The 115,343-nt window shown below is 66.2% G+C and carries 95 protein-coding genes; 58 read left to right on the top strand and 37 right to left on the bottom strand.

Translation table 11 applies throughout. The features are described from left to right. Positions 1-65: 65 nt before the first annotated feature. The 12 genes from P2PM1_RS07960 to P2PM1_RS07905 all read left to right on the top strand — a co-directional run bounded on the left by P2PM1_RS07960 (position 66) and on the right by P2PM1_RS07905 (position 12,552). Positions 66-362, top strand: coding sequence for a succinate dehydrogenase assembly factor 2 (locus tag P2PM1_RS07960; RefSeq protein ID WP_186398744.1), 297 nt, complete (start codon positions 66-68; stop codon positions 360-362). A 16-nt stretch (positions 363-378) separates the two neighbouring features. After that, positions 379-3,912 carry a transcription-repair coupling factor gene (gene mfd / locus P2PM1_RS07955; RefSeq protein ID WP_186398743.1) on the top strand — a complete coding sequence of 1,178 codons (3,534 nt, stop codon included), beginning with the start codon at positions 379-381 and terminating at the stop codon, positions 3,910-3,912. A gap of 86 nt (positions 3,913-3,998) precedes the next feature. Then, a complete protein-coding gene (locus P2PM1_RS07950; RefSeq protein ID WP_244293078.1) occupies positions 3,999-4,337 on the top strand; it encodes a septum formation initiator family protein in 339 nt (112 codons plus the stop codon). Positions 4,338-4,532: 195 nt separating this feature from the next. Then, positions 4,533-5,585, top strand: coding sequence for a pyruvate dehydrogenase (acetyl-transferring) E1 component subunit alpha (pdhA, locus tag P2PM1_RS07945; protein ID WP_186388002.1), 1,053 nt, complete (start codon positions 4,533-4,535; stop codon positions 5,583-5,585). A 15-nt stretch (positions 5,586-5,600) separates the two neighbouring features. Beyond that, positions 5,601-6,986 carry a pyruvate dehydrogenase complex E1 component subunit beta gene (locus tag P2PM1_RS07940; RefSeq protein WP_186388003.1) on the top strand — a complete coding sequence of 462 codons (1,386 nt, stop codon included), beginning with the start codon at positions 5,601-5,603 and terminating at the stop codon, positions 6,984-6,986. 15 nt (positions 6,987-7,001) lie between these two features. Further along, a complete protein-coding gene (locus P2PM1_RS07935; protein ID WP_186398742.1) occupies positions 7,002-8,375 on the top strand; it encodes a pyruvate dehydrogenase complex dihydrolipoamide acetyltransferase in 1,374 nt (457 codons plus the stop codon). A gap of 106 nt (positions 8,376-8,481) precedes the next feature. Continuing rightward, positions 8,482-9,930, top strand: coding sequence for a dihydrolipoyl dehydrogenase (lpdA, locus tag P2PM1_RS07930; RefSeq protein ID WP_186398741.1), 1,449 nt, complete (start codon positions 8,482-8,484; stop codon positions 9,928-9,930). Positions 9,931-10,024: 94 nt separating this feature from the next. Further along, a complete protein-coding gene (locus P2PM1_RS07925; RefSeq protein ID WP_186388006.1) occupies positions 10,025-10,273 on the top strand; it encodes a GlsB/YeaQ/YmgE family stress response membrane protein in 249 nt (82 codons plus the stop codon). 58 nt (positions 10,274-10,331) lie between these two features. After that, positions 10,332-10,571 carry a GlsB/YeaQ/YmgE family stress response membrane protein gene (locus P2PM1_RS07920; protein ID WP_186388007.1) on the top strand — a complete coding sequence of 80 codons (240 nt, stop codon included), beginning with the start codon at positions 10,332-10,334 and terminating at the stop codon, positions 10,569-10,571. Further along, on the top strand, positions 10,564-11,034 hold the full coding sequence (locus tag P2PM1_RS07915; protein WP_186398740.1) for a thioesterase family protein: 471 nt from the start codon (positions 10,564-10,566) through the stop codon (positions 11,032-11,034). The genes P2PM1_RS07920 and P2PM1_RS07915 overlap by 8 nt, the downstream gene beginning before the upstream one ends. 54 nt (positions 11,035-11,088) lie before the next feature. Continuing rightward, positions 11,089-12,072: a lipoyl synthase gene (gene lipA, locus P2PM1_RS07910; protein WP_186398739.1), complete on the top strand. Its 984-nt coding sequence runs from the start codon at positions 11,089-11,091 to the stop codon at positions 12,070-12,072. Positions 12,073-12,096: 24 nt separating this feature from the next. Then, the gene (locus tag P2PM1_RS07905) at positions 12,097-12,552 is read left to right on the top strand and encodes a type II toxin-antitoxin system RatA family toxin (protein ID WP_186388010.1); all 456 of its coding nucleotides are present in this window, start codon (positions 12,097-12,099) and stop codon (positions 12,550-12,552) included. 142 nt (positions 12,553-12,694) lie between these two features. Here P2PM1_RS07905 and P2PM1_RS07900 read toward each other — a convergent pair whose 3' ends face one another. From P2PM1_RS07900 to P2PM1_RS07890, 3 genes are all read right to left on the bottom strand, one after another. Beyond that, positions 12,695-13,147, bottom strand: a complete 453-nt coding sequence (locus P2PM1_RS07900) for a hypothetical protein (RefSeq protein WP_186388011.1) — start codon at positions 13,145-13,147, stop codon at positions 12,695-12,697. 82 nt (positions 13,148-13,229) lie between these two features. After that, positions 13,230-13,754: a CinA family protein gene (locus P2PM1_RS07895; RefSeq protein WP_186388012.1), complete on the bottom strand. Its 525-nt coding sequence runs from the start codon at positions 13,752-13,754 to the stop codon at positions 13,230-13,232. Further along, positions 13,751-15,013 carry a bifunctional 2-C-methyl-D-erythritol 4-phosphate cytidylyltransferase/2-C-methyl-D-erythritol 2,4-cyclodiphosphate synthase gene (locus P2PM1_RS07890; protein ID WP_244301446.1) on the bottom strand — a complete coding sequence of 421 codons (1,263 nt, stop codon included), beginning with the start codon at positions 15,011-15,013 and terminating at the stop codon, positions 13,751-13,753. The genes P2PM1_RS07895 and P2PM1_RS07890 overlap by 4 nt, the downstream gene beginning before the upstream one ends. A gap of 156 nt (positions 15,014-15,169) precedes the next feature. On the opposite strand from P2PM1_RS07890, the gene dusB reads away from it, so the two are divergent. The 9 genes from dusB (at position 15,170) to hflX (ending at position 26,832) form a co-directional block, all read left to right on the top strand. After that, positions 15,170-16,204, top strand: a complete 1,035-nt coding sequence (gene dusB, locus P2PM1_RS07885) for a tRNA dihydrouridine synthase DusB (protein WP_186398738.1) — start codon at positions 15,170-15,172, stop codon at positions 16,202-16,204. Next, a complete protein-coding gene (locus P2PM1_RS07880; protein WP_186398737.1) occupies positions 16,201-17,316 on the top strand; it encodes a nitrogen regulation protein NR(II) in 1,116 nt (371 codons plus the stop codon). Before dusB ends, P2PM1_RS07880 begins: the two co-directional genes overlap by 4 nt. Before the next feature lie 17 nt (positions 17,317-17,333). Further along, positions 17,334-18,770 (top strand): nitrogen regulation protein NR(I), encoded by a 1,437-nt coding sequence (ntrC, locus tag P2PM1_RS07875; protein ID WP_186388015.1) that lies wholly within the window; start codon positions 17,334-17,336, stop codon positions 18,768-18,770. A gap of 202 nt (positions 18,771-18,972) precedes the next feature. Then, the gene (locus tag P2PM1_RS07870) at positions 18,973-21,192 is read left to right on the top strand and encodes a PAS domain-containing sensor histidine kinase (protein ID WP_244293080.1); all 2,220 of its coding nucleotides are present in this window, start codon (positions 18,973-18,975) and stop codon (positions 21,190-21,192) included. After that, the gene (locus P2PM1_RS07865) at positions 21,182-22,549 is read left to right on the top strand and encodes a sigma-54 dependent transcriptional regulator (protein ID WP_186398736.1); all 1,368 of its coding nucleotides are present in this window, start codon (positions 21,182-21,184) and stop codon (positions 22,547-22,549) included. The genes P2PM1_RS07870 and P2PM1_RS07865 overlap by 11 nt, the downstream gene beginning before the upstream one ends. 130 nt (positions 22,550-22,679) lie before the next feature. Continuing rightward, positions 22,680-24,056, top strand: coding sequence for a Trk system potassium transporter TrkA (trkA, locus tag P2PM1_RS07860; protein ID WP_186388017.1), 1,377 nt, complete (start codon positions 22,680-22,682; stop codon positions 24,054-24,056). Positions 24,057-24,099: 43 nt separating this feature from the next. Further along, the gene (locus tag P2PM1_RS07855; protein ID WP_186398735.1) at positions 24,100-24,963 is read left to right on the top strand and encodes a D-amino-acid transaminase; all 864 of its coding nucleotides are present in this window, start codon (positions 24,100-24,102) and stop codon (positions 24,961-24,963) included. Positions 24,964-25,170: 207 nt separating this feature from the next. Next, positions 25,171-25,428: an RNA chaperone Hfq gene (hfq, locus tag P2PM1_RS07850; RefSeq protein WP_186388019.1), complete on the top strand. Its 258-nt coding sequence runs from the start codon at positions 25,171-25,173 to the stop codon at positions 25,426-25,428. Beyond that, the gene (gene hflX, locus P2PM1_RS07845; RefSeq protein ID WP_186398734.1) at positions 25,429-26,832 is read left to right on the top strand and encodes a GTPase HflX; all 1,404 of its coding nucleotides are present in this window, start codon (positions 25,429-25,431) and stop codon (positions 26,830-26,832) included. An 18-nt stretch (positions 26,833-26,850) separates the two neighbouring features. Here hflX and mazG read toward each other — a convergent pair whose 3' ends face one another. After that, on the bottom strand, positions 26,851-27,684 hold the full coding sequence (gene mazG / locus P2PM1_RS07840) for a nucleoside triphosphate pyrophosphohydrolase (RefSeq protein WP_186395185.1): 834 nt from the start codon (positions 27,682-27,684) through the stop codon (positions 26,851-26,853). A gap of 118 nt (positions 27,685-27,802) precedes the next feature. Between mazG and arfB the strand changes: the two genes are divergently transcribed. Beyond that, entirely contained in the window at positions 27,803-28,222 is a 420-nt protein-coding gene (gene arfB / locus P2PM1_RS07835; RefSeq protein ID WP_186395199.1) for an alternative ribosome rescue aminoacyl-tRNA hydrolase ArfB, read from the top strand. On the opposite strand, the gene P2PM1_RS07830 is transcribed toward arfB, so the two are convergent. Then, a complete protein-coding gene (locus P2PM1_RS07830) occupies positions 28,223-29,182 on the bottom strand; it encodes a helix-turn-helix domain-containing protein (RefSeq protein ID WP_371636509.1) in 960 nt (319 codons plus the stop codon). Here P2PM1_RS07830 and P2PM1_RS07825 point away from each other — a divergent pair. From P2PM1_RS07825 to xylA, 3 genes are all read left to right on the top strand, one after another. Further along, on the top strand, positions 29,181-29,585 hold the full coding sequence (locus tag P2PM1_RS07825; RefSeq protein WP_186398733.1) for a hypothetical protein: 405 nt from the start codon (positions 29,181-29,183) through the stop codon (positions 29,583-29,585). The genes P2PM1_RS07830 and P2PM1_RS07825 overlap by 2 nt on opposite strands. 147 nt (positions 29,586-29,732) lie before the next feature. Next, on the top strand, positions 29,733-31,196 hold the full coding sequence (gene xylB / locus P2PM1_RS07820; protein ID WP_186398732.1) for a xylulokinase: 1,464 nt from the start codon (positions 29,733-29,735) through the stop codon (positions 31,194-31,196). After that, positions 31,193-32,500 carry a xylose isomerase gene (gene xylA, locus P2PM1_RS07815; RefSeq protein ID WP_186388024.1) on the top strand — a complete coding sequence of 436 codons (1,308 nt, stop codon included), beginning with the start codon at positions 31,193-31,195 and terminating at the stop codon, positions 32,498-32,500. Before xylB ends, xylA begins: the two co-directional genes overlap by 4 nt. Before the next feature lie 106 nt (positions 32,501-32,606). On the opposite strand, the gene P2PM1_RS07810 is transcribed toward xylA, so the two are convergent. Next, a complete protein-coding gene (locus tag P2PM1_RS07810) occupies positions 32,607-32,810 on the bottom strand; it encodes a hypothetical protein (RefSeq protein ID WP_186395189.1) in 204 nt (67 codons plus the stop codon). Positions 32,811-32,983: 173 nt separating this feature from the next. Between P2PM1_RS07810 and P2PM1_RS07805 the strand changes: the two genes are divergently transcribed. Next, positions 32,984-33,880 (top strand): LysR substrate-binding domain-containing protein, encoded by an 897-nt coding sequence (locus P2PM1_RS07805; protein ID WP_186388026.1) that lies wholly within the window; start codon positions 32,984-32,986, stop codon positions 33,878-33,880. A gap of 12 nt (positions 33,881-33,892) precedes the next feature. Here the strand turns inward: P2PM1_RS07805 and P2PM1_RS07800 are convergent, their stop codons facing one another. Together P2PM1_RS07800 and P2PM1_RS07795 are read right to left on the bottom strand one after the other, a co-directional pair. Further along, positions 33,893-36,328, bottom strand: coding sequence for an FAD-dependent oxidoreductase (locus P2PM1_RS07800; RefSeq protein ID WP_186398731.1), 2,436 nt, complete (start codon positions 36,326-36,328; stop codon positions 33,893-33,895). A gap of 62 nt (positions 36,329-36,390) precedes the next feature. Beyond that, positions 36,391-37,971, bottom strand: a complete 1,581-nt coding sequence (locus P2PM1_RS07795) for a trimethylamine methyltransferase family protein (RefSeq protein WP_186398798.1) — start codon at positions 37,969-37,971, stop codon at positions 36,391-36,393. A 541-nt stretch (positions 37,972-38,512) separates the two neighbouring features. Here P2PM1_RS07795 and P2PM1_RS07790 point away from each other — a divergent pair. The 5 genes from P2PM1_RS07790 (at position 38,513) to P2PM1_RS07770 (ending at position 45,329) form a co-directional block, all read left to right on the top strand. Continuing rightward, positions 38,513-40,204: an ABC transporter substrate-binding protein gene (locus P2PM1_RS07790; protein WP_186398730.1), complete on the top strand. Its 1,692-nt coding sequence runs from the start codon at positions 38,513-38,515 to the stop codon at positions 40,202-40,204. Between the two features lie 123 nt (positions 40,205-40,327). After that, on the top strand, positions 40,328-41,278 hold the full coding sequence (locus P2PM1_RS07785; RefSeq protein WP_186388029.1) for an ABC transporter permease: 951 nt from the start codon (positions 40,328-40,330) through the stop codon (positions 41,276-41,278). An 18-nt stretch (positions 41,279-41,296) separates the two neighbouring features. Further along, entirely contained in the window at positions 41,297-42,316 is a 1,020-nt protein-coding gene (locus tag P2PM1_RS07780) for an ABC transporter permease (protein ID WP_208985218.1), read from the top strand. A gap of 13 nt (positions 42,317-42,329) precedes the next feature. Further along, positions 42,330-44,426 carry a dipeptide ABC transporter ATP-binding protein gene (locus P2PM1_RS07775; protein WP_186398729.1) on the top strand — a complete coding sequence of 699 codons (2,097 nt, stop codon included), beginning with the start codon at positions 42,330-42,332 and terminating at the stop codon, positions 44,424-44,426. A gap of 291 nt (positions 44,427-44,717) precedes the next feature. Continuing rightward, positions 44,718-45,329 carry a pyridoxamine 5'-phosphate oxidase family protein gene (locus P2PM1_RS07770; RefSeq protein ID WP_186398728.1) on the top strand — a complete coding sequence of 204 codons (612 nt, stop codon included), beginning with the start codon at positions 44,718-44,720 and terminating at the stop codon, positions 45,327-45,329. Between the two features lie 24 nt (positions 45,330-45,353). Here the strand turns inward: P2PM1_RS07770 and P2PM1_RS07765 are convergent, their stop codons facing one another. After that, positions 45,354-46,349: an SLAC1 anion channel family protein gene (locus P2PM1_RS07765; RefSeq protein WP_186398727.1), complete on the bottom strand. Its 996-nt coding sequence runs from the start codon at positions 46,347-46,349 to the stop codon at positions 45,354-45,356. A 191-nt stretch (positions 46,350-46,540) separates the two neighbouring features. On the opposite strand from P2PM1_RS07765, the gene glmU reads away from it, so the two are divergent. Further along, complete coding sequence (gene glmU, locus P2PM1_RS07760; protein ID WP_186398726.1) at positions 46,541-47,899, top strand: bifunctional UDP-N-acetylglucosamine diphosphorylase/glucosamine-1-phosphate N-acetyltransferase GlmU; 1,359 nt, start codon at positions 46,541-46,543, stop codon at positions 47,897-47,899. A 593-nt stretch (positions 47,900-48,492) separates the two neighbouring features. On the opposite strand, the gene P2PM1_RS07755 is transcribed toward glmU, so the two are convergent. From P2PM1_RS07755 to P2PM1_RS07745, 3 genes are all read right to left on the bottom strand, one after another. After that, positions 48,493-48,642, bottom strand: coding sequence for a DUF1127 domain-containing protein (locus P2PM1_RS07755; RefSeq protein WP_186389025.1), 150 nt, complete (start codon positions 48,640-48,642; stop codon positions 48,493-48,495). A 202-nt stretch (positions 48,643-48,844) separates the two neighbouring features. Further along, a complete protein-coding gene (locus P2PM1_RS07750; protein ID WP_186389024.1) occupies positions 48,845-48,997 on the bottom strand; it encodes a DUF1127 domain-containing protein in 153 nt (50 codons plus the stop codon). 315 nt (positions 48,998-49,312) lie between these two features. Then, entirely contained in the window at positions 49,313-49,462 is a 150-nt protein-coding gene (locus P2PM1_RS07745) for a DUF1127 domain-containing protein (RefSeq protein WP_186389023.1), read from the bottom strand. Positions 49,463-49,757: 295 nt separating this feature from the next. Between P2PM1_RS07745 and queA the strand changes: the two genes are divergently transcribed. The 3 genes from queA to P2PM1_RS07730 all read left to right on the top strand — a co-directional run bounded on the left by queA (position 49,758) and on the right by P2PM1_RS07730 (position 52,484). Next, on the top strand, positions 49,758-50,855 hold the full coding sequence (queA, locus tag P2PM1_RS07740; RefSeq protein WP_186398725.1) for a tRNA preQ1(34) S-adenosylmethionine ribosyltransferase-isomerase QueA: 1,098 nt from the start codon (positions 49,758-49,760) through the stop codon (positions 50,853-50,855). Continuing rightward, entirely contained in the window at positions 50,852-51,997 is a 1,146-nt protein-coding gene (gene tgt / locus P2PM1_RS07735; RefSeq protein ID WP_186398724.1) for a tRNA guanosine(34) transglycosylase Tgt, read from the top strand. Before queA ends, tgt begins: the two co-directional genes overlap by 4 nt. Before the next feature lie 142 nt (positions 51,998-52,139). Further along, positions 52,140-52,484: a PilZ domain-containing protein gene (locus tag P2PM1_RS07730; protein WP_186398723.1), complete on the top strand. Its 345-nt coding sequence runs from the start codon at positions 52,140-52,142 to the stop codon at positions 52,482-52,484. Between the two features lie 162 nt (positions 52,485-52,646). Here the strand turns inward: P2PM1_RS07730 and P2PM1_RS07725 are convergent, their stop codons facing one another. From P2PM1_RS07725 to P2PM1_RS07710, 4 genes are all read right to left on the bottom strand, one after another. Continuing rightward, entirely contained in the window at positions 52,647-53,843 is a 1,197-nt protein-coding gene (locus P2PM1_RS07725) for a lytic murein transglycosylase (protein ID WP_186398722.1), read from the bottom strand. Positions 53,844-53,929: 86 nt separating this feature from the next. Beyond that, a complete protein-coding gene (locus P2PM1_RS07720; RefSeq protein WP_186398721.1) occupies positions 53,930-56,089 on the bottom strand; it encodes a bifunctional diguanylate cyclase/phosphodiesterase in 2,160 nt (719 codons plus the stop codon). After that, the gene (locus tag P2PM1_RS07715) at positions 56,073-56,621 is read right to left on the bottom strand and encodes a hypothetical protein (protein ID WP_186398720.1); all 549 of its coding nucleotides are present in this window, start codon (positions 56,619-56,621) and stop codon (positions 56,073-56,075) included. The genes P2PM1_RS07720 and P2PM1_RS07715 overlap by 17 nt, the downstream gene beginning before the upstream one ends. Before the next feature lie 385 nt (positions 56,622-57,006). Beyond that, the gene (locus P2PM1_RS07710; protein ID WP_186398719.1) at positions 57,007-57,816 is read right to left on the bottom strand and encodes a hypothetical protein; all 810 of its coding nucleotides are present in this window, start codon (positions 57,814-57,816) and stop codon (positions 57,007-57,009) included. Positions 57,817-58,260: 444 nt separating this feature from the next. On the opposite strand from P2PM1_RS07710, the gene P2PM1_RS07705 reads away from it, so the two are divergent. Together P2PM1_RS07705 and P2PM1_RS07700 are read left to right on the top strand one after the other, a co-directional pair. Beyond that, positions 58,261-59,673 carry an amidohydrolase family protein gene (locus P2PM1_RS07705; RefSeq protein WP_186398718.1) on the top strand — a complete coding sequence of 471 codons (1,413 nt, stop codon included), beginning with the start codon at positions 58,261-58,263 and terminating at the stop codon, positions 59,671-59,673. A 154-nt stretch (positions 59,674-59,827) separates the two neighbouring features. Further along, positions 59,828-62,560: an HAD-IC family P-type ATPase gene (locus P2PM1_RS07700; protein ID WP_186398717.1), complete on the top strand. Its 2,733-nt coding sequence runs from the start codon at positions 59,828-59,830 to the stop codon at positions 62,558-62,560. 110 nt (positions 62,561-62,670) lie between these two features. On the opposite strand, the gene P2PM1_RS07695 is transcribed toward P2PM1_RS07700, so the two are convergent. Both P2PM1_RS07695 and betC read right to left on the bottom strand, forming a co-directional pair. Further along, positions 62,671-64,308 (bottom strand): BCCT family transporter, encoded by a 1,638-nt coding sequence (locus tag P2PM1_RS07695; protein WP_186397658.1) that lies wholly within the window; start codon positions 64,306-64,308, stop codon positions 62,671-62,673. Positions 64,309-64,343: 35 nt separating this feature from the next. Beyond that, positions 64,344-65,885, bottom strand: a complete 1,542-nt coding sequence (gene betC, locus P2PM1_RS07690; RefSeq protein ID WP_186398797.1) for a choline-sulfatase — start codon at positions 65,883-65,885, stop codon at positions 64,344-64,346. 85 nt (positions 65,886-65,970) lie between these two features. Here betC and P2PM1_RS07685 point away from each other — a divergent pair, with 85 nt between their 5' ends. From P2PM1_RS07685 to P2PM1_RS07665, 5 genes are read left to right on the top strand one after another with little or no spacing between them, the layout of a single operon-like run. After that, a complete protein-coding gene (locus P2PM1_RS07685; RefSeq protein WP_186398716.1) occupies positions 65,971-66,894 on the top strand; it encodes a LysR substrate-binding domain-containing protein in 924 nt (307 codons plus the stop codon). A 40-nt stretch (positions 66,895-66,934) separates the two neighbouring features. Further along, a complete protein-coding gene (locus P2PM1_RS07680; RefSeq protein ID WP_186398715.1) occupies positions 66,935-67,522 on the top strand; it encodes a winged helix-turn-helix transcriptional regulator in 588 nt (195 codons plus the stop codon). Between the two features lie 57 nt (positions 67,523-67,579). Continuing rightward, a complete protein-coding gene (locus tag P2PM1_RS07675) occupies positions 67,580-67,951 on the top strand; it encodes a helix-turn-helix transcriptional regulator (RefSeq protein ID WP_186398796.1) in 372 nt (123 codons plus the stop codon). Next, a complete protein-coding gene (locus P2PM1_RS07670) occupies positions 67,948-68,358 on the top strand; it encodes an SRPBCC domain-containing protein (protein WP_186389012.1) in 411 nt (136 codons plus the stop codon). Before P2PM1_RS07675 ends, P2PM1_RS07670 begins: the two co-directional genes overlap by 4 nt. Positions 68,359-68,410: 52 nt before the next feature. Next, positions 68,411-68,644 carry a hypothetical protein gene (locus P2PM1_RS07665; RefSeq protein ID WP_186398714.1) on the top strand — a complete coding sequence of 78 codons (234 nt, stop codon included), beginning with the start codon at positions 68,411-68,413 and terminating at the stop codon, positions 68,642-68,644. Here the strand turns inward: P2PM1_RS07665 and P2PM1_RS07660 are convergent. From P2PM1_RS07660 to P2PM1_RS07620, 9 genes are all read right to left on the bottom strand, one after another. Next, the gene (locus tag P2PM1_RS07660) at positions 68,641-69,717 is read right to left on the bottom strand and encodes a saccharopine dehydrogenase family protein (protein WP_186398713.1); all 1,077 of its coding nucleotides are present in this window, start codon (positions 69,715-69,717) and stop codon (positions 68,641-68,643) included. The genes P2PM1_RS07665 and P2PM1_RS07660 overlap by 4 nt on opposite strands. A 3-nt stretch (positions 69,718-69,720) precedes the next feature. After that, on the bottom strand, positions 69,721-70,500 hold the full coding sequence (locus tag P2PM1_RS07655; protein ID WP_186398712.1) for an amino acid ABC transporter ATP-binding protein: 780 nt from the start codon (positions 70,498-70,500) through the stop codon (positions 69,721-69,723). Between the two features lie 10 nt (positions 70,501-70,510). Beyond that, a complete protein-coding gene (locus P2PM1_RS07650; RefSeq protein ID WP_186389008.1) occupies positions 70,511-71,176 on the bottom strand; it encodes an amino acid ABC transporter permease in 666 nt (221 codons plus the stop codon). A gap of 178 nt (positions 71,177-71,354) precedes the next feature. Then, complete coding sequence (gene dapA, locus P2PM1_RS07645) at positions 71,355-72,272, bottom strand: 4-hydroxy-tetrahydrodipicolinate synthase (RefSeq protein WP_186397650.1); 918 nt, start codon at positions 72,270-72,272, stop codon at positions 71,355-71,357. A 21-nt stretch (positions 72,273-72,293) separates the two neighbouring features. Continuing rightward, complete coding sequence (locus tag P2PM1_RS07640) at positions 72,294-73,037, bottom strand: 4-hydroxy-tetrahydrodipicolinate reductase (protein ID WP_186398711.1); 744 nt, start codon at positions 73,035-73,037, stop codon at positions 72,294-72,296. A gap of 11 nt (positions 73,038-73,048) precedes the next feature. After that, positions 73,049-74,446 carry an aldehyde dehydrogenase family protein gene (locus P2PM1_RS07635; RefSeq protein ID WP_186398710.1) on the bottom strand — a complete coding sequence of 466 codons (1,398 nt, stop codon included), beginning with the start codon at positions 74,444-74,446 and terminating at the stop codon, positions 73,049-73,051. Then, positions 74,443-75,870: an FAD/NAD(P)-binding oxidoreductase gene (locus tag P2PM1_RS07630; protein ID WP_208985217.1), complete on the bottom strand. Its 1,428-nt coding sequence runs from the start codon at positions 75,868-75,870 to the stop codon at positions 74,443-74,445. The genes P2PM1_RS07635 and P2PM1_RS07630 overlap by 4 nt, the downstream gene beginning before the upstream one ends. Beyond that, on the bottom strand, positions 75,860-76,147 hold the full coding sequence (locus P2PM1_RS07625) for a 2Fe-2S iron-sulfur cluster-binding protein (RefSeq protein ID WP_186389004.1): 288 nt from the start codon (positions 76,145-76,147) through the stop codon (positions 75,860-75,862). The genes P2PM1_RS07630 and P2PM1_RS07625 overlap by 11 nt, the downstream gene beginning before the upstream one ends. Then, positions 76,144-77,385, bottom strand: a complete 1,242-nt coding sequence (locus P2PM1_RS07620) for an FAD-binding oxidoreductase (protein WP_244301444.1) — start codon at positions 77,383-77,385, stop codon at positions 76,144-76,146. Before P2PM1_RS07620 ends, P2PM1_RS07625 begins: the two co-directional genes overlap by 4 nt. 146 nt (positions 77,386-77,531) lie before the next feature. On the opposite strand from P2PM1_RS07620, the gene P2PM1_RS07615 reads away from it, so the two are divergent. The 4 genes from P2PM1_RS07615 (at position 77,532) to adh (ending at position 82,213) form a co-directional block, all read left to right on the top strand. Beyond that, positions 77,532-78,458 carry a LysR family transcriptional regulator gene (locus P2PM1_RS07615; protein WP_186398708.1) on the top strand — a complete coding sequence of 309 codons (927 nt, stop codon included), beginning with the start codon at positions 77,532-77,534 and terminating at the stop codon, positions 78,456-78,458. A 200-nt stretch (positions 78,459-78,658) separates the two neighbouring features. After that, positions 78,659-79,498, top strand: a complete 840-nt coding sequence (locus P2PM1_RS07610; protein WP_186398707.1) for a transporter substrate-binding domain-containing protein — start codon at positions 78,659-78,661, stop codon at positions 79,496-79,498. A gap of 109 nt (positions 79,499-79,607) precedes the next feature. Further along, on the top strand, positions 79,608-80,573 hold the full coding sequence (locus P2PM1_RS07605) for a GAF domain-containing protein (RefSeq protein WP_186398706.1): 966 nt from the start codon (positions 79,608-79,610) through the stop codon (positions 80,571-80,573). Positions 80,574-80,692: 119 nt separating this feature from the next. Beyond that, positions 80,693-82,213, top strand: a complete 1,521-nt coding sequence (gene adh, locus P2PM1_RS07600; RefSeq protein WP_186398705.1) for an aldehyde dehydrogenase — start codon at positions 80,693-80,695, stop codon at positions 82,211-82,213. 94 nt (positions 82,214-82,307) lie between these two features. Here adh and P2PM1_RS07595 read toward each other — a convergent pair whose 3' ends face one another. Genes P2PM1_RS07595 through P2PM1_RS07560 form a run of 8 tightly spaced genes read right to left on the bottom strand, consistent with a single transcriptional unit; the run spans position 82,308 to position 91,184 of the window. Continuing rightward, complete coding sequence (locus P2PM1_RS07595) at positions 82,308-83,795, bottom strand: amidohydrolase family protein (protein ID WP_186398704.1); 1,488 nt, start codon at positions 83,793-83,795, stop codon at positions 82,308-82,310. Further along, entirely contained in the window at positions 83,795-84,685 is an 891-nt protein-coding gene (locus tag P2PM1_RS07590; protein ID WP_186388997.1) for an ABC transporter permease, read from the bottom strand. Before P2PM1_RS07590 ends, P2PM1_RS07595 begins: the two co-directional genes overlap by 1 nt. Then, on the bottom strand, positions 84,673-85,716 hold the full coding sequence (locus P2PM1_RS07585; protein WP_186398703.1) for an ABC transporter permease: 1,044 nt from the start codon (positions 85,714-85,716) through the stop codon (positions 84,673-84,675). Before P2PM1_RS07585 ends, P2PM1_RS07590 begins: the two co-directional genes overlap by 13 nt. Next, positions 85,713-87,317 carry an ABC transporter ATP-binding protein gene (locus tag P2PM1_RS07580; RefSeq protein WP_186398702.1) on the bottom strand — a complete coding sequence of 535 codons (1,605 nt, stop codon included), beginning with the start codon at positions 87,315-87,317 and terminating at the stop codon, positions 85,713-85,715. Before P2PM1_RS07580 ends, P2PM1_RS07585 begins: the two co-directional genes overlap by 4 nt. Before the next feature lie 6 nt (positions 87,318-87,323). Further along, positions 87,324-88,355: a BMP family ABC transporter substrate-binding protein gene (locus P2PM1_RS07575; protein ID WP_186388994.1), complete on the bottom strand. Its 1,032-nt coding sequence runs from the start codon at positions 88,353-88,355 to the stop codon at positions 87,324-87,326. A gap of 4 nt (positions 88,356-88,359) precedes the next feature. Beyond that, positions 88,360-88,710: an NIPSNAP family protein gene (locus P2PM1_RS07570; RefSeq protein WP_186397639.1), complete on the bottom strand. Its 351-nt coding sequence runs from the start codon at positions 88,708-88,710 to the stop codon at positions 88,360-88,362. Beyond that, positions 88,707-90,335, bottom strand: a complete 1,629-nt coding sequence (locus P2PM1_RS07565; protein WP_186398701.1) for a GMC family oxidoreductase — start codon at positions 90,333-90,335, stop codon at positions 88,707-88,709. Before P2PM1_RS07565 ends, P2PM1_RS07570 begins: the two co-directional genes overlap by 4 nt. Before the next feature lie 3 nt (positions 90,336-90,338). Continuing rightward, positions 90,339-91,184 carry a uracil-DNA glycosylase gene (locus tag P2PM1_RS07560; protein ID WP_244301443.1) on the bottom strand — a complete coding sequence of 282 codons (846 nt, stop codon included), beginning with the start codon at positions 91,182-91,184 and terminating at the stop codon, positions 90,339-90,341. Positions 91,185-91,336: 152 nt separating this feature from the next. Between P2PM1_RS07560 and P2PM1_RS07555 the strand changes: the two genes are divergently transcribed. Then, positions 91,337-91,987, top strand: coding sequence for a TetR/AcrR family transcriptional regulator (locus tag P2PM1_RS07555; RefSeq protein WP_186398793.1), 651 nt, complete (start codon positions 91,337-91,339; stop codon positions 91,985-91,987). Between the two features lie 43 nt (positions 91,988-92,030). Here P2PM1_RS07555 and P2PM1_RS07550 read toward each other — a convergent pair whose 3' ends face one another. Further along, positions 92,031-93,470: an MFS transporter gene (locus tag P2PM1_RS07550; protein ID WP_186398700.1), complete on the bottom strand. Its 1,440-nt coding sequence runs from the start codon at positions 93,468-93,470 to the stop codon at positions 92,031-92,033. Between the two features lie 45 nt (positions 93,471-93,515). Here P2PM1_RS07550 and soxR point away from each other — a divergent pair, with 45 nt between their 5' ends. Then, positions 93,516-93,977 carry a redox-sensitive transcriptional activator SoxR gene (soxR, locus tag P2PM1_RS07545; RefSeq protein ID WP_371636536.1) on the top strand — a complete coding sequence of 154 codons (462 nt, stop codon included), beginning with the start codon at positions 93,516-93,518 and terminating at the stop codon, positions 93,975-93,977. A 399-nt stretch (positions 93,978-94,376) separates the two neighbouring features. Here the strand turns inward: soxR and P2PM1_RS07540 are convergent, their stop codons facing one another. Continuing rightward, positions 94,377-95,414: an aldo/keto reductase gene (locus tag P2PM1_RS07540; RefSeq protein ID WP_186398792.1), complete on the bottom strand. Its 1,038-nt coding sequence runs from the start codon at positions 95,412-95,414 to the stop codon at positions 94,377-94,379. A gap of 300 nt (positions 95,415-95,714) precedes the next feature. On the opposite strand from P2PM1_RS07540, the gene P2PM1_RS07535 reads away from it, so the two are divergent. From P2PM1_RS07535 to P2PM1_RS07490, 10 genes are all read left to right on the top strand, one after another. Further along, a complete protein-coding gene (locus P2PM1_RS07535; RefSeq protein WP_186398698.1) occupies positions 95,715-96,620 on the top strand; it encodes a LysR family transcriptional regulator in 906 nt (301 codons plus the stop codon). A 151-nt stretch (positions 96,621-96,771) separates the two neighbouring features. Next, a complete protein-coding gene (locus P2PM1_RS07530) occupies positions 96,772-97,707 on the top strand; it encodes an AraC family transcriptional regulator (RefSeq protein ID WP_186398697.1) in 936 nt (311 codons plus the stop codon). Between the two features lie 123 nt (positions 97,708-97,830). Continuing rightward, positions 97,831-98,580 (top strand): SDR family oxidoreductase, encoded by a 750-nt coding sequence (locus P2PM1_RS07525; protein WP_186398696.1) that lies wholly within the window; start codon positions 97,831-97,833, stop codon positions 98,578-98,580. 452 nt (positions 98,581-99,032) lie between these two features. Continuing rightward, positions 99,033-99,233, top strand: coding sequence for an AlpA family transcriptional regulator (locus P2PM1_RS07520; RefSeq protein WP_244301442.1), 201 nt, complete (start codon positions 99,033-99,035; stop codon positions 99,231-99,233). Between the two features lie 172 nt (positions 99,234-99,405). Further along, entirely contained in the window at positions 99,406-100,287 is an 882-nt protein-coding gene (locus P2PM1_RS07515) for a WYL domain-containing protein (RefSeq protein ID WP_208985216.1), read from the top strand. 1 nt (position 100,288) lies between these two features. Further along, the gene (locus P2PM1_RS07510; RefSeq protein ID WP_186398694.1) at positions 100,289-103,873 is read left to right on the top strand and encodes a helicase-related protein; all 3,585 of its coding nucleotides are present in this window, start codon (positions 100,289-100,291) and stop codon (positions 103,871-103,873) included. Beyond that, positions 103,870-108,099 carry a sacsin N-terminal ATP-binding-like domain-containing protein gene (locus P2PM1_RS07505; protein ID WP_186398693.1) on the top strand — a complete coding sequence of 1,410 codons (4,230 nt, stop codon included), beginning with the start codon at positions 103,870-103,872 and terminating at the stop codon, positions 108,097-108,099. Before P2PM1_RS07510 ends, P2PM1_RS07505 begins: the two co-directional genes overlap by 4 nt. Beyond that, a complete protein-coding gene (locus P2PM1_RS07500) occupies positions 108,083-110,902 on the top strand; it encodes a DUF1156 domain-containing protein (RefSeq protein WP_186398692.1) in 2,820 nt (939 codons plus the stop codon). The genes P2PM1_RS07505 and P2PM1_RS07500 overlap by 17 nt, the downstream gene beginning before the upstream one ends. Positions 110,903-110,917: 15 nt before the next feature. After that, positions 110,918-114,265, top strand: a complete 3,348-nt coding sequence (locus P2PM1_RS07495; RefSeq protein ID WP_186398691.1) for a Swt1 family HEPN domain-containing protein — start codon at positions 110,918-110,920, stop codon at positions 114,263-114,265. A 93-nt stretch (positions 114,266-114,358) separates the two neighbouring features. After that, positions 114,359-115,069 (top strand): hypothetical protein, encoded by a 711-nt coding sequence (locus P2PM1_RS07490; protein ID WP_186398690.1) that lies wholly within the window; start codon positions 114,359-114,361, stop codon positions 115,067-115,069. The last annotated feature ends 274 nt before the right edge of the window (positions 115,070-115,343 follow it).

The raw sequence follows: 115,343 nt of genomic DNA, 5'->3' as shown, positions 1-115,343 counted from the left end.
GGCCGTGCCCGCGCGGCCGGGCAGATGCCGCCCGGATGGGAATAGGCACAGGCAAAGGAAATCGCATGTCAGACCGCAGGGCCACGACGGGCAGCGCACGCGATGACGACAGCGCGCGGCGCAAGCGCATTCTCTACCGCTGCCAGCATCGCGGCATGAAGGAAATGGACATTCTCCTTGGCGGCTATGTGGGGGAACACATCGCGACGATGAGCGAGGCGGACCTTGCCACGCTGGAAGTGCTGATGGACGTTTCCGACCAGGAGTTGTTCGCCTGGATGATCGGACATAAGCCGGTGCCGGCGGAACACGACACCGCGCTGTATCGCGCCGTCGCCGCCTATCGCAGCAAGAGCAGCTAAACTCTCCGCCAGCCGCATGGGCGTGGCTGGCCGGGCCGGGAATCGAATCGTGGTCGACAAACTCTCCCTCAAGGCAGGCAATGCCGTCGTCACCGGCGTGCCGGACGGCGCCGAAGCCTATGTGCTGGCCAGACTGCTTCAGGAGGCCGGTGCGGGCGTTTCTTGCGTCTTCGTAGCACGAGATGCCAGCCATGCCCGCAGCGTGCAGGACGCGCTGGCCTATTTCGCGCCCGACTGCGACGTGCTCGACCTGCCGGCCTGGGATTGCCTTCCCTACGACCGCGTCTCACCAACATCCGCGCTGGTCGCCCGGCGCCTGACCACGCTCAGCCGGCTCGCCGGCGCCGGAGGGGCGTTCGAGCGCCCGACGGTCCTGCTGACCACGGCCAACGCCGCCCTGCAACGGCTGCCGGTGCCGGACTTTGCCCGCAGCCAGAGCTGGAGCGCGCGTCCGGGAAACCGGGTCGATCTCGGCGGACTGATCTCCTGGCTTGAGACCAACGGCTTCGTGCGCTCCTCCACCGTGCAGGATACCGGCGAATATGCCGTGCGCGGCGGCATCATCGATGTCTTCGCCCCCGGCATGGCCGCGCCCGTGCGGCTCGACTTCTTCGGCGACACGCTGGAATCGCTGCGCACCTTCGACACCGAAACCCAGCGCACGACACGGCAGATCAAGCATCTCGATCTCGTCGCGATGAGCGAGGTGGTGCTGACGGAGGAGGCCGTCTCCCGCTTCCGCAAGGGCTATGTCGCCCGTTTCGGCGCGGCCGACCGCGATGACATTCTCTATCAGTCGATCAGCGAGGGCCGGCGCTACGCCGGCATGGAGCACTGGCTGCCGTTGTTCCACGAGCGGCTCGCGACCCTCTTCGACTATTGTCCCGGCGTGCCCTTCGTCCTGTCGGCCTCGATCGACGACGTGCTGCGCGAACGGCAGGAGCAGATCGCCGAGCATCACCAAGCCCGTATGGAAGCACTGGGGAAGGCGTCCGGGTCCGGCGCCGTTCCCTACAAGCCGCTGGCCCCGGACGCGCTCTATCTGACGGGCGAGGAATGGACGACGTCCCTTGCCGACGGAGCGAGCCTGCGCCTGTCGCCCTTCGATGTGCCGCCGGGTACCGGACAGCAGGTGGTGGCGCTGGGCGGCCGTCAGGGACGCAGTTTCGCGGCGGAGCGCTCCGCCGGCGACGTCAATGTCTTCGATGCGCTGGCGACGCATGCGGCGGCCCGGCGCAAGGCCGGCGACCGCATCGTCATCGCCTGCTGGAGCGAGGGCTCGCGCGAACGCCTGTCGCATGTGCTTGCCGACCATGGCCTCGACCGGGCCGCGCCGGTGGCGGCGGACCGCGACGCGCTGGCCCTGCCGAAGGGCATGGCGGCGCTTGCCGTGCTCGGCATCGAACAGGGCTTCGAGATCGACGGCCTCACGGTCATCTGCGAACAGGACATTCTTGGCGACCGCTTGGTGCGCCAGCGCCGGCGCAAGGCGTCCGGCGCCAACGTCCTCACCGAGGCGGCAAGCCTCGCGCAGAACGACCTCGTGGTGCATGTCGATCACGGCATCGGCCGCTTCATCGGGTTGCGGACCATCGAGGCGGCGGGCGCTCCGCATGACTGCCTGGAGCTGCAATATGCCGGCGGCGACAAGCTGTTCCTGCCGGTCGAGAACATCGAGCTGCTGACCCGTTACGGCTCGGAAGACATGGAGGCGCAGCTCGACAAGCTGGGCGGCGGTGCCTGGCAGGCCCGCAAGGCCCGGATGAAGCGGCGGATCCTGGAGATCGCCGACGGGTTGATCAAGACCGCGGCCGCCCGGGCCCTGCGCACCGCGCCGCCGATCATGCCGCCGGAAGGCGTCTATGACGAGTTCGCGACGCGCTTTCCCTATGACGAGACCGAGGACCAGCTCAACGCCATCGACGCGGTTTTCGAGGATCTCGCGTCGGGCCGGCCGATGGACCGGCTGGTCTGCGGCGATGTCGGCTTCGGCAAGACCGAGGTGGCCTTGCGGGCGGCCTTCATCGCCGCGATGACCGGCCGCCAGGTCGCCCTGGTGGTGCCGACGACGCTGCTCGCCCGCCAGCACTTCAAGACGTTCTCCGAGCGGTTCCAGGGGCTGCCGATCAATGTCGCCCATGCCTCGCGGCTGGTGCCGGCGAAGGACCTTTCCGCCACCAAGAAGGGGCTGGCGGACGGGTCTGTCGATATCGTCGTCGGCACCCACGCCTTGCTCGGTAAGGGCGTCACGTTCCGCGATCTCGGCCTGCTGATCATCGACGAGGAGCAGCATTTCGGCGTCAAGCACAAGGAGAAGCTCAAGGAGCTGAAGTCCGAGGTGCATGTGCTGACGCTGTCGGCGACGCCGATCCCGCGCACGCTGCAACTTGCGTTGACCGGCGTGCGCGAATTGTCGCTGATCGCGACGCCGCCCGTCGACCGGCTGGCGGTCAGGACCTTCATTTCGCCCTTCGATCCGGTCGTGGTGCGCGAGGCACTGCTGCGCGAGCGCTATCGCGGCGGCCAGAGCTTCTATGTCTGTCCGCGCGTGTCGGACCTTGCCGAGCAGAAGTCCTTCCTCGAGGAGAGTGTGCCGGAGGTGAAGATCGCGGTGGCGCATGGCCAGATGGCGCCGAGCGAACTCGAGGACGTGATGAATGCCTTCTACGAGGGCAAATACGACGTGCTGCTGTCGACGACCATCGTCGAGTCCGGCCTCGACATCCCGACCGCCAACACGCTGATCGTTCACCGCGCCGACATGTTCGGCCTCGCCCAGCTCTATCAGTTGCGCGGCCGGGTCGGCCGCTCGAAGACGCGGGCCTATGCGCTGTTCACGGTGCCGGCCAACAAGACGCTGACGACGACCGCCGACCGGCGGCTCAAGGTGCTGCAGTCGCTCGACAGCTTGGGCGCCGGCTTCCAGCTCGCCAGCCACGATCTCGACATTCGCGGCGCCGGCAACCTGCTCGGCGAGGAGCAGTCGGGCCACATCAAGGAAGTCGGCTTCGAGCTCTACCAGCAGATGCTGGAGGAGGCGGTGGCGCAGTTGCGCACCGGCGATGAGGCCGAGACGGAGGACACCTGGTCGCCGCAGATCCAGGTTGGGACGCCGGTGCTCATTCCGGAGGACTATGTCGCCGACCTGCCGCTGCGCCTGTCGCTCTACCGCCGGCTGGCGGATCTCTCCACGCCGGAGGAGATCGACGCGTTCGGCGCCGAGCTGATCGACCGGTTCGGCTCCTTGCCGGAGGAGGTGGAGCACCTGTTGAAGATCGTCTTCATCAAGGGGCTGTGCCGCCGCGCCAATGTGGAGAAGATCGATGCCGGCCCGAAGGGCGTCGTCATTGCCTTCCGCAACAGCTCCTTCGCCAATCCGGCCGGCCTGGTCTCCTACATTGCCGAGCAGGGCGTTCTGGCGAAGATCCGGCCCGACCAGAAGGTTGTCCTGACGCGCGACTGGGACAGCGCCGAGCAGCGGCTCAAGGGCTGTGCCGCGGTCCTGCTCAAGCTGGTGCGGCTGGCGGAAGCGGAGAGCGCCGCCGCCTGATCCTGTGGTCAGGCGGCAACCATCCATTAAGGCTGTTGGCCGATAGTGATCCCATCGAACTGTTGGTATCGAGTCGGGTCGCTTCCGTGTCGTTCAATTCCACTCGCCATCGCCGCCGCACGCTCCGCCAGCGCTTCACCGTGCCGGCGATCGCTGTCGGGCTTGTCGCCTACTTTGCCTTTCATGCTCTGAACGGCGAACTCGGCCTCGTCGGCAAGGCCAAGATCGAGCACCGCTATGCCGAACTCGAAAAGGAACTCGCCGTGGTGCGCGCGGAGCGGGAGGAGCTGCTGCGGCGGGTGATGCTGCTGCGGCCTGAAAGCCTCGATCCGGACATGGTCGACGAGCGCGCGCGTGCCAGCCTCAACCTGGTGCATCCGCAGGAGCTGGCGATCCTGCGACCGAGCCGCGCCTCGGCAGAGTAACCTGTTTCAGGTTAATATCGGAAATTTATCCGAAATTCAGTTAAATAATCTAAATCCTTTTGTTTTCAGATATTTAAATCAATTCAATAGTCTCCATCTTCCGGCTTTCATTGACTTTTCCCCTCGGGTACCTTCCGCTAGATTGTTGAAGGGGAAACGCCGTCCCACAAGGGACGCAAAACCGAGACGAGGGATATGGCTGGAACGTCTGGCAAGGCTGCCGGTGTACGCTCGAAGAGCGCTGCCCGGTCGAAGGGAGGGGCGGCCAAATCGTCGCCCGCGATCGTTGACTTCACGAAAGAGCAGGAGCTGCACGCCTATCGGCAGATGCTGCTCATTCGCCGTTTCGAGGAAAAGGCCGGCCAGCTCTATGGCATGGGTCTGATCGGCGGCTTCTGTCACCTCTATATCGGCCAGGAAGCGGTCGTCGTCGGCATGCGCATGGCGTCGAAGGACGGCGACCAGATGATCACCGGCTATCGCGACCACGGCCATATGCTCGCCATGGACATGGACCCGAAGGGCGTCATGGCCGAGCTGACCGGGCGCCGGGGCGGCTATTCCAAAGGGAAGGGCGGCTCCATGCACATGTTCTCCAAGGAAAAGCAGTTCTATGGCGGCCACGGCATCGTCGGTGCCCAGGTCTCGCTCGGCACGGGTCTCGGCTTTGCCAACCGCTACCGGGAGAACGGCGCGGTCGCGATGACCTTCTTCGGCGACGGTGCCTCCAACCAGGGCCAGGTCTACGAGAGTTTCAACATGGCGCAGCTCTGGAAGCTGCCCGTGGTCTATGTCATCGAGAACAACAAGTACGGCATGGGCACCAGCGTCGAGCGCGCCTCCGCGACGACGGATCTCTCGCAGCGTGGCGCTTCGTTCGGCATTCCCGGCGAGCAGGTCGACGGCATGGACGTGCGCGCCGTCATGGCGGCCAGCGAGAAGGCGCTGGAGCACTGTCGCTCCGGCAAGGGGCCGTACATTCTGGAAATGATCACCTATCGCTATCGCGGCCACTCCATGTCCGACCCGGCCAAGTACCGGTCGAAGGAGGAGGTCCAGAAGATGCGCACCGAGCACGATCCGATCGAGCAGGTCCGCAAGCGTCTGCTGGACAACGGATGGGCGAGCGAGGACGACCTCAAGGCCATCGACAAGGAGGTGCGCGAGATCGTGGCGGAGTCCGCCGAATTCGCGCAGACGGATCCGGAGCCGGACGTTTCCGAGCTCTACACCGACATTCTTCTTTGAGCGCGGGAGCGTACGATGCCGATTGAGATTCTGATGCCGGCCCTCTCCCCGACGATGGAAGAGGGCACCCTGGCCAAGTGGGTGAAGAAGGAAGGCGATAGCGTCGCCGCCGGCGATGTGATCGCCGAGATCGAGACCGACAAGGCGACCATGGAGGTCGAGGCGGTCGACGAGGGCGTGCTCGGCAAGATCCTCGTTGCCGAGGGCACCGAGAACGTCAAGGTCAACACGCCGATCGCCGTGCTGCTCGGCGAGGGCGAGGACGCGTCGGCCCTCGACGCCGCGCCGAAGGCAGCGGCTGCGCCTGCGCCGCAGGCGTCCGAGGCGCCAGCCGAAAAGCCGGCGCCGGTTGCCGCAGCGCCTGTCGCGCCGGCTCCTGACGACGTCAGCGATCCGGACGTACCGGAGGGCACGCCGATGGTGAAGACCACCGTCCGCGAAGCGCTGCGCGATGCGATGGCGGAAGAGATGCGCCGCGACGGCGACGTCTTCCTGATGGGCGAGGAAGTCGCCGAATATCAGGGCGCCTACAAGATCTCGCAAGGCCTGCTCGAGGAGTTCGGGGCCAGGCGCGTCATCGACACGCCGATCACCGAGCACGGCTTCACCGGCCTTGGCGTCGGCGCGGCGATGGCCGGCCTCAAGCCGATCGTCGAGTTCATGACCTTCAACTTCGCCATGCAGGCGATCGACCAGATCATCAACTCCGCCGCCAAGACGCTCTACATGTCCGGCGGCCAGATGGGCGCGCCCATCGTGTTCCGCGGCGCCAATGGTGCGGCGGCCCGCGTCGCCGCGCAGCACAGCCAGGACTATGCGGCCTGGTATGCGCATGTTCCGGGCCTCAAGGTGGTGCAGCCGTGGTCGGCGGCCGATGCCAAGGGCCTGCTCAAGGCCGCGATCCGCGACCCGAACCCGGTCGTCTTCCTCGAGAACGAGATCCTCTACGGCCAGACCTTTGAGATCCCGGATGTCGAGGACTTCGTCCTGCCGATCGGCAAGGCCAAGGTCGAGCGCAAGGGCAGCGATGTCACCATCGTCTCCTGGGGTATCGGCATGACCTATGTGATGAAGGCGGTCGAGGAACTGGCGGCTGCCGGCATCTCCGCCGAGGTGGTCAATCTGCGCTCGATCCGTCCGCTCGACATCGACACGGTCATTGCCTCGGTCAAGAAGACCGGGCGCCTGGTCACGGTCGAGGAAGCCTACCCGATGTGCTCGGTCTCCTCGGAGATCGGCTATCAGGTTCAGGAGAAGGCGTTCGACTGGCTCGACGCGCCGATCCTGCGGGTCACCGGCAAGGATGTGCCGATGCCCTACGCGGCCAATCTCGAGAAGCTGGCGCTGCCGACGGTGAAGGAAGTCATCGACGCGGTCAAAGCCGTCACCTACACGGCCTGAGGCGGGGAAGAGACGATGCCAATCAAGATTTTGATGCCGGCCCTCTCGCCGACGATGGAAGAGGGCAATCTTGCCAGGTGGCTGGTCAAGGAGGGTGACACCGTCTCCTCCGGCGATGTCATCGCGGAAATCGAGACCGACAAGGCGACCATGGAAGTCGAAGCGGTCGACGAGGGCAAGGTCGGCAAGATCCTTGTCGCGGAAGGCACCGAGGGCGTGAAGGTCAACGAGGTCATCGCGCTGCTGCTGGAAGAGGGGGAGGATGCCTCCTCGCTCGACGGCGCCGCGAAGGCCGACGCGGCTTCGGCCAAGGCGGAAGCGCCGGCGAAATCCGAGGCTCCGGCCAAGTCGGAGCCGTCCGCTCCGGCGGCTGCCGAGCCGGCGGCTCCCGCCAAGGCGCCGCCGGCGCCGGCCGGCGACAAGGGCGAGCGCATCTTTGCCTCGCCGCTGGCCCGCCGGCTTGCCGCGCAGGATGGTCTCGACCTTGCCGCGATCTCCGGCTCCGGCCCGCATGGCCGCATCGTCAAGCGCGATGTGGACGAGGCGTTGAAATCCGGCGCCGGCCGCAAGGCCGCCGAAGCTCCGAAGGCGGCCGCGGCACCGGCCGCAGCTCCCGCACCGGCGCCGAAGGCCGCCGCGCCGTCCGGCATGGCGGACGCGCAGGTGCTCAAGCTCTTCGAGGAGGGCAGCTACGAGGTCGTGCCACATGACAACATGCGCAAGACCATCGCCAAGCGGCTGACGGAGTCCAAGCAGACAGTGCCGCATTTCTACCTGACGGTGGATTGCGAACTCGACGCGCTGCTGGCCCTTCGCGCCCAGCTCAACGATGCGGCGCCGAAGGACAAGGACGGCAAGCCGGCCTATAAGCTCTCGGTCAACGACATGGTCATCAAGGCCCATGCGCTGGCGCTGAAGGCGGTGCCGGCAGCCAATGCGAGCTGGACCGACGGCGGCATGCTGGTCCACAAGCACGCCGATGTCGGCGTTGCGGTGGCCATCGAGGGCGGCCTGATCACGCCGATCATCCGGCGGGCCGAGGAGAAGACCCTGTCGGCGATCTCCAACGAGATGAAGGACCTGGCCGGCCGCGCCCGCAGCCGCAAGCTGCAGCCGCAGGAATACCAGGGCGGTACCACCTCTGTCTCCAATCTCGGCATGTTCGGGATCAAGGACTTTGCTGCCGTGATCAACCCGCCGCACGCGACCATTCTCGCGGTCGGCGCGGGCGAACAGCGCGCGGTGGTCAAGAACGGCGCGCTGGCGATCGCCACCGTCATGTCGGTGACCCTGTCGACCGACCACCGTGCGGTCGACGGCGCCCTCGGCGCGGAACTGATGGCTGCGTTCCGGCAGTTCATCGAAAACCCGATGAGCATGCTGGTGTGATCCGACGGCCGGCGCCGCATTGCGGCGCCGGCCGTCTCGCCATCAATTCCGTTTCCGCCGGGTGCAGCCTTGCGGCGCGCCCGCCGTCCGATCTGGAGGACATTTCATGAGCGGCACGTCCTACGACGTCATCATCATCGGTTCGGGTCCGGGAGGCTATGTCACGGCCATCCGTGCGGCGCAGCTCGGGTTCAAGACCGCGATCGTCGAGCGCGAGCATCTTGGCGGCATCTGCCTCAACTGGGGCTGCATTCCGACCAAGGCGCTGCTCCGGTCCGCGGAGATCCTCGATCACGCCAACCACGCCAAGAGCTACGGTCTCAAGCTCGATGGCAAGATGACCGCCGACGTCAAGGACGTGGTCGCTCGCTCGCGCGGCGTCTCGGCCCGGCTCAACGGCGGCGTCGCCTTCCTGATGAAGAAGAACAAGATCGACGTGATCTGGGGCGAGGCGAAGCTGACCAAGCCCGGCGAGATCAGCGTCGGCAAGTCGACGAAGCCGGTGGTGGAGCCGCAGAACCCGGTGCCGAAGGGCGTCAAGGGCGAGGGCACCTACACGGCCAAGCACATCATCGTCGCGACCGGTGCGCGTCCCCGCGCGCTGCCGGGGATCGAGCCGGACGGCAAGCTGATCTGGACCTATTTCGAAGCGATGAAGCCGGACGTCATGCCCAAGTCGCTGGTCGTGATGGGCTCGGGCGCCATCGGCATCGAGTTCGCCTCCTTCTACCGTTCGATGGGCGCCGAGGTGACCGTCGTCGAGGTGATGCCGCAGGTCATGCCGGTGGAAGACGCCGAGATCTCCGCCTTCGCCCGCAAGCAGCTTGAAAAGCGCGGCCTCAAGATTCTCACCGAGGCCAAGGTGGCGAAGGTCGAGAAGGGGGCGAATTCCGTCACCGCGCATGTTGAGACCAAGGACGGCAAGGTGGAGAAGATCACCGCCGACCGGCTGATCTCCGCCGTCGGCGTCCAGGGCAATATCGAGGGCCTCGGCCTTGAGGCGCTCGGCGTCAAGACCGACCGCGGCTGCATCGTCATCGACGGCTACGGCCGGACCAACGTGCCGGGCGTCTATGCCATCGGCGACGTCGCCGGCCCGCCGATGCTGGCGCACAAAGCCGAGCACGAGGGCGTCATCTGCATCGAGAAGATCGCCGGCGTGCCGGGCGTCCATCCGATGGAGAAGGGCCGCATTCCGGGCTGCACCTATTGCAACCCGCAGGTCGCCTCCGTCGGTCTGACCGAGGCCAAGGCCAAGGAGCAGGGCCGCGACATCCGCGTCGGCCGTTACAGCTTCGCGGCCAACGGCAAGGCGATCGCGCTCGGCGAGGACCAGGGATTGATCAAGACGATCTTCGACAAGAAGACCGGCGAGCTGATCGGGGCGCATATGGTCGGCGCGGAAGTGACCGAACTGATCCAGGGCTTCGTGGTCGCCATGAACCTGGAGACCACCGAGGAAGAGCTGATGCACACGATCTTCCCGCATCCGACCCTGTCGGAAATGATGAAGGAGAGCGTGCTCGACGCCTATGGCCGGGTGCTGAACGCCTGAGGCAGGTCGACGAGCGGGGCTTTGAGTTGTCCCGCGAAACGTCTACCCTTGAACGGGGCTCTCGGGCACCTTTACGCAAACGGGGACTTTCGGCATGGACGTCAAGAACATCCTCATCTGGTGCGCCATCGGTCTCATCGCCGGCTGGCTCGCCAGCCTGGTGATCGGCGGCGGCGGGCTTGTCCGCTATCTCATCACGGGCCTGGTCGGCGCCTTTGTCGGCGGCTTCCTGTTCAATCTTGCCGGCATCAACATCAATGTCGGCAACGCCTTCGTGAACCAGGTCATCGTCGCGGCGATCGGCGCGATTGTCGTGGTGCTGATCGCGCGGGTGATCGCCTGATCCTTCACAGCGGTTCCGGCGGCCGGGGCGACCCGGCCGCTCAGCCGGCGGAGACATCATGGGTATCTTCCTCTGGATCGTTATCGGTCTGATCGCGGGCGCGGTCGCGCACCGGGTGCTCAACAGCCGCGGCGGCTTCTTCGGCAGTCTCGTCGTCGGCCTGATCGGGGCACTGGTCGGCGGCAAGCTCGCGGAAATCCTGAAGCTCAACGTGACTGGCGGGTTCATCGACCAGCTCCTGCTTGCGACGGTCGGCGCGATCCTGCTGCTCTTCATCTGGCGGAAGATCCGTGGCTGACGACCTCGGCGGGCAAGGACAGCGGCGGGGGAGCGACCTTCCTGCTCTCGCGGCGTTCCCGCTGCGGGCGACCGACAAGCTGCGATACGGCGATACGGACCGGCAGGGGCATGTCAACAACGCCGTCTATTCGACGTTTCTCGAGACCGGCCGGGTCGAGCTTCTGAGCAGCGTCGCCGGCGGCCTTGCCGAGCCGGGAGCTGCCTTCGTGATCGCCCGGCTCGAGCTCGATTTTCTTGCCGAGGGCCTGTGGCCCGGCGTGGTCGAGATCGGAACGGCGATCGAGACGGTCGGGCGCAGTTCCTTCACACTGGAGCAGGTGGTCTGTCAGGACGGGCGGGTGCTTGCGCGGGCGCGCAGCGTCGTCGTGCAGATGAACGAGCAGACCCGGCGATCCCAGCCGCTTGGCGAGGATGCCGTGGCGCGGCTGAAGAGCTATATCAGACCTGCTGCGACGGAATAGCAGACCGGCGCGGAACCGCTTGACCTTTCACACCAACAGCGACACTTAGGGGCCATGGTTACACTCCTCGACACGGTCACCAAGGGCAATGCGCAGGCCGAGCGGCCCCGCCACCCGGAAAAGGCCCACCGGCCGGACAATCCGATCCAGCGCAAGCCCGCCTGGATCCGGGTGAAGGCGCCGACGTCCCCGGTCTACCGGGAGACGCAGCAGGTGGTGCGCTCCAACAATCTGGTGACCGTCTGCGAGGAAGCAGGCTGCCCGAACATCGGCGAATGCTGGTCGAAGAAGCATGCCAGCTTCATGATCCTCGGCGACACCTGCACCCGCGCCTGTGCCTTCTGCAATGTGCGCACGGGCATGCCGGGGCCGGTCGACCCGAAGGAGCCGACCGGCGTTGCCGAGGCCGTGGCGACCATGGGCCTTGAGCATGTCGTCATCACGTCGGTCGACCGCGACGACCTTGCCGATGGCGGCGCCGGTCACTTCGCCGAGGTGATCCAGGCGATCCGGGAGCGGGCACCCGCGACCACCATCGAGGTGCTGACGCCGGATTTCCTGCGCAAGCCCGGCGCCCTGGAGACGGTGGTTCGCGCGCGGCCCGACGTCTTCAACCACAATCTGGAGACCGTGCCGTCGAAGTATCTGACCGTGCGCCCCGGCGCCCGCTATTTCCACTCCATCCGCCTGCTGCAGCAGGTCAAGGAGATCGACCCCGGCATGTTCACCAAGTCGGGCATCATGGTCGGCCTCGGCGAGGAGCGGAACGAGGTCCTGCAGCTCATGGATGACCTGCGCACCGCCGATGTCGACTTCCTGACCATCGGCCAGTACCTGCAGCCGAGTTCCAAGCATCATGCGGTTGCCCGTTTCGTGACGCCGGACGAGTTCAAGGCCTTCGAGAAGATCGCCTATGCCAAGGGCTTCCTGAAGGTCTCCGCCAGCCCGCTGACCCGTTCGTCGCATCATGCGGGCGAGGATTTCGCCGACCTGAAGCGCGCCCGCGCCGCCAGGCTGGGCCAGATCGCTTCCGCCTGATCGCCAGGTTCAGGACAGCCCGAGATGCCGTCATTCCAGACCGTCCACAAGGTGGGACACAGCAGCAGCGACATGTTCGCGCTGGTCGCCGACGTGGAGAAATATCCCGAGTTCGTGCCGCTTTGCGAGAAGCTGAAGGTGAGGGGGCGCAAGGACCTCGGTGACGGCCGCGAGGTGCTGGTTGCCGACATGACGGTCGCCTACAAGCTGTTTCGCGAGACCTTCACCAGCCGTGTGACGCTCAATCCGGGCGAGCAGCGCATCCTGGTCGAATATCTCGATGGCCCGTTCCGGCATCTGGAGAACGAGTGGACCTTCAAGCCGCTCAGTGAGGGCCAGTGCGAGGTGGGGTTCTTCATCACCTACGAGTTCAAGAGCCGCACGCTGAGCGCGCTGATGTCGGCGATGTTCGACCGGGCCTTCCGAAAGTTTTCCGATGCCTTCGAAGCGCGAGCCGACGTCGTCTATGGCGCCGGCTAGAGCATATTCCGTTCAGATCGAACCGATCTGAACGACGAGAATATGCTCCAGGTATTGAATCTGGAGCGATTTCTTATCGATCAGGTGAGTCCACCTGATCGATAAGAAATCGCTCTAGCGAGGCGCGCTTCCCGGCCCCGCGTCAGCGCGCGTGATAGGAAGAGGTCGGCGTTCCGGAATTGCCGTAGCCCGAGAACATCTGGCGAATGAAGATGAAGCGCATGCGGCGGTTCACGGCTTCCTCGCTGGCACGCATTACCTCGACATTCGAACCGGTCACGCCGATGTCGGCAAGCTTGACCTGCTGGTCCGGGTTCTCGCAGATCCGATACCAGCCCTTGCCCTGGTTGAATTCCAGACCAACGTCGCGACCTTCCTCGGCCTCGTAATTCATCCAGGCAACCGTGGCGGCGCGGGCAAAATACGGACGCCCGCACAGCGAGATCGGATAGAGATTCTCGGCGGTGCGGGTGAAGACCTTGTGGCTGGCGCGGAAGGAGCCGTCGTGGTGCCGCGAGATCATGTGATAGTCGCCGGCTAGCGCCCCGCATGGCAGGGCAACGAGGATCGCGACGGCGAGGCAGGTCTTACGCATGTACCATGTCCCTGTTTGCACGGGACTTTGGGCGTTTTCCCTAGAAAAAACAATTAACCGGGGAAAGACTCTGGTCGACTGGTCATCGGCCGGTTGCCCGTTTCGATAAAACTCTATCGATTGTCTCGGCCAGGACCGCCAGCGCCCGCTCGACGGTGGCGAGCCGGATCTGGCTGCGGCCGGCCTCGCCGAGGCGCAGTTCCTCATGGTGGGTCGGCAGTCCCCTGGCGGCCAGCGCCATGTGCACGAGACCGACGGGCTTGTCCGCCGAGCCGCCGCCCGGACCGGCAATGCCGGTGACCGCGACGGCCACGTCGGCACGCGAGGCGGCGAGGGCGCCTTCCGCCATGGCAACGGCGACGTCGCGGCTGACCGCGCCGACGCGGGTGATCAGTTCTGCCGGCACACCCAGCATGTCGGTTTTCGCCTCGTTGGAATAGGTGACGAAGCCCCGGTCGACCGCCGCCGACGAACCGGCGATCTCGGTTAGGGCGCCGGCGATCAGACCGCCGGTGCAGGATTCCGCCGTGGCCAGCAGCAGGCCGGCGTCGCTCGCCTTGCGGATCACCTGAGCCGCGGCAGCTTCGAGGCTGGCGAGATCGGTCATGGGCAGCCTCCTTCCGCATTAAGGTCATCGCCGACGGCCGGCAGAAGGACCGTCGCGGTCGCCAGGGCGGCAATGCCTTCCTCGCGGCCGGTAAAGCCGAGCCGCTCCGAGGTGGTGGCCTTCACCGATATCCGGTGCAGCGGCGTGCCGCAAATGCCGGCGATGCGCGCGCGCATCGCCTCGCGATGCGGCCCGATCTTCGGCCGTTCGCAGACGATGGTCACGTCGAGATGCGAGATCCGGCCGCCGCGCTGCCGCAGCCGTGCCACCGCAAAGGCCAGAAACCGGTCGGACGCCGCGCCGCGCCACTGCGGATCGCTCGGCGGAAAGTGATGGCCGATATCGCCGTCGCAGATGGTTGCCAGCACCGCGTCGGTGAGGGCGTGCAGGACCACGTCGGCGTCGGAATGGCCCTTGAGCGCGCGGTCGTGCGGGAGGGTGATGCCGCCGAGGATGACGCCGCTGCCTGCCTCGAACGCATGCACGTCATAGGCGGTGGCGACCCGTGTTTCCATCTCCATGCGCTGCTCCCTGACGGCGTGTTCCGAGGTGAAGCGGCGGAAATCCTCCGCCGTGGTGATCTTGATGTTGCCGGTCTCGCCCGGCGTCAGGACGACGGCGAGGCCCGCCCATTCGGCGACGGCCGCGTCATCGGTAAAGGACGCAAGACCCTCGGCCGCTGCGCGTTCGTGGGCCGCCAGGATGTCGCTATAGCGGAAGGCCTGCGGCGTCTGCGCGGCAAAAAGTCCGTTGCGGTCGACGGTTTCCATAATGGCGCCAGTCGCAGGATCTGCCCGCTTGAGCGTGTCGGAAACCGGGATGGCGGCGACGGCCGCCCGGTTGCCGGTCGCGATCGCGTCGATGGAAGCACTGATAACCCCGCGCGAGACGAAGGGGCGGGCGCCGTCATGGACGAGAACAATATCCGGCGCCAGATCTGCCAGGGCGCGCAGACCGTTCAGCACCGTCGCCTGCCGCGTGTCGCCCCCCCGTGCCGGCGCGGTCAGCCTGGGGTCGTCGAGGCCCTTGAGGCAGTCGGCATAAAGGGCGTCGTCACCCTCGCCGATCACGACGGTGATCTCGGACAGGCGGTCGCAGGCAAGGGCGGCCTCGATGGTGCGGCGCAGCACGGACGTGCCGCCGATCCGCCGGTATTGCTTCGGGATGCCTCCGCCCGCCCGGATCCCGCGGCCGGCGGCGACGATCAGCATCGCTGCCCGGCCGGCGGAACAAGGCGAGGAAGGAGCGGTCGGGGTCATCGTCATGTCCGGGGCATGTCAGGTGGTCAATGCAGATGCGGCGGTTTTGACCGTTTCGCCGCGTGTCCACAAGGCTTATGTCGGGCGGGCGAATTTCGCACTTGCGGTGAAACTGACAATGTCTATTCTGTAGGCAAAACAGAAAGTGCACATCATATGAGCATGAGCGAAGGCGGCACTGGCCGCCGCGGCATCAGGATCGGGACGGTGGACAGCGCGAACCGCGTTTTTCTGGCTCCCATGTCCGGCGTGACCGATGTGGCTTTCCGGCGCCTGGCGCATCGCTTCGGCGCAGGCCTCGTCGTCTCCGAGATGGTGGCGTGCGAGCAGCTTGCCGAAGGGCATCCCGAAACCCGCCTGCGCAGCGAGGGAATCGCCGGCGCGCCGCATGTGGTGCAACTGGCCGGCCGGGAAGCCCGCTGGATGGCGGAGGGTGCGCGTATCGCAGAGGCCGCGGGCGCCGATGTCATCGATATCAACATGGGGTGCCCGGCCAAGAAGGTCACCTCCGGCTATTCCGGCTCGGCGTTGATGCGCGATCTCGATCATGCGTTGACGCTGGTCGAGGCGACCGTCGGTGCCGTCAGCGTGCCGGTGACGCTGAAGATGCGCCTCGGCTGGGACCACGAGTCGATGAACGCGCCGGAGCTTGCCGCCCGCGCCGAGGCCGCGGGCGTCGCTATGATCACCGTGCACGGCCGCACCCGCTGCCAGTTTTACAAGGGCGAGGCGGATTGGGATGCGATCCGCGCGGTGCGCGAGCGCGTCACCGTGCCCTTGGTCGCCAATGGCGACTGCGCCTCGGCGCAAGACGCGCGCGACATGATGCGTCGTTCCGGCGCCGACGCGGTCATGGTCGGACGCGCAGCCTATGGCCGGCCATGGCTGCCGGGGGCAATCGCGGCCGAGCTCGACGGACTGCCGCAGGCGGCGGTGCCGAGCGGTGCCGAACTCGGCGAGCTGATCTGCGAGCATATCGAGATGATGCGCGAGCTTTACGGCCCGCTGAAGGGGCTGCGGCTCGCCCGCAAGCATATCGCCTGGTATCTGGATGCCGGAGCGCCGCAAGTGCCGGGTGCCCTGCGCCAGAAGATCCTGACGTCGGAGGATGCCGGCTTCGTGACCGCCAGCCTGAGAACCTGCTTCCTGGCTGCGCCGCAGACCGGCTCGAGCCTGGAGGCTGCCGCATGAGAGGCGCACGCGACGCTGCAGCCGGTCCCGTCCCCGGCACCAACGGTCAGATCCTCGATGCCCTGCCGCATCCGCTGATCCTGGTCGATCCGCAAGGGCGCATCATCGAGGCGAACATGGCGGCGGAGAGCTTCTTCCGCGCCAGCGCGCAGGTGCTGCGCCGCCATCCGGTCTCCCACTTCGTGCCGTTCGGCAGCCCGCTGCTGATGCTGATCTCGCAGGTGAGGGAGCGCGGCGCGCCGGTCAACGAATACAAGGTCGACATCGGGTCCCCCCGGATCGGGGCCGAAAAGATCGTTGATATCATCGCCGCTCCCGTCGCCGACCGCCCCGGCGCCGTCGTCCTGATGCTGCAGGAGCGCGGCATGGCGGAGAAGATCGACCGCCAGCTTACCTCGCGCGGGGCCGCGCGCACCGTCTCCGGCCTTGCCACGATGCTGGCCCACGAGATCAAGAACCCGCTGTCCGGCATTCGCGGCGCGGCGCAACTGCTGGAAGCCTCCGCCGCCGAGGACGACCGGCCGCTGACCCGTCTGATCATGGACGAGACCGACCGGATCGTGAAGCTGGTCGACCGCATGGAGGTCTTCTCCGACGAGCGGCCGGTCGAGCGCGAGCCGGTCAACATCCATGTGGTTCTCGACCATGTACAGCGCCTCGCCAATTCGGGCTTTGCCCGCAACATTCCGATCAACGTCGAATACGACCCGTCGCTGCCGCTGGTTCTGGCCAATCGCGACCAGCTTGTGCAGGTGTTCCTCAATCTGGTGAAGAATGCCAGCGAGGCGCTCGCGGGCGAGCCGTCCGGGGAGATCACCCTGACCACCGCCTACCGGCCCGGCATCCGCCTGTCCGTGCCCGGCTCGCGGGAGCGGGTGAGCCTGCCGCTCGAATTCTGCGTGCGCGACAATGGTCCCGGGGTGCCTGAGGACCTGCTGCCGCATCTCTTCGACCCGTTCGTGACGACCAAGGCCAACGGCTCCGGCCTGGGGCTGGCCCTGGTCGCCAAGATCATCGGCGACCATGGCGGTGTCATCGAGTGTGACAGCCAGCCCGGCCGTACCGTTTTCCGCATCCTGATGCCCGCCTATGCGACGCAGGACGAGACCTGATATCTGGGACACTGATCATGCCGACCGGGACAATCCTTGTTGCCGACGACGATGCCGCAATCCGTACGGTGCTGAACCAGGCGCTGTCGAGGGCCGGCTACACCGTGCGGCTGACCTCCAATGCGACGACCCTGTGGCGCTGGGTCAGTTCCGGCGACGGCGATCTCGTCGTCACCGACGTGATGATGCCGGACGAGAACGCCTTCGACGTTCTGCCGCGCATCAAGAAGCTGCGCCCCGACCTGCCGGTCATCGTGATGAGCGCGCAGAACACGTTCATGACGGCGATCCGGGCCTCCGAAAAGGGCGCCTACGAATATCTGCCGAAGCCCTTCGACCTGAAGGAACTGACCAGCATCGTCGGCCGCGCCCTATCGGAGCCGCGCCGGGTCAAGATCGAGCAACCGGAAGAGACGGGCGAGAACATCCCGCTGGTCGGCCGCTCGCCGGCGATGCAGGAGATCTACCGGGTGCTTGCCAGGCTTATGCAGACCGACCTGTCGGTGATGATCAACGGCGAGTCCGGAACGGGCAAGGAACTGGTCGCTCGCGCGCTGCACGACTACGGCAAGCGCCGCAACGGCCCTTTCGTCGCGATCAACATGGCGGCGATCCCGCGGGACCTGATCGAGGCGGAACTGTTCGGCCATGAGAAGGGCGCGTTCACCGGGGCGCAGCAGCGCTCGGCCGGTCGCTTCGAGCAGGCGGACGGCGGCACGCTGTTCCTCGACGAGATCGGCGACATGCCGATGGAGGCGCAGACGCGGCTGCTGCGCGTGCTGCAGCAGGGTGAATACACCACCGTCGGCGGGCGCGTGCCGATCCGCACCGACGTGCGCATCGTCGCGGCCACCAACAAGGATCTGCGCCAGCTCATCAACCAGGGGCTTTTCCGCGAGGACCTGTACTATCGACTGAACGTCGTGCCGATCCGGCTGCCGCCGCTGCGCGAGCGCATCGAGGACATTCCCGACCTGGTGCGGCATTTCTTCATGCTGGCGGAAAAGGAAGGGCTGCCGGCCAAGCAGATCGAGGCGGCGGCGATCGACCGGCTGCGCCGCTATCGCTGGCCGGGCAACGTGCGCGAACTCGAAAATCTCGTTCGCCGCCTGTCGGCGCTCTATCCGCAGGATGTGATCTCCGCCGCGCTGATCGACCAGGAACTGAGCCAGCCGGTGCCCAGCGTCGAGGAGGAGGAGAACAGCCAGGTCGATCTTTCGGGGTCGGTCGAGCGCTACCTCAACACCTATTTCCAGGCCTTCGGCGACGCGCTGCCGCCTCCCGGCCTCTATCACCGGATCCTGCGCGAGGTGGAGTATCCGCTGATCGGCGCTGCCCTGGCCGCGACCCGTGGCAACCAGATCAAGGCGGCGGAACTGCTCGGCGTCAATCGCAATACCCTGCGCAAGAAGATCCGGGACCTCGACGTGCAGGTGATCCGCTCCAACCGCTGAGGCGATCAGGGCGATCAGGGCGATCGCTGGGCGGGTCCGGCGGGTCATCTCTGTCGTAATTTAGCAACATTGTGTGATAAGGGTGCCGCATTCCCAGCAACGGTCCCGACTGGGCCGATTCTAGCGACGGTTGCCACGAGTGCTTGCCGAGAGATCCAGCGGAGCAGGTTCCCCCTCCGACCAGAGCCGGAGCGGATTGCGCGTGCGCCGGATCGGCCTCGTGCTGGTCATCGTTTCGCTGATCTCCATCACGCTGACCTTCTTCGTGCTGATGGGCGTGACGCCGATTGCGCCGGACGGTCCCGTCGCCCAGGCGGCAATGGTGATCAACGGCGTGCTGGTTGCGGTCCTGCTGCTGTTGATCGGCCTGGAATTCGCGGCCCTGCTGCAGGCACGCAGGCGAGGGCGGGCGGCCGCGCGCCTGCATGGGCGCATCGTCACCCTGTTCAGCGTCGTTGCGGCGGTTCCGGCGGTTCTGGTTGCGATTCTCGCGACGATCACGCTGGATCGCGGGCTCGACCGCTGGTTCGAGGACCGCACGCGGCTGATCATCGACAACGCCCTGACGGTGGCGCAGGCCTATCTGCAGGAGCATGCCCGGGTGCTGCGCGGCGATCTCATCGCCATGGCCAGCGATATCGACCGGGCCAAGGCGGTCTACGACTTCGAGCCGACGCGGTTCGACAGCTTCTTCCAGACGCAGACGACGCTGCGCGCGCTCGGCGGCGCCTTCCTGATGAAGCCGGACGGCACCGTGATCACCCGCGTCGTGATCAGTCCGGATGTCGAGGTGCTGCTGCCGCCGGTGGAGGCGTTCGAGCAGGCCAAGGGCGGCGAGCCGGTTCTGATCGCGCCGGGTGTTTCCAATCTCGTCGGCGGCGTCATGAGGCTCTCCGCCTATGAGGACATGTATCTCTATGTCACCCGCCCGATGGACAAGCGCGTGGTCGACTACATGCGGCTCGCCGAGGACGGCGCCAGCCAGTACACGCGCATGGAACAGAGCCGCTTCGGCGTCCAGGTTGCCTTCGCGCTGGTCTATACCGGCGTCACCCTGGTGCTGCTGCTGTCCTCGATCTGGATCGGCTTCGGCTTCGCCAACATGCTGGTGGCACCGATCCGCCGGCTCATCGGCGCCGCCGATCAGGTCTCGAAGGGCAATCTCTACGTCCAGGTGGAAACCGACAAGTCGGCGGGCGACCTTGCCAATCTCGGCGCCACCTTCAACAACATGACGGCGCAGCTTCGCGGCCAGCGCGACGCGCTGCTCGCCGCGAACGACCAGATCGACCGCCGCCGCCGGTTCACCGAGGCGGTGTTGTCCGGCGTTACCGCCGGCGTCATCGGCATCGACGACACCGGCCGGATCACGCTGGTCAACCGCTCGGCGCTGTCCTTGCTGGATGTCAGCGAGAGCGCGCTGCTCGACGAACCGCTCGGCCGTGCCGTGCCGGAACTCGCCTCCATCGTCGAGGATGTGCTGGGCCGTGCCGACGACCGGATGACCGAGACCCAGGTGTCGCTGCACCGGCACGGGCGCGAACGCACCGTCAATGTGCGCGCGACCAGCGAGCAGTCGACGCGCCGAGAACACGGCTTCGTGGTGACGCTGGACGACATCACCGATCTGGTGACGGCCCAGCGCACCTCCGCCTGGGCCGACGTCGCCCGCCGCATCGCTCACGAGATCAAGAACCCGCTGACGCCGATCCAGCTCTCGGCGGAACGCATCCGCCGGCGCTACGGCAAGACGATCACCGACGACGACCGAACGGTCTTCGACCAGTGCATCGACACGATCATCCGCCAGGTCGGGGACATCGGCCGCATGGTCGACGAGTTCTCGTCCTTTGCGCGCATGCCGAAGCCGACCATGAGCACGAGCGATTTGCGCACGACCGTGCGCGAGGCCGCGTTCCTGCAGAGCGTGGCGAATCCCGACATTTCGATCCGGACCAACCTGCCGGAAGTGGCGGTGAAGGCGCGGTTCGACCAGCGGCTCGTCGGCCAGGCGCTGACCAACGTCATCAAGAATGCGACGGAATCGGTGACGGCCTTGCCGGCCGGAACCGCCGGCAAGGGCCGCATCGACGTGACGATCACCCAGAGCGACGATCGCATCACCGTCGAGGTGGTGGACAATGGCATCGGCCTGCCGGTGGAGAACCGGCAGCGGCTGCTGGAGCCTTACATGACGACCCGCGAGAAGGGGACCGGTCTCGGCCTCGCGATCGTCAAGAAGATCATGGAAGAGCATGGCGGCGGCATCGAGCTTCTCGATGCGCCGGAGCGAGAGGATTCCATCGGAGGCGGGCGAGGGGCCATGGTCCGCCTGACGATGGCCCGAAACACGGCGGATCTTCCGTCAGACACAGGCGAGGCGTCCGTGACCCCGGAGACGGTTGCTACAGATGGCGTATGATATCCTGATCGTCGACGATGAGGCCGATATTCGCGACCTCATCGCCGGCATCCTCGATGACGAGGGCTACAAGACACGCACGGCCGGCGACAGCGACAGTGCGCTTGCTGCGATCAAGGAGCGGCGGCCCTCCATGGTCGTGCTGGACATCTGGCTCCAGGGCAGCCGCCTTGACGGGCTGGAACTGCTGGACGCGATCAAGGCCCAGGACCCGGACCTGCCGGTGGTGATCATCTCCGGCCATGGCAACATCGAGACGGCGGTGTCGGCGATCAAACGCGGCGCCTACGACTATATCGAGAAGCCGTTCAAGGCCGACCGGCTGGTGCTGATCACCGAGCGGGCGCTGGAGGCTTCCTCGCTGAAGCGCGAGATCAAGCAGTTGCGCCAGCGCAGCGGCGACGCGCCGGAACTGCTCGGCGCCAGCAGCGCCATGAACAACCTGCGTCACACGATCGAGCGCGTCGCGCCGACCAACAGCCGTGTGCTGATCATCGGCCCGTCGGGTGCGGGCAAGGAACTGGCCGCGCGAACCATCCACGCCATGTCGCAGCGCGCGCGCAATCCCTTCGTGGTGATCAACGCGGCGACGATCACCCCCGAGCGGATGGAGGAGGAACTGTTCGGCATCGAAGATACCGACGGTCGCATCCGCAAGGTCGGCGCGATGGAGGAGGCCCATGGCGGTACGCTCTACATCGACGAAGTCGCCGACATGCCTTACGAGACCCAGGGCAAGATCCTGCGGGTTCTGGTCGACCAGACCTTCACCCGCGTCGGCGGCGTCGGCAAGGTGAGCGTCGACATCCGCATCCTGTCTTCGAGCGCCCGCAATCTTGACAGCGAGATCTCCGAGGCGCGGTTCCGCGAGGACCTGTTTCACCGGCTCGGCGTGGTGCCGCTTCAGGTGCCGCCGCTGGCGGATAGGCGCGACGACATTCCCGACCTGGTTCGCTTCTTCATGGAGCAGATCTCGGTGGCGTCCGGCCTGCCGATCCGCAAGATCGGCGAGGATGCGATGGCGGTGCTGCAGGCGCATGACTGGCCCGGCAACGTGCGGCAGTTGCGCAACAATGTCGAGCGGCTGATGATCCTCACCCGCGGCGATCCGGAGGCGGTGATCACCGCCGACCTGCTGCCCGGCGAGATCGGCGCGGATGTGCCGAGCCTGCCGACCAATGGCGGCGGCGAACACCTGATGGCCCTGCCGCTGCGGGATGCGCGCGAGATGTTCGAGCGGGACTATCTTCAGGCCCAGATCAAGCGGTTCGGCGGCAACGTGTCGCGGACGGCCGAATTCGTGGGCATGGAAAGGTCCGCCCTGCATCGGAAACTGAAGTCGCTCGGCTTGTCCTAGCGGAGCGGATTTGACATGTGAGTCTCGCTGGCAGGCCAGACGCGCGCTCAAACGCCAGAAGCGAACTGCCGGGTTCGACGACGTGACGGGTCGCCGGCTGGCCAGACTTCCTTGAAGGGACCTGGATCCGATGAGAGTGGTGATTTGCGGGGCCGGCCAGGTTGGTTACGGCATTGCCGAAAAGCTCGCGGCTGAGCAGAACGACGTCTCGGTCATCGATTCCTCGCCGCGCCTGATCAACGCGATCCGCGACACGCTCGACGTGCGCGGCTTCGTCGGCCATGGCGCGCATCCGGACGTGCTGGCGCAGGCTGGCGCCGACCAGGCCGACATGCTAATTGCCGTCACGCTTTATGACGAAGTCAACATGGTCGCCTGCCAGGTCGCCCATTCCCTGTTCAAGGTGCCGACCAAGGTGGCGCGGGTGCGCGCGCAGAGCTATCTGAAGCCGCATTGGAGCGACCTGTTCTCCCGCGACAACATGCCCATCGATGTGATCATCTCGCCGGAAATCGAGGTCGGTGAGATGGTGTTGCGGCGCCTCGCGCTGCCCGGCGCCGTGGAGACCGTACGCTTCGCCGACGATCAGGTCGTGGTGGTCGGCGTGATCTGCCGGGAGGACTGTCCGGTGGTGAACACGCCGCTGCGGCAGCTCACCGAGCTTTTTCCCGATCTCGGGGCGGTGGTCAGCGGCGTCTTTCGCGGCAACCATCTGTTCGTTCCGAAGAGCTCCGATTCCCTGCTGGTTGACGATCTCGTCTATGTGGTCGCGCGCCGCGACCAGGTGCGCCGGACGCTGGCGATCTTCGGCCACGAGGAGCCCGAGGCAAGCCGCGTCGTCATCGCCGGCGGCGGCAATATCGGCCATTACGTGGCGCGCATGCTGGAGCAGCGCCAGTCGGCGGCCAAGGTCAAGATCATCGAGAACTCGCGCGAGCGCGCCCTCAGCATCGCTGATACGTTGAAGCGCGCGGTGATCCTGCATGGCAGCGCGCTCGACCAGTCGATCCTCAAGGAAGCTGACATCCAGGACGCGGACACCTTGATCGCGCTGACCAACGAGGACGAGGTCAATATCCTCTCCTGCGTCATGGCCAAGAAGCTCGGCTGCAAGCGCAACCTGTCGCTGCTCAACAATCCGAGCTATCCGACCTTTGCCCATGCGCTCGGCATTGACGCCTTCGTCAATCCGAGGCAAGTGACGATCTCCAAGATCCTGCAGCATGTGCGGCGCGGTCGTATCCGCGGCGTGCATGCCCTGCAGAACGGGGCGGCCGAGGTGATCGAGGCCGAGGCCCTGGAAACCTCGCCGCTCGTCGGCAAGCCCTTGCGGGAGGTCGAACTGCCCGACGGCATTCGGGTCGGCGCGATCTTCCGGGACGGCACCGTCATCACGCCGGACGGCTCGACCATCATCCGCGCCCATGACCGCTGTGTGCTGTTCGCCATCGCGGAGCGGGTGCGGCAGGTCGAGCAGATGTTCCGCGTCAGCCTGGAATTCTTCTGACACGCGGCAGGGCCGCCGCGTTCCGCAATCGACTGGAGGAAGCATGAGCCGTATCGCATATGTGAACGGGCGTTACGTTCGCCACGCGGAGGCTGCCGTTCACATCGAGGACCGGGGTTACCAGTTCGCCGATGGCGTCTATGAGGTCTGCGAGATCTGGCAGGGCCATCTCGTCGACGAGCGGCGCCATCTCGATCGGCTGGAGCGGTCCCTCGGCGAATTGTCTATCCGCATGCCGATGGGCCGCGCCGCCCTGTCGCAGGTGCTGCACGAGGTGGTCCGTCGCAACAAGGTGCGTGACGGGCTCGTCTACATGCAGGTGACGCGCGGTGTCTCGCGACGCGATCATGTCTTCCCGCCGGTGTCCGTCGCGCCCGCGCTGGTGGTGACGGCGCGGTCGTCGCAGCCGGCGGCGGCCGCTGCCCTGGCGGAAAAGGGCGTTTCGGTGATCTCCGTGCCGGAGAACCGCTGGGAGCGCGTCGACATCAAGACCGTCGGCCTGCTGCCCAACGTGCTGGCCAAGCAGAAGGCGAAGGAGGCGGGCGCCCGCGAGGCCTGGTTCGTCGACCGCGACGGCATGGTCACCGAAGGTGGTTCGACCAATGCCTGGATCGTCACCAAGGACAACTGCCTGGTGACGCGGCCGGCCACGAGCGGCATTCTCAAGGGGATCACCCGGCAGGTGGTGCTCGACATGATCGAGCGCAACGGCCTCACCTTCGAGGAACGCGCCTTCAGCCTCGAAGAGGCGAAAGGCGCCAAGGAAGCCTTCATGACGGCCGCAACGACGGTGGTCATGCCGGTGGTGCGGATCGACGACCAGTCGATCGGCAATGGTCATCCGGGCGAGATCACCCGGGAGCTGCGCCGGATGTTCCACGAAACCGCCGAAACGAGTGCGGTGTGACTTGAGGCAGTCCGTGACATATAAACGAGCAGAAATGGCACTCAGGATACGTTAGAGTGCCAGGGTGCGCCCAAGGGCCTTCCTCCGGGCTCTTGACGCCGGGGCTGCCGGGCGCAATGCTGCGGGCAGCATGGCTGCATGGCGGCAGTTTTTGTTTCGGCTGGGCGCACCAATAAACGACAAGACGAATGCAGGAAAAAATAAAACATGGCTGACCGCGCTCAAAACCTTCAGGACACTTTCCTCAACCATGTACGCAAGCAGAAGACACCGCTGACGATCTTCCTGATCAACGGCGTTAAGTTGCAAGGTGTCGTGACCTGGTTCGACAACTTCTGCGTTCTTCTGCGCCGCGACGGACACTCGCAACTTGTTTACAAGCACGCGATCTCGACCGTAATGCCGAATGCTCCAGTGCAACTGTTCGAACCGGCCGACGAGGCTGGCGACAAGGCGGCGGGCTGATTGAAGAACCAAGCCCGCTCGAATCGCAAGGACAAGCCCGCGCAGGAACCGGACAACCCGTTCGAGGGCCCGCGCGGGGCAGCCGGTGCGCGTGCTGCCGTCATCGTCCCCGTACTGACCGGGCGGCTGCGCGGGGAGAGCGCCCCGCAACTGCGGCGCACGCCGGAAGCGCGGCTGGAGGAGGCGATCGGCCTTGCCGCCGCCATCGACCTTGAGATCGTCTCCAGCGGCATCGTCACCGTTGCCACTCCCAAGCCCGGCACGCTGTTCGGCAGCGGCAAGGTCGAGGAGCTCGCCGCCATCGTCAAGGCGGAGGAGATCGAACTCGTCGTCGTCGACCATCCGCTGACGCCGATCCAGCAGCGCAACCTGGAAAAGGCGCTCTACTGCAAGGTGCTCGACCGCACCGGCCTGATCCTCGAGATCTTCGGCGATCGCGCCAGCACGGCGGAGGGCACGCTGCAGGTGGAACTCGCCCACCTCAAGTGGCAGAAGAGCCGGCTGGTGCGCTCCTGGACCCATCTGGAGCGGCAGCGCGGCGGCCTCGGCTTCGTCGGCGGCCCCGGCGAAACCCAGATCGAAGCGGACCGGCGGCTGATCCAGGAGCGGATCAACCGGCTGGAAAAGGATCTCGAGCAGGTCACCCGCACCCGCGAGCTGCACCGGGCCAAGCGCAAGAAGGTGCCGCAGCCGGTGGTGGCGCTGGTCGGCTACACCAATGCCGGCAAGTCGACGCTGTTCAACCGGCTGACCCGGGCCGATGTCTTCGCCAAGGACCTCCTGTTCGCAACGCTCGATCCGACGCTGCGGCGCGTGACGCTGCCGCATGGGCGCGAGGTCATCCTGTCCGACACGGTGGGCTTCATCTCCGACCTGCCGACCCATCTCATTGCCGCCTTCCGCGCGACGCTGGAGGAGGTGACCGAGGCGGACCTGATCCTGCACGTGCGCGACATCTCGCATGAGGACACCGAGGCGCAGGCCGCCGACGTTGCCACGACGCTCGACGCGCTGGGGCTGGAACAGGCGCAAGGCAGCCGGTTGATCGAGATCTGGAACAAGGTCGACAAGCTGTCCGACGAGCATCGGCAGACCTTGCTCGCCGCCAACCGCATCGACGAGGGGCCCGTTGCCGTCTCCGCCGTGACCGGCGAGGGGGTCGAGGATCTTTTGGCGCGGGTGGAACTGCGGCTTGCCGAAGACAGTCTCGTCTATGACATGCGGCTGGCGCCGGAGGACGGCGAGGCGCTCGCCTGGCTCTATCGCAACACCGACGTGCTGCGGCGGACCGAGGGCGAGAACGGCATCGCGCTTCGCGTACGTGTCGGAGAGCGGCGCAAGGGCGAGTTCACCACCCGCTATCGCGGTGCCTTCACCGAGATCGACGAGGACGGGGCGGACTGAGGGGCGCTTGGACGGGCGTCACGCGTCTTGCGACTTCGCTGCCTGCCAGACCGCTTCCATCTCGTCCAGGCTCATGTCGGCCAAGGTGCGGCCGTCTGCTTCCGCGGCGTCCTCGATGGCCGCAAAGCGGCGGCGGAACTTGCGGTTGGTGCGCTTCAAGGCCTCTTCCGGATCGATGTCGAGATGCCGGGCGAGGTTCGTCACGGCGAAGATCAGGTCGCCGATCTCGCCGGCGATGCGCTCGCGGTCGGGCATTTCGCCATCGGCCGTAATTTCGCTCGCCAGTTCCTCGGTCTCCTCGCGGATCTTGTCGAGAACGGGTCCCGCGCTGCCCCAATCGAAGCCGACGCGCGCCGCGCGCCGCTGCAGCTTCTCGGCCTCGGTCAGGGCAGGGAAGATCGCCGGAACGTCGTCGAGGAAGCGTCGGCGCTCCTCGCCCAGCCCGGCGGCGGCGCGGGCGCTGGCCCGCTCCAGCTTTTCCTGCTGCTTGATCTTCTCCCACATGCCCTTGGCGATGCCGGCGGAGCGGGCATTGTCGTCGCCGAAGACATGCGGGTGTCGGCGGATCATCTTGGTGGTGATCGCCTCGACGACATCGGGAAAGGCGAAAGCCCCCTGTTCCTCGGAAAGGCGGGCGTGATAGACCACCTGCAGGAGCAGGTCGCCAAGTTCCTCGCGCAGGTCGACCATGTCGCCGCGCTGGATCGCGTCGGCGACCTCGTAGGCTTCCTCGATCGTGTAAGGCGCGATCGTGGCGAAGTCCTGCTCCAGATCCCAGGGGCAGCCGGTTCCGGGCGTGCGCAGGGCGGCCATGATCTCGATCAGTCGCTTGATGTCGCGGTCCGGTGTCACGGTGGCGCCCCTCATATCTGGTCGTGGCGACCGACATAGCATTGCACCGGAGGCGTTCCAAGCGGCCCTCCGAAAGCGTGAACAACGGAACAGGACGGCGATGGCGTCGGTGGCGGACATGGATCTGGAGGTGGCGCCGGGAGTGAGCATCCCGGCCGGCGACCTGTCGGAGAGCTTCATTCGCGCTTCGGGACCTGGCGGGCAGAACGTCAACAAGGTCGCGACCGCCGTGCAGCTCCGTTTCGATCTTTCGGGCAACCGGACGCTCGCGGAGGACGTCAAGGAGCGGCTCGGTCGCCTTGCCGGCAACCGGCTGACGCTGGCGGGCGAGATTCTCATCCAGGCCGACCGGTTCCGCACCCAGGAGCGCAACCGCCAGGATGCGCTGGAGCGTCTCGCCGCGCTGGTGCGCAAGGCGCTGGAGCGGCCCAAGCCGCGCAAGGCGACGCGGCCGACAAAGGCCTCCAAGGAGCGGAGGCTCGCCGCCAAGAAGCAGCGCTCGGCGATCAAGCGGATGCGCTCGGGCCCCGACGACTGATCACCCGGCCGGGGCCTCGTCGGCAAGGCTGGCGCTGAGCGCCGTCATCGCCGCTGCCGTCGCCGCGTCGGCGGGGAAGAAGCTCTCGATTACCAGTTCCGACAGGAAAATATCGAGCGCGGTGCCGAACACCGTCGTCGTGCTGAGAAAGGACAGGACCGTCTCGCCGGCGAGCAATTCCAGCGGCACGGCAATGCCTGCATGCCGGTCGCGGCCCGCCACCGGCTGTGCCTTCGCGCCCGTCGGCACCGGATAGGCCCCCAGTTCCTCGACCAGCGCGGCGATCTCGGCATCGCCGGACATGTCGGCCTGTTGTCCCAGCCGCTCCAGCAGATGGGCGCGCCATTCGCGGTAGTTGCGGATGCGCGGGGCAAGGCCGTCCGGGTGCAGGCTGACCCTCAAGACATTCACCGGGGGCACGAGCAGGTGCGGCGCGATGCCTTCGAGCAGGGCCAGCGCCGGGGCATTGGCACGCACCAGGTTCCAGTTGCGGTCGACGGCAAGGGCCGGGTGAGGGGCGTGGCCATCGAGGATGCGCCCGACCACCTCCATCGCGGCGGCAAGGTCCGGATGGTCCGCCGCGCGCTCCTGCGTCTGCGGCGAAAATCCCGCGGCTGCCAGCAGCGCGTTGCGTTCGCGCGGCGGCAGGGCGAGTTGGTCGGCCAGCCGCAGGGCCATCTCGCGGCTTGGCTGGGCCTTGCCGCATTCGAGGAAACTGAGGTGGCGTTGCGACAGGCCGGCCTCCGCGGCAAGCGCAAGCTGGCTGAGGCGGCGGCGACTGCGCCATTGGCGCAGCAGATCGGGAAAGGTCGAGCGGATGGTCATCATGCCGGCATGGTGCCCGGCATTTTTTCTGGCTTCAATGACCTGTGAGGTAATCGCCTTGATGACCTGGTGATGGTTCTCTCTCGGCATCCAGCCCGGCATGAGGCCGGCCTGCCAGCCAAGGAGAGTTCCCATGTTGCAGATCTTCGATCGCCTGTCCCTGCGCGGCCTTCTCGGTCTCGACGCCGTCACCTGCTTCGTCATGGGCGGCCTGCTGCTTGCCGCGGGCAGCCTGCTCGCCGCGCCGCTCGGCCTTCCCGAGGGCTTGCTGTTCTATGCCGGACTGGTGCTGCTGCCGATCGCGGTCTTCATGCTGGCGGTCGCGGCGCCGTCGTCTCCCCCGGCGGCGGGCGTTTTCGTGGTCGTCGCCGGCAACTGGCTTTGGGTGGCGGCGAGCGTCGCCCTGCCGCTCCTCGGCCTCGTCTCGCCGACGGGGCTCGGCTACGCCTTTCTCGGCGTGCAGGCGGTTGCGGTGGCGGTGCTTGCGCTCGCCGAGCAACGGTCCATGGGGCGCGGTTCGGCGCGGGCCCTTGCCTGATCGCCGGCCTTTCAGGACCTGGTATCGTGGCGGCGCGAGCAATCGCGCCGCCAGTTTTCATCGAGCCTCTTTATTTCCCCGCGCCATGGTATATTTTGGTATCGAAAATAATATGAACAGCCGCCACGACGCGGCGCGGGAGGAAACGTGTATCTGGGAATCGACATCGGCACGTCCGGGGTCAAGGCGGTGCTCATGGACGAGGCGGACGCGATCCTTGCCTCCGCGTCCAGTTCTCTGACCGTCTCACGGCCACATCCCGGCTGGTCGGAGCAGGACCCGCATGCCTGGTGGGATGCGGTGGTCGCAGCGCTCGACGAACTCGCCCGCAGCCATCCCTCCGAAATGTCGGCCGTTACCGGCCTCGGCCTGTCCGGTCAGATGCATGGCGCGACCCTGCTGGATGCCGCGCATCAGGTGCTGCGTCCGGCGATCCTGTGGAACGACGGGCGCTCGGAAGCCGAATGCGCGGTGCTGGACACGCGGGCCGATTTTCGCGGCATCGGCGGCAATCTTGTCATGCCCGGCTTCACCGCGCCGAAGCTCGAATGGGTCGCGCGCCACGAACCCGACATCTTTGCGAAAACCGCCTTGGTGCTGCTGCCGAAGGACTATGTCCGGCTGCGCCTGACCGGGGCGGCCGTCTCCGACATGTCGGATGCCGCCGGCACCCTCTGGCTTGATGTCGCCCGCCGCGACTGGTCGGACGAGCTGCTTGCCGCAACCGGCCTCACACGCGCCAACATGCCGACCCTCGCCGAGGGCACCGATGCGACCGGCACGATCCTGCCGGAACTGGCCGCGCGCTGGGGCTTTGCCCGGCCACCGGTGGTGGCGGGCGGGGCCGGCGACAATGCCGCCAGCGCCTGCGGCATCGGCGCCGTGCGTCCGGGCGAGGCCTTTCTGTCGCTCGGCACGTCCGGCGTTCTGTTCGTTGCGACCGACCGCTTCCGGCCCAACACCGCCGGCGCGGTTCATGCCTTCTGCCATGCGCTGCCGGACACCTGGCACCAGATGGGGGTGATCCTGTCGGCGACCGACAGCCTCAACTGGCTGGCACGGGTTTCGGGCTGCGATGTCGCGACGCTCGAGCGCGAGGCAGCCACCCGCCGGCAACAGCCTCGGGACGGGCAGCCGGTGCTGTTCCTGCCCTATCTGTCCGGCGAGCGCACACCGCACAACGACGCCTCGGCGCGCGGCAGCTTCGTCGGCCTGTCGCAGGCGCACGACCGGGCCGATCTCGCGCTCGCCGTGCTGGAAGGCGTTGCCTATGCCTTTCGCGACTGCCTCGACGTGCTGTCGGCGGCCGGCACCCGCGTCGAGCGGGCCATCGCCATCGGCGGCGGCGCCCGTTCGCGCGACTGGCTGGAGATCCTGGCGAGTGTGCTGGGCATCGAAATCGCCGTGCCCGGCAACGGCGATTTCGGCGCCGCCTTCGGTGCGGCGCGGCTTGGCCGGGCGGCGGCCACCGGCGCGTGCGGCGCCGACCGTTTCGCTCCGCCGCCGACAGCCTTTTCCATCGGCCCAGACGGGGCCTTGCGTTCCTTCCACGAAGAGGAGCTCGCCCGCTACCGGGCCCTCTATCCGGCACTGAGAGAGGTTCTGCGATGACTGCGTTTTTCGACGGCATTCCCGCCATCCGCTACGAAGGGCCGGAGAGCGAAAATCCCTTTGCTTATCGTTGGTACGACGCCGACAGGCTCGTGCTCGGCAAGCGGATGGAGGAACATCTGCGCTTTGCCGTCGCCTATTGGCACAGCTTCTGCTGGCCGGGCGGCGATCCGTTCGGCGGCCAGACCTTCGAACGGCCGTGGTTCGGTGAGACGATGGAGATGGCGCGCCTGAAGGCCGACGTCGCCTTCGAGATGTTCGACCTGCTCGGCGTGCCGTTCTTCTGCTTCCATGACCGGGACGCGGTGCCGGAGGGCGCGACGCTCGCCGAGAGCAACCGCAACCTGCAGGAGATCGCCGAGGTCTTCGCCCGCAAGATGGAGAGCTCGAAGACGCGCCTCCTGTGGGGCACGGCCAACCTCTTCTCTCATCGCCGCTACATGGCGGGCGCGGCCACCAATCCGGACCCGGACGTGTTCGCCTATGCAGCGGGCCAGGTGAAGGCCTGCATGGACGTGACGCACCAGCTCGGCGGCCAGAACTACGTGCTGTGGGGCGGGCGTGAGGGCTACGAGACGCTGCTCAACACGGATCTCAGGCACGAACTCGACCAGATGGGGCGCTTCCTGTCGATGGTCGTCGACTACAAGCACAAGATCGGCTTTCCGGGCGCGATCCTGATCGAGCCGAAGCCGCAGGAGCCGACCAAGCACCAGTACGATTTCGACGTCGCCACCGTCTACGGCTTCCTCAAGGCCTATGGCCTCGAAAACGAGGTGAAGGTGAACATCGAGGTCGGCCATGCGGTGCTCGCCGGCCATTCCTTCGAGCACGAGGTGGCGCTCGCCTCCGCACTCGGGATCTTCGGGTCCATCGACATGAACCGCAACGACTACCAGTCCGGCTGGGACACCGACCAGTTCCCGATGAACGTACCGGAAGTGGCGCTGGCGCTCTACTACATCCTCAAGGCGGGCGGCTTCACCACCGGCGGCCTCAACTTCGATGCCAAGCTCCGCCGCCAGTCGCTGGATGCGGCCGACCTGATCCATGGCCATATCGGCGGCATGGACACCTGCGCCCGCGGGCTTCTCGCCGCCGCCGAGCTCATGGAAAAGGGCGATCTGTCGGATGCGGTGGCCAAGCGCTATGCCGGATGGCAGGCGCCGGAGGCGACCGCCATGCTGAAGGGCGAGCGCACGCTGGAGGAGATCGCCGCGCGCGTCGAGCGCGAGGGCATCGATCCGCGCCCGGTCTCGGGCCGCCAGGAATATCTGGAGAATCTGGTCAACCGCCGCCTCTGAGCTTGGCTCCAACGCCTTCTGCACAAACGAAAACCGCCGAAGCTTGCGCTTCGGCGGTTTGTCGTTTCAGGTGACGATGCGGTCGAAAGCCGGCGGGGAGGCGTGCTCAGCGACCGTTCAGTCCGAGGCGGGCAGCGTTCGAGGCACCGGGTTCGCCGGCACGGAACGACTGGAAACGGGCCTGCTTCGCCGCGTCGCCCGACATGCCGAGATCGGCGAGGGTGCGCGGGTCGGTGTCGGCGACCGACAGCGCATGGACGCGCGCCGTGGCGCCGAAGGCCGTGCCGAGAAGCTTGGTCAGATAGGACATGGCGCTCTCCATGCGCTCAAGGTGCGATGCCGTGGCGGCCGGGCAGTTCGCACGCGGGCGAACTGTCATACCGCTCTGACCGGGGATATGGTGGTATTCGCGCTATCAGGCAAACCAAAAGGACTCATGTATATGATCAATTTCATTGATCTGAACGACAAGGAGGCCACACCATGGACCTGGTGCCGGGAAAAGGCACGCCGCTGATCGAGACGGACCTCTATCGGACCTTCCTTGTCATCGCCGAAACCGGAAGCTTTTCAAAGGCTTCCGAGGTGATCGGGCGCACGCCGTCGGCCGTCTCCATGCAGGTGAAGAAGCTGGAGACGCTGCTCGGCACTGCGGTTTTCGCAAGGGAGGGACGCAGTGTCCGCATGACTGCGGAGGGCGAGGCGCTGCTCGGGTATGCGCGCCGCATCCTGCTGCTCAACGAGGAGGCGGTGGCGATGTTCCGCTCGCCCTCCATCGAGGGCGAGGTGCGCTTCGGCGCGCCTTCCGATTTCGGCACGCGATTCCTGCCCAATATCCTGACGCGCTTCGCGCGCTCGCATCCGGCGGTCAATGTCGACGTGCATCTCGACGGCAGTCCGCCGCTGCTGCAAAAACTCAAGGAGGGTCAGCTCGACCTGATCCTCTACACGGCCCGGCCCGACAGCGATCTCGCCCGCGGCGGGGAGATCGTCTACACCGAGCCGCTCGCCTGGGCGGGACTGGAAGGGGGCGTTGCCTATAGCCGCAACCCGCTGCCGCTGGCGCTGTCGGTGTCCGGCTGCCCGTGGCGCAAGGCCGCGCGCATCGCCCTCGACAAGGCCGAGCACCCCTACCGGATCGCCTATCAGAGCTTTCACAGCGCGGGACAGGAAGCGGCTCTTCTGGCGGATCTCGCCATTGCCCCATTTCCGACCAGCGTTATCACGCCGCCGCTGCAGAAGCTCGACGCGCGCCACGGCCTGCCGGAAATCGGCGACTACCACCTGATCCTCAAGGAGGCGGGCAATGCCGGCAAGGCGAGCGACGCCTTCGCCAGCCATGTGATCGCCTGCTTCCGGGAGATGAATCCCGGAAGCTGAGCGCCGCGCCGGCTACATGCGCATCCGCTCGGCGCGCGGGTCGAACAGCGGCTCCGTGATGATGCGGGCCTTGACCCGCTCGCCGATGATCTCGATCTCGAAGGCGCCGTCCGGGCCGAGCGCCGCCAGGTCCTTCGGCAGATAGCCCTGCGCCAGCGAGGCGTCGACATGGTGGCCGTAGCCGCCGGAGGTGATCCAGCCGACGACCTTTCCGTCATGCCAGATCGGCTCGTCGCCGATCACGTCGGCATCGCCCGCCTCGACGACGAAGCTCACCCGGCGCAGCGTGCCGCCGCTCTCCTTCTCCCGAATGGCGGCCTCGCGGCCGATGAAGTCGCCCTTGTTCAGCGCGACGAAGCGGCCGAGATCGGCCTCAAAGGGTCCGTAGATCGGGCGGAACTCGCGGAACCAGGTGCCGAAGTTCTTTTCCAGCCGCAGGCAGAGCAGGGCGCGCATGCCGAAGTCGCGCAGGCCGAGATCGGCGCCGGCCTCCTTCAGCGCGTCATAGACCCGCCGTTCGTAGTGCGGCGCCATCCAGATCTCGTAGCCGAGGTCGCCGGTATAGCTGATGCGGCTGACATGGCAGGGGGCGGAGGCGACGTCCATCCCCCGGCTGGCCATGAAGGGGAAGGCGTCGTTCGACACATCATCGCCGGTGACGCGCGCCAGCAGGTCGCGCGCCTTGGGCCCGGCGATCGACAGGCCGACCCAGCCGAGATTGATCGGCGTCGCCCGCACCGAGCCGTCCTGCGGCAGATGCCGCTCGAACCAGCGCATGTGGTAGATCTCGGCTTGGGATGAGCCCCACATCAGGAAGCGGTCGTCGGCGATGCGGGCGATGGTGAAGTCGCCGATCAGCTTGCCGGTCTCGTTCAGCATCGGCGTCAGCACCATGCGGCCGAGTGCCGGCATGCGGTTGGTCATCATCCGGTCGAGGAAGGCCTCGGCACCGCTGCCTGCGATCTCGTACTTGGCGAAATTGGCGATCTCGGTGATGCCGACGCCGCTCCGCACCGCCTGGCACTCGGCCTTGACGTGCTCGAAGTCGTTGGACCGGCGGAAGGAAACGATGTCGCGCGCCTCCGTGCCTTCGGGCGCGAACCAGAGCGGGGTCTCCAGCGCCCAACTGTCGCCCATCACCGCGCCTTGCGCGCGCATGCGGTCGTAGAGCGGCGTCGTCTGGTGCGGACGGGCGGCGGGCAGTTCCTCGTTGGGATAGCGGATGCGGAAGCGGCGGGAATAGTTCTCGCGCACCTTGGCATTGGTATAGGCAAGGGTCGCCCAGGGACCGAAGCGGGCAACGTCCATGCCCCAGATGTCAAAGCCGGGGTCGCCGTCGACCATCCAGTTGGAGAGGGCAAGGCCGACGCCGCCGCCCTGGCTGAAGCCGGCCATGACCGCGCAGGCGCACCAGAAATTGGTGAGGCCGCGCACCGGGCCGACCAGCGGATTGCCGTCGGGGGAGAAGGTGAAGGGGCCGTTGACGAACTGCTTGATGCCGGTGTGCTTGAGCGCGGGGAAGTGCTCGAAACCGATCTCCAGCGAGGGGGCGATGCGCTCCAGATTCGGCGCCAGCAGTTCCTGGCCGAAGTCCCAGGGCGTCTGGCGCGGGCTCCAGGGCGTTGCCGCGCGCTCATAGGTGCCGAGCAGCATGCCGCCGCGCTCCTGGCGGGTATAGATCTCGCCGGAGAAGTCGATGGCGTGAACCATCTCCTTGCCGGTCGAGGCGACGATCTCGGCGATCTCCGGCATGTCTTCGGTCAGCAGATAGTGATGCTCCATGGCAAGGACGGGGAGTTCCAGCCCGACCATGCGGCCGACCTCGCGCGCCCACAGGCCGCCGGCATTGACCACATGTTCGGCCTCCACCGTGCCCTGTTCGGTGACGACCAGCCAGGTGCCGTCCGGCTTCTGGGCGAGTTCCACCACGCGGTTGCGCAGGGAGATCTCGGCGCCGGCCTTGCGCGCCGCCTTGGCATAGGCATGGGTGGTGCCGGAGGGGTCGAGATGGCCCTCGATCGGGTCCCACATGGCGCCGACGAAATGCCGCTCGTCGATCAGCGGCAGGACTTCCTTGGCCTCTTTCGCCGAGATGATCTCCGTTTCCATGCCGAGATAGCGGCCGCGGGCATGGGCCATCTTCAGCCAGTCGAGCCGCTCGCGCGTGTCGGCGAGCTGCAGGCCGCCGGTCAGGTGCAACCCGCAGGACTGGCCGGAAATCTCCTCGATCTCCTTGTAGAGCGAGACGGTGTAGGCCTGCAGCTTGGCGACGTTCGGGTCGCCGTTCAGCGTGTGGAAGCCGCCGGCCGCGTGCCAGGTCGAGCCGGAGGTGAGCTCCGAGCGCTCGATCAGCAGCACGTCGGTCCAGCCCCTCCGAGTCAGGTGATAAAGGACGCTGCAGCCGACGACGCCGCCGCCGATCACCACCACGCGAGCCTGGGATTTCATTCGTCTGGGTCCCCGTTGTCTGGAAGGGAGGGATGGGAGCACCGACGGCCGGCCGGCCGTCGTCAGAAGTCGGTGGGCGCGCCGCCTTCGGCCTTGCGCCGGGCAACGAATGCCGCCAGTTCCTCGGCAATCGCCGGATCGAGGGGCGGGGCCTCGTATTCGGCGAGCGCCTTCTTGTAGACCACCTGCGCCTTGTCATAGGCGGTCGGCGAGCCCGCATCGCGCCAGGTTTCGAAGTTCCGCCAGTCGGAGATGATAGGCGGATAGAACGCGGTCTTGTAGCGGGCTTGCGTGTGGGCGGTGCCGAAGAAGTGGCCGCCGGGCCCGACATCGCGGATCGCCTCGACGGCGAGCGCCTCCGGCGAGGTGTCGAGCGGTTGCAGGAAGGCGTCCATCATCTGCAAGAGGTCGATGTCGATGACGAATTTCTCGAAGCCGGCGGTCAGCCCGCCTTCCAGCCAGCCGGCGGCGTGCTTGACGTAGTTGGCGCCGCCCATCAAGGCGCCCCAGAGCGAGAACACCGTCTCCCAGGCTGCCTGGGCGTCGGGCGAGTTGGCCGCGCAGACGGCGGAGGAGCGGTAGGGCAGGTTGTAGCGGCGGGCGAGTTGGCCGCCGACAAGGGCCGCCTGCATGTATTCCGGCGTGCCGAAGGCGGGGGCACCCGACTTCATGTCGACATTGGAGGTGAAGCCGCCATAGACGACCGGGGCGCCGGGCCGCACGATCTGGGCGAAGGCGAGCCCGGCCAGCGCCTCGGCATTCTGCTGCACCAGGGCCCCGGCGACCGTGACCGGCGCCATCGCCCCGGCAAGGGTGAAGGGGGTGAGCACGATCGGCTGCCCGCGCCGCGACATCTCGATGATGCCCTGGAGCATCGGGGTGTCGAGGCGCAGCGGCGAAGACGAGTTGATAATCGAGATAACACAAGGGGTTCTGTCGAATTCTTCATCCGTCATGCCAAGTGCGATCCGGGCGATCTCCATGCCGTCCAGATTGCGCTCGCGGCCGAGCGAATAGATGTGGAAGGCCTTGTCGGTCAGCGTCACGAAGTCGGAGACGCAGTCGAGATGGCGCACGGACGGGTGGATGTCGACCGGCTCGACCGGATAGCCGCCATTGAGATCGATGACGTTGAAAACCTGGCTGAGGCGGACGAAGTCGCGATAGTCCTGCTGGCTGCCGGGGCGCCGGCCGCGCTGCGCATCGGCGCAGTTGGGAGCGCTGGCGACGCCGCTCCAGATGACGCTGTCGCCGCCAACCTTTAGATTGCGCTCGGGGTTGCGCGCATGGAGGATAAATTCCGTCGGTGCGCTGGCGAGCGCCTCCAGAACCAGGCCGCGATCCAGCCTGATTCGGTCGGAAGAGGCCGAAACATCGGCGCCGGCGGCCTTCAGCAGCGCCTTCGCCTCGCTGTTGATAAAATCGATGCCGATATTTTCCAGCACATCCAGCGAGGCGGAATGGATCGCCTCAAGTTGATCGTCGGAGACCGCCTGGACGGGCGCGAAAGGGTTGCGGCGGGCACGGAACGGCTTCTGCTCGATCGCGTCGGAATGCCCCTGAACCTCCCGGCGGCCCCTGCGTCCGCGGCGGCGTCCGGCGGCTTCCTCGTCGCTGGGGGCGATGTCCTCAGTTCCGTGCATCTGGGCCATGAGAACCGGGCTCCCTGTCGCGATCGCGAACGTCCAGTTTCGTATCCGTCTTAGTAAAGTTCACCCGTCTCCGAAAACGGCAAGCAGTTTGCCTGTTGTTTCGGAAGCGTCTGCGTTTCAATACGCGCGATGTGACAGAAGCCTAGCGCCGTCAGCGAGGGAAAGGCGATATCGATTATGCGACGAGCTTTTGTCGGATACCGACACCAGCCGGCCGGACCTGAAAAAAAGGATTCGAAGGCTTTGCCAAGCCACCATGATTGCATGTTAGGTTGATCCTGCTCGATCCGTGCTGACCGCGTTGCCGGCCGGCACGGCACCAGAACACCACATCGGTTCGTGTCTTCGCCATGTCGAAGGCGCGGCCGGGCGGAGGGAGGATCGCAAGGTCAGGTCCTGAGGTCACCCGCGGCGACGTGTTGCGCGGGCAGTAAGGGTGGGGCCGGAAAGCAAGCCGCGCAGCGGGCACAAGACCCGCAGCGCACAGGAACAGACAGCGAATTCAACAAACGGTTGGAGGGGAGACAGGGCAATGTCGACCAACGAGACGTCAAACAAGATGCATCCGAAAGTCAGGGAAGCGCAGGAACAGATGGACAGCGGCCGGCTGAGCCGGCGCGAATTCGTCCGCTACGCGGCGCTGCTGGGCGTGGGCGCCGGCGCGGCCTATGCGATGGCCGGCCTGCCGAGCCCGGCAATCGCCCAGGACGCGGCCAACCTGCCGTTCCCGGCGGACGATCCGAACGCCAAGGCCGGCGGCATCCTGAAAGTGGCGATGCAGGTGCAGAAGATCGACGATCCGGCGACCTTCTCCTGGACCCAGGCCTCCAACCAGACCCGTCACATGCTGGAATATCTGGCGATGACCGGCCCGGACAACGTCACCCGGCCGATGCTGGCCGAACGCTGGGAAGCTTCCGAAGATCTGAAGACCTGGACCTTCCACCTGCGCAAGGGCGTGAAGTGGCACAATGGCGACGACTTCACCGCCGAGGACGTGAAGTTCAACTTCGAGCGCTGGACCGACCCGGACCTCGGCTCGTCGAATATCGGCCTCTCGTCGGTTTCGGCGATGGTCGAGGAGGTCGACGGCAAGAAGCGGCTGATCGACGGGTCGATCGAGGTGATCGACGAGCACACGATCCGCTTCAACCTGACCAAGCCGGTGCTGTCCTTCCCCGAGGATATGTACAATTACCCGACCGCCATCGTGCATCGCGGCTTCAAGCCGCCGCTCGACAACGTGATCAACGGCACGGGCGCCTACACGATCGCCGAGAACGTCGTCGGCGACCGCTGCATCCTCAAGAAGGTGACCGAGGCCGGCGGCCAGCCGTTCGAATATTGGGGCGGCACGGTGTTTCTCGACGAGATCCACTACTACAATTTCGACGCGGACAACCAACTCACCGCCTTTGCCGGCGAGAGCGTCGATGCGATCTACGACTTCGGCGTCGAGCAGATGGAACTGGCCAAGGCGCTCGACGGGGAGATCATCGCCGCGCGCACCGCGCAGACCCTGTGCTGCCGCATGCGGGTTGATGCCGCTCCGTTCAATGACGAGCGCGTGCGCAAGGCCGTGACCATGGCCATCGACAATGCCGCGATCAAGCCGCTGGTCTATCCGGAAGGCGGCGATGTCGGCGAGAACTACCATGTCGCGCCGGTGCATCCGGACTATGAGGCGCTGCCGCCGCTGACCCGCGACGTGGAGGGCGCCAAGGCGCTGCTCGCCGAGGCCGGGCACCCCAACGGCATCACCATCACCATCGACATCGGCAACACCGACGGGCCGTGGCACCAGACGGCCGCCGAGGCGATGCGCGACCAGCTCAAGGATGCCGGAATCACGCTCAATATCAATGTGATACCGGCTTCCAAATACTGGGAGATCTGGACCAAGACGCCGTTCGGCGCCACCGCCTGGACGCATCGGCCGCTCGGCACGATGGTGATGTCGCTCGGCTACCGCACGGGCGTGCCGTGGAACGAGTCCGGCTTCGCCTCGGCGGAGTTCGATGCCGCGCTCGACGCGGCCGAGGCGACGCTCGACGTGGAGACCCGCAAGGGGCTGCTCGCCAAGGCCTCGAAGATCCTGCAGGACGCCTCGGTCATGGTTCTGCCGATCTGGCGGCCGGTCTACACGATGGCGTCCAAGTCGGTGCACGGCTATCCGGCCCATCCGACCCAGTATCATCAGTTCAACAAGGTCTGGATGAGCTGACACGAACGATGCAGCGCCGCGCCGGGGATTTCTCCGGCGCGGCAGTCTCGCTGCTGAGGTCAGGGGGAGGGCCCGCATGCCGTGTTGCCGGCATGTCCGAGGGGCCGACACGGTGGGCGCCATATGCTGAAACTGATCCTGAGACGCCTGGTTCAGATGGTTCTGATCATGGCGGTCTCCTCGCTGTTGCTGTTCGCGATCTTCGACACGCCCGAGTTCAAGAAACGGCTGGCGGTTCAAGAGCTTGGCGGCTTCGCCGTCTCGGCCCTGACCGAGGAGAGCTACAAGAGCTGGCTCGCCGGGCGCGGCCTCGACGTGCCCTTCCACCAGCGCTATCTCAACTGGGTCGGCAATATCCTGAGCGGGGATTTCGGCTTCTCCTACGAGAAGAACCGGCCGGTCGGACCGCTGCTGGCGGACCGGCTTGCCAATACCGGCATCCTGGCGTTTTTCGTCTTCGCCTTGATGATCCCGCTATCGCTGATCCTGGGCATTCTGGCGGGGATGAAAGAGGGGTCGCTGCAGGACCGGAGCATCTCGTTCATCTCGGTGTTCACGACCAGCATCCCGGAGATCGCCAGCGCCATCCTGCTGACGGTGATCTTCGCCCTCGGTCTCGGCTGGCTGCCGGTCAAATCGGCGATGATCGGCGGCTTCAGCTTCCGCGAGCTGGTCCTGCCGGTGCTGACGCTGGTGATCTACGACTTCGGCTATGTGGCGCGGATGACCCGCGCCTCGATGGCCGAGGTGATGACCTCGCAATATATCCGGACCGCCATTCTCAAGGGCCTGCCGTACCGCCGGGTGGTGATGCGGCACGCGCTGCGCAACGCCCTGATCGCGCCGTTCACGCTGATCGTGCTGCAGCTCAACTGGCTGCTGTCGGGCGTCGTCGTGGTCGAAGTCTTCTTTGAATACAACGGCTTCGGCAAGCTCTTGCTGGAAGCCGCGCTGTTTCCCGACGTCGAGGTGGTGCAGGCCTGCACCCTCGTCGCCGTCGCCGTCGCCGTTCTGTCGCAGATCATCTCCGACATCGGCTACACCTTCCTGAACCCGCGCATCCGTTTTGCGTAAGGACCGGAGACGCCCGCCATGGCAGTGACCGAGATCCAGTCCGGCCCGTCGCTCCTCGACCGCCTGTCGCGGCCCAAGCCCGTCATCGCGCTGGCGCTGCTGCTGTGGCTGCCGCTGACCGCCTATGTGATGTTCGGGCACCGGCTCGGATCGGGGGCGCAGAACGTGCTGCTGCCGGCGATCCCGGCGACCGTGCTGCTCTATGTGCTGGGCGTGCGCGCCTTCCGCGAGAGCCGGGTCGCGGTGATCGGATTGACGCTGGTGTTCTTCTGGCTGCTGATGGCGGTGAGCGCGCCCTACCTGCCGTTGATGGACCCGAACAAGCCGATCGCGCCGTTCACGACGCCGTTCACCGAGCGGGGAGATCTGTTCTTCTGGCTCGGCACCGACTTCAAGGGCCGGGACATGCTGTCGCGGATGATATGGGGCTGCCAGCGGGTGCTGGTCTGGGGCGTCACGGCGACCATGGTCGCCTATGTGGTCGGCGCCATGTTCGGCCTGATCTCCGGCTATCTCGCCGGCTGGTGGGACGAGATTATTTCCTTTGTCGCCAATGTGTTGCTGTCGTTTCCGGTGATGGTGCTGTTCATCGTCATCCTGAACTATCTCGGCCCCTCGGGCTTCAACATCGTGGTGGCGGTGACCTTCGCCTCGGCGCCGGCGATCATGCGCATCGTCCGGGGATTGGCGCTCGACATCAAGACGCGCGACTATGTCTACGCGGCGCAGACGCGGGGCGAACATCCGCTCTACATCATGATCTTCGAGCTGCTGCCGAACGTGCGCGGGCCGATCATCGTCGATGCCTGCCTGCGGCTCGGCTACACGACGGTGGCGATCACCACGCTGACCTTCCTGGGGCTCGGCCTGCAGCCGCCGGACCCGGACTGGGGGCTGATGATCCGGGAGAGCGCCCGGACGGCGATGCTGTGGAAATTCTCCTACATGCTTTTGGTGCCGGCGCTGGCGGTGTCGAGCCTGATCCTGGGCTTCAACCTGCTGGCCGACGGCCTGCGGGAAATGAGCCTGCGTGACTGAGGAGGGGGACAAGATGAGCGCCGAGGCCGCCGAACAGGTTCCCGTCCTGGAATGCCGGAACCTTTGCATCTCCTATTACACGCGCGCCGGCGAGATCCCGGCGGTGGTGGATTTCAATCTCAAGCTGATGCCGGGCGAGGCGCATGGCATCGTCGGCGAGAGCGGCTGCGGCAAGTCGACCGTGGCGCTGGCGATCATGCAGTACATGGGCCGCAACGGCGCCATCGTCGGCGGGGAAATCCTGTTCGAGGGCCGCGACATGCGGCAGATGAGCGAGGAGGAGCTGCGCCAGATCCGCGGCTCGCGCATCGCCATGGTCTATCAGGAGCCGATGGCCTCGCTGAACCCGTCGATGACCATCGGCGACCAGCTCGCCGAGGTGCCGATCTACCATGACGGCCTCAGCGAGCGGGAGGCGCTGGCGCGGGCCGAGGAGATGCTGGCCAAGGTCCGCCTGCCGGACCCGAGGCGCATCCTCGCCTCCTATCCGCACCAGATTTCCGGCGGCCAGCAGCAGCGCGTGGTGATCGCCATGGCGCTGCTGTCGAACCCCAAGCTCTTGCTGCTCGACGAGCCGACAACGGCGCTCGACGTGACGGTGGAGGCGGGCATCGTCGAGCTGATCAACGAGATCGCCGAGGAGTTCGGCACCTCGATGATCTACATCTCGCACAATCTCGGGCTGATCCTGGAGACCTGCGACCGGCTGACGGTGATGTATTCCGGCGAGGCGGTGGAGGTCGGGGACATTCACGACGTCTTCGACGAGATGCGCCACCCTTACACGCGGGGACTGTTCGGCTCGATTCCGTTGCCGGGCGCCGACAAGAACGCCCATCCGCTGGTGGCAATTCCGGGCCAGTTGCCGCTGCCGCATGAGCGGCCGCGCGGGTGCAACTTCGGCCCGCGCTGTACCTTCTTCCGCACCGGCGTGTGCGATGCCGGCCCGCTGTCGATGCATGCGGTGCCGGGCGATGCCGACCACCGGGTGCGCTGCGAGCGGTTCGAGGAGATCGACTGGAACCGCGACCTGCCGAAGGGCGAGGCGAAGCCGCCGGTCGAGCCGGGCGATGTGGTGCTCTCCGTCGAAGACATGACCAAGCACTACCTGATCGAGGAGGGCGGGCTTTTCGTCGTCGGCGGCAGCGAGCGGGTGGTCAAGGCCAACGAGAAGCTGAGCTTCACCGCGCGCGAGGCCGAGACGGTCGCCATCGTCGGCGAGAGCGGCTGCGGCAAGTCGACCTTCGCCAAGGTGTTGATGGGACTGGAGGATGCGACCGACGGCAAGGTGATGCTGGGCAATGTCGAGCTCGGCGGCCTGCCGGTGCAGCGGCGCAACGCCGAGACCATCTCGAAGCTGCAGATGGTGTTCCAGAACCCGTTCGACACGTTGAACCCGTCGCATTCGGTCGGCAGCCAGATCGCCAGGGTGATCCGCAAGTTCGGGGTCGCCAGCAAGGACGAGGAGGTCGAGGCGATCGTCCACCGGCTGCTCGACACGGTGAAGCTGCCACGCGATTTCGCAAGGCGGAAACCGCGCCAGCTCTCCGGCGGACAGAAGCAGCGGGTGGGCATCGCGCGGGCCTTTGCCGGCAATCCGAAGGTGGTGATCGCCGACGAGCCGGTGTCGGCGCTGGACGTGTCGGTGCAGGCGGCGGTGACCGAGCTGTTGATGGATATCCAGCGCCAGAACCGCACGACGATGCTGTTCATCAGCCACGACCTGTCGGTGGTGCGCTATCTCGCCGACCGGGTGGTGGTGATGTATCTCGGCCGGATCATGGAGCAGGGCACGACCGAGGATATCTTCGCGCCGCCCTACCATCCCTATACGGAGGCGCTGCTGGCGGCGGTGCCGATCGCCGACACGCGGATCGAGAAGCGGCATATCGTGCTCAAGGGGGAAATCCCGTCGCCGACCAACCCGCCGAAGGGCTGCCCGTTCTCCACCCGCTGCCCCTATATGATGCCGGGCACCTGCGACGCCGAGCTGCCGCCGCTGCGTGATTTCGGCGAGGGACACCGGATCCTGTGCCATCTCGATCCGGCCGAACTGACCGCGATGGAGCCGGTGATAAAGCCGAAGAGCGAGGCGGCCGAACGGCTTTGAAAATTTCGAGACGGATTTTGCAAAATTCCGTCTCAAAATCGCGAAATTTTGATGTTGGCCGTCTCAATTTCTCAAAATCGCGGGTCGCGGCCCGAAAGCAGCCCGGATGGCGCGCCCAACAGCGCGTGCCGGCGGCACTTATCCCCGGCGGGCGGCGGCCGGGGCTCGCCGACTTGTCCCCGTGCGCCGGAGTTCGGTTATAGTTCGAGCCAGATCGCGGATCGGAAGCGGCCGGGCTGCGAGGAGAGGGCGGGCGCCCGGACGGTGCGCAAGAGGAGCGAGAGAGGCGGCATGACGACGATCACCACGGTGGACCAGTTGGAGGCGCTCTACGGCACGCCGGGGGCGGCCTCCAGGGTCAAGGAGATCGACTGGATCAGCGACGACTATGCCGCCCTGATCAAGGCTTCGCCCTTTGTGGCGCTGGCGACCGCCGGGCCGGAGGGGCTCGACTGCTCGCCGCGCGGCGACCGGGGCGAGGTGGTGCGCATTCTCGGGCCGAAGCGCGTGGCGCTGCCCGACCGGCGCGGCAACGACCGGATCGATTCGCTGCGCAACATCGTCCGCGATCCGCGCGTGGCGCTGCTGTTCCTCATTCCCGGCAGCGGCACGACGCTGCGGCTCAACGGAAGGGCGGCGATCAGCGCCGACCCGCAGCTACTGGAGGACTTCGCCGTCGACGGCAAGGCGCCGCGCAGCGTGATCCTGATCGAGGTGGAGACGGTCTATTTCCAATGCGCCCGGGCGATCGTGCGCGCGCGGCTGTGGGACGCCGAGGCGCAGGAGGCGGCACGCGGAGTGCCGACGCCGGGGGCGATCCTTTCGGCCTTGAGCGAGGCGACGGTCGGCGGCGAGGCCTATGACCGCGACTGGCCGGAGCGGGCGCGCAAGACGCTGTGGTGAGGCGCCGGCCTCACCCGCGCTCTGTTATTCCGGGCGGAAGATCTCGTTGCGGCGGATCGCGGCGGCCGTCTTGACGACCAGCAGGACGATCACCGCCCAAAGCACGCCATAGGCGAGGAAGGAGAGGGCGCGGGGCAGGGCGGCGCCGGTCGACCCCGCGAACAGCGCCGAGGCGATGGTGAAGGCGGCTACGGGGAAGGAATAGGCCCACCAGGCCATCGAGAAGGGCAGTCGCAGCAGCCGGCCGACCTGGGTCAGCGTCACCAGCACGAACATCAGCGCGCTGTAATAGAGGATGCGTCCGACCGCATCGACCGTGCCGCCGTTCAGCAGCTCCCAGGAGACGAAACCGACCGAGGGCGGCGCGATCAGGATGACCAGCGTCGGCAGCAGCCGCTCGGCGATCGGGTTGTGGAAGATCAGCCGGTTGAACACCAGCGTCAGGAAGATCAGCCAGAACAGCATGCCGACCGAGAAGAAGAACCACGAGGTCTCGAGATAGCCGAGCTCGACGCCGGCGACCGGCACCAGGACGTTGCCGACGGCGGGAATGAACCAGGCCGGCGTCAGATGCGCCTGTTCGAAGGTGCGGTGGCTGATCCAGGTGGCGACGACGCCGAGGATCAGCAGCAGATGGGCGGCCGTCGCCGCCAGCCAGACGATCTCGACAAGGCCGTGCGCGCGCGGCAGCACGCCGGAGCACAGCAGCAGCACGCCGATGGTGATCGCCGGGAAGAAGGCGATGCGCACGGGATGATTCCACTCCGCCTTCACCGCGCCGGGGTGGCGCAGCGCCTTGGCGAGATAGATCGCGGCGATGGCGCAGAAGGTGGCAGCGGCGACCAGCGTCAGCACGAAGCTGGCGGTGCCGGGCGCGCCGGACAGCGCGACCTCGATGCGGCGGGTCGCCAGCGACAGGCCGGCAAGGCCCATCACCACGGCGAAGAAGGTGATCGGAAAATGCTTCAGCCACGGCTCGTGTGCCGCCTGCTCCGCTGCCCCGGCCGTCGCTGTGCTCATGTTTCGCCCCATCCGAACGTGTCAGACCCCGTGGCCCCCTGAATATCCGTCCGCAGCGGCTTTCGCCAAGCTCCGTTCTCGTGTTTCCTGCGACAAAGTTGCGGGGTTGCCGCCGGCGCGTCTTGACGCCGGCGCGCCGGCTGTCGATGACAGCGGTTGCCGTCCGTCCCGGCCCGAAAGAGAGGTTTGCCATGCCGTCCACATCCCGCCTTGCCATCGTGCTCGCCGCAGGCCTCGGCACCAGGATGAAGTCGGACCTGCCGAAGGTGATGCATCAGGTCGCCGGCCTGTCGCTGGTCGGCCATGTGCTGAAGGCGGTCGATGCGGCCGGCATCGGCCGGGTGTCCGTTGTGGTGGGGCCGAATATGCCGGAACTGGTCGCCGAGGTCGCCCGCCGGGCGCCGGGAGCGCAGTGCCACGTGCAGGGCGAGCGGCTCGGCACCGCCCATGCGGCGCGCGCCGCCGAGCCGGCCTGGCGCGATGCGCCGGACCAGGTGCTGGTGCTGTTCGGCGACACGCCGCTGGTCTTGCCGCAGACGCTGGAGCGGGTCTGCGCAAGGCTGGAGGCGGGCGCCGACGTGGTGGTGCTGGGCTTCGAGGCGCAGGACCCGACCGGCTACGGCCGGCTGCTGACGGAGGGCGGCAAGCTGCTGGCGATCCGCGAGGAGCGCGACGCCAGCGAGGCCGAGCGGGCCGTGCGCTTCTGCAATTCCGGCATCATGGGCTTTCGCGGCGCGCGCCTTGCCGCGATCCTGGACCGGATCGGCAACGACAACGCCAATCGCGAGTTCTACCTGACCGACGCGGCGGAGATCGCCCACCGGCTCGGCCTTTCGGTCGTCACCGAACGGGCCGAGGAATGGGAGGTGCAGGGCATCAACACGCGGGCGCAGCTCGCCCGCGTCGAGGCCGACTACCAGCGCCGGGCGCGCCTTGCCGCGATGGAGGGTGGGGCGACGCTGGTGGCGCCGGAGACCGTGCATTTCGCCCATGACACGCGGCTCGGCCGCGACGTGGTGGTGGAGCCGAACGTGGTGTTCGGCCCCGGCGTCGAGATCGGCGACCGGGTGACGATCCGCGCCTTCTCGCATCTGGAGGATGCGCGGGTGGCGGACGGGGCGACGCTCGGCCCTTACGCGCGGCTTCGGCCCGGCGCGGAGATCGGCGCCGGCGCGCATATCGGCAATTTCGTCGAGATCAAGAACGCCCGGGTCGAGACCGGGGCGAAGGTCAACCACCTCACCTATATCGGCGATGCGCGGGTCGGGGCGGGCGCCAATATCGGCGCCGGCACCATCACCTGCAACTATGACGGCTTCCTGAAGCACCACACGGATATCGGCGCGGGCGCCTTTGTCGGGTCGAACTCGACGCTGGTCGCCCCGCTCAGCATCGGCGAGGGGGCGTATCTGGCCGCCGGCGGCGTCGTCACCGAGGACGTTCCGGCCGATGCGCTGTCGCTCGGCCGCGCCCGGCAGGTGGTGAAGGAGGGGCGCGGGGCGCAGCTCAAGGAACGCTTCGCCCGCGCCAAGGCGGAAAAGAGCGTGTAGGCGCGCGCCCGCTGCGTTTTGTCCTCTTCTGTACGCAATCCTCTCCTCGTCCCGGACGGCGCGCCAGCGCCGAGCCGGGATCGGAGAGCCGAGGGCCTGTGAGGCGCGCTCCCCGGACGCCCCTTGAGCGCCGGGGCTCCCCGATCCCGGATCTTCGGCCTTCGGCCTCGTCCGGGATGACGCCGGGAGAGGTATGCGCAAGGGAGGACGACGGCGGGCCTGCGGAAGATGCCGGGGAACAGGGCCGGTGAAAGGGGCCGGACAAGGGCCAGAAAAAGGGAAAGGACAAAAACGAACGCCCACCGGTGGGAGGAGGTACCGGTGGGCGTCGTTTTGGGTGGCCGGTGAGGGAGGAGGAACACCGGCCGGTACGGGAGCGAAGCGTGGGAGGAGGATCGCTTGCTCCGTTGGTTGAGATATGGGGGAGTCGCGCCCCTGTTTAAAGAGACGATGTTGCATATCAGCCCTGCTTTTTGTGCAGAGCAGCATAAAATTTTGAAAATTGAACTTTTTCAATGGCTTAAAAGAAAACGCCGCCCCCGAAGGGACGGCGTCTTCCGTTTGCGGTGCCCCCGCGAGGGCTGTGCGTCGTCTCAGCGGGTGTGGCTGCGGGCGATGAAATCGATATCGCCGCGGCCGATTCCCAGATCGCTGAGCTCGCGATTGGACAGGCGGGACAGCTCGTCATAGGTGCGACGGTACTGCTGCCAGGAATTGTACTTGCGAACGAGGGTGTTGAACATGATGTCGGTCCTGATGGTCGAGGCTGGCGCCGGGGGGCCGGGGCGGCGCGGATTGGGCGCCAGCATCCCGAACCGCCGCATTGCGGCGAAGCCGGTGTTTCGTTGGGGTTGCGCCCGCCCGCCGGTTGGGAGGAGGGTACCGGCGGGCGGCGCGTTCGACTGACGGGTCCGGGAGGAGAAGACCCGCCGGTTCGAGATGGGATCAGCCGATCACCGCGCGGCGAGCGACGGTCGGGATCTCGCCACGCGAGATGCCGAGATCGTCAAGCTCGCGCGGGGTCAGGCGCGACAGCTCCGTGACGGTGCTGTGATAGGCCCGCCAGTTGCGGTATTTGCGAGCGAGGGTCGTGAACATGTCAAACTCCGTGATCTTTTTCTTATTGCTCCCGAAGCGGCCGCTCTTCGCTCATTTTTTGCGCTGCGTCATCGTTCGGTGACACTGATATGGGCTGCGTCGCGCCGTTTGTGAGGCGCTATTTTCGCATGCCCGGATTGCGGCTTTCGCCGAGGTCGCACACCCAGCGGGCATGCCCAAGAAAAAAGCGACGCCCGCCGGTGGGAGGAGGTACCGGCGGGCGTCGCAATGTCCGAACGGGATTGGGAGGAGGATATCCCGTCGGCAACACGTCAGGAGACAGGGGAGGAGGTCTATCTCCTTGAACGTGAACTGTTAACGGCTGGCGTTCCGGGCGATGAAGGGAATGTCGCCGCGGGCGATGCCGAGATCGTTGAGCTCGCGGGTGGTCAGCCGCGACAGCTCGGAAACGGTGGTCTGGTAGGTCCGCCAGTTGCGGTATTTGCGAGCGAGAGTGTCGAACATGGCAACCTCATATGCACGACATGTGGGAGTTGGCTGCCTGGGTCATTCCTCGTCAGCGCTCCGATCCGATGACCAGAAGGTAGTTTTTTCAGGTGCCGAAAAAAAGCGCAGATAGTGCACAGCAGCTATGCAGATTGTGCATCGCAAAATAGTTGCGCGCGCGCTCGTTATGCCGGCGACTCGGAAGAGCCGCCGGAGCGGGCGGCGAGGGCGCGCGGTTGACCGCGCGGCAGGGGAGAGCTAAGAGCCGAACCCCTGAGCCAATGCCATCTTTCACCGGGTTTCAGCCAAGGCCATGCGCGTCGACGATTTCGACTTCGAGCTGCCGCCGGAGCGCATCGCGCTGCGCCCGGCCCGTCCGCGCGATGCCGCGCGCCTGCTGGTGGTGCGTCCGAACGGCGCGCCGCTGCCGGGCGAGGTGCTGGAGGACCGGGGCGTGCGCGACCTGCCGATGCTGCTGGAGCCGGGCGACGCGCTGGTCTTCAACGACACGCGGGTGATCCCGGCGCAGCTCGAGGGCACGCGCACGCGCGGCGAGGCGGTGGCGCGGATCGGCGCGACGCTGCACCTGCGCGCCGGAGGCGACCGCTGGTGGGCCTTCGTGCGCCCGGCCAAGAAGCTGATCATCGGCGACCGGGTACGGTTCGGCGGAGAAGGCAAGGCCTGCCTGCTCGGCACGCTGGACGCGACCGTCGCGGACAAGCGCGAGAGCGGCGAGGTGCTGCTCGCCTTCGACCTTGCCGGCCCGCTGCTGGACGAGGCGATCGCCGCCGTCGGCCATATCCCGCTGCCGCCCTATATCGCGGCCAAGCGCGGCGAGGACGAACAGGACCGGCAGGACTACCAGACGATCTTCGCGGAAAAGGACGGGGCCGTCGCCGCGCCGACCGCCGGCCTCCATTTCACCGACGACTTGCTGGCGGCGCTCGACGCGCGCGGTATCGAGCGGCACCGGGTGACGCTGCATGTGGGGGCGGGCACGTTCCTGCCCGTCAAGGCGGACGACACCGACGAGCACCACATGCATGCCGAATGGGGCGAGGTGAGCGCGGAAACGGTCGCGGCGCTGCGCGCCGTGCGGGCGCGCGGCAACAGGGTCGTCGCCGTCGGCACCACCTCGCTGCGCATCCTGGAAAGCGCGGCGCAGGGCGATGAGGGGCTGGCGCCCTTTGCCGGCGAAACATCGATCTTCATCACGCCGGGCTACCGGTTCCGCGCCATCGACGCGTTGATGACCAATTTCCACCTGCCGCGCTCGACCCTGTTCATGCTGGTGTCGGCGCTGTCGGGCCTTGAGACGATGCGCAAGGCCTATGCCCATGCCATCGCCACCGGCTATCGCTTCTATTCCTATGGCGACGCCTCGCTGCTCTTCCCCAAGGATCCTGCATGACCGCGCCGTTTTCCTTCCGCCTCCTTGCAACCGACGGCATGGCCCGGCGCGGCGAGATCGTCACGCCGCACGGACGGGTCGCAACGCCGGCCTTCATGCCGGTGGGCACGCAGGCGACCGTCAAGGCGATGTATCCGGACCAGGTGCGGGAGCTCGGCGCCGACGTGGTGCTGGGCAACACCTATCACCTGATGCTGCGGCCGGGCGCCGAGCGCATCGCCCGGCTCGGCGGGCTGCACCGCTTCATGAACTGGCCGCACACGATCCTGACCGACTCGGGCGGTTTCCAGGTGATGTCGCTGGCGCAGTTGCGCAAGCTGACCGAGGACGGCGTCACCTTCCAGAGCCATATCGACGGCTCGCGCCATGTGATGACGCCGGAACGCTCGGTCGAGATCCAGCAGTTGCTCGGTTCCGACATCCAGATGCAGCTCGACGAATGCATCGCGCTGCCGGCGCCGCGCGAGGATGTGGAGCGAGCCATGCGCCTGTCGCTCCGCTGGGCAGAACGCTCGCGCGCGCAGTTCGAGACGATGGGCGGGCCGGGGTGCGGCCAGGCGCTCTACGGCATCGTCCAGGGCGGCGACGTGCCGGACCTGCGCATCGCGTCGGCTGAGGCGCTGGGGCAGATGCCGTTCGAGGGCTATTCGGTCGGCGGGCTGGCGGTCGGCGAGCCGCAGGAGGTGATGCTGGCGATGCTGGAGATCACCACCCCGGCGATGCCGGTGGACAAGCCGCGCTATCTGATGGGCGTCGGCACGCCGGAGGACATCCTGGAGAGCGTCGCGCGCGGCATCGACCAGTTCGACTGCGTGATGCCGACGCGGGCCGGCCGCCATGGCCTCGCCTATACCCGCTACGGCAAGGTGAACCTGAAGAACGCCCGCCATGCGGAGGATCCGCGCCCGCTGGACGAGGCCTCGGATTGCCCGGCGGCGCGGGACTATTCGCGCGCCTATCTGCACCATCTGGTGAAGGCGGGCGAGGGGCTGGCCGCGATGCTGCTGACCTGGACCAATCTCGCCTATTACCAGACCTTGATGCGCGAGATGCGCGCGGCGATCGAGGAGGGCCGGTTCGAGGATTTCCGGGCGAAGACGCGCGAGGACTGGGCCCGCGGAGATCTGGCGCCGCTCGACTGACGGGCCTGCGCGCCGGCGGGCGCAACCGTCCCCGTGAAATCCTCCGCGCGCTTTACGATCCGTTCACGCGATCGGAGCTATCAGGCTGTATTCAATTGCTTATTCCCGAACCGGCGCTCCGTCCGGCCAGAGGATTTCCCGAATGCGTCACAAGCCGAAGGTGCGCGGCGAGCTTCGCTCGGCCCCCAGAGCCCCTTGCCGAATTCCCGCCATCATCGTCGACCGGGGCGTGTCGATCTCCTGCGTGGTCGAGGATCTCAGCATCACCGGCTGCCGCGTGCGCCTCGCCGGCCAGCACATGCTCGCCGAGCGGTTTGCCTTCGAGTTTCCCCGGCGCGCCATCACGGTCGATGCGGAACTGGTCTGGATGCAGGGCGACGAGGCGGGCATCCGCTTCCTGCACAAGAAGGCGAGCGAGGAAAGGGCAGCCGGCAGGCCGCACGTTCCCCCGGCCGAGACGTTCGACGAACGCGTCGAGATCGGCTAGTCACCCGAATCTGAAGTTCGTCACATGGGGCGGCAAGCTCTGAACGAACTTCAGATTCAAAGAGGGTGACTAGCAAGTTCATGTTTTGAGTGTGGTTTTCGAATTTGAAATACGCTCTGGAGGTCGTTGCTAACATCAGGCGTATTTCAAATTCACCACACTCTAGAATCGAGACAGGAAGGCGGGCGTCGGCCAGCCGTCCGCCGGGATGCCGAGGCGCAGTTGCTCGGCCCGCACCGCCGCGCGGGTGCCGGCGCCGAGGATGCCGTCGATCTTGCCGACGTCATGGCCCCTTGCGGCAAGCTTTTCCTGCAACTGCTTCATCTGCGCGTCCGACAGGCCGGGGTCCGGATTGCCCGGATCGTAGCGGGGGGCGCCGGCGAGCCGCGTTGCCAGATAGGCGGCGGTCGTCGTGTAGATGAACGACTGGTTCCACTCCAGATAGACGCGGAAATTCGGGTAGGCGAGGAAGGCCGGGCCCTTGTGGCCCTGCGGCATCAGCAGCGCGGCCGGCAGGTTCGCCGCAGGCAGGCGGCCCTGGCGGGCGGTGACGCCGGCGCTGGCCCATTCGCCGACGGTGGTGTCGAAGTTGAGGCCGGTCTTCTCCCAGGGCAGGCTGGCGGGCAGCTTGACCTCGGTCAGCCAGGGTTCGCCGGCGCGCCAGCCGAGGCTCTTGATGAAGCCGGCGGCGGTGAGGATCGTGTCCGGCGCACTGCCCTTGAGGTCGACATGGCCATCGCCGTCGCCGTCCTTGCCGAAGCGGATGATGTCCGCAGGCAGCATCTGCACCTGGCCGATCTCGCCGGCCCAGGCGCCGGTGGTGCGGGCCGGGTCGAGATCGCCATGGGCGACCATCTCGATGGCGGCGATGAGCTGCGGGCGGAAGAGCTGCGGCCGGCGGCAGTCATGGGCGAGCGTCGCCAGCGCGTTCACCGTGTTGAAATCACCCTGGACGGCGCCGAAATCGGTCTCCAGCGCCCAGAAGGCGGTGATCACCGGCGCCGGCACGCCGTAATCGGCCTCGGCTCTTGCGAAGATCGCGGCGTGCTTCTTCATGTTGGCGGCGCCGTGCTTCAGCCGGTAGTCGCTGACCGAACGCCTGGAGAAGGTGAGGAAATCCTGCTTGAAGACGCCTTGCGCGCGGTCGCGCGACAGCACCGTCCTGTCGATCTGCGCGCCGCCCAGCGTCTTGCGGATCGCCGCATCCGGCAGCCCCTTGGCGCGGGCTTCCTCGGCGACGCCGCTCAGAAACGCGCCGAAATCGCCGCCGCAGGGCGTGCTGGCCGCCGCCGGCGATGTGGCGAAGAGCGCAGCGAGGCAGGCGGCGGCAAGGGAGAGGCGAGGCAGGCGGCAGATCATCGGCGGGCCCTTTCGGCTGGACGAGTCGTCCCTGATCTTGCGGGAGGCGACCCTGCGGAAACAAGCCCGGCGCGGCAAAATTCCGCTCAGCCGGTGCGCGAGCGTGGCTGCCGCTCGGCGAGATAGTCGACGGCGGCCTCGAAGGGCAGGGGGCGGCAGAACAGGAAGCCCTGGCCGAACTGGCAGCCGCGCTGGTGCAGGTAGCGGGCCTGCGCCCGCGTCTCGATGCCTTCCGCCACCACCATCAGGCCAAGGCCCGAGGCGATCGCCAGGAAGCCGTCGATGATCACCTCCGAGGAGCGGTCGCGGCCGATGCCTTCGACGAATTCGCGGTCGACCTTCAGCTCGTGGATGGTGAATTCGCGCAGGTGCTTGAACGAGCCGTAGCCGGTGCCGAAATCGTCCATCGAGATGCGGACGCCGAGGGCGGCCAGCATGTCGACATTGTCGCGGATCGTCTCCGCCGCGCGGGCGATGAACACGTCCTCGGTGATCTCCAGGGTGAGCAGCCGGGCGAGTTGCTGGTTCTCCATCACCAGCCGGCGCAGATCGTCCATGCCGCTGCGGGTCGCCAGCATGGATTCCTCCATATTGAAGGAGATGCCGCGGCTGTCGAGGCCGAGCTCGGCAAAGCGCCGGAGATCCTCCACCACCTGCCGCGCGACCTTCATGGTGAAGTCGCCCTGCAGGCCGAACTCGTCGATCTTCGGCAGGAACTGGTCGGGCATCAGGAGCCCGCGCTGCGGATGGCGCCAGCGGGCGAGGGCCTCGAAACCGGCATGGGCATTGTCGGCGAGCGCGACCTTGGGCTGGTAATGCAGCACGAATTCGCCCTCGCGCAGCGCCCGCTCGACCTCCTCCCGCTCCTCCAGCCCGAAACGCTGCGGCGCCATCTGCGGCGAATAGATGGTGAAGGACGGCCGCTTCTCCTGCTTGGCGACATACATCGCCCGATCCGCCGCCGCCATCAGTGCCTGCGGCCCGTAAGGGACCTCCCGGCTGCAGGCGACGCCGATGCTGGCGCCGACCCGGAGCTCGCGTCCGGCGTGGCGCACCGGCGTCACCGTCGCCTCCAGCACCCGCTTGGCGAACTGCTCGGGATCGCGGCTGCCTTCCCGCGAGACGATGGTGATGGCGAATTCGTCGCCGCCGAGCCGGGCGACCATGTCGCCGGGGCGCACCAGCTTGCGATAGCGCTGCGCCAGTTCCCGCAGCACCGTGTCGCCGGCCGCATGGCCATAGGCGTCGTTGATCGGCTTGAAACTGTCGAGGTCGATCAGCAGGAAGATGAGGTCGCCGTCGCTGCCGGCGGCGAGCGCCGCGCTGTCCATATAGGCGTCGAAGGCCTTGCGGTTGGCGACGCCGGTCAGCCCGTCATGGGCGGCGATGAATTCCAGTTCCGCCTGCTTCTGCTCGCGCTCGCGCGCCAGCTCGCGATTGCGCACCAGCGCCCGCTGGAGCTCCTGCACGGAGCCGGCGATGCTGCCGATCTCGTCGCGCCGCGCGGTGCAGGGCACCGGCGTCGACAGGTCGCCGCGCAGCAGCGCCTGGATGGCACGGACGAGACCGGTGATCGGCCGGGCAATGGCCCGCGAGGCGGCGATGCTGACCCCCACCACGACCAGCGCGGCGAACAGGGCGAGGATCAGGAAATTCCGGTTCAGCCGATCGAACGTGTCGCCGGCCTCGCTCATCGCCTTGCGGAACTGCTCGCTCGCCCGGTCGCCGATCGCCTGGGCATGGTGCTCGACCTCGGCATAGGTCTTGTGGCCGCCGCGGGTCGCCATCGCGCCGAGCGTGGCGTTGCGCAGGATCAGCAGCACCGCCTGCGAGGTGTTCTGGCGATAGGTGGCAAAGCCCCGCCGCAGCTCCTCCGTCCCCTCGAGGCCGGCCCTGTCGAGCAGGGTAATGTCGATGGCCGCCCGCTCGAGCCCGTAATTGATCGCGCGCAGGGTCCCTTCGAGCTCGCCGCCGCGCACGCCGATCTCGCTCCACATCGACAGCTTGTAGAGATTTGCCTCGACGCTCGCCAGGTGATGGGACACTTCATGGGCGCGGTGCAGCACCGTCTCCAGCCGGGTGAGGTTGGCGACGATCGCCGCCCGCTGCTGGGTCAGCGCGTGCCAGACGAGCATGACCATGACCGCAAGGGCGATCAGGGTCGCGAGCGGGGCCGCCATCACCTTGGCCAGGATCGGCCAGTTGGAGAAGCGGAGGCGGCCGGCCAGACTATCCGGTCGGCGCATCTTCGAAAGCCCCCGCGCACAGGACGCGCTCGCCGTCCTCCAGCATGAAACAGGTGTGGAAGCCCACCGCCGACTTCGCGGTCTTCGGATGCGGGAAGAGGAGCAGGAACACCTTCTCGCCCGTTTCCAAAGCGGAGGCGACCGCAAGCTGCGTCCAGAACCGGCCCTCGATGTCGGTGATGTTGGAGACGTCGATGCCGACCAGCTCCGGATGGCCGGTGTCGAACCAACTGACGCCCGCGGTGGTGACGCCCCACAGGTGCAACCCGTTCGCCTCGCGCAGCCAGGGCGGATTGCGGAAATCCTCCAGGGCGGTTTCGAGACCGGCTTCGTCGATGTGCCGGCGCGCCAGTTCCGCCAGCTCCACCACATGGCTGCGCACCAGGTCGAGGTCGGCGCCGGCCGTGCGCGCGTGCAAGGCCTCGGCGGCGGCGACCGGCGACAGCGCCCCGTCGGCCTCGGCGAACGCGGCTGCGGGCAGGGCCACCAGCAGGCTCAAGGCAACGGTCAGGGTTTGCACGGAACCAGTCATTCACTCCTCCAAACCGCTACTGAAACCGATACAACCGAGTCATGAAAGCGCCTTTAAGGCATGTTGTGAACTTTTTGCTACCAAGGTCGCGGACACGCAGTTGTGCCGGGTCCCGCAAGAGTTGCGAGGCTGCGGCCTGGGGCAACGAAACGCCGGCTGAGCCATTTTCGGGGAGGCGGAGGGCCGCGCGCGACGGGCAGGGCATGCGCCGAGATCCCCTTGCGACAGACCGCGAGGGATGTCTGTGATCCATGTCACGAAGTGGGCGCCAGGGGGTGCACCACACCCGCACCTTTCGGCTCGCCGGGGCGGCTGGCGAGAACGCACGGTCTTCCCATCACCCTCACGGCGCGGGACGGGCGCACATCGTCAGAACCGGAAAGTGTCAGAACCGGAAAGTCGCGCCGATCAGCGGTCCAGTCATGTCGATATCGAGCTTCATGCCGCCTCGGTCATAGTCGAGAGCCATGTGGCGATAGCCGGCGGACAGAAAGACGCGGTCGTTCACCCGGTAGTTCAGCGTCCCGACGGCCTGCCAGGTCAGGTTCGAGCCGGTGCCAAAGCCACCGACATCCGTATAGGCAATCACCGACCAGTCCGGCGCGAACTGCCACCGCGCCCGCGCCGCCAGCACCGGATCGAGCCAGGTATCGCTCTTGCTGGCGGCAAGGCCGGTGCCGCGGATATTGACGCTGGCATCGATATGCCACAGGCGGGCGCCGGCCAAGAGGTCGAGCGTGAACTCGGGCCGGGCGACAACGGAATAGCCGCCGGCGAGCGTCGCAGAGAGTTGCCGCACCTGGCCGTGCACATCGAAGCCGAAGGGGGCGAAGGGCAGGGCGATGCGGTCCTGCTCGGTCACGGCCGACCAGGTGAAATCGCCGAAGATCACGAAGCGGTCGTAGCGGGCCGTACCGCTGACGAAGAAGGCGCCGTCGAGATTTTCGAGAATGTCGCTGAACGGACGGTCGAAGGAGGCCGTCGGCAGGAACGGGCGCGGCTTGACGGTGCCCGACAAGGAGGGCGCCCAGGCATAGGGCGTGACCTGGAAACGCCAGCCGTCCTCGGCATGGGCAGGGCGCGCCAGCAACTGGGCCGCTACGAGCAGCGCCGGCAGAAGGACGGCAAGGAACCGTGCCCCGCGGGCGATTCGCCGGCTGACTTTGGGCGTAGAGCCCTCTGATCGGTCAACCATGGGGCCGCTCCTTCCTTGCAACGCGCGATCAAGCCCGCACCTTGCAACGCGCGATCAAGCCCGCAGCGCGGGCGGGCTGCGAAGGCGACACGAAAGCTACTGCCCCGCAGATCGACGCGTCAATCGCCCAAGCGGCAATTTGGCGGCTTCTGTTGCCGTTTCGCCCGGGAGAGTGCCAGTTTCAGGCGGCCGAAAGACTTGGAGAATAGCCGTTCTCCTGCCCCTTCATCCAGTTGTCATGCCGGTTTCACGAGGCGGGGGCATCTTGAATATTTCGTCATATCCGAACGTAAATTGTCGAAACTGACGATAGTCTTTCCTGTGGTTTGACAGCCCTGTCGAACACGACCCAGAATGACATGCGTTTCGGCATGTTCAGCGAGGTGTGTGATGCTTCTGTGCGCCTGTTGTTTCACTGGGACCCCCTATCAGGATCGGGTTCCGATGGCCTGCCGCTGCGGGGCGCCGGAAACGCTTGCCGCCTATCGCCGCATGGAGGTCGAATTGTCGCGCAGGGAGATGATCGGCGGCGCGGCCGCGGTCATGGGCATGTTCGCCGGTTTCGGTCTTGCGTCCTCGCACGCCCAGACGGGCGATCCGGGCCGGCCGCTGCTCCTCACCAATCTGCGGCTTTTCGACGGGCAGGAGCTGTCGATCCGCGACGATGTCGACATCCTGATCGAGGATGGCCACGTCTCCGCCTTGCCGCCAAAGGGGCAGGGACCGGCCGAGGCGACCCGGCTCGATTGCGGCGGCCGTGTCGCCATGCCGGGGCTGATCGACTGCCACTGGCACTCGACGCTGGCCAGCGTTTCGCAGGTCACGGCGCTCACCGGCGACATCGCCTATGTGCATCTTCTGGCCGCGCGCGAGGCCGGTGCCACGCTGTTGCGCGGCTTCACCACCGTGCGCGACGTCGGCGGGCCCGCCTTCGCACTGAAGCGGGCGATCGACGAGGGCGTCGTCGCCGGGCCGCGGATCTTTCCCTCCGGCGCGCTGGTCTCGCAGACCTCGGGACATGGCGACTTTCGCATGCTCAACGACCTGCCGAGGGCCGACCGCGATCCGCTGAGCTATCCCGACCGGGTCGGCGTCACCGCGATCGCCGACGGCGCCGACGAGGTGCTGCGCCGGGTTCGCGAGCAACTGATGCGCGGGGCCAGCCAGATCAAGATGATGGCCGGCGGCGGCGTGTCGTCCGCCTACGATCCGCTCGACAGCACCCAGTTCACCGAGGCGGAGCTGCGCGCCGGCGTCGATGCCGCGTCCGACTGGGGCACCTATGTCTGCGTCCACGTCTACACGCCGAAGGGCATCCAGCGCGCCATCCGCGCCGGCGTGCGCTGCATCGAGCACGGCCAGCTCGCCGACGAGGAGACCGTCGCGATGATGGCCGACGAAGGCATCTGGTGGTCGTTGCAGCCCTTCCTCACCGACGAGGACGCCAATGTCTATGCCGATCCGCGTATGCGCGCCGACCAGCAGCGGGTCTCGGAAGGGACCGTGCGGGCCTATGCAATGGCGCATGAGCTGGGGGTGCGCTCCGTCTTCGGCACCGATGTGCTGATGAGCCCCGGGAATGCGGCCTCGCAGGGACGCCAACTGGCCAAGCTCACTCGGTTCATGAGCCCGCTGGAGGCGCTGCGCGCGGCGACCGGGCGGGCCGGCGAGCTGCTTGCCATGTCGGGCGACCGCAACCCCTACCGCGCGCCGGTCGGCGTCGTGGCGCCGGGGGCGCTCGCCGATCTGCTGGTGGTCGACGGCGAACCCGAGACGGATCTCTCGTTCCTGGGAACGCCGGACACGTCGCTGCGGCTGATCATGAAGGGCGGCGAGGTGGTCCGCTCCAGCCTGTAGCGCGCGATTTTCGGCAAGTGGCGTCCCGGAATCCCCGCACGCGCGCGGACCTGCTCCTAGGTGTTTTCCGGACTAGGCCTTGCCGGCGCTCTGACCCAAATTCGGCCGGACCTTTCCCGGGCCTCCGCCCCCTCCAGAGACCACGGATGCACCCATGACCAGTGATCGCGACCAAGACATCGCCGAGGCCCATGCCCGCGATGCCCGCACCGTCCTTGCCGCCCTCGACACCACGCCGGCCGGCCTGTCGGCGAGCGAGGTCGCCGAGCGGCTCGCCAGATACGGGGAAAACCGGCTGCCGGCAGCGCCGCGCCGCGGGCCGCTGGTGCGCTTCCTCAGCCAGTTCCACAACCTGCTGATCTATGTGCTGATCGCGGCCGCCGCGATCACCGCGCTGATGGAGCATTACATCGATACCGGCGTCATCCTGGCGGTGGTCATCGTCAACGCGATCATCGGCTTCATCCAGGAGGGGCGGGCCGAGCAGGCGATGGACGCGATCCGCGACATGCTGGCGCCGCACAGTTCGGTGGTGCGCGACGGCCGGCGGCAGGGGATCATGGCGAGCCAGATCGTGCCCGGCGACATCGTGCTGCTGGAGCCCGGCGAGCGGGTGCCGGCCGACATGCGGCTGCTGGAGGCGGCGGGCCTGCGGATCGACGAGGCGCTGCTGACCGGCGAGTCCGTCCCGTCCGAAAAGGAGACGCAGGCTTCAGTCGCCGACGCGCCGCTCGGCGACCGGCACGGCATGGCCTATAGCGGCACGCTGGTCACCGCCGGCACCGGCCGCGGCGTTGCCGTCGCCACCGGCCCGGCCACCCAGATCGGCCGCATCAGCGGGTTGCTGTCGTCGGTCGAGACCCTGACGACGCCGCTGGTCCACCAGCTCGACGGCTTCGCCCGCTGGCTGACGCTGCTGATCCTGCTGGTTGCCGGCCTGGTGCTCGCCTGGGGCTATTATGTCATCCACATGCCGTTCGACGAGCTGTTCATGGCCGTGGTGGGCCTCGCCGTCGCGGCCATTCCGGAAGGGCTGCCGGCCGTCCTGACGATCACGCTCGCCGTCGGCGTGCAGGCGATGGCGAGGCGCAACGCCATCGTCCGCCGGCTGCCGGCGATCGAGACGCTGGGCTCGGTCTCGGTGATCTGTTCCGACAAGACCGGCACGCTGACCCGCAACGAGATGCTGGCGGCGACGGTCGCCACCTCGCGCCACCTGTTCGCCGTCACCGGGGAAGGCTACTCGCCGGAGGGGACGATCCGGCTCGACGACCGGGACGTCACAGCCGGCGAGCATGGTGTGCTCGCGGAAATCGCGCGCGCGGCCGCCCTGTGCAACGACGCGGCGCTGCATCCGCACGAGGAGGGCTGGCGCACCGAGGGCGATCCGATGGAAGGGGCGCTGAAGGCGCTCGCCGCCAAGATCTCCGGCGACGGCCACGAGCCCTATGGCGATCACGCGCGGCTGTCGGAGATCCCCTTCGACGCCGCCCATCGCTACATGGCGGTGCGCCATCGCAGCCCGGACGGCCACACGGACCTTCACGTCAAGGGCGCGCCGGAACAGGTGCTGGCGATGTGCGCCGGCCAGCGCACCCCGGAAGGGGGGATCGAGCCGCTCGACAAGGACTTCTGGACCCGCGAGATGGACGCCATCGCCGGCCGCGGCCAGCGGGTGCTGGCGCTTGCCACCGTCGACGACGCCTGGCAGCCCTCCGGCGATCCGGCCGTGCTGCGCAAGGAGGACCTGGCCGGCCGCCTCATCATCCTCGGCCTTGTCGGGCTGATCGACCCGCCGCGCCCCGAGGCGGTGGTCGCCGTCGCCGAATGCCACGGCGCCGGCATCCGGGTGAAGATGATCACCGGCGACCATGCCGGCACGGCGGCGGCCATCGGCCGGCAGATCGGCCTGAAGAACCCCGACAAGGTGCTGACCGGCAACGATCTCGACGCCATGGACGATGCGGAGCTTTCGGCACAGGTGGTGGAGACCGACATCTTCGCCCGCACCAGTCCGGAGCACAAGCTGCGGCTGGTGACGGCGCTGCAGGCGCATGGCCTGACCGTCGCGATGACCGGCGACGGCGTCAACGACGCGCCGGCGCTGAAGCGCGCCGATGCCGGCATCGCCATGGGCCGCAAGGGTAGCGAGGCGGCGAAGGAGGCGGCGGACCTGGTACTCGCCGACGACAATTTCGCCTCGATCGCCGCTGCCGTGCGCGAGGGCCGCACCGTCTACGACAATATCAAGAAGGTGCTGAGCTGGACCCTGCCGACCAGCGGCGGCGAATCGATGACCGTCGCCCTGGCGCTGCTGCTCGGCATGGCGCTGCCGATCACCGCCGTGCAGATCCTGTGGGTCAACCTGATCACCGCCGTGACGCTGGGCATCTCGCTGGCCTTCGAGCCGACGGAGGACGGCACGATGCGCCGCGAACCGCGCCCGCGCCGCCAGCCAATCCTGGGCGGGGCGCTGCTGTGGCACATCGTCATGGTGTCGGCGCTGATCCTGGCCGGGGTCTTCGGCATCTATTTCTACGCCATCGACCGGGGATACTCGCAGGACGTCGCCCGCACCATGGCGGTGAACACGCTGGTGGTGCTGGAGATCTTCCACCTGTTCTTCATCCGCAACATCTACGGCACCTCGCTGACCTGGAAGGCGGTGCAGGGCACGCCGATCGTCTGGGCCTGCGTCATCATCGTGACGCTGGCGCAGTTCGCCATCACCTATGTGCCGACGCTGCAGATCGTGTTCGGCACGGCGGCGGTGCCGTTCTTCGACGGCGTGCTGATCGTGATGGTGGGCGTGGCGTTCTTCGCGCTGATCGAGATCGAGAAGCAGTTGCGGCTGGTGTTCCGCCGCAACGGCGGCGGCGAGCACTGACGGGGGCGGGGGAAGACGGGGCGGGGGAAGACGGGGCGAGGGAAGACGGGGCGAGGGAAGACGGGGGCGGCGGTCTGCCGGGCAGGGCCGACCGCCGCCGCTTTTTGCGCCTATTCGTAGACGGTCTGCAGGCCGGCGCGCTCGCGCAGGCCGTCGCGATAGATCGCCTTGAACAGCGACACGCACATCAGCACCATCACCAGCGAGAAGGGCAGGGCGCCGATCACCATCGCGGTCTGGATGGCCTTCAGGCCGCCGACGAGCAGCAGCGCGGCGACGACGAGGCCGAGCGTGATGCCCCAGAACAGGATGTGCGGGCGCGCCTTGGGACCCTCGTCGCCGGCGGCATTGATGGTGTTGACGATGAGCACCGCGGAGTCCGCCGAGGTCACGAGGTAGGTCATCAGCAGCACCACGATCAGCACCGCCATCAGCCAGCCGAGGACGGGCGAGAGCATGAGGCCGGTCATGGCGAAGATCTTGTCGCCGTCCGGCACCGAGTTGATGGCGCCGCCCGCGACCCCGGTCAGTTCCATTTCGATGGCGGTGCCGCCGGCGAAGGCGAACCAGACGAAGCACATGATGGCGGGCGCGATCACGGCGCCGACGACGAATTCGCGGATCGTGCGGCCCTTGGAAATGCGCGCCAGGAACAGGCCGACGAAGGGCGCGAAGGCCACCCACCAGGCCCAGTAGAACACCGACCAGGCGCCCTGCCAGCCTTCCAGCGCCTGTGCCGTGTCGCTCTCGCCGGAATAGACGGTGAAGATCATCGAGGGCAGTGCCAGGACATATTCCAGCCCGCCGACGAACAGCGCGTTGAGGCCGAACCAGCTCGAGCCGAACAGCAGGAAGAAGCAGAGCAGGAAGGTGCTCAGCACCATGTTGAGGTTCGAGAGCCATTTGATGCCCTTGCCGACGCCCGACAGGGCGGACAGCGTCGAGGCGCCCATGATGATCAGGATGGCGACGATGATGCCGAGCGAGGAGGCGGTGCCCTGCTCGTTGATCAGCCAGCTACCGATCCCGATCCGCGCCATGCCGGCAACGAACTGCTCGACGCCGAAGCCGAGCATCTGGGCAACGCCGAGGATGGTGGCGATCACCGCGACGATGTCGATGGCATGGCCGACCGGCCCCGACAGGCGGCTGCCGAACAGGGGCGCCAGCGAGGAGCGGATGGTCAGCGGCAGGCCGCGGCGATAGGCGAAGAAGGCGAGCGCCAGACCGGCAACGGCATAGGACGACCAGGCCGAGAAGCCCCAGTGCAGATAGGACCACTTGAAGGCATTGAGGACGTTGTCCGCGCCGCCGGCGGTCGCAAGGCCCTGGATGACGTCCGGATTGCGGTTGAAGTGGTAGATCGGCTCGGCGACCGCCCAGGTCAGCATGCCGACGCCGATGCCCGCACCGAACATCATCGAGAACCACGAGAAGCGCGAGAATTCCGGCTCGTCGTCCGGCCCGCCGAGTTTCATCCGGCCGGCCGTCGGCCAGGCGACGAGGGCGACGCAGGCCAGCACGAACGCGGCCATCACATAGAAATACCAGGTGGCGAAATTCGCCAGGATGAAGCTGTTGAACCCGGCGAGGATCTCGCCGGCCTGCTGCGGAAAGGCCACCGCCCAGATCACCAGCGCGCCGACCGCCAGTTTCGAGGTGATGGTCACGTCGATGATGAAGCCGTTGTAGAAGCCGCGTTCGGCGATCTTGATCGGCAGATCGACCAGGGGTGGTTTGAGGTTCATCCGTCCGTTCCTTTCGTGTCGTTGCGGCGCGAAGGCTACTCGCCGCGGGGGAACCTCTGCCTCTCCTCCAGGACATTGAGGTCCATGTGGTTGCGCATGTAGCGCTCGCTGGCTTTCTGCAGCGGTTGGTAATCCCAGGGAAAATGCGCGCCGTTGCGCAGCGCCGCGTAGACCACGAGCCGGCGGGCCTGCGACTGGCGCACCTCGGCGTCGAAGCGTGCAAGGTCCCAGCGGGCGGCGGCAAGCGCGCGAAAGCGCTCCAACTCGCCCGCGTGCCGAGGATCGCCGGCAAGGTTCTCCCGTTCGTCCGGATCGGCGTCGAGGTCGAAGAGCTGCTCGGGATCGAGCGGGCAGGCGGCGTATTTCCACCGGCCCTCGCGCAGCGCCACCATCGGCGCATAGGAGGCCTCGGCGGCATATTCCATCGGCACCGGCGGGCGCGCCGCATCCCCCCGCGCCACCGGCACCAGGCTCTCGCCGTCGGTCCAGGGCGCGACCTCGCCGAGCGGGATGCCGGCCAGATCGCACAGGGTGGGGGTGACGTCCAGCGTGGAGACCGGATCGGCGACGAGAGCCGGCGCAAGGCCGGGGGCGGCAATCATCAGCGGTACCCGGGCGGAGCCTTCCCGGAAGCTCATCTTGAACCAGAGGCCGCGCTCGCCGAGCATGTCGCCATGGTCGGAGACGAAAAGGACGATCGCCTGCTGCCGGGTCCGCTGCAGCGCATCGAGGATCTCGCCGATCTTCTCGTCGAGATAGGAGATGTTGGCGAAATAGGCCCGGCGGGCCCGGCGGATGTGCGCGTCGGTGATCGTGTAGGAGCGCCAGTCGTTGGCATCGAAGATCCGCCGCGCATGCGGATCGTGCTGCTCGTAGGCGAGAGCGGGAACGCGCGGCGCAAGATGCGCGCAGTCCTCGTAAAGGTCCCAGAAGCGCCGGCGCGCCACGTAAGGATCGTGCGGGTGGGTGAAGCTGACCGTCAGGCACCACGGCCGGTCATCGTGACCGCGCGAAAGGTCCAGCACCTTGCGCATTGCGTGATAGGCGACCTCGTCGTCGTATTCGAGCTGATTGGTGATCTCGGCGACGCCCGCGCCGGTGACCGAGCCCATGTTGTGGTACCACCAGTCGATCCGCTCGCCCGGTTTGCGATAGTCCGGCGTCCAGCCGAAATCGGGCGGATAGACATCCGTCGTCAGCCGCTCCTCGAAGCCGTGCAACTGGTCGGGGCCGACGAAATGCATTTTGCCCGACAGCGCGGTCTGGTAGCCGGCGCGGCGCAGGTGATGGGCGAAGGTGGGGATGTCGGAGGCGAACTCGGCGGCGTTGTCATAGACCCTGGTGCGCGAGGGCAACTGGCCGGACATGAAGGAGGCCCGAGCCGGCGCGCAGAGCGGCGAAGCGGTGTAGGCATTGGCAAAGCGCACCGAGCGCGTGGCCAGCCGCCTGAGGTTCGGCGCATGCAGCCAGTCTGCCGGCCCGTCCGGGAACAGGGTGCCGTTCAACTGGTCGACCATGAAGATCAGGATGTTCGGCCGGCCGTCCGTGTCCGGACGGCCATCGCCCGCGCCATGCATCCGCATTGCCCCCGCCGCAGGTATGTGACTGAATGTTTTTCTTAGCTTGACGGACGGAAACCGCCTCTTCCACAGAGAGTTTTCTATGAATGACATAAGCCGGGATTATATCTTTCTGAGCCGGCACGCCGCCGGGCTCTGCGCCTTCGTGGTCGTCGCCCGCCATGGCCAGTTGTCGGCGGCGGCGCGCGAATTGCGGATCTCGCAGCCCGGACTGAGCCAGCGGCTGAAATCCCTGGAAGACAGTCTCGAGATCACGCTGTTCGAGCGGACCTGGCGCGGGGTGCGGCTGACGGGGGAAGGGGCGGACCTGCTGGCCGCCGTCGATCCGCTGCTCGGCACGCTCGCCGCCGATTTCCGCCGCTTCGCCCAGCGCAACCGCACGCCCTCGGTGCTGGTCTCGGTCGATTTCGCCTTCGCCTCGCTGTGGCTGCTGCCGCGCCTTGCCCGGCTGCGCGAGGCGGTGCAGCCGGTCGATCTGTCGATGCTGACCTCGCAGCAGCCGGAACTGGCGGCGGGCCTCAGCGTCGACCTGACGGTGCGGATGGCCGAGGCGGACGACATCGAAGCGGGAGAGACGAAGCTGATGGACGAGCGCGTGTCGGCCGTCTGCAGTCCGGAGTTCCTGTCACGCTATCGCGGACTGGCGGAGCCGGCCGATCTCCTCGGCCTGCCGCTGCTCAGCCTGTCGACCCCCGTCACCTCGCATTGGCATGACTGGAAAAGCTGGTTCGCGCATTTCGGCGTCACCGATCGGCCGGGCCATGAGCGCACCCATTTCACCAGCTACGACATCGTGGTGCGCGCCGCGCAGGCCGGGCTCGGCATCGCGCTCGGCTGGCACGGGCTGATCGACGACATGCTGGCGCGCGGCGAGTTGGTGCAGGCCCTGCCGCATGTCGCGACCAGCAATCGCGGCTACTATATCCGGGCCGCGCAGGACACGCCCGCCGCCGCCGCCCGGCGCGTGCACGACTGGATCCTGGCCGAAGCCGGGCGGGCGGCATGACAATGGAGCAGGCGGGCACGGCACGGGAGGGAGGCGCGCAATGCTGCTGAGAGGCGAGGTGCTGGAGGGGATCAGGGCAGGGCGGATCAGCCTGCAGTTCCGCCGCTGGAGGCGCCGCACGGTCACACCGGGCGGGACCCTGCGCACCGCGATCGGCGTCCTTGCCATCGGCGACATCTCGCCGGTCGAGGCGGGCGCTGTGACCGACGCGGACGCCCGCAAGGCCGGCTTCCTAGATGCGGCGGCGCTGCGCGACTGGCTGGATGGCGGCAGGCCGGGGACGCTGGAGCGGATCGAGGTGTCCTGGGCCGGCGAGGATCCACGTGCCGGGCTGCGCGAGGACGATAGCCTCGACCCGCAGGCGCTGGCGGAGATCGCCGGGCGGCTCGACGCCATGGACGGGCGGGCGCGCGAGGGCGCCTGGACCGGGCGGATCCTGGATCTGATCGCCCGCAACCCGGAGCGCCCGGCGGCGGAACTCGCCGCCGCGATGGGCCTGGACAAGCTCGCCTTCAAGACCCGCGTGCGCCGGCTCAAGGAGCTCGGGCTGACCGAGAGCCTGGCGGTCGGCTACCGCCTGTCGCCGCGCGGGGCGCGCGTCCACGCGGTCCGGTCGGCGCGGTCTTGACGGATCGATAACCGTTCGGTTATGAGATAAACCCATAGCCATGGAGTTATGGGTTTCATGCCGCACGCCCAAGACACTGCACAAGTCACTGGCCCAGACATTGGCCCAGACATTGGCCAAGACGCCCTCTTTCGCTCGCTCGCCGATCCGACGCGGCGGGCGATCTTCGAACGGCTGTGCCGCGACGGCGAGCAGAGCGTGGGTGCGCTGACGGCGCAGGCCAGCGTGTCGCAACCGGCGGTTTCCAAGCATCTTGCGGTGCTGAAACAGGCCGGGCTGGTGCGCGACCGGCAGGCGGGCCGACAGACCCACTACAGCGCCGATGTCTCGGCCCTCGCTCCACTGGCCGACTGGACGCGGCGGATGACCGGCTTCTGGGAAGCCCGCTTCGACGCCCTTGAAGACCTGCTTGGAAGGATGGATCAGTGACGGATACCCATGAAGACACGCTGTCGGTCGTCGTCGAACGCGATATCGCCCACCCGCCGGAGCGGATCTGGCGGGCCTTGACCGAGCCGCATCTGATCGAGGAGTGGCTGATGAAGGGTGACTTCCGCCCGGCCATCGGCCATCGCTTCGGCTTTCGCGCCGACTGGGGCTCGGTCGATTGCGAGGTGCTGGACATCGAGCCGCCGCTCCTGCTCGCCTATAGCTGGGGCGACCACGATCTCAAGAGCATCGTCACCTGGACGCTGACCCCGACGCGCGGGGGAACGCGGCTGCGGATGGAGCAGACCGGCTTCCGCCGCGACCAGCCGCGCTACTATGGCGGCGCCAAGGCCGGCTGGCCGCATTTCCTCGATGCGCTGGAAGAGGTGCTGGCGCGCATGGAGTGACCGGCTCCACCGCGACCTGAACCACACCGTCACCCCGAACCTGGAACTTGTCATGACCCGAAACGGATGGATCCGACAGACCCACCGCTGGCTGTCGCTCGCCTTTACCCTGGCGGTCCTCGCCAATATCGCCACGAACCTTGCCGGTACGGCCTCCGTCTGGGTGGGGGTGCTGGCGCTGGTGCCGCTGATCCCCCTGATGCTGACGGGCCTGTGGCTGTTCGCCCAGCCCTGGCTCGCGCGGCGGGACGGGACAGCGGCGGCGACCGGAGAGGCCCGTCCCTAATCCCGCCGCAGCGGCGCGATGAAGGGGCTGTCGAGCAGGCGGGCGGCATCGAGATGGTGCGGCGCGATCCGGCCGCGGTTCGGCAGGGCGCCGTCGGCGAGCAGCGTCAGCAGGCTGGCGGCATAGCCGGTGGCGACCGAGGTCAGCGCGTTGAACGGCCCGTAGGCGGCATTGGGCGCGAAACGGTAGCGCAGCGTGCGCTCGGCCTGCTGGCGGCCGCGCTGGCCGCGCGCGGTGAGCACCACATGCAGCACGTCGTCCTCGATCAGCGGCAGGCCGTTGGACAGCAGCGTGCGCAGCAGGTCGCGGCGATGGCGCAGGCCGAGATCGTCGAGCAGGAAGCGCATATAGTCGAGATGGCCCGGATAGCGCAGGGTCTTCACCGTGACGTTGCGCGGGGTGAAACCGGCGAGCGCGTCGAGATCGGCAAGCCCGCCGGCGGTGACGAAGGCCTCGTAGCCGATGCCGTCGAAGGTGAGGCGCTCATACTCCTCCAGCGGCGTCAGCTCGACCGCGGCGCCGTCGCGGATGGCGGCGCTCGGGCGGGTGTATTCCTCGATCAACCCATCGACATTCCAGATCTGGCCATAGCCGAGCCGGTTGGTGGGATGGCGCGGAATGGCGCCGACCCGGATGACGAGATCGGAGACCGGCGCGAAGTCCTTGAGCAGGCCGCAGGCGAGCACGCCGATCAGCCCCGGCGACACGCCGCAGCCGGTGAGCACGGCGCGGTGGCCGGCAAGGGCGTCGAGGCTGTCGCGCGCGGCCCGGGGCGTCGGGATGAAGTCGAGATAATGCGCCTTCACCAGAAGGGCCGCCTCGGCGACGCGGGCGACGGCCTGGTCCGGCACCGCCGCGACGACGATGTCCTGCCCCTCGATCAGGCGGTGCGCCTCCTCGCCGGGGGCGAGATGGCGCAGGGTCAGCGGCAGGCCGAGGCCCTGCAGCCGGTCGAGCGCGTCGTCGGACCCGTCGACCACCTGGACGGCGAAGCGGCCATGGCCGGCAAGGACGGTGGCAAGCGCCGTGCCGACATGGCCGGCGCCGAACAGGGTGAGCTTGACCTGCGACATTTGCTAGCCCTTGAACCTGGCGACGAAGGCCTGCAGGCGCGGGTTCGTCGGGTCGAGAATGACCTCGGCCGGGCTGCCCTCGGCGGCGATGACGCCCTGGTCGAGGAACAGGACGCGGCTTGCCACCTCGGCGGCGAAGGCCATCTCGTGGGTGACGATGGCCATGGTCATGCCGGCCTCGGCAAGGGCGCGGATGACGGCGAGCACCTCGCCGACCAGTTCCGGGTCGAGGGCGCTGGTCACCTCGTCGAGCAGCAGGACTTCCGGGCGCATGGCGAGGGCGCGGGCGATGGCGACGCGCTGCTTCTGGCCGCCGGACAGGTGATTGGGATAGGCCGAATGCTTCTCGGCGAGCCCGACCTGTTCGAGCAGCGCCATCGCCTCCTCTTCCGCCTCGCGGCGCGGACGCTTGCAGACGATCACCGGACCCTCGGTGACGTTCTGCAGCACCGTCTTGTGCGGAAACAGGTTGAAGTGCTGGAACACCATGCCGACATGGCGGCGCAGCGTGCCGATGCCAAGGTCCTCGCCGCGATCGCGGAAGCCGTCGCGCACCCGCTTCTGGCGGAAGCGGATCTCGCCGCCGGTCGGAGCCTCCATCCGGTTGAGGCAGCGGATGAAGGTGGACTTGCCCGAGCCGGACGGGCCGATCAGGGCGACGACCTCGCCGCGTGCAAGGCCGAGGTCGAGACCTTTCAGCACCTCGTGATGGCCGAAGGTCTTGCGCAGGCCGATGGCCTCGATGACGGGGGCGGGCGCGGCGGACAGGGATGTGGCGGTCATCTGGATCTCCTCAGTCGCTGACGCGCAGGCGCTTTTCCACCCAGTCGGCGATCTGCGTCATGGGCAGGAGCATGGCGATGTAGAGCACGGCCATGACGGTGTAGGATTCCAGCGGGCGGTAGGTCTGGCCGTTGACGACGGCCGCCATATAGGCGAGGTCGGCGACGGAGATGACCGAGACCAGCGAGGTGTTCTTGAACTGGATCACCGACTGGTTGATGAAGGACGGCAGCATGCGCTTGAACGCCTGCGGCAGGATGATGCGATGCATCGCCTGCCAGGGGCTCATGCCGATGGCGGCGGCCGCCTCGCGCTGGCCCTTGTCGATGGAGACGATGCCGCCCCGGAAGATCTCGGCGTAGAAGGCGCCGACATAGAGCGACAGGGTCAGCATCGCCGCGACGCGGTTGTCGATGTTGCCGCCGACCAGCAGCGGGAAGGCGTAGTAGAACCACAGGAGCTGCACCAGCAGCGGCGTGGTGCGGAAGATCTCCTGATAGACGCGGGCGATGAAGCTGAGCATGCGCCAGCCCGACAGGCGCATCGAGCAGGTGAGGAAGCCGATCAGCACGCCGAAGACAATCGAGCCGACCGTGTAGACCACACTGATCCACAGGCCCCACATGAAGAGGTCGCGGTACTGCCAGACCGAGTGGAAATCCCAGGTATAGGTCATGGCTGCGCCTCCCTGCCGGGACGGCGCGGGGCCTGTCGCGTCGCTGTCATTGTCTCGGGTCCTCTGGTTTCTTGTTCGTGTGGACGATCACGCCGCATCGCGGCCGCTCCTGTCCATGGCTTGACGGCAGTGTCCTATGCGGCGCGCGGGCGCCGCAATGCAAAGCAAGGGCGCCGGCTTAGCGCATTTCTTGGAAGCTGGCGGAGGCATCGGCGAAGCGGCCGAGGATCGCCGCGATGGTCTCGCGGCTGGCATCCGTCACCGGCACCATCGGCAGGCGCAGCTCCGGCCCGGCGAGATTGGCAAGGGCGAGCGCCGCCTTGACCGGGCCGGGGTTGGACTCGATGAAGAGGCCGTCGGCGAGCTCGGCGACCAACTCGTGCAGGGCGAGCGCGCGGGCGGTGTCTCCCGCCTCCCAGGCCTTGACCATCTCCACCATCTCGCGCGGGGCGACATTGGAGACGACCGAGGTGACGCCGACGGCGCCGAGCGACAGGAACGGCAGGGTCAGGGCGTCGTCGCCGGAATGGATGATCAGCCGGTCGCCGCAGGCCTGGCGCAGCCGGGTGACGCGAGCGGAGGAGCCGCCGGCCTCCTTGATGGCGACGATGTTGGCGTGGCGCTCGACCAGCCGGGCGCAGGTTTCCGGCGCGATCTCGACGCCGCAGCGGCCGGGCACCGAATAGAGCACGATCGGCAGGCGGGTCGCCTCGGCGACGGCGCCGTAATGGGCGAGCAGGCCGGCCTGGGTCGGCTTGTTGTAATAGGGCGTGACGACGAGCACCGCATCCGCCCCGGCGGCCTCGGCGCGCTTCACCTTTTCCACCGTCTTGCGGGTGTCGTTGGCGCCGGCGCCGGCCAGCACCATGGCGCGGCCGGCGGTCAGCGCGACGGTGCGGGCGATCAGGTCCTCGGCCTCCGCCTCCGACAGGGTCGCGGCCTCGCCGGTGGTGCCGACCGGCACGAGGCCGGCGACGCCTGCCGCGAGCTGGCGCTCCACCAAAGCGGCGAAGGCGGCATGGTCGACCTCGCCGTCGCGGAACGGGGTGACGAGGGCGGTGAAGACGCCGCGGAAACGGCTGGCCATGTCGGTCATGGAAGATCCTCCTTGCAGAAGTCAGTTTGAGTTGGTGTCGGCGAGCGCATAGCGCCCGTTGGCGGGACGGCGGGCGGCGAGCCACTGGGCAGCGGCGAGCGCCCCTTCGGCATAGGTGGCGAGGGTGTGGACGCGGTAGCTGAGCAGCAGTTCGGCGGAGCCAAGGTCGAAGCGGACCTCGTTGACGCCGACCGTGTCGCCCTCGCGGGTGACGCGGATGTCCGGCTCCGGCGCGTCGAAGCCCATGGCGGCGGAGCGGGCCTCGCGCACCGTGGCGGCGAGCCAGCGCGAGGTGCCGGAGGGCTCGGCCTTCTTGCGGGCGTGATAGACCTCGCCGACGCCGGCCTCGCCGCCGGGCATCAGCCGGGCAAAGCGGCCGGCGATCTGGCGGAAAGCCTCGAAGCCGAGGGCGAAATTGGCGCTGACCACCATCGGCCGATGGGCGGCGAAGGCGGTGAGCGCGGCGTCTTCTTCGGCGGAAAAGCCGGTGGTGCCGATGACCATCGGGATCGGCTTCTCGCCGACCTCGCCCTGCAGGGCGAGCGAGGCGGCGGGCGAGGAGAAGTCGACGATCACGTCGCAATGGCTGTTCATGGCCGCGTCCGAGGGGCGGTACTCGATGCTGCCGCCGGCGACCGGCGTGCCGACCAGGGCCGAGCGGGGCGAGACCAGCGCGGCGGCCAGCTCCAGCCCGGGACTGGCGAGGACGAGTTCGACGAGGCGGGTTCCGACGCGGCCCGACGCGCCCATGACGGCGATGCGCATGGCGGGTTTCCTCAGTCGATCACCACCTTCGGCTCGCTCATCTCGCGCAGGGCGATGCGCACGCCCTCGCGGCCGAGGCCGCTGCGCTTGACGCCGCCGAAGGGGACGTGTTCGGCGCGGAAATCCGGGCCCTCGTTGATCATCACGCCGCCGACGATCAGCTCGCGCGAGAACAGCTTGACCATGGCATGGTCGTTGGTGAAGACGCCGGCCTGCAGGCCGTAGGCGCCGGCATTGACCTCGGCGATGGCGGTGCGGGCGTCCGAGAAGGTGCGGATGGCGATGACCGGGCCGAAGGTTTCCTCGGCGATGATCGGCGCGTCGGCGGCGACATCGCGCAGCACCGTCGGGGCGACCAGCGTGCCCTTGCGGCCGCCGCCGGCGAGGAGGCGCGCGCCCGAGGCGAGAGTGGCGCCGACGCGCTCCTCGACCAGCCGCGCGGCGGCCTGGTCGATGACCGGGCCCATGTCGGTGGCCTCGTCCGCCGGATCGCCGGCACGGACCCCGGCGACGGCGGCGACCAGCCGGTCGATGAAGGTCTCGGCGATGGCGGAGTGGAGATAGAGCTTCTTCACCGCCGCGCAGCTCTGGCCGGCGATCTCGAAGCGATGGCCGATGGCGGTGGCGACGGCGCGGTCGAGATCGGCATCCGGCAGGACGAAGAGCGGATCGTTGCCGCCGAGCTCCATCAGGCAGCGGACGAGGCCGCTGGCGGTCTTCAGGGCAAGGCCGGCCGCGGGACCGCCGGTGAAGGAGAGCAGGTCGATGGGCGCGCGGGCGAGCGCCAGCGCCGCCTCGGCACCGCCATGCACCACCTGGAACAGATCGCGCGGCCAGCCGGCGCGCACGGCAAGCTCGGCAAGGCGGGCGGCGGCGAGCGGCGCCTTGGGCGAGGGCTTGGCGACCACCGCGTTGCCGGCGGCGATGGCGGGCCCGAGCTTGTGGCACAGGAGATTGACCGGATAGTTGAACGGGGTGATCGCGCCGACGACGCCGACCGGCTGGTAGGTGATGGTGGCGAGCCGGTCGGCGCCGCCCTCGACGATGGCGCAGTGCAGCGCCTCTCCATCGAGGAAGGTGGCGGCATCGCCGGACAGTTTCAGCGTGTTCTGGGCGCGGCGGACCTCGTTGCGCGCCTCGCGGATGGTCTTGCCCATTTCCGCGCAGATGGTGGCGGCAAGGGCTTCCGCATCGGCGGCGATCTCGGCGGCGAGCGCGTTCAGCAGGGCACGGCGCTCCGCCGGGGTCGAATGGCGGAACTGGGCCTGGGCGCGGCGTGCGCGGGCGAGCGCGGCGAGGATATCGGCCGGGGAACTCGCCGGCAGGCGGGCGACCTCGGTCCCGTCGAACGGGTTGCGGACGGCGAAGTCGGGCTCGGTGTGCAGGGCGGCGGTGGACAGCTTGGTCATGTCTGGCTCTCGTCAGGCAGGGAGGGGGCGGGCGCCGGGGCGGCGAGCGCGGCGATGGGAACGGGGCGGATCGGCCAGCGCTGGCCGGTGAACGCGCCGGGGGCGAAGGGGATGGCCGTGCCGGTCAGTGAGCTGGTCAGGCTGCTGGTCAGGGCGGCGGTGACGGCGGCGGTGTTGGCGGCGCAGAACCGGCCCTGGCAGGCACCCATGGCGAAGCGGCCGCTCAGCTTCAGCTCGCGCGGGGACAGACCTTCATCCTCGGCAAGCAGGCGCTTGAGGTCGCCGACGGTGCGGCCCTCGCAGCGGCACAGCACCGTGTCGTCGGCAAGGTCGGCGGGGGACACCGGCGCCAGCGGCGCGAAGGCGCGGGCGATATGGCCCTGGGCGGCGCGGTGGCGGGCAAGGGCGGCGGGCTCGGTTTCGGCATCGGCGGCCTGCCGCCCGGTCGGGGAGGCGAGGCGGGCCGCGATCCGCTCTCCGGCGGCGGTGCCGTCGGCGATGGCGGCCGGGGCGCCGAGCGCGGCGCGGCAGTCGCCGATGCGCAGGACCAGCGGGCGGCGCGGCGCCGCCTCCGCGGCCTCGGGCAGGCCGAAGGCGTTTTCGGCAAGGCCGTCATGCAGGGCGATGCGATCGGCGGCAAGGCTGTGGCCGGTGCCGCGCCGGTCGGTCCAGGATGCGACAAGGGTCTCGCCCTCGCTCTCGCTCTCGGCTGCGATCCGCCGCAGCACGGCGCCGCGATGCCAGGGCACGCGGGCGCGGGCAAGGGTCGCGAGATAGCCCGCCGCCTCGCGCATCAGCGCCGGATGGGACAGCAGGGCAAGGCCCGCCGACCAGCGCCGAAGCGGGTCGCCCGCCTCGAGAATGGCGAGCGGCGGATGGCCGAGGCCGGTCATCTGCGCGGCGACGGCAAGCAGCAGCGGGCCGGAGCCGGCCAGCACCACCCGGCCGGCGGGCGGGCGGCCGGTCTCCTTCATCATCACCTGCAGCCCGCCGGCGGTGACGACGCCCGGCAGGGTCCAGCCGGGACGCGGCAGCACCCGCTCGACGGCGCCGGTGGCAAGGACGAGGGCGCGCGGGCGCAGCGACAGGACACGGCCGGCGTTGCGATCCTCGATCAGCGCCAGTCCGTCGGCTTCAAGCCCGAGAAACAGGGTTTCAAGGCGCAGGTCGAGGCCGGGTGCGGAGGTGAGATCGGCGAGGAGCCGGCGCCAGCGCTGCCGGGAGGAGGCCGGTTGCGGCACCGGCGCGGCGCCGCCGACCGGCTGGCGGAAGATGGCGCCGCCGAGGCTGGCGCGCTGGTCGACCAGCGTGACGGACAGGCCCTGACGGGCGCAGGCGCTGGCGCAGGCCATGCCGGCCGGGCCGCCGCCGACGACCAGCACATCCATCAGCCGTTCGATCCTGCGGGGGGCGTCAGGCCGCATCGCCGGGCTCTCCCTGTACGAGGTGGAGGGGTGCGGGGTGGAGGGGCTCGACGCGGGCGCCCGCCTCGGCCCTGGTCAGGCAGGCCTCGCGCGGCACGCCGGCGACCCGCACGGTGCAGGCCTGGCAGGCGCCGATGCCGCAGAAGTAGCGGGCCGACTGGCCGACAGGATCGCGCCCCAGCGAGACGATGCCGGCGGCGGTGAGGGCGGCGGCGATGCTCTCGCCGTCCGAGAACGGGATCGGCCGCGACATCCAGAAGAAGGTGGGACGGGTCATGCGGCGGCCTGCAATTCGGCGAAGCGGGAGGGCGCGAAGGGGGCAAGGTCCAGCGCCGGCGCCGTGCCGCAGACGAGATCGGCAAGGGCGGCGCCGGTGACCGGGCCGAGGCAGATGCCGTCGCCCTCGAAGCCGGTGGCGAGAAACCCGTTGGCAAGGCCGGGCAGGGGGCCGACCAGCGGCAGCCCGTCGCGCACGGCGGTGCGGGCGCCGGCAAAGCCGCGCAGCAGGCGCACGCCGGCAAGGCCGGGCACCAGCGCGACCGCGTCGGAGAGGATGCGGGAGACAGCGGCAAGATCGGTCTCGCGCTTGTCGCCATGGTCCTCGCGGGTGCCGCCGATGAGGAACTGGCCGGTGCGCAGCGGGTCGACGACGAGGCCGAAACCGCGCGCGGCGGAAGCAGAGGCAGATTCGCTCCCCGTCTCGATGGCGCGGGTCTGGCTGCCCTTGGACAGGAGATAGCGCCCGGACATGATCGAGCCGGGCATGGCGCGGCTCAGCGCCAGGTCGCGCTCGGTGATCAGCAACTGGCCCTTGCGCGGGGTGAGGACGGCTTGCAGGCCGAACAGGGGCGCGGTGCCGTTGCCGGTGGCGAAGACGAAGGCATCGGCGGCGATCCGGCCGCGCGGCGTCTCGACGGCGCGAATGCGCCCGCCATCCGCGTCGCGGTCGAGCCGGATCACCGGGCAGCCGCGCAGCACCGGCACGCGGGCGGCGGCAAGCAGTTGCCGCACCACCTGATAGCCGATGGCATGGCCGTCGCCGCGCACCTCGATGACGAGGCAGGCGGCGGCCGACAGGGCGGGAAAGCGCGCCTGGATCGCCGGCGGCTCGATGGCCGCGACCGCGACGCCGGCCTGAGCGAGGGCGGCGGCATGGGCCTCCAGCACCGCGCGTTCGGCGGGGCTCGCGGCGACGATGAAGGTGGAGCGGGGATGGAACAGCCCGGCAAGCGGTGCGTCGTCGCCCTGAAGACCGGTTCCGGGGGCCGGGTCGAGCCCCGCCAGCCGGCGATAGAGGGCGATGCCCTGGAGCGCGGCCTGCATCAAGGGGCCCGGACGCTTGCTGGCGACGGAGACGGCGCCGTCGGCGGCGCCGGAGGCCTCGGCGGCCGGGGCAACGGCATCGAGCACGGTGACAGTCAGCCCGCGCCGCGCCAGGAAATAGGCGGCGGCGCTGCCAATGATGCCGGCACCGGCGACGACAACGGAAGCGGGTTGCGGATGCGCAGTTGCCACGGGCTGACCCCAGGGGTTGAACATGGGGCAAGTGTGGCGGGGCCGGCGGGGAAGCGTCGATACAAGATGACGGGCGTGCTTGCTGCGGAATTTTGTATCGGCTAAGGGGGAGGCAGCCCCTATGCCGGCACGGCAGGGAGACATGCATGGCCAAGATCAGCCTGACGCTCATCCAGACCTTCTACCAGGTCGCCCGGCACGGATCGTTTTCCGGCGCGGCGCGGGAGCTGAACCTCAGCTACCAGTCGGCGGCCAACCATGTGCGCCGGCTGGAGCAGATCCTCAACGGCCGGCTGATCGAGACCGAGCAGGGCGCCAAGCGGATCGCGCTGACGCCGCGCGGCCGGGCGCTGTACAACCTGCTGCATCCCGAACTCGACATCATGCTGGAACGGCTGACCAAGCTGATCGAGAACCAGCGCTCGGCGCTGCGGGTCGGCATGCCGCAGGCGATCTTCTTCTATCTGTTCCCCAAGGTGCTGACGCGGTTCCGCGAGGAATTCCCGGAGATGGAATTCGCCGTCTACGAGCGCGACACGGTGCTGGCCGAACTGGTCAAGAACGGCAGCCTCGACGTGTGCATCTCCGAGCGCTATTTCGGCGATCCGGTGGTGCCGCAGCGCCTGCTCGGCAGCTACCGGCTGAGCCTCGTCTATCCGCGCGCCTGGGGCGCGGCGCCGGCCCCGGCCGAGGTGCCGGCCTGGGCGCGCGGGCGCCCCTTCATCACCTATGAGCCCGGCCAGACGCTGCGCAACCTCGCCGTCGACTTCCTCGGCCGCGACGGGGCGCAGGTGCAGCCGGCGATCTCCACCTCCGGCAGTTCCTCGGTAAAGCGCTGCGTCGAGGAGGGGCTGGGCTTTTCCATCATCCCGTCCTGGTGCATGCAGGGCGAGGAGGCGGCGATCGCCAGCGTCAGGCTGACCAACCTGCCCGAGGTGCGGGTCTATTTCGGCAGCGCCGGCTTCCTGCAGAAGCACCCCAGCGTGCAGCGGCTGTTCGCCGACTGCCAGGCCGAGCTGGTCGGCCCGGTGCTGGAGCCGCCGCGCGGCGATCTGGCCCATCCGGCGCTGTGAGCGCCCTCGGTTTATCCGGCGCCGTGAGCGCCATTGGTCCTTCCAACATATAAAAAACTGCGTAAGGGCGGCGGCGTCTCTAGCATTGTTCCCACCCCCGCGCTCGCTAGGCTTGACCCCGGCCAACAGTGCTGCCGGGCCGCGCCACCAGACGGGCACCGGCCAACGACACGTCGGGGAACAACGGAGGTCCATTACCCATGACATTCCTGAAGAAGCTGTGCAGCGTCGTCGCCATGACGCTGGCCATCGGCGCCGCGAGCGCCGCGGTCAGCACCGCGAGCGCCGGCACCATCGAGGAGATCCGCGCCCGCGGCGTACTGCGCATTCCCGGCATCCTCAACGAGGTGCCGTATTTCAACAAGGATCCGCGCACCGGCGAGTGGCAGGGCTTCGTCATCGACATGGCGAGCGACATCGCCAAGATGCTGGACGTGAAGCTGGAAGTGGTGGAGTCGAGCTGGTCCAACGCCATTCTCGACGTGCAGAGCGGCAAGGTCGACATGGCCTTCGCGGTGACCGCGACGCCGGTCCGCGCCATGTCGGTGTCGTTCTCCGCCCCGACCTATTACAACAGCTTCATCATCGTTTCGGCCAAGGACGAGCTGACCGGCAAGACCTGGAGCGAGCTGAACGACCCGAAATACACCTTCGCCGTCGATCTCGGCTCGGCGCAGGACCTGATCACCCAGCAGTATCTGCCCAAGGCCAATGTGCTGCGCTTCAAGACCCGGGACGAGGCGATCGTCGCCGTCACCACCGGCAAGGCGGACGGCCTCGTCAACACGATGCTGAACGGCCTCGTCATCTCCAAGAAGGCGCCGGCGATGGGGTCGGTGAAGGTGCCGACGCCGGTGTTGTCGACGCCCTCCGTCATCGCCCTCAACTACGGCACCGACGAGACCTTCAAGAGCTTCGTCTCGGCCTGGGCCGAGTACAACCGCCGCATCGGCAACAACCAGACCTGGATCGTCAAGAGTCTGGAGCCGTTCGGCATCACCCTGACCGACATGCCGGTCGGCTTCGGCTTCGGCGGCTGACCCGGATCCTCGCCCCATCGATCCCTCGCCCCCGCGCCACCGGCGCGGGGGTTTTCGTTTCCGGGGCGGGCTGTGCGGTGCTACGCTTGCTGCCAAGGAGGAGAACGACTTGGCCGATCCCGCGCAGCATGTCGCGCATGTCGTGAAGACGGCGACCGACTCCAATTCCGCCGCGCATTCCAGGCTGGCCGCCTCCTGGCGCCGGTCGCTGGACCATTACGGCCTCGATCCGGGCGAACGGGACGCGGTGCGGCGCATCAGCGGCGAGGCGCTGGCCGAACGCCGCGCCCGCTACGAGGCGATCCTGCGGATCGCGGCGCCGCGGCTCGACGCGCTCTACCAGCTCGTCAGCGCCTCCGGATGCGGCGTGTTGCTGACGGATGCCGACGGCGTGGTGCTGGACCTGCGCGCCGCCGACGGCGATGCCGAAGTGTTCGAGGCCTGGGGCCTGGTGCCCGGCTTCGACTGGTCGGAAGCCTCGGAAGGCACCAACGGCATCGGCACCTGCATCGCCGAACAGCGCCGCGTCATCATCCACCGCGACGAACATTTCCGCGCCCGCAACACCTCGATGAGCTGCATGGACACGCCGATCTTCGGACCCGAGGGCGAGTTGATCGGGGCGCTCGACGTCTCCTCGGCGCGGGCCGACCAGACCGAGTCCTTCAACCGGCTGATCGCCGCGATGGTCGCCCAGACCGCCCGCCAGATCGAGGTCGACAGTTTCCGCGCCGCCTTCCCGCAGGCCCGCATCATCGTCACCGATGCCGACGACAGCGAGACCGCAATGCTGCTGGCGGTGGACCGCGACGACATCGTGCTCGGCGCGACGCGGGGCGCGCGCAAGGCCTTCGGGCTGGGGATCAGCGGCCCGATCCGCCGGGTGCCGGCCTCGGACCTGTTCGGCCGCGAGGACGGACCGACCGGCTTCGAGCGGGCCGAGCGGGCGGCGGTGATGCGGGCGCTGTCGCGCAGCGGTGGCAATGTCTCGGAGGCCGCCCGTGCCCTCGGCGTCGGGCGCGCCACGCTCTATCGGCGCATGAGCCGGCTCGGCATCGGCGAAAACGAGAGCTGACCTGTCTCGATTCCGAGACAGGTCCGATCGCCGACGTCCGCGCGCGGGCTGATCGCCCTCCGTTGCAGCGGTAGTTTCCGTGCACCCCGGCGGAGGACCGGGAGCCACGGAGGAAACCCATGAACGAGATGGTCCGGATCGCGAGCGGCTACAGCTTGCCGTTCAAGCTGCGCTACGACAACTTCATCGGCGGGGGCTTCGTGCCTCCGGTCAAGGGGCAGTATTTCGACAACATCACGCCGATCACCGGCGCCAAGGTCTGCGAGGTGGCCCGCTCCACCGCCGAGGACGTGGACCTGGCGCTCGATGCCGCCCATGCCGCGCGCGAAGCCTGGGGCAAGACCTCGGCCGCCGAGCGCTCCAACATCCTTCTCAAGATCGCCGACCGCATCGAAGAGAATCTCGAGCTGATCGCCACCGCCGAGACCTGGGACAACGGCAAGCCGATCCGCGAGACCATGGCCGCCGACATCCCGCTGTCGATCGATCATTTCCGCTATTTCGCCGGTGTCCTGCGCGGCCAGGAAGGCACCATGTCGGAGATCGATCACGACACGGTCGCCTATCACTTCCACGAGCCGCTCGGCGTCGTCGCCCAGATCATCCCGTGGAACTTCTCGATCCTGATGGCCGCCTGGAAGCTGGCCCCGGCGCTCGCCGCCGGCAATTGCATCGTGATGAAGCCGGCGGAGCAGACGCCCGCCGCGATCATGGTCCTCGCCGAACTGATCGCCGACCTGCTTCCCGCCGGCGTCCTCAACATCGTCAACGGCTACGGCGCCGAGGCGGGCGACGCGCTGGCGCGCTCGACACGGATCGCCAAGATCGCCTTCACCGGATCGACCGCCACCGGCCGCAAGATCATGGAGGCCGCCACGGTCAACCTGATCCCGGTGACGCTGGAACTGGGCGGCAAGTCGCCGAACATCTTCTTCTCCGACGTGATGGCGCAGGACGATGCCTATCTCGACAAGGCGGTCGAGGGCTTCGTGCTGTTCGCCTTCAACCAGGGCGAGGTGTGCACCTGCCCGAGCCGCGCGCTGGTGCAGGAGGACATCTACGAGGCGTTCATGGAGCGCTGCATCGCCCGCGTGAAGGCGATCCGGCAGGGCGACCCGCGCGACATCGAGACGATGGTCGGCGCGCAGGCCAGCAAGCAGCAGCATGACAAGATCATGTCCTACTTCACCATCGGGGCGGAAGAGGGCGCCGAGGTGCTGGTCGGCGGCGATGCCGCCAGCTTCGACGGCGAGATCGCCGGCGGCTATTACATCCAGCCGACGATCCTCAAGGGCCACAACAAGATGCGGGTCTTCCAGGAGGAGATCTTCGGCCCGGTGGTCAGCGTCACCACCTTCAAGGACGAGGCGGAAGCGCTCGCCATCGCCAATGACACGATGTATGGCCTCGGCGCCGGCGTGTGGACCCGCGACGGAACCCGCGCCTACCGCTTCGGCCGCGCCATCGAGGCGGGCCGGGTGTGGGTCAACAACTACCACGCCTATCCGGCGCATGCGGCCTTCGGCGGCTACAAGCAGTCGGGCATCGGCCGCGAGACCCACAAGATGATGCTGGACCACTATCAGCAGACCAAGAACATGCTGGTCAGCTACAACCCCAACAAGCTCGGCTTCTTCTGAGGCCGCAAGCTCCGGGACCTGGCCCGGCCGGACCACCGGCCGGGTCGTTTTATTTGCGTCCTGCCGGGTGGTTTTATGTGCCTCCGGCCGGAGGTTATCCGGGAAGCGGCTCCTGCGCACAGCGCCGGCGGATCTCCTCGAAAAGCGGCACCAGGCCGGCATTCGCCGCCTCGACCTCGCGGTGCCGGGCCAGGAACTCTCCCATCACGTCGCGGATCTCCTCAAGGATCGCGGCTTCGTCGATCCGCGTCAGCCGGCCCGCCTGCAGCACGAACACCCCGTCGACCATGACATCGGTGACCGAGGAGCCGTTCTCGCAATAGACCAGTTGGCGGACGGCGTCGGAATTGGGCGTGAAGGCCGTGCCCGAGGCGAGATCGAGGAATGCGAGGTCCGCCTTCTTGCCGGGGCGGATCGAGCCCGTCTCGTGGTCGAGCAGCGCGGCTTTCGCCCCGCCGAGCGTTGCCGCGTGCAGGACGTCTTGCGCGGCGAGCCAGCGCTCCGGCGCCGTGTCCTGCAGGGTCTGTACCAGGGCGGCGACGCGCATCACGTCGAAGATGCGCATTGTGTCGTTGGACGAGGCGCCATCCGTGCCAAGCCCGATATTCACTCCGCCGTCCAGCAGCTTGCGAACCGGACAAAGGCCCGAGCCCAGCTTCAGGTTGGCGATGGCGTTGTAGGAGACGGACACTCCGGCCGCGCCCATCCGGGCGATGTCGTCGTCGCTGATCCAGACCGCATGGGCCATCAGCACGCCCGGATGCAGCAGGCCGAGGTCGTCCATGTACCTGACCAGCGAGCCGCCGAACACCTTGGCGCCGGTGACGGCCTGCACCCGCGTTTCCAGAACATGCGTGTGATAGGGCACCGCGTGCTGCCGGGCGAGGTCCATGCAGGCAAGCATCAGGTCGGGCGTGCAGCGCTGCGGCCCGGACGGGGCCAGCATGAAGCGCAGGCGGCCGTCATAGTCGCCATGCAGATGGCGGAACACGTCCTCGCAATAGGCGGTGTAGTCCCGCGCTGTCGGCAGCGGAAACTCGAGCGCGGCCTGGATGTCCGGCGGGACGACCTCGCGGCCGAAGGCGAGCGTGTCGAGATAAGGCAGGTTCATCAGCCCCGAGGAGACGTTGGCGCGGATGCCGATGTCGCCATAGGCGCGGAACACGGTGGCCAGCCGTTCGAGATCGTGCTTCGGCGGATCGAAGAAATCGTCGCTGATCATGGTCACGCCGCCGCGCAAGGACTCGATGGCGACCAGCATCGAGCGCAGATAGAGCAGGCGCAGACCGACAGGCTCGGCGGCGAAGAACGGATAGGCGTAGCTCAGCCAGGTCTCCAGCGCCATGCGCTCGTAGCGGCCGCGAAAGAACATCTCGCTGGAATGCAGATGGGCGTTGACGAGGCCCGGAATGACCAGCTTGCCGCGCGCCTCGTGCACCATGGCATCCGGGGGCGGGGGCAGGTCGCGGGCAAGCTCGGCGATCCGCCCTTCGCGCAGCAGGATGTCGAGGCGCTGCGGTTGAAGCCCTTGCGGTCCCTCGAGCGTCAGGACCTCGGCGCCGCGGATGAGACAGGCCTGCATCACAGCCGCCCCAATTCGTTGGGACCCGAGGCGGTGGAGCGGCGGCCGAGCCGCGCGCTCAGCCACAGGCCGGCGACGGTCGCAAGATAGGGCAGCGCCAGCAGCAGGGCGGACGGGACCCTGTCGCCATAGAGCAGTTGCGCGCGGATGCCGAGGGCGCCGGCGAAGGCGAAGAAGAAGGCGGCAAGGGCCGCGCCGACGGGGTGGCCGGCGCCGAAGATGACGGCGGCAAAGCCCATGAAGCCGCGCCCGGAGGTCATGTTGACGGAGAACATCTGCAGGCTTCCCGCCGCAAGCTCGGCCCCGGCAAGGGCGCAGAAGGGCGCGCCGAGCAGCAGCGCCCACAGGCGCATCAGGGTCGGGCTGACGCCGATGGCGCGCGCCGCGAACGGGTGCTCGCCGCAGGCGGACAGGCGCAGGCCGAAGCGGGTGCGGCACAGGACCAGCCAGGTGCCGAACACCAGCACGGGCATGAGTGCGACGAGCACCGACAAGCCGCCGAACGCCCCGAATGCCGGCCCGATCCGCGGCAGGCCGAAGGGCGCGTTGACCGCCGCTTCGCTGCCGAAGATCGCCGTCAGGGCAAGGGCCGTGCCGCCGAGCCCAAGCCCGGTGATGCCGAGGCCGGCAATGATCTGGTTGGCCTTCAGGATCTCGACGACGAACCACAGCAGCGCCGACAGGGCGCAGCACAGCAGCACGGCGACGGCCAGCGCCAGGGGCAGGGAGCCGGTGAGCCGGATCGTGACGATGGTGGCGCAGGCGCCGACGATCATCAGCCCTTCGAGGCCGAGGTTCCACACGCCGGCCCGCTGGGCGATGACCCCCGCCAGCGCGACATAGACGATGGGCGTTCCGGAGCGCAGGAACGCGACGATCAGGTCTTCCATCGGGACCTCCAGCGGGACAGCACGCCGCGCACGGCGTCGGCACGCGCGGTGATGAAGAGGGCAATCGAGGCGTTGATGATTTCGATCGCCGCCGCCGGCAGTCCGGCAACGATCGGCAGATACAGGGCCGCCGAGGCCAGCGCGCCGAAGAACAGCGCGACGACAACGGTGGCGAGCACCGAGAGCGACGACACCAGCCCGATCAGGATCGCGGTGAAGCCATGGGTCGGCAGGAAGCCGCTGGCCAGCCGGCCGTTCGGCCCGAGCAGTTCGATCGACCCGGCAAGGCCGGCGAGCCCGCCGGAAAACAGGAAGGCGCCGATGGCGATGCTTTCCACCCGCGCGCCCTGCCAGGCAACCATCGACGGGTTCCGTCCGGCGAGGCCTGAGAGGATGCCGAACGCGGTGCGGCGCGTCAGCCACCATCCGAGCAGCACGACAAGGACCGCGGTCGCCAGGATGACCGGCGAGGTTCCGGTCGTCTCGGAAATCCGGTGCGCCGCATCGATGGGGCGGGAGGAGGTGGCCTGGCCGGAGCCCGACGGATCCTTCAGCGGTCCGGAGGTCACATGGACCAAGGCGAGTGCGGCGATGAAGTTGCCCATCATCGTGGTGATGACTTCGTCGGCGCCGGCGCGCACGCGCAGCAGCGCCGGCCACAGCGCCCACAGGGCACCGCCCGCCATGCCGGCGGCAAGGCAGAGCGGCACCGCCACGAGGGGCGATGTGCCGCGCAGGGCCTCGGCCGCGAAGGCCGCGGCGATCGCGCCCATGTAGAACTGTCCCTGCGCGCCGATGTTGAAGAAGCCGGCGCGGAAGCAGATCACCACCCCGACCGAGGTGATGAGCAGGGGCAGGGCCCATCGCAACACATGGTCGAGGGCGCGCGGCCGGAACAGCGCGCCCTCGATCACGCCTTGCAGCGTTTCGGTGGCGGACAGTCCGACGGCCGCGAAGATCATCGCGCAGAGCAGCAGCGCCGCGAGGATGAAGGCAAAGGTGCGAAAGACGACGGCAAGCTGAGTGGTCATGGCGCCAGATCCTCCTGCCCGTGTCCGCCGGCCGCGATCATCGCGTCGCCGACCGCCCGGATGTCGTAAGGGGGCGTAAAGCTGCCGACGCTCCTGCCCGAGGCGAGGACGACGACCTTGTCGCAGATGTCGAAGAGCTCATCGAGGTCCGAGGAGATGATGAGAACGCCGGCCCCGCGATCGCGCGCGCCGCGCAGGGCATTCCACACCGCCGCCGTCGCGCCGATGTCGAGGCCGCGCGTCGGCTGGGCGGCGACGATGAGCCGGGCCTCGGCATCGATCTCACGCGCGAGGATCACCTTCTGCGCATTGCCGCCGGACAGGGAGCCGGCGGGCTGGTCGGGACTGCGATAGCGGACATCCCAGGCCTGGAACGCGGCATCGGCATCGCGGCGCAGGGCGCGCGGACCTGCCGGAGAAAACAGCGACCGGCCGACGAGGCGCGCGGCGCACCAGTTCTCCCACAGGCTGCTGGTCAGGCTGAGACCTTCGACATTGCGCTCGAACGGGATGATCCGCAGACCCGCCTTGCGGCGCGCGGCCAGTCCCTGGCGGCCAAAGCGCTGCGCGCCGATCTCGATCTCGCCGGCGGTCAGCGGCGCGAGGCCGGCGATGGCGGCGACCAGATCGCGCTGGCCATTGCCCTCGACGCCGGCAATGCCGACGATCTCGGCTTCGTCGACATCGAGGTCGACGCCGTGGAGGCCATGGCCATAGGGCCCGCCCGGCACCGTGGCCCGGCGGATGCGCAGGGCCCCGGCCCAGCCCGGCCGTCTTGCGGGCGGGGTTGAGGAGGCGTGGGTGGTTTCGCCCTCGCCGGTGAGGGCGGCGCGGTCGGCGGCATCGATCGTGCCGGCGCTGTCACCGATGATCAGGCCCGACAGGGCGGAGGGTTCGAGGCCCACTGTTGCGACCGGTCCGGTGACCAGACGGCCGCCGCGCAGGACCGTCACCGTGTCGGCAACCGCCAGCACTTCCCGGATCTTGTGCAGCACCAGGAACACCGTCACCCCGCGCGCCTTCAACCCGCGCACCCGGGCAAACAGCCGCTCGATGCCCTCGGGCGCCAGCACGGCGGTGGGCTCATCAAGGATCAGCAGCCGCGCATCGGAGACCATCGCGCGGGCGATCTCGGCGGACTGCTGGGATTCGACCGGAAGGTCCTGGATGCGCGCATCCGCCTTCAGGTCGATGCCGATGTCGTTCAGCCAGGACTGCCAGTGCCGCTCAATCGCCTTGCGCGAGAAGATCCCGCGCCGCGGACTGACGAATTGCAGCACCTCCGCCACCGTGAAGGAGGGCGGCAGGGCAAAGCTCTGATGCACCAGTTCGACACCGGCGGCGCGCGCGGAAAGCACATCGCCGGGCGGGACCTTCTCGCCGAAGATCAGGACGTCGCCCTGCGCCGGGGCGACCAGCCCCGCCGCGACGCGCGCGAATGTCGTCTTGCCCGCGCCGTTCTGTCCGACGATGGCGTGAATGAGCCCCGGCTCGAAGCGGGCCGAAACCCCTTCGAGAGCGGTAAAGCTCCCGTAGCGCACCGTGACATTGCCGGCGTTAAGGGCGGGCGCCGAAGCGCCCGCCGGTTGAGGTCCTGCCATCTGCGGTCAGAGGTTCGTGTTGAACTCGACCACCAGCGATCCGTCGAGGATCGCGGTGCGCGCCTGATCGACCTCCGGCATGGCGGCTTCGGCCATGGCGTTGAGCTCGGCCGGTCCCTGGGCGATGAACTCCGGGTTGCGGATGAAGTCGATCACGCCGGTGCCAAGGCCGGTCGGCACATGGCCGGCCTGCCAGTCGGGCGTCAGCGCCCGCTGCGCTTCGTTGTAGAGCGAGGCGCCGAAGTCCAGGCCGACGATGGAGATGAGGCTCTTCGGGGCCAGGGTGAACTGCGCCGGGTCGAGGCAGGAGACCAGGCGCCCCTCGCGCTCCTGGGCGGCGGCGATGATGCCGAAATCGGTCGCGGCGGCGTCGGTCTGGATGAAGTCGATCCCGTCCGAATACATCTGGGTGGCGATCTCCTGGCCCTTGGCCGGGTCCTGGAAACTGCCCGCGAAGGCCACCGTCGCGGTGATGTCCGGATTGACCGACTGGGCGCCGGCCTTGAAGGCGTTGAAGTCGGCGTTGATCGGCGGGATCGAGATGCCGCCGATGAAGCCGAGCTTGCCGGAGCGCGACATGCGGGCGGCGAAGATGCCCGCAAGATAGCAGCCGAGATAATAGTCGTAGGAGACCGTCGTGACGTTGGGAATGGCCGGCTCGAAGGGGTCGGCGAAGAGCTGGATGAACTTGGTGTCGGGGAAGTTCGGCGCGACCTCCCGGATCGGCTCCGCCACCTCGTTGAAGGTGGAGACGACGATCGAGGCGCCGGCCTCTCCCAGGGTGGTGAAGCTGGTCTCGTAGGTCGCGGGGTCCTGCGCGTAGATGGCCCGCGCCCGCATGCCGGTTTCGGCGGCGAACTGGTTCAGCTTGCCGATCATCGAGTCCACCGGGCCGGCGTCACCGGCCGCCTGGGTGTGGACGAGCGCGATCAGTCCGCCTTGCGCGCGGACGGCCGAGGGGCCGAGAAGGCCGGCGGCGAGAAGAAGACCGCCGGAGGTCTGCAGCAGTCGGCGGCGGGTGAAGGTCGACGTGGTCATGGGTTCATTCCTCTGGTGCGGCGGGCTGGATTATCGTTGGTGTCGGCGAGCAGGATGCCGGAGTCATGATCATGACATCCTGTGCCGTGATCGCATCAAGTGCCCAGATCGATGCGATGAAGTCTTGCCATGCGGGATCGGCATACATGGCGGCGCGGCGGGCCTCCCGGTCTGCGAGGCTGTCATAGGCCCAGATCAGCACGATCGTGTGCAGGCGGCCGATTTCCGAGACATAGAGGCCGACGAACCGGCCGAGATGCCGCTTCTGGATCGGCAGCCCGTCGCTCTCGTATTTCGCGAGCCATTTCGGCACCGTGCCGGGTCGGAAGGTGTAGGTGCGATGTTCGACGATCACTGCGCGTCCTCCAGAATGAAGTCGGAAGCCCGCTCGCCGATCATCACGGAAGGGGCGTGGGTGTTGCCGCTGGCGATGATCGGCATGATCGAGGCATCGGCGACGCGAAGCCCCTCGACGCCGCGCACCCTCAGGCGGGCATCGCAGACGGCCATCGGATCGCCATCGGTGCCCATCTTGCAGGTGCCGACCGGATGGAACGTCGTCATCGCCGTGGCGCGGAGCCAGTCCTCGAGCGCGGCGTCGCTGTCGACGGCGGAGCCGGGCGCCAGCTCCGCTCCCCGGAACGGCGCCATCGCCGCCTGTGCGACGATGTCGCGCGTCTTGCGGATGGCCGCGATCATGGTGCGGACGTCGAACTCGTCGGCGAGGTAGTTGGGCATGATCTTCGGCGGGCGCAGCGGGTCGGCGCTCGCCAGTTCGATCTTGCCGCGGCTGGCCGGATTGACGGGGCCGACGCGGATGGTGAAGCCGTGGTTCGCCTCCACCGCCTGCCGCCGGAACGGATTGGGGAAGTTGAGGTTGGCCGTCTTCTCCAGCGCCGGCATGAAATGCAACTGGACGTCCGGCGCGGCAAGGCCCGGATGGGTGCGCAGGAAGGCGCCGGCCTCATAAGGAAAGGTGGTGACGATCCCCGTGCCGAGGAACATGCCCTGCAGCATCGACAGGGTCAGCCTGTCGGCGCGCAGGTCGCGATAGAGCGTGAGGGGCTGCGGGCATTCCCAGCTCATCACGCAGTCGACATGGTCCTGCAGGTTGTGACCGACGCCCGGACGGTCGGCGCGCACGGCGATGCCATGCTCCGCCAGATGCGCTGCCGGCCCGATGCCCGACAGCATCAGCAGTTGCGGCGAGTTCACCGTGCCGCCGGACAGGATCACCTCCCGGCCGGCCTTCACGGCGACCTCCGCGCCCCTGGCGCGGTAGCGCAGGCCGGTGACCTTGGTGCCCTCGAAGGTCAGGCCGGTGACGAGCGCCCCGGTCACGATCCGCAGATTGGGGCGGCCCCTGGCGGGGGTCAGGAAGGCGGAGGCCGCCGACCACCTGCGCCCCTTGCGGATGTTGAAGTCGTAGCGTCCGACGCCGTCCTGGGCCTCGCCGTTGAAGTCGTCATTGATCGGCAGCCCGGCCTGCGCGCCCGCCTGAAGGAAGGTGTCGAACAGCGGATTGGGTCCGCGCGCCCGGCTGACGACGAGTTCGCCGGCCTGCGAGTGGTAGTCGTCGTTGCGGTCTTCGTGCCGCTCCGACCGGCGGAACGCCGGCAGCACGTCCTCGTAGCTCCAGCCGGGCAGGCCAAGCTGTGCCCAGCGGTCATAGTCGTGCCGGTTGCCGCGCACATAGATCATGCCGTTGATGGTCGAGGTGCCGCCAAGCGCCTTGCCGCGCGGCCAGTACAGTTTGCGCCCCTTGAGCTGCGGCTGCGGCTCGGTGAAATATTTCCAGTTGTAGATGCCGTAATGGAACAGCTTGCCCATCAGCATCGGCAGGCGCACCAGCGGGTTGCGGTCGCGCGGCCCGGCTTCCAGCAGCAGCACCTGGAAGCGCCCGTTCGCCGACAGCCGGTTGGCCAGCACACAGCCGGCGGACCCGGCCCCGACAACGATGAAATCAAAGCTCTCTGTCATGGCTTACCAGTCGATGGGAGGCACGCCCGCGCCCGCCAGATGCGCATTGGCCGCGGCGAAGGGATTGGGGTGCGAGAGATAGTCGTCGGCGAAAGCCGGGTGAGGGCGGTTGAGGACGATGTGCCGGCCCGTTGCGGCAAGGCCGGCCTCGGCGAACAGGGCCTGCGCGGCCTCGCCAAAGCCGAGAAAGGCAACCGGCGCCTCGGAGCGCGCCACATGGCGCAGCACGGCCAGCATCAGCGGCCGCCACAGCGGCAGATGCCCGCGCGCCTGGTGCGGATCGATGTCCCGCCGAAACCGGGACAGGGTCAGCGAGGCGTTCAGCAGCAGCACGCCCTCGGCCTCGTGACGGTCGGACAGGGCGCCATGCGCCTCCACCGCGATCTCGCCCGTCTCGATCAGGCGCAACAGCGCCGGCCAGTCCGCGAAGCTGCGGGCAAGCTCCGGCCGGCCAAGGCGCGCGGCGAGCAGCGACTGGGTATAGGCCCGCACCGAGGCCGAGAACATCCTGTCGAGATCGCGCCAGGCAAGGGCTGCGCCGATCTCGAAGGCGCGGCCCGTGGCCGAGGCCGGCTCCGGATAGGGGTCCTGGCCGAGGATGACGGCGCGCACGCCGGAGGGCGCCAACTGGTCGAAGGCGCGCAGCAGATGCGCCCCGGCGGGCGCGCCGGGAAAGATCCGGCCCTTGCGCGGCGGAAACACCGGCTCCCAGGGCTCGATCTCCAGCGCCGGGTCGATCGCCGCGAAATCGAGGGTAGTATCGCCCAGCACCGCGTGCCAGGAGGGCGGCAGGTCGCCCTGCCAGCCGGCCAGAACCTCGCACATCGCCTCGGACAGTCTCTGCGGCATATCGCCCCTCCCATTCGCCTTTGATGTGAGCGAATCTTGACGACTTCGTCAAGTTTTTTCGATCAAGAATCTGACGAAATAGTCAGGTTCTCAGACCGCCTTTGCCACGGTCCCGCCGCGTGCTAAGGAGGGGAGAGACAAGGGTGGAAACGATGAAAAGCCGGGAAAAATCCAGAACCTTCATTGCAAAGGACGAATCCGAGGGGCGGATACGGGCGCGCAATGAGCGGCTGATTCTTGACGCATCGGTCAGATTGTTTTCCGCCAAGGGCTATGACGGCACGACGATCTCGCAGATCGCCGAGACCGCCGGCCTGCCGAAGGCGAACGTCTATTATTACTTCTCGACCAAGGCGGCGATCTACGAGCGGCTGATCGGCGAGGTGCTGCAGGACTGGGACTCCGCCCTGCGCCTGCTGGACCCGGAGCTCGACCCGCGCGAGGCGCTGTTCAACTATGTCGCCGGCAAGCTGGAATTCTCGCGCCGGCATGGCGAGAAGTCGCGCTTCTTCGCCGGCGAATTGCTGCGCGGGGCGACCTTTCTCAGCCCGCGCCAGAAGCGGCATGTCCAGGCGGTGACGCGGGAAGCCTGCGAGGTGGTGCAGCGCTGGGTCGACGAGGGCAAGTGCAACCCGGTCGACCCGCGATACCTGTTGATCATGCTGTGGTCGACCACCCAGTTTTTCGCCGATTTCGCGCCGATGGCGGCCACCACGCTGGAAGTGCCGAAGCTCCGCAAGAGCGACTTCGACGAGGCGGCCCGGCAGATCATCGCCATGCTGGGCCTGTGGCCGGCGAGGTGAGGGGCGGGGCGGAGCCCCGGTCCTGGCGCGCATGCCGTTTCGGTCACGGTCGCGGCGTCACCTGCCGGTCGCGCAGCAATCCGCTCATGGCGGCGAGGCCGATGGCCGCGAAGGGCACACAGGACGCGAAGATCCATCGGGCGACCTTGGCAGCATCGGCGGCTGTCTCCATCGACAGCAGACCCGATGCATTCGCCACGATCCCGACATAGGCGGCGCCGAGAGCGTAGCCGAGCCTCTGCATCGTGGGGATCGCGGCGGAAATCCGCTCAACCTCGTCGGCCTCGACGAGCCTCATCGTTCGCCTGAGAATGAACGTCCAGGCCATCCCGAAGCCGGCACCTTCCATCGTCGCATAAACCGCGATCAGCCAGACGGGGCCATTGGGAACCGCATGGAGAAAGCCGAGGATGCTGAGGGCCACCACCGCCATGCCGAGAGCGATCGCCAGCCGGTCGAACCGCTCGGCCAAGCCGCTGACCAGAACGGCCATCACCGACCAGCCGATGGACGAACAGGCTATGATGTAGCCGGCGGTCAGCGCGGAGACGCCATGGATCGCCGTGACCAGGAGCGGCCCGAACGCGGTGACGGCGATGGTCGCCATCGACATGGACACGATCATGATCAGCGCGGCGCCTGACGGGCGCGTGGGATCGACCGGGCGAGGCGGAAGAAGGCGGTTGGCCCCTGCGCGCTGGTCCAGCCACAGAAATCCGATCAGGCAAGCAAGGCCTGCGGCAACGGACGGGACCGTTCGCAGGATCGAGACCTCGACGCCGCCAAAGGCGACCAGGACGACGGCGAGGCACAACAAGGCCAGACGCCTGACAGGGAGCCCGGCAGCGTCGGCCGTGGATCGTGTCACGCCCGCCTCGTTTCGCAAGACGATCCAGAGGGCGAGGGCGAATGCCTGGCAGGCAAAGAAGGCGAAGCCCCAGCGCCAGGTCGCATAGTCCACGAAGACGCCGCCGACCAGCGGCCCGGCGAACGCCGAGACGCCCCAAAGGGTCGAAACGGCAGCCATGGCACGCGCGATGTAGCGGCGCGGGAAGATCAGGCCGACCGCGACGAAACCCATCGCCACCAGACCGCCGCCGCCGATGCCTTGCAAGGCGCGCCCTGCCAGAAGCAACGGCATGGTCGGGCTGACGGCGCTGAGGATGCAGCCCAGCCCGAACAGGATGGCGGCCAGGCTCATCGGCGCGCGCAGGCCGAAGCGCAGGATCAGCAGCGCGCTGGCCGCCCCCGCGACGATCGACCCGATTTCGTAGAGCGAGACCGACCAGCCCACCAGGGCGGCGCCGCCGATCTCGGCCACGATGGAGGGGAGCATGGTGGCGACGATCAGGCTGTCGGCCGCGTGCAGCCAGACGGCCAGGCAAACCAGGGCCAGAGATGCGGCATAGGGGCTTCCGACAAACTCCCTCCATGACACGAATGTCTGCGTGTCATTCCCTGCCTCGGTGTTCATGCCTGCCATGTCCGTCTCCTGTTGACGGACATGCTGCTACGACCTCAACATTGGTTGAGGTCAAGGAGGTTTCGTATGGCGAAGAAGGAATTGTCCGTCGGCGAACTCTCGCGCCGCAGCGGGTTGCCCGTCTCCACGCTCCACTTCTATGAGCGCAAGGGGCTGATCGCATCCGAAAGGACGTCGGCCAATCATCGGGTCTATCGGCGCGAAATCCTGAGACGGGTGACGGTCATAAAGATTGCACAGAGCGCGGGCGTCCCGCTTGCCGAGATCGCCGAAGCCCTGTCGCAACTGCCAAGGGATGCGTCCCCCGACACACATGACTGGGAGCGCATCGCCGAAAACTGGCACGACGGTCTGACGCGGCGGATCGAACTGCTCACGGCGCTGCGCGACAAGATGGCGATATGCATCGGCTGCGGATGCCTGAGCGTGCAGCGCTGCCCGTTGGTCAACGAGGATGATGAACTGGCGAAAGACGGCCCCGGTGCCCGACTGATTCAGGGCGTGTGACTTCAGGACCCGTGACTTCAGGACCCGTGACGTCAGGACCCGTGACGTCAGGACCCGTGACGTCAGGACCCGTGACCGGCGGGTCTTAAAGCCGCGCTCCCCCTGGCATATCATTGCCGGGCCAGACGCCGTTTCCGGCACAATATGAGTCCACGAGTTAGTCACCCGAATCTGAAGTTCGTCACATTTCTCGGCATGCTCTGGACGAACTTCAGATTCAAAAGGGTGACTAGCAAGTCTATGTTTCTAGTGTGGTTTTCGAACTTGAAATACGCTCACCGGCACGCTGCAAGAAATGAGGCGTATTTCAAATTCACCACACTAGACAGTTGCCGAGCAGGCTGACGCCTGACGGCCCAGGGGGCATCCGATTCCGGTCCATGTCATGAGAGAGCCCGATTAGCCTGCAATCGGCGGGTTGAGCCGCGCAAAGCCTTCTTGCCGGCGATAGGGGAAGTAGGGATACGGCGCGGTGACGGCGCTCGCCTCGTCGAGCCGGGCAATCTGGCCGGGCTCCAGCTTCCAGCCGACCGCGCCGAGATTCTGGCGAAGCTGCTCCTCGTTGCGCGCGCCGATGATGACCGATGAGACGGTCGGGCGCTGGAGGAGCCAGTTGAGCGCAATCTGCGGCACCGTCCTGCCCGTTTCTTCCGCGATGGCGTCCAGAACATCGACTACACGATAGAGATGTTCTTCATCCACCGGCGGGCCGAAACTCGCCGTCTCGTGCAGGCGGCTGCCTTCGGGCAGCGATGCGCCGCGGCGGATTTTGCCTGTCAACCGTCCCCAGCCGAGCGGACTCCAGACCAGCGCGCCAAGGCCCTGATCTTCGCCCAAAGGCATCAGTTCCCATTCGTAATCGCGGCCGATCAGCGAATAGTAAACCTGATTTGCGACATAGCGCGGCCAGCCGTGGCGGTCGGCGACCGCCAGCGATTTCATGATCTGCCAGCCGGAAAAGTTGGACACGCCGACATAGCGGACCTTGCCGGCGCGCACGAGCGTATCGAGCGTCGAAAGAACCTCCTCGACCGGCGTGCCCGCATCGAAGGCGTGAAGTTGCAAAAGGTCGATATAGTCGGTCCGAAGGCGGCGCAGCGCATCCTCGACGGAACGGATAAGGCGGAAGCGCGAGGACCCCGCCTCGTTGGGACCTTCGCCCATCGGCAAGCCGGTCTTGGTCGAGATCAGCACCGCATCGCGTCGGCCCTTGATTGCCTCGCCAAGCACGTCCTCCGACGCGCCGCCGGAATAGACATCGGCGGTGTCGAACAGGTTGACGCCAGCCTCCAGGCAGATGTCCACGAGGCGACGGGCCTCCGTTGCATCGGAGGTGCCCCAATTGCCGAAGAGCGGGCCGGAGCCGCCGAATGTGCCAGCGCCGAAGCTGAGGACCGGCACCTTGAGGCCGGATTTTCCGAGTGATCGATGGTCCAAGGGAGTGCTCCTTATGAGATCAGATTGCGTGTGGAGGCGTGAGCGCCATGCGCTTGCCGGAACGGACGGCAATCAGCGCGGTCGCAATGGCAAGACCAGGGAAAATCGCGGCTGTTCTCCAACAGGAGACCCATGCCGGCGAAGTCGGTAGCGCCGATGCCAAAGGCACCGGCGGTCGGAGCGCAGAGAGCGAGCGGCATGTCCTGTCCCGTAATTTTGAAATCCAGGACGAGAGATAGAACCTGCAGGCAAGGTGATGTAGTATGCCGATTGGAACTTCATTTATGAACTCAAGGACCAATGAGCCGCTCCGAGATCAATCGTGCCCGTGAAATGGAGGTGTTCGCCCAAGTGGTCGATCAGGGCGGCTTTTCCGCTGCCGCACGCGTTTGCCGCATGACGCCTTCCGCTGTCAGCAAGCTGGTTGCGCGGCTGGAGGTGCGGCTCGGCGCAAGACTCGTCAACCGCTCGACGCGCGCCCTGCAACTCACCCCGGAGGGCTGCGCATTCTATGAGCGCGTGACACGCATTCTGGCCGATATAGAAGACGCCGAACGCGGCGCCAGCGCGGGGGAGCAGCCGGTCGGCCGCATCCGGCTCAACACCAGCGCCTCCTATGCCACGCACATCCTTGCACCGATCCTGCCTGAGTTCCTCGACCGTTACCCCGGCATCACGCTCGATCTCGTCCAGACCGACATGGTCGTCGACCTTCTCGCCGAGCGCACCGACGTTGCCGTGCGCGCCGGGCCGCTGAAGACATCGAGCCTCGTCGCACGCAAGCTCGGGGATACCGCCATGATCATTGTGGGAGCGCCGGAATATCTTGGCCGCTTCGGCGAGCCGGAAAGCATTGATGATCTCGCCCGGCACAATCGCCTGGGATTTGGCTATGTTCGCAAGGTCGATGGCTGGCCGATGAAAACCAACGACGACATTGTCGTCGTTCCGGCAGTCGGCCGCGTGCAGGCCAGTGACGGCGAGGGGCTGCGGCAACTTGCACTAGGCGGGAGCGGGCTTGCGCGCCTCGCCGCCTTCACCGTGCGCGACGATATTGCCGCCGGTCGTCTCGTTCCGGTGCTCGAACATCTCAACCCGGGAGATCGGGAAACCTTCCACGCCATCCATATCGGCCAGGGCGGACCGCTGCCTTCGCGCATCAGGGCGCTTCTCGATTTCCTTGCCGAGTACGGAAAGGTGCGGTGATCGGCGGTTTTCGGCGGTGATTGGGTGACAGACGGCGATGATATCGGGCTCCCGGTGGGCAGACCGCGAGATCTGCCGACCCTTGCGTGCTGGAAGACGAGGGCAGGACGGCATATAAGCGAGCAGCGGGTATTAATTACGGACAGTCCATATGGACCCTCTCAGCGATGTGATAGCTCTGCTCCGGCCGAACACGGCCATCTCCAAGCCCATTACCGGGCGGGGTCACTGGGGCGTTCGCTATGCGGCTTACGACGCTCCAGGCTTCACGATCATTCTGAAAGGCGCATGCTGGATCGCTTTCGAGGGAGAGCAGCCCCTGAAGCTGGAAAAGGGCGCCTTTCTCCTTCTGCCTGCAACCCCGGCCTTCACCTTGAGCAGCCATCCCGCCATCGCCTGTGAGCCGCGCGACCCGATGGACGTGCCCGCCCGCCATGGCGAGCAGGAGGGAGAGGCGGACTTCGAATCGCTGGGCGGCACCTTTCGCATCGAGGCGGCCAACGCTCCGCTCCTGCTCGCCCTGCTGCCGCGGATGATCCATGTCCCACCCTCGGAAGGGCGATCGGTGCGGTTCAGGCGGGTGATCGATCTCATCTTGGAGGAATGCAGCGGCGACGAGCCGGGCAAGGACATGATCCTCCGGCGGCTGCTGGAGGTTTTGCTCATCGAAGCCTTGCGCTTGCGCGGTGTCGCGACCGACGATGATCGCGCCGGTCTTCTCAACGGGATGCGCGATCCTGCTCTGGCGCGCGTCCTCGGCGCCATGCACGCCGATGTACGCGCCGACTGGACGGTCGCCGGCCTCGCCCGGATCGCCGGGCAGTCGCGCTCCGCCTTCGCCGCGCGCTTCGGCGCGGTCCTCGGCTGCGGCCCGATCGAATATCTCGTCCGCTGGCGGATGGCGCTGGCGAAGGACGCCCTGCTGCGGGGAACCAAGACGCTGGACCGGATCGCCGACGAGATCGGCTACGAATCCGCCAGCGCCTTCAGCACGGCCTTTCGAAAGCGGCTCGGCTGTCCACCCGGAAAATTTGCTCGGAGCAGCAGTGCCGGTGAACCGGCTAGGATCGAGAGCGAGCCACGCTGAAGTCTCGATACCAGGCTGCCTCTGCCGATATGGACGATTGGAAAACGATAATGGACTTTGGATTATATATCGTCTCGACCTTTGAAGCTATCACGGAGCCATCCGAAACGAATGGAAGCTCCCATGCAAACGATCCTGATCACCGGCACATCCTCGGGCTATGGCCTTGAAACGGCGAAGCATTTCCTCGACAAGGGCTGGAATGTCATCGCGACCATGCGTCGCCCCGACGCCGCTCTTCTGCCGGTTTCGTCCAACCTGCGCATGCTGCCGCTCGACGTGACGAGCGAAGAGAGCATCGTCGCCGCCATCGAGGCCGCCGGGCCGATCGACGTGCTCGTCAACAATGCCGGCATCGGCGTCGTCGGGGCCTTCGAGGCGACGCCGATGGCGCATATCCGCAAGGTGTTCGACACCAACACGTTCGGTGTCATGGCGATGTGTCAGACCGTCATTCCGCAGATGCGCGAACGCCGATCCGGCGTCATCGTCAATGTGACATCGAGCGTTACGCTGGCTTCCATGCCGCTGGCGGCCGCCTATACCGCCAGCAAGCAGGCGATTGAGGGCTTCACCGGCTCGCTCGCCCATGAGCTTGGCCACTTCGGTGTCCGCGCAAGGCTGGTGGAACCGGGCTATGCTCCGACGACCCGGTTTGCGCACAACACCGATCTGCGCGTCGAGGATCTCATCCCTGCGGCCTATGCCGGTTTCGCGGCGCCGATCTTCGAAGCCTACGCCAAGCCGGCGCAAACGACGAAGGAAACGGATGTCGCAGAGGCCGTCTGGGCCGCCGTTCACGACACGTCCGGCCGGCTTCAGTTTCCCGGTGGAGCTGACGCTGTCGCCCTTTATCAGGCCCGCCACGGCTGAGGTCGTGCTCCGCTCGATCCTGCAGAGTGGGAATATCGGCGGCATTCGGCGGTAGTTCGTTCGCCAGAAGCGCTGTTTTGACCGAGATGGCGGAGCATCGCGCAGACATTTCGAACCCGCAGGGTTCGCAAGGCCAAGGGCCGTCCGAGCTTGTGCGAGGCCCCGACTGGAGCGAAGCCCGAAGGGCGACAGCGCGAAGTCAGATAATGGCGGAGGGAGAGGACTCTTCGACAAACTCGCTCGGAGTATGCCCCACATCGCACCAGCACGCCCTCGTATTCATAGGTGAATCTTCGCATTCGTGGAACTTCGCTGTTCATCGCGATGCGCCGCATTGTCCAGCTTTTGGCGCTCAGGCCAGTATTACCTTGATAGTGTTTCCCGCCCACGCCTTCGTCGTGTCGCAGTTAAACTTGCCGCAACGAAAGGGCACGAAGATGAAGGCAACATGCATGAACCAACTTGAATTGGCGGTGCGCTGGGGGATCAGCCATCGCACACTTGAGCGCTGGCGTTGGACTGGTGAGGGGCCGAAGTTCCTCAAGGTGGGCGGCCGGGTGGTCTACCGATTGTCGGACATCGAGGAATACGAGCAGTCGATGGTCCGCTCCAGCACCTCGGACCCTGGGCAGGTTCAGCAAACTGGCGCCTGATACAGCTCCGGGATGGCGGTCGGTCGAGGCACGGCCGCTATCCCCCGCCCTCGCGCCTGCACGCGGACTCTCCCAATTTCGATTGAACCCACTCCACTTCTCGGATAGTTTGATCGAAGGTCCAGAAACTGGGCATGCCTAGTTACGGGATGGATCATGTCACTGGGAGTGCATGGTGGGAACAGAAAAGGCAGATCTTCGGTGGGGCGTCGAGCGACGGCTCGAATTCATCGAGTTCCGCCTGTTTTGGGAGGGGCATGTGAATCGGGGCGATCTGATGGATGCGTTCGGCGTTTCGGTGAATCAAGCGTCCACCGACCTGAACCGCTACATCGGAATGGCGCCGGACAATATGGTCTACGACAAGAGTGCCCGGACCTACATTCGGGGCACCGAGTTTGAGCCGCTGTTCCTAAAGCCGGACGCCAGCCGCTACCTTTCTCAGCTGCGCTCCGTTGCCGACGGCATCCTTGACACGGCTGACGCCTGGATTGGCCAGTTCCCATCCTACGACGCCGCGCCGACCCCTGTGCGGGGCGTCAACGCCGAAACTCTGCGTTCGGTGGTCGCTGCGATCCGGCGATCTGAGGCTATCGAGGTGAAGTACCAGTCGCTCTCCCGGCCAGAGCCTCGCTGGCGCTGGATCGCGCCACACGCGATTGGATTCGACGGTTTCCGTTGGCACACCCGAGCATTCTGCCTCACCGACCGTAGCTTTAAGGACTTCCTGCTCTCGCGGATCATAGAAACCCGCGGCACCAAGCCGAGCGACGTGGGGCACGACACGGATGCCGACTGGAACGAACAGGTAACTTTGGAGATCGGACCGCACCCGGAGCTGTCAGACACGCAGCAGAAGGTCATCGCTCTCGACTATGGAATGCGCGGCGGGAAGGCGAAGATTCCGGTCCGGAAGGCGCTTCTTTATTACGCGCTCAAGAGGCTGGGTCTGGACACGGATCCCTCTGCGCGACCTCCCCAGGATCAGCAAATCGTTCTCATCAACCGCACTCAGGTACAAGCCGCGAGCGCATCTCCAGGCAACGGTGATTGATATGGCGAGCCTCGAAGAACTCCTGCCTAATACGTCGGTTCGTGGGGTCCTGCCTGATGGGCTTGTAACCGTCGTCAATGTTCAGTGGTACGGATCTGAAGCTCTTGAGCTGACCTACAAGGATGCTCGAGGGAAGGTCGCGAACGAGCTGCTCTATAGGCACGACGAGGCGCGACTAGATGTCGTCGAAGAGGGTAGGCCCTGGAGTCTCGATGGTGACGGCCGACTTTTCCGGCTGGTTTCAGAAGCCCACCGTATAAGACTCGCGCATCTGTTCGATCCGGTGCTGGCAGTCCACACCTCTTTGGTTGAACCGCTGCCTCATCAAATCACGGCCGTCTACGAGGAAATGCTTCCTCGCCAGCCGCTGCGCTTTCTGTTGGCTGATGACCCAGGTGCAGGCAAGACCATTATGGCAGGTCTCCTGATCAAGGAGCTCATTGCCCGCGGCGACCTTCATCGCTGCCTAGTCGTTTGCCCAGGAAGTCTGGCTGAGCAGTGGCAGGACGAGCTGTATCGTCGATTTCAGCTTCCGTTCGAAATCATGACGAACGACAAGCTGGAAGCGGCCAGGACCGGGAACTGGTTTCTGGAAAACAACCTAGTCATCGCGCGTTTAGACAAGCTTAGTCGCAACGAGGATTTGCAGGCGAAACTCGAGGTGCCAGACGCGACGTGGGACCTCGTGGTGTGCGACGAAGCGCACAAAATGTCTGCAAGCTTTTTCAGTGGCGAGATCAAATACACGAAGCGATATCAACTCGGGCAGAGACTTTCGGCGCTGACACGTCACTTCCTTCTCATGACCGCGACGCCGCACAACGGGAAGGAGGAAGACTTCCAACTATTCATGGCGCTGATTGACGGCGATCGGTTCGAAGGACGGTTCCGCGACGGCGTTCACGCCAGCGACGTCTCCGATCTCATGCGGCGAATGGTGAAGGAGAATCTTCTGAAGTTCGACGCAACACCTCTGTTCCCGCCTAGAGTAGCAAAGACGGTCCCCTACCGACTGTCAGATAAGGAGGCCGAGCTCTATAAAGCTGTCACGGCTTATGTCCGCGAAGAATTCAATCGAGCTGAGGCGCTGCAGAACGACAAGAGAGCTGGGACAGTCGGATTTGCGCTGACTATTCTACAACGGCGTCTCGCGTCATCACCGGAAGCTATCTACCAGTCATTGCGTCGGCGTCGCGAGCGACTTGAAAGCCGCCTACGTGAGCTTGAGCTCCTGCAGCGCGGTTCGATCGTTCAAGCGCTCTCAAGTTCCGGTCCATCCCTCGACGCCGAGGACTTGGAAGATCTAGAGGATGCGCCGGATCAAGAACTTGAAGACACCGAAGATCAAATCCTAGATCAAGCCACTGCCGCTCGGACTATTGATGAGCTTCGGGCCGAGATCGAGACGCTCATCGATCTCGAAAAGCTTGCCCTAGGTGTTCGAAGAGGTGGTGAGGACAAAAAATGGCGGGAGCTCGCCGAGCTCCTGGGGGAGATATTTACACCTGCCGCAATAGCCAACCAGTTGGCAGAGGATTCTGCGCCTTATGATGCTGGCGTACCCGTTCCGAAGGCTTCACCACATCAGAAGCTAGTGATCTTCACCGAGCATCGCGATACTCTCACTTACTTGGCCAACCGTGTGAGCACGCTACTCGGCCAAAGAGAAGCAGTGGTCACAATCCATGGCGGCGTCGGCCGAGAGGACCGCATGAAGGCTCAAGAGTCCTTCAGGCACGACCCCCAAGTAAAGGTGCTCATAGCAACGGATGCAGCAGGTGAAGGCATCAACCTTCAACGCGCGCATTTGATGGTCAATTATGACCTGCCCTGGAACCCCAATCGACTTGAGCAGCGTTTCGGCCGCATTCACAGAATTGGCCAGACCGAGGTTTGCTTCCTTTGGAACTTGGTTGCTGATGAGACACGTGAGGGCGACGTATACCGAACCTTGCTCGAAAAGCTTGAGCGCGCACGGGAAGCGCTTGGTGGTCAGGTGTTTGATGTGCTCGGAAAGGTGGTCTTCGATGGCAAGCCGCTCCGGGAATTGCTGATTGAAGCTATCCGCTTTGGCGAAAAGCCTGAGATTAAGGAACACCTAACCAAGGCGTTAGAGGGAGCTCTCGATCACGAAAAACTCCGCACTCTCCTCGAAGACCGTGTTCTCGCTCCAGAATCCATGGACGCGAGCCGCGTTCATCGGGTCCGCGAAGAGATGGAGCGTGCAGATGCGCGCCGTCTGCAGCCCCATTATATTGAATCTTTCTTCCTTGAAGCATTTAAGGAACTGGGTGGCACAGCCCGTCAGCGGGAGCACCGTAGGTACGAGATAAGCCGCGTTCCCGCGCCGGTTCGGAACCGGGACCGATTGATCGGCTTGGGTGAGCCGGTTCTGTCCCGATACGAACGAATAGCATTCGACAAGTCCCTCATTGCGCCGCAGGGGCAGCCGCTCGCGGCCTTTGTCTGCCCGGGACATCCTCTGCTCGATGCGACACTTGATCTGGCGCTTGAGCGCCACCGTGACTTGATGCGGCGTGGAGCCATCCTGGTCGATGAGCGCGATGCCGGCGAGAGTCCGAGGATGCTTTTCTACTTGGAGCACGCGATCCAAGACGGCAGCCAAACCCGGTCGGGTGACCGCCGCATCGTCTCCAAGCGAATGCTCTATGTGGAGATGGATGCCAACGGCAATGCCCGTCATCTGAGCTATGCGCCATACCTCGATTACCGGCCCCTGCGCGAGGACGAGCCTGTAGCGAGCGAAATTCTGCAGCGCCCGGAGTGTTCTTGGCTGAGCCGCGACCTGGAGGGCAAGGCACAAGCGTATGCCATCGGAAACGTCGTTCCAGATCATCTTAAGGAGGTTTCGGGACGGCGACTGGAATTGATCGCGAAAACCGAAGCTGCGGTTAAAGAGCGGCTGACGAAGGAGATCACGTACTGGGATCATCGCGCCGAGGAGCTGAAGCTCCAAGAGCAAGCGGGTAAGGCAAACGCCCGTCTCAATTCGAATGAAGCTCGCCGCCGCGCGGATCAACTCCAAGCGAGACTTGAGAAAAGAATGGCCGAACTCCGCCTGGAAGCAAAGCTGTCACCGCTTCCACCTGTTGTGATTGGCGGCATGTTGGTTGTACCGATCGGCCTCTTGGCCAAGATAGCACCAGACCGCGTCCAAGCTCCAGCAGCCTCGCCGGATACACAAGCGGCTGCAGCGCGTGCTCGCCAAATCGTCATGGAGATCGAAAAGGGCCTTGGCTACCAGCCAGTAGATCGCGAGCTAGAGAAGCTTGGCTACGACATCGAAAGCCGAGTACCGGGGACCGGCCGGCTCCGCTTCATCGAGGTCAAAGGTCGCGCCGAAAGTGCCTCTACGATCACCGTTACGAAAAACGAGGTGCTTTACTCGCTTAACAAGCCTGACGATTTCATCTTGGCAATTGTTGAGTTCAAAGGTGACCTGCAGACAGGTGACCATCAGGTTCATTATGTGCGTCGACCGTTTCAGCGCGAACCTGATTTCGGTGTGACCAGTATCAATTATGATTTCTCTGAGCTTCTTGCCCGCGCGGAGCCTCCTAGATGATCGCGCGGCCCCCATACTTCGACGCAATCCGCCAAAAGGCGGCACAGAGATGGGACCAATTGGAGAGGGACCCGGAGTTGGCCGGCCCGTGGCACCAGCTTTTCAAGCAGGTACAAAGCCCGCGGCATATCCTCTCGGAGCTTCTTCAGAATGCCGATGATGCTGGCGCAACTGCTGCTACTGTTTGGGTTGAAGATGGGGTTTTCATCTTTGAACATGACGGGGAGGATTTTGCGGAGGAGCATTTTGCATCACTCTGCCGCTTCGGATACTCGAACAAGCGCGCTCTCCATACCATTGGTTTCCGAGGGATCGGCTTCAAGAGCACGTTCAGTCTCGGAGACCAGGTTGAACTGCACACTCCGTCCCTCTGCGTTGCGTTTCACCGCCGCCGATTTACCGAGCCGATCTGGCTGTCGACGGCGACGAGGACCGACGGGAAAACGAGGATTCGCGTAGAGATCAGCGATCATCACAGGCAGCGAGAGGTCGAAAAGAACCTTGCGGAATGGCTCAAGAGCCCGGTTTCCCTTCTCTTCTTCAAGAACATCCGCCGTATGCGGATCGGTGATCGCGAAGTCCATTGGGGGAGCCTCGGCCCTGGGCCTGTACCCGATAGCGAATGGATGGCTCTCTACGAGAAGGAAGACGAGACGTACCTACTGATCAGGTCAGAGCCCGAGGCATTCCCGAAGGAGGCGCTCGCCGAGATCCGGCAGGAGAGGATGCTCGGATCTGAAGAAGGCACAGAGTTTCCTCCGTGCAAAGTAGAGGTCGTTCTCGGTGCGAAGGGGCGCCTCTATGTCGTGCTTCCCACGGGTGTGGAGACGGAGCTCCCTTTTGCCTGCAATGCGCCATTTATTCAGGATCCTGCCCGTCTAAAGATCAAAGATCCTGAGACGTCTCCAACGAACCGTTGGCTCCTTGAGCGGGCGGGCGAACTTGCTGCGTCCGCCATGCTTCACTGGATTGGCAATAGAAGTACATCGCTCGCCGAGCGCGCTCGCGCCTACGGCCTGTTCCCGGACGTCGACAGGGAAGATAGCTCATTGGAAGGCGTCTGCGGGACGATAGTCGAAGAGACCTTCGCGGAACGCATTGATGGTAAAAAGGTCCTGCTCACCGAAGGCGGGGAACTCGTTCCGGAGAAGCAGTCCGTCATCGTTCCCACCACGATTCTCGAGGTATGGCCGGCTGAACAAGCATCAGCTTTGCTGGACCCGGAGGCGAGGCCGGCGCTTTGCCACAGCATCGAACTGCGCGATCAGAATAAGCTGCTTCGGTGGGGACTGGTCGAAGATATCAGCAAGCAGAAGCTTCTCGGCATCCTGCAGGAGAAACACCTCCCTAAGCCAGAAAGCTGGCGCCAGCTTCTTGTATTGTGGGCGTACGTCGCGCCCGAGATCACCGGCTATCGTCACTATGTGGACGCCGACGACGTCAAGATCGTCCCCGTCCAAGGCAAGGACGTCTTGTATGCGGCGAATGAGGTTGTCCGCCTTGGGGAGAAGAAGCTTCTTCAGTCCGAAGGCGACTGGGAATTCCTTTCACAGTATCTGATCGTGCTCAATCAGAATTGGCCGCGCTTCCTTGCCGAACAGCGGCGCGGTGCCTCCGAGGGTGCGGGCACCGTGGCCAAGGATGACGTGGAGGCGGCGTACGCCGTCCTGGAGGAAATCGGCCTGGATGACACCAGCGATGCGAACAAGGTCATTGACCAGGTAGCAGCTGAGTTCTTCTCCCAAGACAGCGTATCGTTGGGAGGCTGCGTTCAACTGGCACAGATCGCCGCAAAGCTGGGTGCGAATGTCGGCGACAGCTTCAAGTACGCCACACGTGATCGCCACCTTCGATCCAGTGATAAAACGATCCTTTTCGACGAAGACGGAAAGCTTGGCGATCTGTTGCCCGAGAGGCAACGCGAGGCCAGTGTTCTCCACCAAGACTATTCGCGCACCTTCACGTCGTGCTCGTCGGAAGACTGGCAGAAATGGATTGCGTCCGGCCGGTCAAATCTCCTGACGTTCGTTCCCTTGGTTTCAAAGCGCATCAGCGTCTACGGCAAGCGCCAGATCGAACAGGAGGCGCGGCTCCGTGGGCACCAAGGTGAGTTATCGTACCCGTATGTCACGTCCCAATTCGTTATCGAGGATTGGGACTTCGAAGAGACCTACTGGCGTCACTGGCAGGCCTTGGCTGCCGAAGACGATCGGATCTGGGTTAAGCTTGTCGATCGGATCCTGACGCAGCGAGACACCTTTTGGAGTCGGGCCAAGAGCGCCAGGCTTCTCCAAGTGGCGACCACCGGAAACACCCGTTCCATGACATTCAGCCCGCTGTTGCCGTCATGGGCGCTGAAGCTACGAAAGCTCCCGTGCCTGTCTGACACGCGGGGCTTCCATCGGAAGCCGGACGACCTCCTCCGGCGCACGCCGGAGACAGAGTCACTGATTGACGTGGAGCCGTTCGTCCACGGCCTCTTGGACCGCGAAACCACGCGACCGCTCCTCGACCTATTGGGTGTGCGAACTACGCCCACTGGACCCGACCGCCTGCTCGACTGCCTTCGCGCTTTGGCGAAGGCGGACAGGCCACCGGTCCATGAGGTCGAAAAGTGGTATCGCCGACTGGATCAGATGGTCGAGACTTGCTCGACCGCCGACTTCCAGAAGATCCGCCAGGCGCTGCGAACTGAGAAGCTCGTCCTGACACATGATGGCTCCTGGGCGACGGCGTCGTCGGTCTTCTTGATGTCCGACGACGAGGATGTGCCGGACGCTGCCGTGATCCGGAGCTCGGTGAGCGACCTCGCCCTGTGGCGGAAGATTGGCGTGGCGGATCGGCCAACGGCGGACCTTGCTATTGAGTGGTTGAAGGGCCTCGCGTCCGGAGCCGCCCTTGCTCAAGAGGATGCTCGGCGCGTGCGATCTCTACTCGTGCGCCATCCCGTTCGCATTTGGGAAGAATGCGGGCACTGGCTGAACCTCGCCGGAGAATGGTCGCCGGTCGAGAACCTCGACTACGCGCTTACGATGCAGCCACTAATCCCATGGAAGCACCTTCACCAGTGGGTGAAGCAGACAACGGCAGACTTGCAGCGGCTCCCCGGAGAAGCGACTTCCAATCCGCCATTCTCGGAGTTGCCATTACTGGCAGCGCGCATCGAGGAGCGTTTTCAGGAGGATCCCCTGTTCGCAGGGCAGCCCATCAAGAAGGAGTGGCTGCGGACCCTAGGCATGGAGTTGTGCCGGATCGAACTCGACGGCGAGGAGGAGACGGATCGGGTGCGCGCCGTCGCCGCGATGCTCGCCAAGACCGAATGGGTCGAGACGCCGGAGCTGGAGATCATCCCTTACATTAACGGCACGCCCGCCGGAACGCCGCGCCGCGCCGACGTCGTCTGGCTCGATGAACGTCTCTATGTTGAGCCGCTTCCGAAAGCGAAACTCGCCCGCCGTGTACCCGAGGAGATCGGCAAGGGCATCGCCCGTTCCGACATCAAGGCCGCGCTCGACTACAGCTTCGATCGTTCCGCGCAGGACGTTCGAGAGTATCTCGCGGAGAATTTTTCGCTTGCACCGGCCACTGCCCTGCCCACCGAGGCAGATGTGCCTTCAGCTGATAAGCTCGAACGGGATGCGCCCGAGAAGGAAACCGCGCCTGGCACATCCGATGTTCAGACTGACGAGCCCGGCACCACTTCGGACGAAATGACCGTGTCGCCGGAACCCGAGAACGAAGACCTGGCCCCCGGCACGGATGCGGAAGGCGAGGAGGAACAGCAACCCCTCGATGGGATCGACACCCGTGACACCCGCCCCAGACCGACGCCAAAGCCCCCGAAGCCGAGCATCATGGAGCGGTTCGCAAAGTCACAGGGTTTCGGTAAGGACGGCGAGGACCGCTTCTTCCATGAAGGCGGCAGCTGGATCGGCAAGGCCAACGGTGCGCGTTTTCCCTGGGAGCACCGCACTGCGGGGGGCGATCTGGTCCGCTACTACTGGCCCAAGGACCATTGCCTCGAACAGGAGCCGCTGCAGCTCGAGGCCGATGTCTGGGGGCTGATCGAACAGCACCCGGACACCTACGCACTCATCCTTTCCAACGTGGAGGGCGCCCCGGTCGAAGTGACCGGCGCTCGCCTGCGCGCTATGCGCGACGGGGGCGAAGTCACCCTCTACCCAGCAACATACAGGCTTGTTTACGACCATGACCGCCACGCATAAGAAAAAGCTCATCGAAGCGGCGTTGCCGCTGCCGGAAATCAATGACGCCTCGGCCTACGACAAGATGCCGGGGATCGGACCGCATCCGAAGGGCATTCACCACTGGTGGGCGCGCCTGCCGCTTCCGACGGCGCGGGCGATCCTCTTTGCGTCGGTCGTCGACGATCCTGAAGCGCATCCGGAAAAGTGGCCGACTGAAGAAGAGCAGAATGCTGAGCGCGAGCGCCTGTTCGACATTCTGCGCCGCATGATGGGCAAGAAGCTGCATGAAGCGCCCGAGGTCTATGCCGAAGCACAAGCGGAAATGCTCAAGCATTGTGACGGGAAGCTTCCGGCAGTCTTCGATCCATTTTCAGGTGGAGGGTCAATTCCTCTAGAAGCCCATCGCATGGGGTTCGAAGCTCATGCGGGCGATCTCAACCCCGTCGCTGTATTGCTTAACAAGTGCAATCTCGAAATAGCGCCCCGTTGGAAGGATTACGCACCAGTAAATCCGGCGGATCGAAAGAGAATAGCTGGCGGCGAGGCGTGGCAGGGAACTGATGGCCTTGCTGCAGACGTAAGGTTTTATGGCGCCACAGTGAGAGATCGCGCCCTCAATAAGATAGGGCGGCTGTACCCACGCGCTCAACTACCGAGAGAGCAAGGAGGCGGCGAGGCAAATGTGATCGCCTGGATTTGGGCACGCACGGTACCCAGCCCAAACCCTGCAGCGCGCGGCAGGCACGTTCCCCTGATCAGCACGTATTGGCTCTCAACAAAGAAGGGAAATCTCGCTTGGCTGGAGCCGCACGTCGACCGCGCGGCCGGAACGTACAGCTTCTCAGTGCGCTTCGACACGCCCTCAGATAGATCGGCAGTTTCTGCCGGCACAAAAGTTGGGCGTTCAGGATTCAAATGCCTCCTCAGTGACGACCCGATCACCTTTGATTACATCCGAAAACAAGGACAGAATAACGCGATTGGTACAAAGCTCATTGCCATTGTGGCAGATTTGGGGCGCGGAAAAACATACCTTTCCGCCAACGAAACCCACGAAGAGGTAGCACGATCCGCACTGCCGTCAGACTACCCTGAAACTGACTTGCCAGAGTCAGCTCTGGGCTTCCGCATACAGAATTATGGAATCAAAAGACACTGGGAGATTTTCACACCCAGGCAACTTCAAACCTTGGTTGAACTGAGCAACCATATTAAGGCCATTCGTGATGAAATAACCCAAGATGCAAAGCGTTCTGGTTTGGATAATGAGGAAGCAAAAGAGTATTGCAGAGATGTCTGCACTATGCTTGCCCTTGCGCTGGATAGGTGCGTTGACTTCAACAACAGCCTATGTGCGTGGAACGCTTCTAATCAGAAAGTGATGCATCTCTTTGGGCGACAAGTGGTGCCAATGTTCTGGGATTTCGGCGAGGCAAATTTGGCTGGAGATTCAGTTGGTGCATGGAAGACTAGCTACGAGTATGTCTCAAAATGTATCGAAACTTTGAGTGTTGGTCACTTCACCGCTGGAAGCGCGAGGCAAATTGATGCCGCAACGGGAGCAAATGGTTTTGATCAGCTTTTGATCAGTACTGATCCTCCATACTACGACAACATAGGTTATGCGGCGCTGAGTGATTTTTTCTATGTTTGGCTTCGCCGAACTATTGGAGATTTGTTCCCACACGAGTTTAGCACTGTTCTTGTTCCAAAAATGCCGGAACTCACAGCGTCGCCCGAACGCTTTGATGGCGACCGGGAAAGGGCCAAAGAACACTTCGAAGGAGGCTTCCGATCCGCCTTCACCGCATTGCGCGCCGAGATGGATCGAAGATTCCCCTTAACGGTCTACTATGCGTTCAAACAAGACGATGAAGATAGCGGTATCTCTGATGATGATAGTTCATCCGTCGACTTGACCACGGGATGGGAAACGCTTCTCGAAGCGCTGGTTTCCAGCGGGTTCCAAATCACAGGCACATGGCCAGTTCGCGCGTCGCAGACATGGAGGATGCGCGCGATGGGGTCCAACGCACTCGCTTCATACATTGTGCTTGCCTGTCGTCCGCGCCCAGAAGATGCGGCCCAGATCGCCAGCAATCAGTTCCGAAACGAGCTGAAGCGCACACTGCCGGCGGCACTGCGACATCTGCAGCAGGGCAACATCGCGCCGGTGGACTTTGCCCAAGCGGCGATTGGTCCCGGCATGGCAGTCTACTCCCGCTACAGCCGTATTCTCGAATCGTCCGGCCGTCCAATGACGGTTCGGACGGCGCTCGGCATCATCAACCAGACCCTTACCGAGGTTCTGAGCGAGCTTGAGGATGACTTCGACGCTGACACCCGCTGGGCCATCGCCTGGTTCGAGCAGAATGGCTTCGGTGCCGGCGACTATGGCGATGCGGAGCTTCTCAGCAAGGCGAAGGTGACGGCCGTGTCAGGCCTGGTGCAGGCCGGGATCGTGGAATCGAAGGGCGGAAAGGTCCGCCTGCTTTCCCCCGCAGAGCTCCCCGCCGATTGGGACCCAACCAGCGACAAGCGGCTCACGGTCTGGGAGATGACGCACCACCTCCTGCGCCTCTACCACTTCGACAAGGCGGGCGACGAAGCAACCGCTGCACTGCTCCGGAAGCTCGGGAACCAGGGAGAGGTGGCGCGTGAGCTCGCCTACCGCCTCCACAACATCAGTGAGCGTAAGAAGTGGTCGCAAGAGGCGCAGGGCTACAATGCCCTTGTCCTCGGATGGCCGGAAATCGCGCGGCTTGCCCGCGAAATGCCCGTGGCGGCGTCCGAGACGCCGGCTCAGGGCACTTTGATCTAACGGAGGGCAGGCAACATGGCGGCAACGAATCACGAGCGCGTCGGCAATGCCCTCGACCTGCTCCGCGCGGGACTTGGCCCTTTCGTCGAACGAGAGATCAAGGCGGCGATGAAAGACGGGACGAGCATCCCGTCCCTCCAAGCGCTTGCAAGCGACCCACTGATCAAGGACAAACCCATAACCGACTGGGATGCAGCGCTGCTGCTGAAGGTGATGTGGGAGTCCTGGAACGAGGTCTTCCGGAAGACGCTTGGCCCCGCCGAGCGGGGGCTCGTCGGCGAGTTGCGCGGCCACCGTAACAAGTGGGCGCATCAGGAGCCTTTCACGAGCGACGACGCCTACCGCGCGCTCGACAGCGCCGGCCGGTTGCTGACGGCTGTCTCCGCCCCTCAGTCGAGGGACCTGGAGCGCATAAAGATGGAGTTGCTGCGCGTCCGGTTCGACGAGCAGGCGCGAAACGAGAAGCGGAAGTCGGCGGGTACCGCCATCGAAAGTCAGGCGACCGGTTCACTGAAGCCCTGGCGCGAGGTGGTCAGCCCGCATCGTGACGTGGCGAGCGGTCGCTACCAGCAGGCAGAGTTCGCCGCGGACCTCTGGCAGGTCCACATCGGTGAAGGCGCCGACGAGTACCGCAAACCGGTGGAATTCTTCCGCAGGACGTTCCTGACCGACAGCCTTCAACAATTGCTGGTCGGCGCCGTGCGTCGCCTCTCTGCGGACGGCGGCGACCCGGTGATCCAGCTCCAGACCAACTTCGGTGGCGGTAAGACGCACTCGATGTTGGCGCTGTACCATCTGTTCTCCGGTGCGACCCCAAGCGAACTGCTCGGCGTCGAGGGCGTCATGAAGCAGGCGGGAATCGCCGAGCTTCCCTCGGTCAAGCGGGTCGTTCTGGTCGGGAACAAGATTTCGCCCGGCAACCCGGTCAAGAAGGAAGACGGCACACTCGTTCACACCCTGTGGGGCGAGCTCGCTTGGCAACTTGGCGGTCGAGCGGCCTATGACCGCATTCGGGCAGACGACGAGAAGGCGACAAGCCCCGGTGATGTCCTGCGCGATCTCTTCAACGAGTATGGCCCAGCGCTCGTACTGATCGACGAGTGGGTCGCCTATGCCCGCCAGCTGCATGACCAGAGCGATCTCCCTGCCGGCAGCTTCGAGACCCACTTCACCTTTGCTCAGGCGCTGACTGAGTCGGCAAAGCTGGCGAAGCACTGTCTTCTGGTTGTCAGCTTGCCCGCATCGGACACTGCGGGATCGCCACACACCCAAGCGGATGACGTGGAGGTCGGCGGTCGCCGTGGGCGCGAGGCTCTGGATCGACTCCGCAATGCGATCGGTCGCGTGGAATCGTCCTGGCGCCCTGCGAGTGCTGAGGAAGGTTTCGAGATCGTACGCAGGCGCTTGTTCGAACCGCTGATCGAGCAATCTCAATTCGTGGCGCGGGACACCGTAGCCAAGGCCTACTTCGACCTATACCGCAGCCAGCACCAGGAGTTCCCGCAGGAATGCCGCGACTCGGAATATGAAGGGCGCCTCAAGGCCGCTTATCCCATCCACCCCGAGGTGTTCGATCGGCTTTACACTGAGTGGTCGACGCTCGTGAAATTCCAGCGGACGCGCGGTGTCCTGCGCTTGATGGCGGCGGTGATCCATAGCCTTTGGGAAAAAGGCGACCGCAATCCGCTGATACAGCCGGCCAACATTCCCATCGATGACCCGCGCGTGCAGTTCGAGCTGACGCGATACCTCTCCGACAACTGGACGCCGATCATCGAGAAGGACGTCGATGGCCCTAACTCACTGCCGCTACGGATCGACGGCGAGGTTCCCAATCTTGGGAAGTTCTCGGCGTGTCGCCGCATCGCACGTACCATTTATCTGGGCTCAGCGCCGGGATCGACGGTTTCCAACAGGGGCATCGAAGATCGGAGGATCAAGCTCGGATGCGTGATGCCCTCCGAATCGCCGGCCATTTTCGGTGACGCTCTGCGCCGCCTCAGCGGTGCCGCGACCTATCTTTACCAGGATGGGGCCCGCTACTGGTACTCGACCCAACCTACCGTCACCAAGCTGGCTGAGGATCGGACGGAACAGTTGAAATCCGATCCGGACCGGATCAGCCGCGAACTGGACGCAAGGCTCCGCGTCGATTTGCGCAAGCAAGGGGATTTCACAAAGGTCCATCCCCTTCCTCAGTCGGGACAGGACGTGCCGGATGACGTAGATGCGCGACTTGTCGTGCTTGGTGCGGAGTATCCCCACAGCCGCGATGCGAGCAGCGCAGCGGAAGCCGCAGCAAAGTCAATTCTTGAAACGCGCGGAACGGCACCGCGTCTGTATCGGAATACTCTGGTGTTTCTCGCGGCCGACAAAACCCGCCTCCAGGATCTCGATGAGGCAATCCGGCGGTTCATCGCATGGCAGTCCATACTCGATGAAAAGAACGAGCTGGACCTTACACCGCACCAGGTGCGTCAGGCGGAAACACAGAAAGCGAGCGCAGACAGCTCGGTGAATGCGCGTCTACCTGAGGCATTTCAATGGCTGCTTGTCCCCCATCAGCCTACGCCGCAGTCGCCAATTGAGTGGCAAAGCTTCCGCCTAAGTGGCCAGGAGCCATTGGCAGTTCGCGCTAGCCGGAAACTGCGGAACGACGAGCTCTTGATCACGGGCCTCGCCGCCACACGGCTTCGGCTTGAGCTCGATCAGGTTCCGCTTTGGCGTGGCGACCATGTCGTAGTGAAGCAGCTCGTTGAAGACTTCGCACGGTACCTCTATCTGCCGCGCCTCCGCGACACCGGCGTCCTGCTCGATGCCATCCGTGAAGGCTTGGGCCTCCTGACATGGGGCAGGGATTCTTTCGCTTATGCGGAGAGCTATGACGAAGCTGCCTCTAGGTATCGAGGACTTCGTTGCGGACAGATGGTTTCCTTGTCGCCTGAGAACTTGGTTGGGCTGCTCGTAAAACCCGAGCCGGCCCTCAAGCAGCAGGACGACGAGGCGCCACGACCGACCACAGGTGGAGCATCTACAGGTGGGGACCCCGCCAAGCCCGATGATGAGACGCCTGCGATACCTGGAGAAGGCTCAGTCTCCAGCGGCGGAGAAGCACAGACACCGCGACAGCCCAGGCGCTTCCATGGATCGGTGACCCTGGACGCAGCGCGCGTGGGACGGGACGCGAGCCGTGTCGCAGAAGAGGTGATTGCACACCTTTCCGGACTGATGGGGGCGAATGTCCGGGTGACCCTAGAAATTGAAGCCGAGATCCCAAACGGCGCCCCAGACAACGTCGTTCGCACCGTTACCGAAAACAGCAGAACGTTGAAGTTCAACAACCAGGGTTTCGAAGAGGAGTGATGGGGTGTCTCTGCTAACTCTAGCTATCGAGGAGAAAGGACGAAGGCGGGGAGGTAAACTCCTTTGTGCCTGAGGCTGTCATATGCTGAAGCATTGCTCTGGAAGCAGCACGCCGGCCAACTCGTCGCCGATGCGAAAGCGAAGTCGGCGTCCATTCCCTGCGATCCACTGTTCGGTTCGAACCCACGTCTCTCTGCGCTCGTGTCTGAGGTGGATGGCATTAAGAAGCGCCACGGGCTTCTGATCGAGCGAGCATTGATCTTCGCGATCAACAAGTTGCCTCATTGGCAGGCGGCGAAAGAACAGATCCCGGTCACTGGAGGGAAAGCACACCTCGACTGCCTCGCGTTCAACGCCAACACAGGAAAACTTTACGTCTTTGAGTGCAAGCGCGGCCACGGCAGCTTTGATGGAGACAAGATCCGCGCAATTGACCAACGACTAGGCAATATCAAGGCTTCGATCGGAGCACACGTCGTCTCGAAAGGCTGGAGGCCATCATCGACAGGCGTTTTCATCCTGAGCTTTTACGGCGCGACATGGAAGTCAGCGTATCCGATCTACAACAAACACGACCTTGCGACCTTGTTTGAGCCCTGCGTCGGGCGCTTCGTCACCGAGTACATGGAGCATTTGGAAGCTGCGACCGCACAGGCCTATAGTTCTGAACTGCGTGACCCGGTAGTGGTTTCTGCCGGTCAGAGCATATTCGATGCTGTTGATGAGGCCCGAGAAGGCCCTCGGCCAGATGTGCTATTCACCGAAGATGGTGCTGATTTCGTAGCCGCGCAGAGCGATGTTTAGACGTTTGGCGCGATCAATCAGTGTGACGAACATGCTCGCGCCTGATCCCGCATGACGCTGTAGTTGGCGAGCATCTCGGCGATGGCGGACCCGTCCGGCAGCACCCCGAGTTCCTCAGCTGCGCGCGCCTGGAACTCGTGGCTGTACTTGACCTGCTCCCCTGAATTGTCTCCGCTTTGAGGTTAGCCTGCCCCTGACGAAGGAGACAGGTAATGAAACGATCCAGGTTTTCCGATGAGCAGATCATCGGCATTTTGAAGGAGCACCAGGCGGG

Source organism: Stappia sp. P2PMeth1 (assembly GCF_900185735.1).
Taxonomy (GTDB): Bacteria; Pseudomonadota; Alphaproteobacteria; order Rhizobiales; family Stappiaceae; genus Stappia.
Note: the sequence above shows the minus strand (reverse complement) of the source record. Positions and strands in the feature narration are given on the sequence as shown.

Excerpts from the sequence above, each read along its gene's own strand:
- P2PM1_RS07650 (WP_186389008.1), bottom strand. The coding sequence starts at position 71,176 with ATGACCTATACCTGGGATTTCCACTCGGTCTGGCAGTACCGCGACCTC.
- mfd (WP_186398743.1), top strand. The coding sequence starts at position 379 with ATGGGCGTGGCTGGCCGGGCCGGGAATCGAATCGTGGTCGACAAACTC.
- P2PM1_RS07940 (WP_186388003.1), top strand. The coding sequence starts at position 5,601 with ATGCCGATTGAGATTCTGATGCCGGCCCTCTCCCCGACGATGGAAGAG.
- P2PM1_RS07505 (WP_186398693.1), top strand. The coding sequence starts at position 103,870 with ATGATCGCGCGGCCCCCATACTTCGACGCAATCCGCCAAAAGGCGGCA.
- P2PM1_RS07935 (WP_186398742.1), top strand. The coding sequence starts at position 7,002 with ATGCCAATCAAGATTTTGATGCCGGCCCTCTCGCCGACGATGGAAGAG.
- P2PM1_RS07675 (WP_186398796.1), top strand. The coding sequence starts at position 67,580 with ATGCCGCACGCCCAAGACACTGCACAAGTCACTGGCCCAGACATTGGC.
- P2PM1_RS07580 (WP_186398702.1), bottom strand. The coding sequence starts at position 87,317 with ATGGCAGGACCTCAACCGGCGGGCGCTTCGGCGCCCGCCCTTAACGCC.
- P2PM1_RS07500 (WP_186398692.1), top strand. The coding sequence starts at position 108,083 with ATGACCGCCACGCATAAGAAAAAGCTCATCGAAGCGGCGTTGCCGCTG.
- P2PM1_RS07780 (WP_208985218.1), top strand. The coding sequence starts at position 41,297 with ATGGCAGTGACCGAGATCCAGTCCGGCCCGTCGCTCCTCGACCGCCTG.
- P2PM1_RS07565 (WP_186398701.1), bottom strand. The coding sequence starts at position 90,335 with ATGACAGAGAGCTTTGATTTCATCGTTGTCGGGGCCGGGTCCGCCGGC.
- P2PM1_RS07750 (WP_186389024.1), bottom strand. The coding sequence starts at position 48,997 with ATGTTCACGACCCTCGCTCGCAAATACCGCAACTGGCGGGCCTATCAC.
- P2PM1_RS07625 (WP_186389004.1), bottom strand. The coding sequence starts at position 76,147 with ATGACCCGTCCCACCTTCTTCTGGATGTCGCGGCCGATCCCGTTCTCG.
- P2PM1_RS07960 (WP_186398744.1), top strand. The coding sequence starts at position 66 with ATGTCAGACCGCAGGGCCACGACGGGCAGCGCACGCGATGACGACAGC.
- P2PM1_RS07515 (WP_208985216.1), top strand. The coding sequence starts at position 99,406 with ATGGTGGGAACAGAAAAGGCAGATCTTCGGTGGGGCGTCGAGCGACGG.
- dapA (WP_186397650.1), bottom strand. The coding sequence starts at position 72,272 with ATGACCGACATGGCCAGCCGTTTCCGCGGCGTCTTCACCGCCCTCGTC.
- P2PM1_RS07615 (WP_186398708.1), top strand. The coding sequence starts at position 77,532 with ATGGCCAAGATCAGCCTGACGCTCATCCAGACCTTCTACCAGGTCGCC.
- P2PM1_RS07775 (WP_186398729.1), top strand. The coding sequence starts at position 42,330 with ATGAGCGCCGAGGCCGCCGAACAGGTTCCCGTCCTGGAATGCCGGAAC.
- P2PM1_RS07715 (WP_186398720.1), bottom strand. The coding sequence starts at position 56,621 with ATGACTGGTTCCGTGCAAACCCTGACCGTTGCCTTGAGCCTGCTGGTG.
- P2PM1_RS07710 (WP_186398719.1), bottom strand. The coding sequence starts at position 57,816 with ATGGTTGACCGATCAGAGGGCTCTACGCCCAAAGTCAGCCGGCGAATC.
- P2PM1_RS07530 (WP_186398697.1), top strand. The coding sequence starts at position 96,772 with ATGGACCCTCTCAGCGATGTGATAGCTCTGCTCCGGCCGAACACGGCC.
- P2PM1_RS07655 (WP_186398712.1), bottom strand. The coding sequence starts at position 70,500 with ATGACCGCCACATCCCTGTCCGCCGCGCCCGCCCCCGTCATCGAGGCC.
- P2PM1_RS07895 (WP_186388012.1), bottom strand. The coding sequence starts at position 13,754 with ATGACCGATCTCGCCAGCCTCGAAGCTGCCGCGGCTCAGGTGATCCGC.
- arfB (WP_186395199.1), top strand. The coding sequence starts at position 27,803 with ATGGATCTGGAGGTGGCGCCGGGAGTGAGCATCCCGGCCGGCGACCTG.
- P2PM1_RS07510 (WP_186398694.1), top strand. The coding sequence starts at position 100,289 with ATGGCGAGCCTCGAAGAACTCCTGCCTAATACGTCGGTTCGTGGGGTC.
- P2PM1_RS07595 (WP_186398704.1), bottom strand. The coding sequence starts at position 83,795 with ATGCAGGCCTGTCTCATCCGCGGCGCCGAGGTCCTGACGCTCGAGGGA.
- glmU (WP_186398726.1), top strand. The coding sequence starts at position 46,541 with ATGCCGTCCACATCCCGCCTTGCCATCGTGCTCGCCGCAGGCCTCGGC.
- P2PM1_RS07800 (WP_186398731.1), bottom strand. The coding sequence starts at position 36,328 with ATGAAATCCCAGGCTCGCGTGGTGGTGATCGGCGGCGGCGTCGTCGGC.
- pdhA (WP_186388002.1), top strand. The coding sequence starts at position 4,533 with ATGGCTGGAACGTCTGGCAAGGCTGCCGGTGTACGCTCGAAGAGCGCT.
- P2PM1_RS07810 (WP_186395189.1), bottom strand. The coding sequence starts at position 32,810 with ATGTCCTATCTGACCAAGCTTCTCGGCACGGCCTTCGGCGCCACGGCG.
- P2PM1_RS07785 (WP_186388029.1), top strand. The coding sequence starts at position 40,328 with ATGCTGAAACTGATCCTGAGACGCCTGGTTCAGATGGTTCTGATCATG.
- hfq (WP_186388019.1), top strand. The coding sequence starts at position 25,171 with ATGGCTGACCGCGCTCAAAACCTTCAGGACACTTTCCTCAACCATGTA.
- P2PM1_RS07535 (WP_186398698.1), top strand. The coding sequence starts at position 95,715 with ATGAGCCGCTCCGAGATCAATCGTGCCCGTGAAATGGAGGTGTTCGCC.
- P2PM1_RS07685 (WP_186398716.1), top strand. The coding sequence starts at position 65,971 with ATGAATGACATAAGCCGGGATTATATCTTTCTGAGCCGGCACGCCGCC.
- P2PM1_RS07525 (WP_186398696.1), top strand. The coding sequence starts at position 97,831 with ATGCAAACGATCCTGATCACCGGCACATCCTCGGGCTATGGCCTTGAA.
- P2PM1_RS07925 (WP_186388006.1), top strand. The coding sequence starts at position 10,025 with ATGGACGTCAAGAACATCCTCATCTGGTGCGCCATCGGTCTCATCGCC.
- P2PM1_RS07790 (WP_186398730.1), top strand. The coding sequence starts at position 38,513 with ATGTCGACCAACGAGACGTCAAACAAGATGCATCCGAAAGTCAGGGAA.
- P2PM1_RS07720 (WP_186398721.1), bottom strand. The coding sequence starts at position 56,089 with ATGCGCCGACCGGATAGTCTGGCCGGCCGCCTCCGCTTCTCCAACTGG.
- lipA (WP_186398739.1), top strand. The coding sequence starts at position 11,089 with ATGGTTACACTCCTCGACACGGTCACCAAGGGCAATGCGCAGGCCGAG.
- P2PM1_RS07630 (WP_208985217.1), bottom strand. The coding sequence starts at position 75,870 with ATGCGGCCTGACGCCCCCCGCAGGATCGAACGGCTGATGGATGTGCTG.
- P2PM1_RS07635 (WP_186398710.1), bottom strand. The coding sequence starts at position 74,446 with ATGACCAAGCTGTCCACCGCCGCCCTGCACACCGAGCCCGACTTCGCC.
- P2PM1_RS07765 (WP_186398727.1), bottom strand. The coding sequence starts at position 46,349 with ATGAGCACAGCGACGGCCGGGGCAGCGGAGCAGGCGGCACACGAGCCG.
- P2PM1_RS07680 (WP_186398715.1), top strand. The coding sequence starts at position 66,935 with ATGCTGCTGAGAGGCGAGGTGCTGGAGGGGATCAGGGCAGGGCGGATC.
- P2PM1_RS07520 (WP_244301442.1), top strand. The coding sequence starts at position 99,033 with ATGAACCAACTTGAATTGGCGGTGCGCTGGGGGATCAGCCATCGCACA.
- P2PM1_RS07865 (WP_186398736.1), top strand. The coding sequence starts at position 21,182 with ATGGCGTATGATATCCTGATCGTCGACGATGAGGCCGATATTCGCGAC.
- P2PM1_RS07590 (WP_186388997.1), bottom strand. The coding sequence starts at position 84,685 with ATGGAAGACCTGATCGTCGCGTTCCTGCGCTCCGGAACGCCCATCGTC.
- P2PM1_RS07705 (WP_186398718.1), top strand. The coding sequence starts at position 58,261 with ATGGCCTGCCGCTGCGGGGCGCCGGAAACGCTTGCCGCCTATCGCCGC.
- P2PM1_RS07555 (WP_186398793.1), top strand. The coding sequence starts at position 91,337 with ATGAAAAGCCGGGAAAAATCCAGAACCTTCATTGCAAAGGACGAATCC.
- ntrC (WP_186388015.1), top strand. The coding sequence starts at position 17,334 with ATGCCGACCGGGACAATCCTTGTTGCCGACGACGATGCCGCAATCCGT.
- P2PM1_RS07905 (WP_186388010.1), top strand. The coding sequence starts at position 12,097 with ATGCCGTCATTCCAGACCGTCCACAAGGTGGGACACAGCAGCAGCGAC.
- P2PM1_RS07585 (WP_186398703.1), bottom strand. The coding sequence starts at position 85,716 with ATGACCACTCAGCTTGCCGTCGTCTTTCGCACCTTTGCCTTCATCCTC.
- xylA (WP_186388024.1), top strand. The coding sequence starts at position 31,193 with ATGACTGCGTTTTTCGACGGCATTCCCGCCATCCGCTACGAAGGGCCG.
- P2PM1_RS07770 (WP_186398728.1), top strand. The coding sequence starts at position 44,718 with ATGACGACGATCACCACGGTGGACCAGTTGGAGGCGCTCTACGGCACG.
- queA (WP_186398725.1), top strand. The coding sequence starts at position 49,758 with ATGCGCGTCGACGATTTCGACTTCGAGCTGCCGCCGGAGCGCATCGCG.
- P2PM1_RS07795 (WP_186398798.1), bottom strand. The coding sequence starts at position 37,971 with ATGCACGGAACTGAGGACATCGCCCCCAGCGACGAGGAAGCCGCCGGA.
- P2PM1_RS07730 (WP_186398723.1), top strand. The coding sequence starts at position 52,140 with ATGCGTCACAAGCCGAAGGTGCGCGGCGAGCTTCGCTCGGCCCCCAGA.
- P2PM1_RS07755 (WP_186389025.1), bottom strand. The coding sequence starts at position 48,642 with ATGTTCAACACCCTCGTTCGCAAGTACAATTCCTGGCAGCAGTACCGT.
- trkA (WP_186388017.1), top strand. The coding sequence starts at position 22,680 with ATGAGAGTGGTGATTTGCGGGGCCGGCCAGGTTGGTTACGGCATTGCC.
- P2PM1_RS07575 (WP_186388994.1), bottom strand. The coding sequence starts at position 88,355 with ATGACCACGTCGACCTTCACCCGCCGCCGACTGCTGCAGACCTCCGGC.
- P2PM1_RS07745 (WP_186389023.1), bottom strand. The coding sequence starts at position 49,462 with ATGTTCGACACTCTCGCTCGCAAATACCGCAACTGGCGGACCTACCAG.
- P2PM1_RS07825 (WP_186398733.1), top strand. The coding sequence starts at position 29,181 with ATGTTGCAGATCTTCGATCGCCTGTCCCTGCGCGGCCTTCTCGGTCTC.
- P2PM1_RS07900 (WP_186388011.1), bottom strand. The coding sequence starts at position 13,147 with ATGCGTAAGACCTGCCTCGCCGTCGCGATCCTCGTTGCCCTGCCATGC.
- P2PM1_RS07830 (WP_371636509.1), bottom strand. The coding sequence starts at position 29,182 with ATGGGAACTCTCCTTGGCTGGCAGGCCGGCCTCATGCCGGGCTGGATG.
- P2PM1_RS07660 (WP_186398713.1), bottom strand. The coding sequence starts at position 69,717 with ATGTCGCAGGTCAAGCTCACCCTGTTCGGCGCCGGCCATGTCGGCACG.
- P2PM1_RS07890 (WP_244301446.1), bottom strand. The coding sequence starts at position 15,013 with ATGACCCCGACCGCTCCTTCCTCGCCTTGTTCCGCCGGCCGGGCAGCG.
- P2PM1_RS07700 (WP_186398717.1), top strand. The coding sequence starts at position 59,828 with ATGACCAGTGATCGCGACCAAGACATCGCCGAGGCCCATGCCCGCGAT.
- P2PM1_RS07725 (WP_186398722.1), bottom strand. The coding sequence starts at position 53,843 with ATGATCTGCCGCCTGCCTCGCCTCTCCCTTGCCGCCGCCTGCCTCGCT.
- adh (WP_186398705.1), top strand. The coding sequence starts at position 80,693 with ATGAACGAGATGGTCCGGATCGCGAGCGGCTACAGCTTGCCGTTCAAG.
- P2PM1_RS07855 (WP_186398735.1), top strand. The coding sequence starts at position 24,100 with ATGAGCCGTATCGCATATGTGAACGGGCGTTACGTTCGCCACGCGGAG.
- betC (WP_186398797.1), bottom strand. The coding sequence starts at position 65,885 with ATGCATGGCGCGGGCGATGGCCGTCCGGACACGGACGGCCGGCCGAAC.
- P2PM1_RS07665 (WP_186398714.1), top strand. The coding sequence starts at position 68,411 with ATGACCCGAAACGGATGGATCCGACAGACCCACCGCTGGCTGTCGCTC.
- P2PM1_RS07640 (WP_186398711.1), bottom strand. The coding sequence starts at position 73,037 with ATGCGCATCGCCGTCATGGGCGCGTCGGGCCGCGTCGGAACCCGCCTC.
- tgt (WP_186398724.1), top strand. The coding sequence starts at position 50,852 with ATGACCGCGCCGTTTTCCTTCCGCCTCCTTGCAACCGACGGCATGGCC.
- P2PM1_RS07695 (WP_186397658.1), bottom strand. The coding sequence starts at position 64,308 with ATGAACCTCAAACCACCCCTGGTCGATCTGCCGATCAAGATCGCCGAA.
- lpdA (WP_186398741.1), top strand. The coding sequence starts at position 8,482 with ATGAGCGGCACGTCCTACGACGTCATCATCATCGGTTCGGGTCCGGGA.
- P2PM1_RS07550 (WP_186398700.1), bottom strand. The coding sequence starts at position 93,470 with ATGGCAGGCATGAACACCGAGGCAGGGAATGACACGCAGACATTCGTG.
- P2PM1_RS07920 (WP_186388007.1), top strand. The coding sequence starts at position 10,332 with ATGGGTATCTTCCTCTGGATCGTTATCGGTCTGATCGCGGGCGCGGTC.
- P2PM1_RS07495 (WP_186398691.1), top strand. The coding sequence starts at position 110,918 with ATGGCGGCAACGAATCACGAGCGCGTCGGCAATGCCCTCGACCTGCTC.
- dusB (WP_186398738.1), top strand. The coding sequence starts at position 15,170 with ATGAGCATGAGCGAAGGCGGCACTGGCCGCCGCGGCATCAGGATCGGG.
- P2PM1_RS07805 (WP_186388026.1), top strand. The coding sequence starts at position 32,984 with ATGGACCTGGTGCCGGGAAAAGGCACGCCGCTGATCGAGACGGACCTC.
- P2PM1_RS07560 (WP_244301443.1), bottom strand. The coding sequence starts at position 91,184 with ATGCCGCAGAGACTGTCCGAGGCGATGTGCGAGGTTCTGGCCGGCTGG.
- P2PM1_RS07880 (WP_186398737.1), top strand. The coding sequence starts at position 16,201 with ATGAGAGGCGCACGCGACGCTGCAGCCGGTCCCGTCCCCGGCACCAAC.
- P2PM1_RS07610 (WP_186398707.1), top strand. The coding sequence starts at position 78,659 with ATGACATTCCTGAAGAAGCTGTGCAGCGTCGTCGCCATGACGCTGGCC.